106 protein-coding genes, 3 tRNA genes and 1 pseudogene (1 of these 110 running past the window's edge) are annotated in these 91951 nt (G+C 41.2%); 54 read left to right on the top strand and 56 right to left on the bottom strand.

What is annotated here, in order from left to right; genetic code table 11:
* Nucleotides 1-12, bottom strand: partial view of a hypothetical protein gene (locus HM003_05325; GenBank protein ID MBX5328758.1) — the beginning only. 447 nt of this gene lie to the left of the window's left edge; only the first 12 of its 459 coding nucleotides appear in the window; the start codon lies at nt 10-12; its stop codon lies beyond the left edge, outside the window.
* A gap of 185 nt (nt 13-197) precedes the next feature.
* On the opposite strand from HM003_05325, the gene HM003_05330 reads away from it, so the two are divergent.
* The 8 genes from HM003_05330 to HM003_05365 all read left to right on the top strand — a co-directional run bounded on the left by HM003_05330 (nt 198) and on the right by HM003_05365 (nt 8739).
* Nucleotides 198-3035, top strand: a complete 2838-nt coding sequence (locus HM003_05330; protein MBX5328759.1) for a M28 family peptidase — start codon at nt 198-200, stop codon at nt 3033-3035.
* 374 nt (nt 3036-3409) lie between these two features.
* Nucleotides 3410-5131 carry a hypothetical protein gene (locus HM003_05335; protein MBX5328760.1) on the top strand — a complete coding sequence of 574 codons (1722 nt, stop codon included), beginning with the start codon at nt 3410-3412 and terminating at the stop codon, nt 5129-5131.
* A gap of 314 nt (nt 5132-5445) precedes the next feature.
* Nucleotides 5446-5628, top strand: a complete 183-nt coding sequence (locus tag HM003_05340) for a hypothetical protein (protein MBX5328761.1) — start codon at nt 5446-5448, stop codon at nt 5626-5628.
* Nucleotides 5629-5715: 87 nt separating this feature from the next.
* A complete protein-coding gene (locus tag HM003_05345; GenBank protein MBX5328762.1) occupies nt 5716-6009 on the top strand; it encodes a transcriptional regulator in 294 nt (97 codons plus the stop codon).
* A 372-nt stretch (nt 6010-6381) separates the two neighbouring features.
* Nucleotides 6382-6675: a hypothetical protein gene (locus HM003_05350; GenBank protein ID MBX5328763.1), complete on the top strand. Its 294-nt coding sequence runs from the start codon at nt 6382-6384 to the stop codon at nt 6673-6675.
* A gap of 3 nt (nt 6676-6678) precedes the next feature.
* A complete protein-coding gene (locus tag HM003_05355) occupies nt 6679-7455 on the top strand; it encodes an AAA family ATPase (GenBank protein ID MBX5328764.1) in 777 nt (258 codons plus the stop codon).
* A 291-nt stretch (nt 7456-7746) separates the two neighbouring features.
* The gene (locus HM003_05360) at nt 7747-8076 is read left to right on the top strand and encodes a hypothetical protein (protein MBX5328765.1); all 330 of its coding nucleotides are present in this window, start codon (nt 7747-7749) and stop codon (nt 8074-8076) included.
* A gap of 33 nt (nt 8077-8109) precedes the next feature.
* Complete coding sequence (locus HM003_05365; protein ID MBX5328766.1) at nt 8110-8739, top strand: molybdenum cofactor guanylyltransferase; 630 nt, start codon at nt 8110-8112, stop codon at nt 8737-8739.
* Between the two features lie 9 nt (nt 8740-8748).
* Here the strand turns inward: HM003_05365 and HM003_05370 are convergent, their stop codons facing one another.
* The 3 genes from HM003_05370 to HM003_05380 all read right to left on the bottom strand — a co-directional run bounded on the left by HM003_05370 (nt 8749) and on the right by HM003_05380 (nt 11320).
* Complete coding sequence (locus HM003_05370; GenBank protein ID MBX5328767.1) at nt 8749-10044, bottom strand: aspartate aminotransferase family protein; 1296 nt, start codon at nt 10042-10044, stop codon at nt 8749-8751.
* Entirely contained in the window at nt 10037-10753 is a 717-nt protein-coding gene (locus HM003_05375; protein ID MBX5328768.1) for an HAD-IA family hydrolase, read from the bottom strand. Before HM003_05375 ends, HM003_05370 begins: the two co-directional genes overlap by 8 nt.
* Nucleotides 10754-10915: 162 nt before the next feature.
* A complete protein-coding gene (locus HM003_05380) occupies nt 10916-11320 on the bottom strand; it encodes a low molecular weight phosphatase family protein (protein ID MBX5328769.1) in 405 nt (134 codons plus the stop codon).
* A gap of 77 nt (nt 11321-11397) precedes the next feature.
* Between HM003_05380 and HM003_05385 the strand changes: the two genes are divergently transcribed.
* Nucleotides 11398-11661: an Lrp/AsnC ligand binding domain-containing protein gene (locus HM003_05385; protein MBX5328770.1), complete on the top strand. Its 264-nt coding sequence runs from the start codon at nt 11398-11400 to the stop codon at nt 11659-11661.
* A 77-nt stretch (nt 11662-11738) separates the two neighbouring features.
* Here the strand turns inward: HM003_05385 and HM003_05390 are convergent, their stop codons facing one another.
* The gene (locus HM003_05390) at nt 11739-12323 is read right to left on the bottom strand and encodes a hypothetical protein (protein MBX5328771.1); all 585 of its coding nucleotides are present in this window, start codon (nt 12321-12323) and stop codon (nt 11739-11741) included.
* Nucleotides 12324-12336: 13 nt separating this feature from the next.
* Nucleotides 12337-12738, bottom strand: coding sequence for a hypothetical protein (locus HM003_05395; GenBank protein MBX5328772.1), 402 nt, complete (start codon nt 12736-12738; stop codon nt 12337-12339).
* Between the two features lie 93 nt (nt 12739-12831).
* Here HM003_05395 and HM003_05400 point away from each other — a divergent pair, with 93 nt between their 5' ends.
* From HM003_05400 to HM003_05415, 4 genes are all read left to right on the top strand, one after another.
* On the top strand, nt 12832-13902 hold the full coding sequence (locus tag HM003_05400) for a hypothetical protein (protein ID MBX5328773.1): 1071 nt from the start codon (nt 12832-12834) through the stop codon (nt 13900-13902).
* A complete protein-coding gene (locus HM003_05405; GenBank protein ID MBX5328774.1) occupies nt 13899-15359 on the top strand; it encodes an ATP-binding protein in 1461 nt (486 codons plus the stop codon). The genes HM003_05400 and HM003_05405 overlap by 4 nt, the downstream gene beginning before the upstream one ends.
* Nucleotides 15360-15747: 388 nt before the next feature.
* Nucleotides 15748-16233 (top strand): hypothetical protein, encoded by a 486-nt coding sequence (locus HM003_05410; protein ID MBX5328775.1) that lies wholly within the window; start codon nt 15748-15750, stop codon nt 16231-16233.
* Nucleotides 16234-16280: 47 nt separating this feature from the next.
* On the top strand, nt 16281-17336 hold the full coding sequence (locus tag HM003_05415; GenBank protein MBX5328776.1) for a hypothetical protein: 1056 nt from the start codon (nt 16281-16283) through the stop codon (nt 17334-17336).
* A 47-nt stretch (nt 17337-17383) separates the two neighbouring features.
* Here HM003_05415 and HM003_05420 read toward each other — a convergent pair whose 3' ends face one another.
* The 8 genes from HM003_05420 to HM003_05455 form a co-directional block, all read right to left on the bottom strand.
* Complete coding sequence (locus HM003_05420; GenBank protein MBX5328777.1) at nt 17384-17830, bottom strand: NUDIX hydrolase; 447 nt, start codon at nt 17828-17830, stop codon at nt 17384-17386.
* A 35-nt stretch (nt 17831-17865) separates the two neighbouring features.
* Nucleotides 17866-19149, bottom strand: a complete 1284-nt coding sequence (locus HM003_05425; GenBank protein MBX5328778.1) for an ABC transporter permease — start codon at nt 19147-19149, stop codon at nt 17866-17868.
* The gene (locus tag HM003_05430) at nt 19146-19835 is read right to left on the bottom strand and encodes an ABC transporter ATP-binding protein (GenBank protein MBX5328779.1); all 690 of its coding nucleotides are present in this window, start codon (nt 19833-19835) and stop codon (nt 19146-19148) included. The genes HM003_05425 and HM003_05430 overlap by 4 nt, the downstream gene beginning before the upstream one ends.
* A 28-nt stretch (nt 19836-19863) precedes the next feature.
* A complete protein-coding gene (locus tag HM003_05435; protein ID MBX5328780.1) occupies nt 19864-20799 on the bottom strand; it encodes an ABC transporter permease in 936 nt (311 codons plus the stop codon).
* Complete coding sequence (locus tag HM003_05440) at nt 20796-21797, bottom strand: ATP-binding cassette domain-containing protein (GenBank protein MBX5328781.1); 1002 nt, start codon at nt 21795-21797, stop codon at nt 20796-20798. The genes HM003_05435 and HM003_05440 overlap by 4 nt, the downstream gene beginning before the upstream one ends.
* Nucleotides 21790-22344 (bottom strand): PadR family transcriptional regulator, encoded by a 555-nt coding sequence (locus HM003_05445; GenBank protein ID MBX5328782.1) that lies wholly within the window; start codon nt 22342-22344, stop codon nt 21790-21792. Before HM003_05445 ends, HM003_05440 begins: the two co-directional genes overlap by 8 nt.
* Nucleotides 22345-22409: 65 nt before the next feature.
* Complete coding sequence (pyrH, locus tag HM003_05450; GenBank protein MBX5328783.1) at nt 22410-23084, bottom strand: UMP kinase; 675 nt, start codon at nt 23082-23084, stop codon at nt 22410-22412.
* 50 nt (nt 23085-23134) lie between these two features.
* On the bottom strand, nt 23135-23968 hold the full coding sequence (locus HM003_05455; protein MBX5328784.1) for an MBL fold metallo-hydrolase: 834 nt from the start codon (nt 23966-23968) through the stop codon (nt 23135-23137).
* 122 nt (nt 23969-24090) lie between these two features.
* Between HM003_05455 and HM003_05460 the strand changes: the two genes are divergently transcribed.
* From HM003_05460 to HM003_05475, 4 genes are all read left to right on the top strand, one after another.
* Nucleotides 24091-25068: a sodium:calcium antiporter gene (locus HM003_05460; GenBank protein MBX5328785.1), complete on the top strand. Its 978-nt coding sequence runs from the start codon at nt 24091-24093 to the stop codon at nt 25066-25068.
* A 40-nt stretch (nt 25069-25108) separates the two neighbouring features.
* Nucleotides 25109-26269, top strand: coding sequence for a tRNA 4-thiouridine(8) synthase ThiI (gene thiI / locus HM003_05465; GenBank protein ID MBX5328786.1), 1161 nt, complete (start codon nt 25109-25111; stop codon nt 26267-26269).
* Nucleotides 26270-26332: 63 nt separating this feature from the next.
* On the top strand, nt 26333-26545 hold the full coding sequence (locus tag HM003_05470; protein MBX5328787.1) for a hypothetical protein: 213 nt from the start codon (nt 26333-26335) through the stop codon (nt 26543-26545).
* Nucleotides 26546-26607: 62 nt separating this feature from the next.
* Nucleotides 26608-27228: a serine/threonine protein kinase gene (locus tag HM003_05475; GenBank protein MBX5328788.1), complete on the top strand. Its 621-nt coding sequence runs from the start codon at nt 26608-26610 to the stop codon at nt 27226-27228.
* Here the strand turns inward: HM003_05475 and HM003_05480 are convergent.
* Nucleotides 27225-27458, bottom strand: a complete 234-nt coding sequence (locus HM003_05480; GenBank protein ID MBX5328789.1) for a ribonucleoprotein — start codon at nt 27456-27458, stop codon at nt 27225-27227. The genes HM003_05475 and HM003_05480 overlap by 4 nt on opposite strands.
* Nucleotides 27459-27691: 233 nt before the next feature.
* On the opposite strand from HM003_05480, the gene hutH reads away from it, so the two are divergent.
* Nucleotides 27692-29200, top strand: a complete 1509-nt coding sequence (gene hutH, locus HM003_05485; protein ID MBX5328790.1) for a histidine ammonia-lyase — start codon at nt 27692-27694, stop codon at nt 29198-29200.
* 13 nt (nt 29201-29213) lie between these two features.
* On the opposite strand, the gene HM003_05490 is transcribed toward hutH, so the two are convergent.
* A tRNA-Tyr gene (locus HM003_05490) sits at nt 29214-29366 on the bottom strand.
* Nucleotides 29367-29544: 178 nt separating this feature from the next.
* Between HM003_05490 and HM003_05495 the strand changes: the two genes are divergently transcribed.
* The 4 genes from HM003_05495 to HM003_05510 are packed head-to-tail and all read left to right on the top strand — an operon-like array spanning nt 29545 to nt 32930.
* Nucleotides 29545-30060 carry an ABC transporter permease gene (locus HM003_05495; protein MBX5328791.1) on the top strand — a complete coding sequence of 172 codons (516 nt, stop codon included), beginning with the start codon at nt 29545-29547 and terminating at the stop codon, nt 30058-30060.
* Between the two features lie 36 nt (nt 30061-30096).
* Nucleotides 30097-30954, top strand: a complete 858-nt coding sequence (locus HM003_05500; protein MBX5328792.1) for an ABC transporter permease — start codon at nt 30097-30099, stop codon at nt 30952-30954.
* 10 nt (nt 30955-30964) lie between these two features.
* On the top strand, nt 30965-31951 hold the full coding sequence (locus HM003_05505; GenBank protein MBX5328793.1) for an ABC transporter ATP-binding protein: 987 nt from the start codon (nt 30965-30967) through the stop codon (nt 31949-31951).
* 1 nt (nt 31952) lies between these two features.
* Nucleotides 31953-32930, top strand: coding sequence for an ABC transporter ATP-binding protein (locus HM003_05510; GenBank protein ID MBX5328794.1), 978 nt, complete (start codon nt 31953-31955; stop codon nt 32928-32930).
* Nucleotides 32931-33344: 414 nt separating this feature from the next.
* On the opposite strand, the gene HM003_05515 is transcribed toward HM003_05510, so the two are convergent.
* The 3 genes from HM003_05515 to HM003_05525 form a co-directional block, all read right to left on the bottom strand.
* A complete protein-coding gene (locus HM003_05515) occupies nt 33345-34733 on the bottom strand; it encodes a hypothetical protein (protein ID MBX5328795.1) in 1389 nt (462 codons plus the stop codon).
* Between the two features lie 202 nt (nt 34734-34935).
* A tRNA-Lys gene (locus HM003_05520) sits at nt 34936-35042 on the bottom strand.
* Between the two features lie 63 nt (nt 35043-35105).
* A complete protein-coding gene (locus HM003_05525) occupies nt 35106-35477 on the bottom strand; it encodes a PadR family transcriptional regulator (protein ID MBX5328796.1) in 372 nt (123 codons plus the stop codon).
* 158 nt (nt 35478-35635) lie between these two features.
* Here HM003_05525 and HM003_05530 point away from each other — a divergent pair, with 158 nt between their 5' ends.
* The 4 genes from HM003_05530 to HM003_05545 all read left to right on the top strand — a co-directional run bounded on the left by HM003_05530 (nt 35636) and on the right by HM003_05545 (nt 39229).
* Nucleotides 35636-36541 carry an acetamidase/formamidase family protein gene (locus HM003_05530; protein MBX5328797.1) on the top strand — a complete coding sequence of 302 codons (906 nt, stop codon included), beginning with the start codon at nt 35636-35638 and terminating at the stop codon, nt 36539-36541.
* Between the two features lie 171 nt (nt 36542-36712).
* A complete protein-coding gene (locus tag HM003_05535) occupies nt 36713-37312 on the top strand; it encodes a CdvA-like protein (GenBank protein ID MBX5328798.1) in 600 nt (199 codons plus the stop codon).
* A 106-nt stretch (nt 37313-37418) separates the two neighbouring features.
* Nucleotides 37419-38516: an acetoin utilization protein AcuC gene (locus HM003_05540; GenBank protein ID MBX5328799.1), complete on the top strand. Its 1098-nt coding sequence runs from the start codon at nt 37419-37421 to the stop codon at nt 38514-38516.
* A gap of 140 nt (nt 38517-38656) precedes the next feature.
* Complete coding sequence (locus HM003_05545) at nt 38657-39229, top strand: rubrerythrin family protein (protein ID MBX5328800.1); 573 nt, start codon at nt 38657-38659, stop codon at nt 39227-39229.
* 9 nt (nt 39230-39238) lie between these two features.
* On the opposite strand, the gene HM003_05550 is transcribed toward HM003_05545, so the two are convergent.
* From HM003_05550 to HM003_05560, 3 genes are all read right to left on the bottom strand, one after another.
* Nucleotides 39239-39757 carry an Lrp/AsnC family transcriptional regulator gene (locus HM003_05550; protein ID MBX5328801.1) on the bottom strand — a complete coding sequence of 173 codons (519 nt, stop codon included), beginning with the start codon at nt 39755-39757 and terminating at the stop codon, nt 39239-39241.
* Nucleotides 39758-39822: 65 nt separating this feature from the next.
* On the bottom strand, nt 39823-40386 hold the full coding sequence (locus HM003_05555; protein MBX5328802.1) for an NTPase: 564 nt from the start codon (nt 40384-40386) through the stop codon (nt 39823-39825).
* Nucleotides 40387-40392: 6 nt separating this feature from the next.
* Nucleotides 40393-41241, bottom strand: coding sequence for a peptide transporter (locus HM003_05560; GenBank protein MBX5328803.1), 849 nt, complete (start codon nt 41239-41241; stop codon nt 40393-40395).
* Between the two features lie 84 nt (nt 41242-41325).
* Between HM003_05560 and HM003_05565 the strand changes: the two genes are divergently transcribed.
* The 4 genes from HM003_05565 to HM003_05580 all read left to right on the top strand — a co-directional run bounded on the left by HM003_05565 (nt 41326) and on the right by HM003_05580 (nt 45662).
* Nucleotides 41326-42546, top strand: a complete 1221-nt coding sequence (locus tag HM003_05565) for a tRNA (guanine(10)-N(2))-dimethyltransferase (GenBank protein ID MBX5328804.1) — start codon at nt 41326-41328, stop codon at nt 42544-42546.
* Nucleotides 42547-42645: 99 nt separating this feature from the next.
* Nucleotides 42646-43221 carry a hypothetical protein gene (locus HM003_05570; protein MBX5328805.1) on the top strand — a complete coding sequence of 192 codons (576 nt, stop codon included), beginning with the start codon at nt 42646-42648 and terminating at the stop codon, nt 43219-43221.
* A gap of 94 nt (nt 43222-43315) precedes the next feature.
* On the top strand, nt 43316-45013 hold the full coding sequence (locus tag HM003_05575; protein ID MBX5328806.1) for a methionine--tRNA ligase: 1698 nt from the start codon (nt 43316-43318) through the stop codon (nt 45011-45013).
* A 4-nt stretch (nt 45014-45017) separates the two neighbouring features.
* Nucleotides 45018-45662: a CehA/McbA family metallohydrolase gene (locus HM003_05580; protein MBX5328807.1), complete on the top strand. Its 645-nt coding sequence runs from the start codon at nt 45018-45020 to the stop codon at nt 45660-45662.
* A gap of 149 nt (nt 45663-45811) precedes the next feature.
* Here the strand turns inward: HM003_05580 and ftsZ are convergent, their stop codons facing one another.
* Nucleotides 45812-46930, bottom strand: a complete 1119-nt coding sequence (gene ftsZ, locus HM003_05585) for a cell division protein FtsZ (protein MBX5328808.1) — start codon at nt 46928-46930, stop codon at nt 45812-45814.
* Entirely contained in the window at nt 46923-47078 is a 156-nt protein-coding gene (locus tag HM003_05590) for a ribbon-helix-helix protein, CopG family (protein ID MBX5328809.1), read from the bottom strand. Before HM003_05590 ends, ftsZ begins: the two co-directional genes overlap by 8 nt.
* Nucleotides 47079-47285: 207 nt before the next feature.
* Here HM003_05590 and HM003_05595 point away from each other — a divergent pair, with 207 nt between their 5' ends.
* On the top strand, nt 47286-48575 hold the full coding sequence (locus tag HM003_05595) for a tRNA (N(6)-L-threonylcarbamoyladenosine(37)-C(2))-methylthiotransferase (protein ID MBX5328810.1): 1290 nt from the start codon (nt 47286-47288) through the stop codon (nt 48573-48575).
* 49 nt (nt 48576-48624) lie between these two features.
* Nucleotides 48625-48885 (top strand): translation elongation factor-like protein, encoded by a 261-nt coding sequence (locus HM003_05600; GenBank protein ID MBX5328811.1) that lies wholly within the window; start codon nt 48625-48627, stop codon nt 48883-48885.
* 34 nt (nt 48886-48919) lie between these two features.
* On the opposite strand, the gene HM003_05605 is transcribed toward HM003_05600, so the two are convergent.
* Genes HM003_05605 through HM003_05630 form a run of 6 tightly spaced genes read right to left on the bottom strand, consistent with a single transcriptional unit; the run spans nt 48920 to nt 52001 of the window.
* Nucleotides 48920-49273, bottom strand: coding sequence for a hypothetical protein (locus tag HM003_05605; protein ID MBX5328812.1), 354 nt, complete (start codon nt 49271-49273; stop codon nt 48920-48922).
* 44 nt (nt 49274-49317) lie between these two features.
* Nucleotides 49318-50070, bottom strand: coding sequence for an ABC transporter permease (locus HM003_05610; protein MBX5328813.1), 753 nt, complete (start codon nt 50068-50070; stop codon nt 49318-49320).
* The gene (locus HM003_05615) at nt 50067-51005 is read right to left on the bottom strand and encodes an ATP-binding cassette domain-containing protein (GenBank protein ID MBX5328814.1); all 939 of its coding nucleotides are present in this window, start codon (nt 51003-51005) and stop codon (nt 50067-50069) included. The genes HM003_05610 and HM003_05615 overlap by 4 nt, the downstream gene beginning before the upstream one ends.
* A gap of 11 nt (nt 51006-51016) precedes the next feature.
* A complete protein-coding gene (locus HM003_05620; protein ID MBX5328815.1) occupies nt 51017-51373 on the bottom strand; it encodes a cupin domain-containing protein in 357 nt (118 codons plus the stop codon).
* A gap of 55 nt (nt 51374-51428) precedes the next feature.
* Nucleotides 51429-51614 (bottom strand): DUF5320 domain-containing protein, encoded by a 186-nt coding sequence (locus HM003_05625; protein MBX5328816.1) that lies wholly within the window; start codon nt 51612-51614, stop codon nt 51429-51431.
* Nucleotides 51615-52001: a PadR family transcriptional regulator gene (locus HM003_05630; protein MBX5328817.1), complete on the bottom strand. Its 387-nt coding sequence runs from the start codon at nt 51999-52001 to the stop codon at nt 51615-51617.
* 141 nt (nt 52002-52142) lie between these two features.
* Here HM003_05630 and HM003_05635 point away from each other — a divergent pair, with 141 nt between their 5' ends.
* Nucleotides 52143-52469 carry a hypothetical protein gene (locus HM003_05635; protein ID MBX5328818.1) on the top strand — a complete coding sequence of 109 codons (327 nt, stop codon included), beginning with the start codon at nt 52143-52145 and terminating at the stop codon, nt 52467-52469.
* Here HM003_05635 and arsB read toward each other — a convergent pair.
* The 11 genes from arsB to HM003_05690 all read right to left on the bottom strand — a co-directional run bounded on the left by arsB (nt 52454) and on the right by HM003_05690 (nt 58713).
* On the bottom strand, nt 52454-53509 hold the full coding sequence (gene arsB, locus HM003_05640; protein MBX5328819.1) for an ACR3 family arsenite efflux transporter: 1056 nt from the start codon (nt 53507-53509) through the stop codon (nt 52454-52456). The two genes, HM003_05635 and arsB, sit on opposite strands and share 16 nt — an antisense overlap.
* Before the next feature lie 20 nt (nt 53510-53529).
* The gene (locus tag HM003_05645) at nt 53530-53907 is read right to left on the bottom strand and encodes a universal stress protein (protein MBX5328820.1); all 378 of its coding nucleotides are present in this window, start codon (nt 53905-53907) and stop codon (nt 53530-53532) included.
* Between the two features lie 92 nt (nt 53908-53999).
* Nucleotides 54000-54389: a winged helix-turn-helix transcriptional regulator gene (locus HM003_05650; protein MBX5328821.1), complete on the bottom strand. Its 390-nt coding sequence runs from the start codon at nt 54387-54389 to the stop codon at nt 54000-54002.
* A gap of 57 nt (nt 54390-54446) precedes the next feature.
* Complete coding sequence (locus tag HM003_05655; GenBank protein ID MBX5328822.1) at nt 54447-55031, bottom strand: Fe-S protein; 585 nt, start codon at nt 55029-55031, stop codon at nt 54447-54449.
* The gene (locus HM003_05660) at nt 55021-55296 is read right to left on the bottom strand and encodes a hypothetical protein (GenBank protein MBX5328823.1); all 276 of its coding nucleotides are present in this window, start codon (nt 55294-55296) and stop codon (nt 55021-55023) included. The genes HM003_05655 and HM003_05660 overlap by 11 nt, the downstream gene beginning before the upstream one ends.
* The gene (locus tag HM003_05665) at nt 55293-55997 is read right to left on the bottom strand and encodes a hypothetical protein (GenBank protein MBX5328824.1); all 705 of its coding nucleotides are present in this window, start codon (nt 55995-55997) and stop codon (nt 55293-55295) included. The genes HM003_05660 and HM003_05665 overlap by 4 nt, the downstream gene beginning before the upstream one ends.
* Before the next feature lie 6 nt (nt 55998-56003).
* Nucleotides 56004-56711 (bottom strand): hypothetical protein, encoded by a 708-nt coding sequence (locus HM003_05670; GenBank protein MBX5328825.1) that lies wholly within the window; start codon nt 56709-56711, stop codon nt 56004-56006.
* Between the two features lie 23 nt (nt 56712-56734).
* Nucleotides 56735-57466: a DUF169 domain-containing protein gene (locus HM003_05675; GenBank protein ID MBX5328826.1), complete on the bottom strand. Its 732-nt coding sequence runs from the start codon at nt 57464-57466 to the stop codon at nt 56735-56737.
* A 27-nt stretch (nt 57467-57493) separates the two neighbouring features.
* Entirely contained in the window at nt 57494-57898 is a 405-nt protein-coding gene (locus HM003_05680; protein ID MBX5328827.1) for a zinc-binding protein, read from the bottom strand.
* Nucleotides 57899-57932: 34 nt separating this feature from the next.
* Nucleotides 57933-58370 (bottom strand): hypothetical protein, encoded by a 438-nt coding sequence (locus HM003_05685; protein MBX5328828.1) that lies wholly within the window; start codon nt 58368-58370, stop codon nt 57933-57935.
* 19 nt (nt 58371-58389) lie between these two features.
* The gene (locus HM003_05690) at nt 58390-58713 is read right to left on the bottom strand and encodes a winged helix-turn-helix transcriptional regulator (protein ID MBX5328829.1); all 324 of its coding nucleotides are present in this window, start codon (nt 58711-58713) and stop codon (nt 58390-58392) included.
* A 69-nt stretch (nt 58714-58782) separates the two neighbouring features.
* Between HM003_05690 and HM003_05695 the strand changes: the two genes are divergently transcribed.
* The 5 genes and pseudogenes from HM003_05695 (at nt 58783) to HM003_05715 (ending at nt 61123) form a co-directional block, all read left to right on the top strand.
* Nucleotides 58783-59055, top strand: a complete 273-nt coding sequence (locus tag HM003_05695) for a DUF2703 domain-containing protein (GenBank protein MBX5328830.1) — start codon at nt 58783-58785, stop codon at nt 59053-59055.
* 13 nt (nt 59056-59068) lie between these two features.
* Complete coding sequence (locus tag HM003_05700; GenBank protein MBX5328831.1) at nt 59069-60106, top strand: hypothetical protein; 1038 nt, start codon at nt 59069-59071, stop codon at nt 60104-60106.
* A 3-nt stretch (nt 60107-60109) separates the two neighbouring features.
* Complete coding sequence (locus HM003_05705) at nt 60110-60313, top strand: hypothetical protein (GenBank protein MBX5328832.1); 204 nt, start codon at nt 60110-60112, stop codon at nt 60311-60313.
* Nucleotides 60313-60525: pseudogene (locus HM003_05710) on the top strand (hypothetical protein). The gene HM003_05705 and the pseudogene HM003_05710 overlap by 1 nt, the downstream one beginning before the upstream one ends.
* Before the next feature lie 196 nt (nt 60526-60721).
* The gene (locus HM003_05715) at nt 60722-61123 is read left to right on the top strand and encodes an arsenate reductase ArsC (GenBank protein ID MBX5328833.1); all 402 of its coding nucleotides are present in this window, start codon (nt 60722-60724) and stop codon (nt 61121-61123) included.
* 21 nt (nt 61124-61144) lie between these two features.
* On the opposite strand, the gene HM003_05720 is transcribed toward HM003_05715, so the two are convergent.
* Nucleotides 61145-61471, bottom strand: coding sequence for a hypothetical protein (locus HM003_05720; protein MBX5328834.1), 327 nt, complete (start codon nt 61469-61471; stop codon nt 61145-61147).
* Nucleotides 61472-61603: 132 nt separating this feature from the next.
* On the opposite strand from HM003_05720, the gene HM003_05725 reads away from it, so the two are divergent.
* Entirely contained in the window at nt 61604-62842 is a 1239-nt protein-coding gene (locus tag HM003_05725) for a hypothetical protein (GenBank protein MBX5328835.1), read from the top strand.
* 367 nt (nt 62843-63209) lie between these two features.
* On the opposite strand, the gene mgtA is transcribed toward HM003_05725, so the two are convergent.
* The 5 genes from mgtA to HM003_05750 form a co-directional block, all read right to left on the bottom strand.
* A complete protein-coding gene (mgtA, locus tag HM003_05730; GenBank protein MBX5328836.1) occupies nt 63210-66191 on the bottom strand; it encodes a magnesium-translocating P-type ATPase in 2982 nt (993 codons plus the stop codon).
* Between the two features lie 208 nt (nt 66192-66399).
* Nucleotides 66400-67512, bottom strand: coding sequence for a TIGR04084 family radical SAM/SPASM domain-containing protein (locus HM003_05735; protein MBX5328837.1), 1113 nt, complete (start codon nt 67510-67512; stop codon nt 66400-66402).
* A 27-nt stretch (nt 67513-67539) separates the two neighbouring features.
* Nucleotides 67540-68640, bottom strand: a complete 1101-nt coding sequence (locus HM003_05740; GenBank protein MBX5328838.1) for a hypothetical protein — start codon at nt 68638-68640, stop codon at nt 67540-67542.
* Between the two features lie 312 nt (nt 68641-68952).
* Nucleotides 68953-69939, bottom strand: a complete 987-nt coding sequence (locus tag HM003_05745) for a hypothetical protein (protein ID MBX5328839.1) — start codon at nt 69937-69939, stop codon at nt 68953-68955.
* A gap of 74 nt (nt 69940-70013) precedes the next feature.
* On the bottom strand, nt 70014-70328 hold the full coding sequence (locus HM003_05750; GenBank protein MBX5328840.1) for a helix-turn-helix transcriptional regulator: 315 nt from the start codon (nt 70326-70328) through the stop codon (nt 70014-70016).
* A gap of 222 nt (nt 70329-70550) precedes the next feature.
* Between HM003_05750 and HM003_05755 the strand changes: the two genes are divergently transcribed.
* The 8 genes from HM003_05755 to HM003_05790 all read left to right on the top strand — a co-directional run bounded on the left by HM003_05755 (nt 70551) and on the right by HM003_05790 (nt 79824).
* Nucleotides 70551-70967, top strand: a complete 417-nt coding sequence (locus HM003_05755) for a PadR family transcriptional regulator (protein MBX5328841.1) — start codon at nt 70551-70553, stop codon at nt 70965-70967.
* 167 nt (nt 70968-71134) lie between these two features.
* Complete coding sequence (locus HM003_05760; GenBank protein ID MBX5328842.1) at nt 71135-72394, top strand: amidohydrolase; 1260 nt, start codon at nt 71135-71137, stop codon at nt 72392-72394.
* Nucleotides 72395-72450: 56 nt separating this feature from the next.
* Nucleotides 72451-73413 carry an ATP-binding cassette domain-containing protein gene (locus HM003_05765; protein ID MBX5328843.1) on the top strand — a complete coding sequence of 321 codons (963 nt, stop codon included), beginning with the start codon at nt 72451-72453 and terminating at the stop codon, nt 73411-73413.
* Between the two features lie 22 nt (nt 73414-73435).
* Nucleotides 73436-74479 carry an ABC transporter permease gene (locus tag HM003_05770; GenBank protein ID MBX5328844.1) on the top strand — a complete coding sequence of 348 codons (1044 nt, stop codon included), beginning with the start codon at nt 73436-73438 and terminating at the stop codon, nt 74477-74479.
* Nucleotides 74476-75261: an ABC transporter permease gene (locus HM003_05775; protein MBX5328845.1), complete on the top strand. Its 786-nt coding sequence runs from the start codon at nt 74476-74478 to the stop codon at nt 75259-75261. The genes HM003_05770 and HM003_05775 overlap by 4 nt, the downstream gene beginning before the upstream one ends.
* An 82-nt stretch (nt 75262-75343) precedes the next feature.
* On the top strand, nt 75344-76702 hold the full coding sequence (locus HM003_05780) for a hypothetical protein (protein MBX5328846.1): 1359 nt from the start codon (nt 75344-75346) through the stop codon (nt 76700-76702).
* A gap of 66 nt (nt 76703-76768) precedes the next feature.
* Nucleotides 76769-78487, top strand: coding sequence for a hypothetical protein (locus HM003_05785; GenBank protein MBX5328847.1), 1719 nt, complete (start codon nt 76769-76771; stop codon nt 78485-78487).
* Nucleotides 78487-79824: an MBL fold metallo-hydrolase gene (locus tag HM003_05790; GenBank protein ID MBX5328848.1), complete on the top strand. Its 1338-nt coding sequence runs from the start codon at nt 78487-78489 to the stop codon at nt 79822-79824. Before HM003_05785 ends, HM003_05790 begins: the two co-directional genes overlap by 1 nt.
* Here HM003_05790 and HM003_05795 read toward each other — a convergent pair.
* From HM003_05795 to HM003_05820, 6 genes are all read right to left on the bottom strand, one after another.
* On the bottom strand, nt 79821-80705 hold the full coding sequence (locus HM003_05795; GenBank protein ID MBX5328849.1) for a DUF2099 family protein: 885 nt from the start codon (nt 80703-80705) through the stop codon (nt 79821-79823). The two genes, HM003_05790 and HM003_05795, sit on opposite strands and share 4 nt — an antisense overlap.
* A gap of 89 nt (nt 80706-80794) precedes the next feature.
* Complete coding sequence (locus tag HM003_05800; GenBank protein ID MBX5328850.1) at nt 80795-81811, bottom strand: hypothetical protein; 1017 nt, start codon at nt 81809-81811, stop codon at nt 80795-80797.
* 118 nt (nt 81812-81929) lie between these two features.
* A complete protein-coding gene (locus HM003_05805; protein ID MBX5328851.1) occupies nt 81930-82217 on the bottom strand; it encodes an iron-sulfur cluster assembly protein in 288 nt (95 codons plus the stop codon).
* Nucleotides 82218-82286: 69 nt separating this feature from the next.
* Complete coding sequence (gene gcvPB / locus HM003_05810; GenBank protein ID MBX5328852.1) at nt 82287-83816, bottom strand: aminomethyl-transferring glycine dehydrogenase subunit GcvPB; 1530 nt, start codon at nt 83814-83816, stop codon at nt 82287-82289.
* Between the two features lie 12 nt (nt 83817-83828).
* On the bottom strand, nt 83829-85169 hold the full coding sequence (gene gcvPA, locus HM003_05815; protein ID MBX5328853.1) for an aminomethyl-transferring glycine dehydrogenase subunit GcvPA: 1341 nt from the start codon (nt 85167-85169) through the stop codon (nt 83829-83831).
* Between the two features lie 158 nt (nt 85170-85327).
* Nucleotides 85328-85840: a cob(I)yrinic acid a,c-diamide adenosyltransferase gene (locus tag HM003_05820; GenBank protein MBX5328854.1), complete on the bottom strand. Its 513-nt coding sequence runs from the start codon at nt 85838-85840 to the stop codon at nt 85328-85330.
* A 96-nt stretch (nt 85841-85936) separates the two neighbouring features.
* Between HM003_05820 and HM003_05825 the strand changes: the two genes are divergently transcribed.
* From HM003_05825 to HM003_05855, 7 genes are all read left to right on the top strand, one after another.
* On the top strand, nt 85937-86347 hold the full coding sequence (locus HM003_05825; GenBank protein MBX5328855.1) for a translation initiation factor IF-2 subunit beta: 411 nt from the start codon (nt 85937-85939) through the stop codon (nt 86345-86347).
* A 16-nt stretch (nt 86348-86363) separates the two neighbouring features.
* The gene (locus tag HM003_05830; protein MBX5328856.1) at nt 86364-86660 is read left to right on the top strand and encodes a DUF424 family protein; all 297 of its coding nucleotides are present in this window, start codon (nt 86364-86366) and stop codon (nt 86658-86660) included.
* Between the two features lie 153 nt (nt 86661-86813).
* Nucleotides 86814-87857, top strand: coding sequence for a M42 family metallopeptidase (locus HM003_05835; GenBank protein MBX5328857.1), 1044 nt, complete (start codon nt 86814-86816; stop codon nt 87855-87857).
* A gap of 122 nt (nt 87858-87979) precedes the next feature.
* Nucleotides 87980-88243 (top strand): translation initiation factor eIF-1A, encoded by a 264-nt coding sequence (gene eif1A, locus HM003_05840; GenBank protein ID MBX5328858.1) that lies wholly within the window; start codon nt 87980-87982, stop codon nt 88241-88243.
* 96 nt (nt 88244-88339) lie between these two features.
* Complete coding sequence (locus HM003_05845) at nt 88340-89068, top strand: serine protein kinase RIO (protein ID MBX5328859.1); 729 nt, start codon at nt 88340-88342, stop codon at nt 89066-89068.
* Nucleotides 89055-89633 (top strand): RNA-processing protein, encoded by a 579-nt coding sequence (locus tag HM003_05850; protein MBX5328860.1) that lies wholly within the window; start codon nt 89055-89057, stop codon nt 89631-89633. The genes HM003_05845 and HM003_05850 overlap by 14 nt, the downstream gene beginning before the upstream one ends.
* A gap of 200 nt (nt 89634-89833) precedes the next feature.
* Nucleotides 89834-90760: a hypothetical protein gene (locus HM003_05855; GenBank protein ID MBX5328861.1), complete on the top strand. Its 927-nt coding sequence runs from the start codon at nt 89834-89836 to the stop codon at nt 90758-90760.
* Here HM003_05855 and HM003_05860 read toward each other — a convergent pair.
* From HM003_05860 to HM003_05870, 3 genes are all read right to left on the bottom strand, one after another.
* Nucleotides 90757-91254: a DUF523 domain-containing protein gene (locus HM003_05860; GenBank protein ID MBX5328862.1), complete on the bottom strand. Its 498-nt coding sequence runs from the start codon at nt 91252-91254 to the stop codon at nt 90757-90759. The two genes, HM003_05855 and HM003_05860, sit on opposite strands and share 4 nt — an antisense overlap.
* 103 nt (nt 91255-91357) lie before the next feature.
* The gene (locus HM003_05865) at nt 91358-91795 is read right to left on the bottom strand and encodes a GNAT family N-acetyltransferase (GenBank protein ID MBX5328863.1); all 438 of its coding nucleotides are present in this window, start codon (nt 91793-91795) and stop codon (nt 91358-91360) included.
* A 39-nt stretch (nt 91796-91834) separates the two neighbouring features.
* Nucleotides 91835-91910, bottom strand: a tRNA-His gene (locus HM003_05870).
* Nucleotides 91911-91951 lie beyond the last annotated feature (41 nt).

Raw genomic sequence — 91951 nt, forward strand, 5'->3', positions numbered from 1 at the left:
AACATTTGACATGAACGGTTACCAACAATCATTATAAGATGACTGTTTAAAAGCTTAATCAAAGCTTCTTTAGAGCGATTTTCGAATGCTGTACTAAGGATTAGGATAAAATAGAACTAACGCATTTAACGATAAAATTGTTTGAGGAGAAGCATTAATCTAACCGATTTACTCATTAGATAATAGGGGAGAGGAGCATGTTTAACAGGACACCTTCAGTTATTTTGTGCATGTTATTATTAGCCGGCATGTTTGTTATGACAACAAATTTTCATTCAGTGAGGGCATGGACGGGAACTGTTTACATTAAGGCAAACGGCTCCATAGAACCGGCTGATGCACCAATATTACGTGACGGAGATGTCTATATTCTAATTGGCAATATCACTAGCAATGCCGACGGAATTGTTATAGAAAAAGATAATATGAAGTTAGACGGGGCTGGTTACATGGTTCAAGGAAACGGCGACGTCTATAAAGCCGGAGTTCTCCTTGTTGCCAGATACAACGTAACAATCACAAACATGGAGATCACGAAATTCTATTATGGTATCCGCCTTGATACTTGCCAAAACTGCAGCATCATCGGAAACAACCTACATCAAACAATGCTGTATGGCAAAGCTAACCTTGATCTTGTTGATTCATTCTACAATACTATAGTTGGAAATAACTTGACAGACAATTGGATAGGCATCGGACTTTACGCGTCGAACTATAATGTTATTCGCGAAAACAATGTAACAAAACACTCAACAGGCATTTACCTACAATCCTCTTACAACAATTCAATTCACCACAACAACTTTTTATTCAATAATAATCAAGTCAATATTTACAACTCAGCGAATGCCTGGGATGACGGCTATCCATCCGGCGGCAACTTGTGGAGTGATTATTGGGGCGTAGACTTGTACAGTGGTCCTTATCAAAATGAGACTGGAAGCGACGGAATAGGCGACACGCCACGCGTAATCGACGAAAACAACATAGATCGTTATCCTTTTGTTTATCCCAGAGACCCATGCGAACAACAAATAGTTTCCCTTGTTAACGGTACACGCGCTTACAACCACGACTTAGAGCTAGAGAACATAGCACTTGAACATTACGCGTTTCGTTCAGGCGGCTCTGCGGGTGCAAATGAAACTGCATATTGGATTAAAGAACAATTTGAAAATTTTGGATTAGAAACATGGCTTGAACCTTTCGAATTTACAACTTGGGACTTGATCAGTAAGCCTTCTCTTGTAATTGATGATGATGGAAATCCAAATACAACATATGACCAAAACGTGATAAACTCTTTTCAATGCGAGCATTACAGTTGGCCAACTTCTCCAAATGGAGCCTTTGGTGATCTCGTGATTTTACCTCTGCCTAATGCTGAGAGTTACTTTGAGATAGGTATGAATCCAATTAACACAACCGCATGGAATGCCATAAACACTACAGGTAAGATAGTATTGATTGGTAGAGAAGTTCGTTGGAGTTCCAGTTGGCATAGTACATACAGAAATAAGTTGATGGCGCAGCCGCCAGCCGCAATCGTTCACACGTGGTGGTATGATTGGATGTCATTCACACCTCCCATGTACAGTTCTGCTGGTGGACGCCCGATAAGTTCCTTTGGAGACTACTATTGGGATTTGGGCATTCCAGTGGGCTCTGTAAACTATGAAGATGGCTTGTGGATTCGAAATAGAGAAAGTAGCGTGAATGTCTCTGCTAATGTGTCTATCCGTTCAGTTATTGGTACAGGCACTCATTACAATGTTGTTGGAAGAATTAAAGGCTACATAGACCCAGATAAAATGATAATCATTTCCGGTCATTACGACACGGTTATGTGTGCTGGCTTCTGTGACAACGGTGCAGGAACGGCAGGGGTAATAGAGCTTGCAAAAGTTTTTTCTGATGCTGTTGAAAACGGCGTCTATAAACCTGCATATACGCTTCTGTTTGTAGCCTTTGCAAGTGAGGAGCTCTATCTGGTAGGCTCAATAAACTATGTGAAACAGCACAAAAGCGACATGGTAAACGTTAAGGCTGTCATTAGTTTGGATTGCATAGGTAGTGATGAGTTTCGAGTTACTGAAACTGAGCCGGTGAACGGTTTTGATTTAGACCAAGTTGTGTTAGAAGCTGCTTTGGAACTTGGTGTATCTGGCGAGTTGGAATCGCCTGGTGGTTCTGATCAAGAGACATTTAGAAACCCATCATGGGCCAACAGCATTTATTATCAATATTGGGGTCTTTATGCAAATATTTCTGATGCGACGCCGATTCCATCTAGTGCTTTGCTGATTTCATTTCCTCTTCTTTATAATGATGCTTGGTACATGGGCAGTCCAGGCTGGATTCACACAGAATATGACAATTCAACTTCTACGTTAACATTAGACTGGGTTGAAGCGGTGGATCTTGAAAAGCACATTCAAATAGCCGCGCTTACAACAGTGCGTATTTCACCTAATGTTCCTCCGTCACCTCGTAACATTGCCTTAACAAACGTTGTGCCTAGCAAAACTGTTTCAGGGCAATCCTCTTTGATGCAGATTAAAGTAACAATAGAGAATCAAGGAGGGTACATAGAACATGTAAATGTTACAGCGTATGCAAACGCTACAATTATCGCAACAATCGTGAATATTGCTGTCGCTAATGGAACCTCAGTTACGGTTGCTATCCCGTGGAACACTACAGAATTTGAAAAGGGCAATTATACCATACGGGCTTATGCTTGGCCTTTTCCAGACGAAACCTCTGCAACAGACAACAACTGCACATTCAATGGTCTTGTTTTGATAACGCTTCTTGGGGATGTGGATGGCGATTTTAAGGTTAAAATGGATGATATTATGTTTATTGTTGGAGCCTTCGGATCAATACTTAAAGCAGACGGGTGGTACTGGCACACGCCACCCTGCATATTATGTCCTCATAACCCAAACTATGATGTAGACGGAAACGGCAGAGTAGACATGGGCGACATAATCATTGCATGTGACAACTTCGGAAAAACTTACCCGTGATATCTCTCTTATGATTGTAAAATTTAAGTGAGTGCCGTCCGAGTAACTCTGAGATTTCATCCGTGTATTATTGTCAAGCTAATGCCTTCTCATCATCCGGCAACAAAATATTAGGAAAATCGAAAATAAAAATATTCTTCGGTTAAGCTGACAATTGTCAGTTAGGGCGTAGTTTTTAGCGTCTAGAACCAACTAACAAAAATCATAAATATAATTGTTAGGATAATTTTATTCTTGTAAGGAAGAGGGATACTTTCTATTGTTGGCTTGATTGGCTTCTGTGACTAGCCTCTCAGAAGTCGATGAACTGATTTCTTTCAAAGGTTTGCTCCTTCTTCCTTAAGTGAATAAAGGAGGAGAAAGGAGGAAAAAGGATGAAAGACAAAACAATTTCCGGTGTAGCGCTCACACTGTTGCTTATGGGAACATTGGCGACGACATTCAAAGCACACCAGACAACCGGTAAAACTTGGTATGTAGGTCCACCTCCGTCTGACTTTACCAGTATACAAGAGGCTATAAACAACGAATCTGTCTTAGATGGTGATATAATAGAGGTAAAGTGGAAAGACACACCTTATTATGAGAGCATAAGGATCAACAAATCTCTTGTAATTAGACGCTATTCATATGATCCGCCCGGATACTATCCTACTGTCGACGGCGTAAATAAACAAAAACCAGTGTTTAATGTGACCTCTTTAAATGTTGAGATCAACGGTTTTATAATTAGAAATGGTCAATATGGCGTTTATTTACGCTCTGATAATACTAGGATCATAAACAACACCGTCATCTATAACACAAACGGCATTTTTCTCGAACAAACTTTCAACTGTACATTACAGAATAACAAGTTGAATGCTAATGAGAGAAACTTCGGAGTTTCCGGTTATACGCTAGAACATTATATTCATGATATAGATGCTTCAAACGCGATAGAAGGAAAACCCATACGTTACTGGATAAATCATCAATACGGAAAAATTTCAGATGCTGGATATGTAGCAATAATAAATTCCACAAATATAATAGTTGAGGGCGCCTTATTAAGAAACAATATTCAAGGAGTTTTGGTTGTCTGGTCAAAGAATATTACACTACGTAACTTAGAATTAATCAACAATTACTATGGTGTTTTGTTTGAGTCTACTACTGACTCACGGATGGAAAATATCTCAGTCAATGGTGACGAAGGTATTAGTCTTCTATCTTCTAGTAATAACGCAATTACCCAATGTAATATTCTACATGATGGATACTCTGGAATATACTTGTCATCATCTCAAAATAATACGATTAGCGACAATTTAATAAAAAGCATGTATATAAACCATGGTTCCGGCATTATTCTGAGTGAAAGCGATAACAATTTCGTAGTTGGCAACAATATAATAGATAACTGGTATAGTGTATCTCTATGTTGCAACGGAACTCTATTCTATCATAATAATTTCATCAACAACCCAGCAGGAGTTTTGTCTATGCCAACTTCTACGAATCCATGGAACTTGACACGAGAAGGAAATTACTGGGATGATATAACAGGATTTTCTCTGGTTGACAACGATGGAGATGGCATCACTGACCCTCCATGCAAAAAGCAGATTAATCCGTACAATGTCGACTATCACCCTTTAAATGAAACATGGAGCTCCACTAGAGAAATTAACGTCACATTATGGCATATACTAAGCCCACCAGGAGACAAACAATACTTCGTTGTTTTAAATAGCGACCATGTTACTGCATCGAGAAAATTCAAGCCAAATTGGACACAAGCCTATGGCTTAATAACTTTCAACATCACAGCAAGCACAAATGGATCCTGCTCACTTAACATTCCAAGAGCTAGGCTAGATGTTCCAATCGAGTTGAAAATCAACGGCACCTTAATTGACCCCAACAATTATGACTTAATCATAGCAAATGCGACCCATCTGATTCTCCGCTTTAACTATTCAGAAGGAAGGCATATGATTGAAATCAAAGGATACAAACTCGGCTTTGCCATAGGCGACATAAACGGCGACGGAAAGGTTAACATGGACGACATAATGATAGTAATCGATGCTTTCGGAAAAAAATACCCATAAACACCAATACAACTTAGTCTATCCAATTTCTTTCTTTTTCCACTCGATCAAAACTCTCTTGAACATGCTTACTTATCGCCCGAAATATTCTGCAACTCCCTAAAAAGATCCTGGTGCAAGAAAAACACCAAAATTCTCTACAACTCTCTAAATGGTTTCAAACTAAGATTCAACCTATTTATAAGGGGGACTATACTTTTCCAAAAGCACCAAATGAATAGTCAAAAATGTGGATTTTAGATTCATATTTTCTGTTCATAAGACAGTTAAATACCCATAGCCTATTTGTGTGCATAATCGTTGGAGGAAACTCCTTGAAACATGACATAACACCAAAGCAAAGAAAAGAACTGCAAACAAAAATGACCAAGGTTTTCAAAGAAAACATGAAAGGACTCAAGACAGAATTACAAAAAATATTGGTAGATGACATGGTCACAGCCTTCCAAAATAGAATAAACGTGTTAAACAGAGCACAAGCGAAAAGAAGCTACTAATGGGGACTAAAGAGGAAAAAGACGTAGTTTGAAACCATAAAAGCTTTATATAAAAAGGGTGAAAATATCGCCAAGAGGTTTAGGATAATGAGACGATCCAAACTTGAAATGTATATTGACATCCTTAAGGTGCTTGCCCACCGTGGTCCATTAAAGCTAACCCACATCATGTATAAAGCTAATGTTAACTGCAGCGTACTGAAACAATATTTAGACTTTTTAATAAAACAACAACTTGTTGAAGAACGCACAATCGGAAAACGCAGAGTTGTCTACGCCATAACACAAAGAGGCATTACAGTCCTCAAGTACTTCCGCGAACTCAAACAAGTCTTACCAATCGTTGAAGAATTAAGAAACAGAGCACCTGTACCATACTAACCATCTAAATTTTTTAAACGTAGCACTCTTTCACGAAATTATATACTTTTAAAACACAAAAAAATCTGCTTTCTAATCACTTCCAAAAGCGACGAAAAACAAACAACCATCTTACTTCTAAACGCATACAATACAACATCTCAATTCAAAAAGACGCTGAAAAAATCTGGCATTTAACGTAAGTAGTGAACGTTTACTTTAAGAATCATTATGGATGTTTCGCAAGACTTAATAAACGCTTTACGCTCTAAACTATTGTACACATGTAAAACACATAGGGGAATCAGCGTGGCTAAACAGGAATCTCTTGGAAAAAAACCCTTACAAGTGCTAGAGAAAATCAGAGAAAATCTGGAGAGGTTAAACGAGAAAATGGAAGTTATGATTGAGTTGCAAAAGCATGGCAGAAAGGACATTCAACCTCTTCCAGAAACGCCTTTGGATGTCATGACCCTGCTTTCTATGCCAGACCACTTAAGAAAAACAGCAATGACCGTGTGCAGGCTCGGACGCGCTACAGCCGACGAAATAGCCCAACAAACGCACAGGGCTAGAGCTGTGGAAAGCGCATATCTTAATCAGCTTGTTATTATGGGGTATCTGAAAAAAGAAAGGAAAGGACGAAAAGCGTATTTCTACGTAGATAGAGAAAGTCAAGGAGGGTAAACATTGGGAAAAATAATTGCGGTTCATTCTTATAAGGGCGGAACAGGAAAAACTCTTCTTTCAGTTAATTTAGCCGCAACATTCGTTAAGCTTGAAAAGAAAGTTTGCCTACTTGATCTTGACTTCCGAGCCCCAAGCCTTGTCACGCTCTTGAAGATTGAGAAGACTGAACATTGGTTAAATGATTATTTGAATGGAACATGCGAAATCGACAAGGTCTTAGTAGACTTAAGCGACAAAATCCACAATGGCGGAAAGCTTTTTGTGGGATTTGCTAATCCAGCAACAGAAGCAATCAGAGACATGACCGCGAAAGACAGAAAATGGGAAATGCGCGCTCTAGGAAGACTCTTATCTCTCAGAACTTCTCTTTTAAATGACAAAGGCTTTGACTATCTAATTTTTGACACGAGCCCTGGCTTGCAGTACTCTTCTATAAACGCTATTGTAGGCGCTGATATTGTGCTTGTGGCAACAACGTTTGATAGGTCTGATGTTGATGGCACTCGACGTATGTTACGGGAGCTTTACGACTTGTTCGAGAAGAAGACGGAAATTGTGCTGAACAAAGTTTTGCAGGATGTTACTTCAAAGTCTGGAAAAGAAACGATGCAAGCCAAAGTTAAAGATTTGTATATGGTTCCTTTGTTAGGAGTTATTCCTTGTTTCTGTGATATTTTAAGGGGAGAAGGAAACATCATTTTTGCTCAAGAGAAACCGGAGCATCCATTCACTAAAATCTTGGGAGAAATAGCAGGTAAAATAGATAAAATGCCTTAAGCATTATTGTCCTGCTATTTTATTTACTAACTGATAGATTTTGCAGGTTTTGCACTTCTCGTATTCTTTTTCTTTGCATTGCTTGCATATTAGACGGTTTAGCTCTCTGATTTCGGAGTTCATTGTTTCTCCCTTCTCAGTGAATAAATAAGTCCTATTTTTTGGTAATATACTGTATTCCGTTCTCGTAATATTTCATACACTGAACGTATATAACATCATACGCTTAATCAAAATACACGATAATTTTATATCCGCTTTAAATGTAAACATCTGATGTGGTGTTTAGGTTTGAACAAAAGCGTAGCTTTAACAGCGTTGGCATGGGGTTTGTTTTTTGTTCTCATCGGCGTTAGTTGGGCAGTTTATGAATATTATCAAGTCCGTATGACCGAGTATGTTGCTTTGGGAGTGGGGCTTATTTTGATTGGGTTGTGCATTGCAAGGGCTGGGTTAGGTATGGGTTTGAATAAGTTTAGCTTGTTTATTGGAATAATTGCCTTTGCATTTGGCGGAGCAGCATTGATGGGTTATGAACTGCCATTATTACAAACAATTATAGTGTTGATTGGTTTGTTCATAATTGCTGAAGCTGTGAGGTCGCTAACAAAATCTCGGTAAGCATAGCATTCCATTGAAACTGGAGACTCGCCTTTGAATAGGTCAGCAATTATTCTCGCAGGCGGATTTTCAAGCAGACTCGGACAAGATAAGGGATTGCTGCAGTTAGCAAACAAACCTCTTGTAAATCATGTTTTGGATGCTGTTTCTTCCATTGTTGATGAGCAGATAGTTGTTGTTAGTTCTAACTCGCAAGCTGATAACTATAGGAAAATGCTAGATTCGAGTGCGAAGGTTGTCGTTGACGATGGAAAGTTGCGTGGTCCGCTTGTGGGTGCAAAAACAGGTTTTAAAATGGCGTCTGGAGATTTTTCTCTTCTTCTTCCATGTGACGTGCCTTTTCTTTCAAAAGATGTTCTTTCTCTTCTTTTTGAATTATGCATAAATAGAGCGGCTGTGATTCCAAGATGGCCGAATGGTTACATAGAGCCTTTGCATGCGGTTTATCAGACGAGGATGGCTTTGGAAGTTGCTGAAAGTGCGTTGAGAATGGGTGAAGTGAATATGCGGTCTATGGTGGATAAGTTGAAGGGTGTGCGTTTTGTTTCTACGCTTGTATTGCAGCAACTAGACCCAGAACTTAGAACATTCTTTAACGTTAACACTCTGCTTGACCTTAAGAAAGCTGAAAACATTCTTAAAGTGCGAAAGAGCAGAGTTTAATTGACCTTTTTAGGCGGCTTTGTTTTGTTTTGCGTATTTTTCCGTTTCTGCGAAGAGTTTTTCTATGTCAGCTTTTGAGTGTGCCGTGCTAAGGGCTCCTGTGTGCGTTGGTAGGAAGAAAATGCCATTAGCTATCAATTTTAAATCATAATCGATAAGTTTTTTTCTGTCTGCTTTGAAAACTGCGGTGGCGTCTTTGACGGTTTCTCGTGTGAACTGAATGTTAAAGAGTGAGCTTGCGCCGACAACTTGCACGTCAATACCATGCGCTTCAAAGATTTCTCTTAATTGTTCTCGTATTTTGTTTCCCAACTTGTTCAGCTTGTCTATTAATTGGCCATCTTCCAAGATTTTTAATGTGGCTAAACCAGCAGTCATGGTTATCGGATTTGCCGTGAATGTTCCGCCGTGAAATGAGAAATGTGGGCGTTCATAAATGCGCGAATCTATTCTTTCCATGATTTCGCGTGGTCCACAGAAGGCGCCGACTGGAAAACCTCCTCCAAGAATCTTCCCGAAAACTGTCAAGTCTGCTTTTACGCCGTAAAATTGTTGAGCACCACCAGGAGCCAAGCGGAATCCTGTGATTACTTCGTCAAAAATTAACAGTGTACCTTTTTCGTCGCAGAATTCTCTTAATCCTTTCAAAAACTCTTTTTCCGCTGGAATTCCTCCACCTGCGCCTAATATTGGTTCGATGATTATGGCTGCGACTTCTGTGTTTTTCAGTTTTTTCTTTACTCCTTCTAAGTTGTTAAAGGGTAAGCAAATGGTGTCTTCTAATGCGCCTTCTGTTAATCCTGCAGATTCTGGGATGTCAAATGGGTGTTTTACGCCTACGTGAAGTGCGTCGTAGCCTCCGTGCCATCCTCCTTCGAATTTTGCGATTTTCTTTTTGCCCGTGTATGCTCGTGCCAGTCGTGTGGCGTACATGTTTGCTTCTGTTCCGGAGTTTGTGAAGCGGGTCATTTGGGCATTGGGAACCATTTTTGCGATTTGTTCTGCGAGTGCGATTTCTAGTTCGTGGGATGTTCCGTAGTGGGTTCCGTTTTCTAGTTGTTTTTTCACTGCGTTTGTGATTGCGGGTGGGCTGTGTCCAAGTATGAGTGCGGTGTGTCCGAGCCAGAAGTCGATGTATTCGTTTCCGTCTACGTCGTAGAGTTTGCTTCCTTTTGCTTTTGCGGTGTAAAATGGGTATGGTTCGAAGAATCTTATTCCGTATGAAACTCCAGCGGGAAGAACTTTTCTGGCGCGTTCATGTAACTTTTTTGAGGTGGGAGTTTTTGATGTGTAATCTTCAAACATTTTTATGCCCTTCTGGTTTTTTGTTCGTAGTGAATTTTCTTATTATATTTTCTATGGCTTCATTTAAGTTGTTTACAATGGCATCCGCTTGTGGACATTCTGGTTTCTTTTTATCTCTGTCTAAGAGTATGGCGCGAATGCCTAGTCGTTTAGGGAGAAGTATATCTACTTGCACGTCATCGCCTATCATGACGGTTTCTTCGGGTTTTACGTTCAAAATTTCTAGGACTTTTTTGTACATTTTTGGGTTGGTCTTGTCGCATTCGGCTTCGTAGCCAGTCATTATACAGTCAAAATATTCTTTGATTGGCTCTATTGCCTTTTTAAATTGGAAGTAAGCGATTGTTGTGACTATGGCTGTTTTGAACCTTTGCTTCTTCGCTTTTTTCACAGCTTCGGCAGCGTCCCACTGTAATAGGTATGGTCTGTTTTCAAGGCGTTTAACGATGGTCTCTAGTGTTTCATGGTCAACTTTAACTTTCAATCTCCACAGAATCCTTCTGAAATAGGAACGCCAGCTCTTGTAGCCATGTTTCGGGTAGTCTACAAAAGCAACAAACATCCACGCTGCTCTTAGCTGTTGCGGAGAAACTTCGTAGCCTCGACTGAAAAGGTAATCTGAAAGCTCTTCGCTGGTTACTTCATCCTCTTTTCTAACATAAGCCAGCGTCCAATGCAAATCAAATAAAACTGCTTTTATCTTGGTCAATTAGTTCACTGCATCTAGTTAAGGTGTAGTTTTCCTATTAATTTGCTTTGTAAAGTTTCTTAATTCTTTCAGTTTTCTATAAGATGTAGTGCGGTTTTGGAAAAGTATAGCCCCCCCTTATAAATAGGTTGAACTTCTGGTTTCTAGCGTGTGTTTTGAGTTTTATTGTGTTTTGGCTAGTTGTGTTACTTTTTCTTTGATTTGTTCGTAGATTTTCCATGCGTTTTCTTTGTTCATGAAGTATGGGTCTTTGATGTTCCACACTGTTATTTTGTCTTTGCATTCTGGGCATAGGCGCAACACGTAATCTTTATGCCGATTTTCCATTGCCACGATAACGTCATACTCCATTAGCCGTTTATTGCCTACGCTTTCTGGCTTGCTCTTCAAATACTGCTCTGCACCTTCCTTCATTAAATATTCTCTAACCTCTTCTGCAATAGGAATAGCCACATGCACACCAGCAGAATCCACCTTCCAATCAGGCTTAAACTTTCGTAACAAAGCCTCAGCTAAGGGGCTTCTATGCGCGTTACCAGAACACACAAACAACACATGCACGCTCAACCACCCATGCCTTAACTATTCATTGAAGTTTTATAAACACAAACCACAAAATAAAACAATAGAGGAAGAAAAGGAGCATGACAGTAGAAGCCTACATCCTATTCAAAGTCGCCTCAGGCAGAGAAAGAGAAGCCTGCCAACAAATCGCAAAAATAAAAGAAGTCACAACAGCAAGCGTAGTCTACGGCGAATACGACTTAATAGCAAGAGTCACCGTTCCAGAACTCCACGCACTAGAAGACTTCCTAGCCGAAAAAATAAGGAAAGTACCAAGCATCACCCTAACATCCACAATGGTCATAGCCCAAGAATGCAAAGGACAAAAACAAACCAAAAAATAAACAACAAAACGCAATCGCAATCCTTTCAGAATATAAATACCTGCAAATTTTCCTTCCTAGAAAACAGCTTGCCAACCTTAAAAATGCTCGTAGGATACAAATTCATCCAATGCTTTTCTCGAAGGCGCAGGCGGCTCAACAGTAGCATATCCCAACTGAACTATTGCGGCAATTCGGAATTTTTCAGGCACACCTAAAATCGCCTTTACTGCATTCTCTTCTTCCAAATCATAAAAAGTGTAAATGCAACTACTCAAACCCTCAGCGGTAGCAGCCAACAACATGTTTTCAACAGCAAGCCAAGCTGAACCCAAAGCAAGTTCTTCCCTAATCCATCCGGGAATCTCATAACAAACAACAACCAAAACTGGAATCTTCGCCATGCTCGACTTGTCCCAAGACCCGCCACGAGCAGCCAAGTAACGCGCACGCTCTGGAGGAAACTTCGCCCAAGCCTTACGACTAGCTTCCGTACAAACCCTTGCAATCTTCTCCTTAACACCAGTGTCAGTCACAACTACAAAACGCCACGGCTGAGTGTTACCAGCAGAAGGCGCCCAACGTCCAGCATCCAGAATCTTCCTTAACGCTTCCTTGGGCACGGGCGATGCCTTAAACTTTCTAATACTTCTCCTCTTAACCACAACCTCATCAAAGTCCATAGTACATCATCTTTTAAGGCGGAGGTCTCTTCTGAGCATACTGATACCTCCGCGGTTTACCTTCCCTAGTTAGCACGCCGTCCTTAACCAAATCTATAAGCGCATGAGCCACCGCAGTTCGGTCATAATGAAAACCACGCTTTGCCATTTCACTGTGCACTTCACTTAAGCCCTTAGGCGTTGAGAACCACCCTTCCTTCCAGAGTTTCTCAATAACTGTTTTGCAAGTTTCTGCTCTTGGCTGCGCTTGAGCTCTCTCGCTTATCAGCGACGTTTCTTTCAGCTTTTCAGTTACTGTGGAAAGAATTTTGTCCACTGTTGCTTGTAACTGGTCTTCTTGGCATTCTATTTCGAATTCCACGTCGCCTATCTTCATTTTTACGCGTATTGGCGGTTTTTGGCTTGTTTCTGTCAATTTTTCACCTTGTTGCTTATTGTATTGTGCATCTTGTTCATGCACAACACTTAAATATACCTTACGCAAACAATTGCGTATTGGTGAATCAAGGTGATTCAACAACACACTATAACAACAACACAGAAATATAATTTTCCACACCCAACCACCGACACAATGTTACCCCAACGCCTCATTCAACTAAGCCTACACACACTAAAAACCGTCCAAAACAACACTATTCAACTAAACCAACAAACCATTCAACAACCGAACATGGAAACACATACCATACAATTAAGCCCAAAACCCATCACGTTAAAGCCAAACCGTACACCAACAACAATCGCAGCAGTCGACACCTCAAACATAAAAATCGGCGAAACTCCAACAGGCATAATTGCCGCCGTCAGAGGCGCAGCACTCTGGAAACAAAATAAGCACTACCACTACACACGCCTAGGACCATTCATATTCCACATAACAGAAGAAAACAAACGCCAACTCTACCAAACACTCGCAAACGCCTACCTCGACACAAACAACACAATACATGCATACCCACTAAACCTCACACAAATGCCAAACCGCATCGCAAACCTACTCGAAAAATGGCTCCAAACAACACTCACAAAAACCCTAACAAACAGCCTAATCCTCCTCGACGGCTCACTAACTGCAGGAACACCAGACACGCCAACGCCACTAATGAAAGAAACATTAATCAATGCGAGAAAACGAAACAACACAGTCCTAGCCTTCTCAAAAATGACAAACCTAAGAGCAAATGGCTACCTAATAACAGACGCCCTACCACCACACACACCGCCCTACATACTAGAAACTTATGGCTTTAAACCAAAACCGCCAACCGTGCTATTAGGCGAAGTTTACGTGGCAAAACTAACAAACGGAAACTACGCCTTCAGACTCGACATAGACAAAGAAATCCCACATGAACAAAAAATAGAATCCGTCCAAAAACTTCTGGGAAACGACCACCTCCAACAAAGCTACCCAGAAACACTACGCTTAGCCCATATACTCTGCACTTTCACCGCTAACGAAGTTATAGCCATGCAACACTTCACCACACGCCACTACAACCTCAAAATAGTCAACCGCCCAGACATGCACCGCCTACTATTCGGACCATACGGCAAAGGAGACCTAAACGCATGAAACTCTACAAAAAAGAAGGCAACATTCTCCAAATCCTAAGCTTCCCAAACGAAACCGCCGAAAAAGGCGATTACTTGCTTGTCGAAGACGCAGACGCCGGAAAAGCCCTAATTGCGCAAGTAATCGACATGCAATTCGCAAGTATCCCAGGCGTTTTAGAAGAACTATTGCGTAGCCTGCCTGACGGCGGAGAACTCGTCCAAGGCGAAGATTTCGACCCGCTGGAAATCGCGCCACACATCACCTACATTCAAGACGCAAGCTTACTCATCTGCAAAATCCGCGCAACAATAGAAGGCGAAACCCTAACACCAAGTAGCAGCTGGCTTCCGTCACGTTCACAGTCAACAATAAAAAAGCTCCCAATTCCAACACTGCTTAAACTGACGAAAGTTGACGGAAAACTCCCAATAATCATGGGGAGCACAAAAGATGCTTCGCCATTAACAATTGACGCTTCATCACTAGACGGAAGACTAAACATCATAACAGGCAAAAAAGAAACAGGCAAATCACACCTAAGCAAACTTTTAATGCTAAACCTAATTGGCTACGGAGCCACAATTGTCGTTTTCGACCTAAACGGCGAATACCACAGCCTAGGCATGACATCAGACGGAAAAAGAAACACTTACTACGACAAAATTCATGTTTTAACGCCTGCACAAAACTTCAAAGTAGCCCTAAAACAGCTAAACCTTCAAGTCTTACTAGGCATACTCATCCACGCACTTCATCTGCCCGGCACATCAGCTCGCGAGTTCCGACGCATATGGCAATCACTCAAAGAACGCGACATGCTCAATTTGCATGAGCTCGGCGAAGCCATACGCAACTGGCACTGCAACCAACATGTTCGCGATGCTCTTTTCTCACGTTACCACGCGCTGGTTAACTCGGGCTTCTTCACAGACGAAACAGGCGGAACCATGCTACTGGAGGAATGCCTATTCAAAGCCAAAGAACACGGCGGAGCCATCATAATAAATCTTCGCAATACATCAACAATCGACCGCCAAATAGTCGTCGAATACGTCCTAGGAAAACTCGTAGAACTGCTCACAAGTTGGAAACTTAAAGCGGCTTTTCTATTTGCTGAAGAAGCACATCTTTACCTTCGTGAAACCTACTGGGACGACATCGTCACACGCATGCGCCACTTCGGAATATTCACAACCTTCATAACAAACCAGCCGGACACAATCCGCGAAAACATTTACCGCCAAGCAGACAACATATTCCTCTTCAACTTTACAAACGAACACGACTTAGAAGTGGTTTCACGAGCAGCCCGCGTAGACGCAGAAACAGTCAAATCCATCGCCAGAGACTTGCCGCCACACTATTGCCTAACGCTTGGAAAAGTTGTAAAAGATTTCCCAATGGTCGTAAAAGTTAAGACTTTAGACGTGAAAACAATGGGAGAAACACGGCTTTTCTTCAAAAACGCCGACTAAAATGCACATTAAAAACTTAACTTTTCATCTCCCTAAAAAGAGTGAAAGAGGACACAGATGCGCATTTTTGGGTGCGGGTGTCCTCTCCAACTCTTAAGTTCTCTATTGTTTCCAAAATCAAGCTAAACAAAAAAGTGATTATAAAGGATTATGAAGCGACAATTTGAATCAGTAAAATCTGCAATTTCGAATCGAACCTCGAACATTAACCAGAAAATATTTAGTGAATAAAACGCAAAAATCTTGAAAACAGCATATTTAAGCCTTAATATGCACGTTTTTTGCGTGTTCGAACATTTTAAATGACCGTTCGAAAGTATCGTTTTAATAAACCAATAATACTATAGCATTTTGGAGGAGGTATAGTTCAACAAAAAGGTGTACGCTGTTGCCTTCTGATAGCGAAAAGAAGTATGAAGAAATTTCAAAAAGCACACTACTTGTATATTTATATCTTCTCAAGAAAAGACGGAACTGCGGGGTCAGAGAGATACAAAGGGCACTGGGTTTTTCAAGCTCAAGCTCTGCTCATTATCATCTTGAAAAATTGGTGCAAGAAGACATTCTGACCAGAGATTTATATGGAAATTACAAAATCAAGTATGGCGCAAAAGTTGAATTAATCAATCGCTTCTTTGTCATCCATGGTTTCCTGTTACCTAAACCACTTATTTATGCAACTATAACCACCATAATGTGTCTACTCTATATGTCAATCTTCTGGAATCTCCTTACGCCAACTGTTATACTTGCTTTACTTCCAGGAGTCTTGGCTTCAGGAATTTTTTGGTACGACACGGTTAAAACATGGTTAAGTTTGCCGTCATTCAAAAATGACCGTTCGATAACCGCGAAAAATCGTTCGAATATGTAGATTAAAATTTCTGAAAAGAAATTAGAAGAATGAAGAACGTGAGAAAAATGGTAAAGAGGTTAAGGCATGTTAGGGCAAATCTGTTGATGAGAAGATTATTCGCTTTAGTCCTCTGCACTTTTCTAGTAATTTTTTCACATGTGATTACAAGCACAGTCACTGCAGAAGAGGCGCCAACCACAACAATTTTCACTGACCCATTAGTGCTTCAACCAACCGAACTCAATCAGAACTTCAATGTGAACATAAACATATCTAACGTAGTAGACCTTTATGCATGGCAAGCGGGCATCACATTTAATCCGAACATTTTGGAATGCACAGGCTTTTACGAAGGCGCTTTCTTAAAGGATGGAAGCATGGCCTCAACCATTTTTGTGAAACATTACAAGGACATGGACAACACGTTAGGAATAGTGTATTTCCGAGGTTGTTGTCTTCTTGGACCAGTGCAGGGGGTAAATGGAAGCGGGCAGTTAGCGTACGTGACTTTTAAATCAGTTGGGATAGGTGTTTCTGAGCTTCACTTAACTGATATAATATTGTTAAATTCAAAGTTAGAAGATATCGAGTTTGAGGTTGTAGAGAGCTTGAATGTTTTTCTAAGTGGAACATATCACTCGGTGGAGATTGTGAATAATCTAAAAGGGTTACAGAATGCTGAACAACCGCCTGTTTCGGGAGTATTTGACACAAGCTTCAGCATGGACGAAAAAGAAATAAGTTTTGATATTATGAGCGAGAGCGCTTGGTTCTGCCAAGTTAATGTGCCAAAATCGGTCTTAATGTGTAGCATTCCATCGGAGTGGACGATTAAGTTGAATGGAACGCCCATATCTTATACAGTTAGTGAAAACGCTACGCACACTTCGCTATACTTTGAATATGATAAGGGTAATTATAGTATTGAGATTGTCGGAAAAGAAATTCCAAGCGAACCTCCTCCTGCTCCACCCCCTTCTCCTTCAGTCCCACCCTTAATTTTGGCAGCAACTGCACTTCTAGGTTTCTTTGCTTTAACAGTAGCTTTGTTAGATTTTAAGAAAACAAAAAGATTAACATGGTATCAAACAGCGAATCCACCAACAAATTCTTTCATTTAAACTTCCCTTTTTTTAAAGTTTCAAAATAATTAAAACGTTTCCACAGCTCAGATACATGAATTAAGTTTTTCCAGTTTCTGTTTATTTCTTTGGAAAAACGCCCTAAACGTTTTTGTCAAATCATATTCTTCTACCTCATTTAGAGAGACCCATTTTAATTCTCCCGCGTCGCTTCCCACAGTGAGTGTTCCGCCTTTCAATTTCACAAAATAATCAAGTATTATAAAGTGATATTTTATTTCTCCATTTGCATCTTTAGTTATGTTGTCAACTACGTCAATGTGTTCTGGCTTTTCAACATCCAAGCCCGTTTCTTCCTTAACCTCTCTGACAACAGTTGTTTTTACGCTCTCGCCTAGCTCCACCAAACCACCAGGAATGCTCCATTTTCCCTTTCCAGGCTCACCCTTTCTTTTCTCAAGCAGAATTTTGCCGTCACAGATTATGACTGCGCCGACACCGACGATTGGTTGCTTAGGATAAAGCCTCTTCACCAAAGCTGAAGCCTCACATGTTTAGAGAAATTATCTTACTCATACCTTAAAGCTTCTACGGGTTTAAGTTTTGAAGCTCGCCATGCAGGATAAAGCGCAAAGATTACACTAACTCCTACGCCGAAGGCTAACGCAAGCATAGTCACCATTGGAGTTAAAACCGGGTTAATTGCCATTGCGTTAAAATTGCCAGTTTGAGAGACTTGATTTCTCATTCCGAAGCCGCCGCCACTCAAAGCAAATGCAACTATATTCGCCAAACCCCAACCCGATACTACGCCAATCACTGCGCCTAACAAGCCAATTATTATGGATTCGCCCAAGAAAATAAGAAGCACCGTGCGACTTTTCATGCCCAACGCTTTAAGAATGCCTATTTCGCGTGTGCGCTCCATTAACGAAACAATCATAATGTTCATTATGCCTATACCGGCTACTAAAAGCGAGATTGCGGCAATTCCAGCCAAGAAAAGCTCTATGATTGAAAAGACGCTCGAAAGAGTGTTAAGCACCGCCGTGGCGGATGTCACTGAGACTTGGTCGCCAAGAGCAGCCTTTATGGCTTTGGAAACACTTTCAATTGTATCCTTATCATCGTTTGTCAATTTTACAATTATCACATCGCATTCGTCTGTTCCAAAGAAGCTTTGAGCTTGAGAAATTGGAATGTAAACGTTGAAGTCTGACGGCCCGCCTATGCTGAAGCCTCCTATTTCTTGGAGAACAGCTGTGACGTTGCCGGTGTAGTTTTCATATTTTGGTGGGCGTGCGGTTGCGTTGAGCCAGACGATTGTTGCTGTGTCATTTGCGTTGCATAGTATTGTTCCGTTTTTCCATGGGTCGCTTACGCGTTTGCCAACCACTATAGCGTCATTTGCTGGGCTACTTGGCATGTTTCCTCCTTCTTCAGGCACGAAAGTAGTTGTGTAAACACTTGCATATTCAGTGAAGTCAACACCTACTATGGTAACATTTCGAGCCCCAGCGGCAAAATTAATAAGGCCCGCTCTTTGAATTATCGCAATCGACAATTCAACGTTTTCTAATTCATTAATTGTTTGTGTATCGTTAATGAACAATTTAAAGCCAGAATCACCACCGCCGAAGACCCCGCCTCCACCAGCAGAAACAATCAACGTGTCTGTTGCAAATCCCCTCTGAAGCTGCGTAGTAATGGTTTCTTGTAAGCCTTGAGTGATTGAAAGCAAGGCGACTATGGCGGCGATGCCTATTACGACGCCTAGAGTCGTTAAGCCCGCGCGAAGTTTCCTCAATCTTATTGCGCTGAAAGAGTAGGAGAGAATGTCGCTTGCTTTCATTTGTGATTCATCCTTTCATTAACTATTAAACCATCAAACATCTGCAGTGTTCTCTGTGCTTGCGATGCTAAACGCTGATCGTGCGTGACCATTATTATGGTTACACCTTTCTCTTCATTAAGCCTCTTGACTAGTCCCATTATTTCGCTTGCAGCCTTAGAATCGATATTTCCAGTCGGCTCGTCCAACAACAAAAATCGGGGGTTATTCGCTAAGGCGCGTGCAATTGCGACACGCTGCTGTTGGCCACCGCTGAGCTCGGCTGGCTTATGATTCATTCGCTCCTTCAATCCCACAATTTCAAGAAGCTCTTCCGCATGTTTTCTTCTTTCAGCTTTGCCTACATCAACTATAGACATTGATAACTCCACGTTTTCTCTTGCTGTGAATCGAGGAATCAAATTGAAGAACTGGAACACAAAGCCTATGCGGCGTCTAAGGTCTGCCAATTGATTGTCATTAAGCGTTGAGACATCTACCCCTTCAATCAGCAATCGTCCTTCTGTCGGCTTATCTAAAGCGCCTATCAAATTTAGCAGTGTTGATTTGCCGCTTCCAGAGGGCCCGAGGATGGCGACGAAGTCGCCGCTTTCAATCTTTAGATTAACACCGCGGAGAGCTTCGACGGGAACTTTGCCCAGCATGTAAGTTTTTTTAAGGTTAGCCGCTTCAACTATTGTTGTCATATCAAGTCTCCATTTTTGTCTTTAGCTTTTACTTTGTGAGATACTTCCATGAGAGCAGTATGCCAATTATGGAAAACAGGATTGCGAAGATGCCGAGAAAAGCAAAGTCAAACATCAACGATGCCGCGTTTAATTTGTACACTGTCAGTTGCCTAATAGCGTCTGTCAAGTAGCTTATTGGATTCACACGTGCTATTGCCTGTATCCAGTCTGGCATCTGAGATATTGGAAAGAACGTGTTGCTCGCAAACATCAATGGCAAGTTAATAAGGTTCACAATTGCCATCTGCGTTTCCCATTTAGTAGACCGTAAAGCAAGTGCCAGAAATACGGAGGATAACCCTAGACAAAGAAGGAATATTGCAGCGTATAATAAGAGTATGTTTAATGGCGTAAATGTTGAACTGACTTGCAAACCAAAGATTACTGCGAGTACTAGGATTATTGTGGCTTGGAACATAGCTCTTAAAGACGCATTAAGAACCTTTGAAAATATGATTGCTGCTCTTGATACGGGCGTGCTGAGCACTTTGTTCAAGAACCCCAAGCGTCTGTCCCAAACTATGGACATACCGCTGAACATTGTGGTGAACAACACGATGAAAGATATCATGCCCACTGACATGTAGCTAAAGTAATCCGTGACACCAAAGATTTTCTCCATCATGGTCGGACCGAAGCTGGCAAACATCTGTGAAAGTGCCGTGCCAGAGACAGTTACACTTCCTGCTTGAGGAGGAATAAGAGCAAAGCCAGGAATAGCAACATCGGATATGCTTATGTTGCTGCTTGAGAACATGCTGCCTAAGTTCATTGCTTTTCCGAACAAGCCCATCCATATTATCGGTTGAAGTATTGCCATTAGAAGTATTACGGGCTCGTTTAGCCATTTTTTAAGTTCTCGATTAGTCAATGCCCAGAGTCCATGAAGCTTCTTCGGATGATGCTCATTCTGTTTGCTCATGCTCTTGCCCTCCTCATGGTCATTCTATGCGCCCTAAAAGTTTCACGAGACTCCTCAGTATCACGCATCGACCTGCCAGTGTATTCCAAGTAAACCTCGTTCAATGTTGGTTCTGTCATTGAAAGCTTCGTTACCGTGTATCCTTTACTTCGCAAAGCTTCAATTATAAATGGGGCGGTTATTTCGCCATATTCAACCTTAATTCTGTATGAGCCATCTTCATTCTTAACTTCCTTCACATGCTCCACAGAGCGGATAAGTTCGCTTACATCCGTATTCTCCTTAATACTCAAGGTTATGATGTCGCCGCCTAAGCTATGCTTAAGCTCTTCTGGCGTGCCAATCACAACTATTTTTCCATGGTCAATTATTGCAATGCGGTCGCAGAGAGCGTCAGCCTCTTCAAGATAATGGGTAGTCATAAAAAGCGTCATCCCATATTCCTTCTTCAGCTTTCGAATGTAGTCCCAAGTTGCAGCTCTAGTTTGAACATCCAACCCTAATGTAGGCTCATCCAAAAAAAGCACTTTTGGCCTATTGATTAATCCGCATGCAAGCTCGAGCCTGCGACGCATGCCACCAGAATAGGTTTGAACCTTCTTGTCTTTAAACTCGGTTAACTCCACAAGCTTAAGCAGTTCCATAGCTCGTTCTTTCGCGATGTCTCGTGGAATTCCATAAAGGTAAGCGCACAAGAGAATGTTTTCTAAACCAGTCAAGTCTTCGTCAGCAGTGTATTCTTGCGGCACAACGCCAATCACGTTCCTAACCTCATTGTTCTGTTTTACGATATCAAAACTTAGCACTGACGCTTTGCCTTCGGTAGGCTTCAAAATTGTTATCAACATGTTAATCGTCGTTGTTTTTCCAGCACCATTAGGGCCCAAAAAACCGAAAATTTCGCCTTGCTTCACACTGAAGCTTACGTGGTCAACTGCTGTTAAACTCTTATTGAAAACTTTCGTCAAGCCTACAGTCTCGATTACATTTTCACTCATCGGGTTTCCTCTCCAATTTTTTGTTTAACTCTTCAATTTTTTCTGCTGTTTCATCCAAAATTTTCTGAACTTCTTCCAAGGCTTTTTCAGAAAACTTTGTCTCTAAATTGCTTCCAAGCTCGAAGAAGGCGGAAAAAACTCTATGCATAGACTTGCGCAATTGAGTGGTTTTTTCCGGCGGAATGCGGAACCATAAGGCACCTAAGAAAGGCGGCGGCATAAAACGCACTTCTTTTCTGAATTTCATCTTTATCTGTCGCTGTTCTTCGAGGAGTTTTTTGCCTTTATCAGTAAGCGTGTAACGTTTCATGCCATTTTCTTCAACTGACAACTCTTTCACGTAACCGTTATCCTGCAACCATGACAAAAGCGGATAAATCGAACCGGGGCTCGGTCTCCAACGCCCATCCGTCCTCTTTTCAATTTCGTCCATTATTTCTGAACCAGACATGGGTTTTTCGCTTAATAATTCAAGGACTTGATAGCGTATGAAGCCTTTTGGAACAAGTGCTGTGTGTTTCATCCAGTGTCTTCCAAAGGGACGCATGTATTTATCACCATTGATATCGACAGCGATATCAACAGTGATATTTAAACTTGTCGCGAGACATGTTACTCTATTAACGTTCCAATATGCTTACCATTAATTGCAGTCAAAACATTTTCGGGTTTAAAGCCGTTCAAGACAATCATCCTAATTTTCTTGCGCCCTAAAATCTTAATCGCTTCCGGGTCAATGATTTGGTGTATCCCCGCCTTATGCTTATTTTCAGCAAGCACATGTGACAAATCCTTAAACTTTAAATGCTCAAGCTTAACAGCGTCTGCGTATTTCCTCGGGTCTTTATCATACACGCCCTCCTGGTCGGTAGCCTTAACCAACAAACTCGCATTTGCTTTTTCGGCGATTAAAGCTGCAACAGTGTCCGTTGTCATGCCGGGCTTCAAACCGCCCATGACCGCAATTTTCCCTTCGCTCACGCATTCTACAGCATCCTCAACCGTTAAGGGAACATTTTCACAGCCTAACTTTCCAAGCGCCTTAAGGAAAAGTTGCGCGTAAAGCCGTGAAACGGAAATGGCAACCTCGTCCTGCGCCTCTTCTTTCAAGCCCAACTCTTTTGCGGCTTTAATGAATTCTCTGGCTAAGGTGCCGCCGCCAACAACAACTGCCACTTCATGTCCCTTTTTACGCAAGTCTTTCAATAAACCTACGTATTTGCTGATTAGGTCGGAATTCAACGGAGAAGCAACAACTGAACCGCCAATTCTTAACACGACACGCATTGCTTTTACATCCTTCAGCCTATTATACAAGCGGTTCTAGTTAAAATTCTTTAGAAAAACTTGTTTAAGCCCTGCTGCGTTTTTCTGGGCGCTTGAACATTTATTGCTTCACCAAAATCAATCAGCATACCATCTGTAGCGGCAACGGTGGGAACTCCAGTTTTTTCTTTGATTAGCTTCGCTTCATTCGCTGGTCCCTTAAATATCATCTGCATTCCAAGATGCGTCAAAACCGCCTGTTCAGGACGCGTAGCCTCAATTATCTTTACGGCATCGTTCGTTGTCATGTGTCCCTTCCAAGGTTTTCCTGCTGGTCGCATAACACACAATAACAGAAGCCTCACACCCTCGTAGTATTCACTTATCCCCTCAAAATATTCAGTGTCACTTGTATACGCGAAATCGCCGAACTCTTGAGTTTCAAACCTGAAACCCACAGCGTCTGGGTCAGTGTGCCGCGCTTCAGTGACTAAGACATTAACATCTCCAACTTGAAATTTCACGTCGGGCAAAGCCGCAATTTTCTGCCCCGGCATTTGCTGATGATACTTCGATATTGACGGTTCACACACGTCGCTTCCATTCAAAACGCTATTGGCAGCTGCAAGCAAACCTCGCTTTCGAGTCATACCCCTAGTCATAGCCTCAATCAAAACTTCGGCGTCCGTATAATGGTCGGGGTGGCAGTGTGAAACGAAAACGGCGTTAATTTTCTGTGGGTCTAATCCTTCATTAATGGAGTATACGAGAGCCCCAGGTCCAGGGTCCAAATGCAGATTTAAATTGTCACTTATTATGCGTATTCCAGCAGTGCGTCTTTTCTGCGTGATTGTTGCGAATCTTCCGCCTCCAGTTCCAAGAAACACTATTTTGAACGAAGACATGAGTAAATTTATAGCGTTTACGTGATTTTTGCTTTATGCAAGTTTTTGTTAGTGTCTATTAAAAATGTGGGAAATACTTTTAACTAATACTTAGAGGGAATTAGGAAAAGGAGCGGGTTGCTTTGTTTGAGGGGCTGCTGGTTAATGTTATAATTCTCATAGTGTCGTTAGTCACTTTAGACAAAGCCAGCGACTGGACAATCACAAACTCCGCTAGGGTTGCAGAAATAACAGGTATAGGAAAAACAACCGTAGGATTTATACTAGTTGCATTTTCCACGTCTTTACCCGAACTCAGTGTAGCCATTTTTGCTGCAGTATCAGGAGAGAATGTGGGTGTCGCCATAGGAAACGTTTTGGGTTCAAACATCGTAAACATTTGCTTAATACTCGGCATCTGCTTTTTGATTGTGGTTCTTAAATGCCCAGGATACACTTGCATGTATCCCACCATGGCAAAAGAAGAAATAGGAAGCCTATACTTCGGACTTTTTATAGCTTCAGTCATCCCGCTAACTTTGCTTTACATTGGATATGCAAGCCAATACATAGGAATAATTTTACTGACAATTTTTGTTTTCTATCTTTTCCAGCTTTCCAGAGTAAAAAAAGTAAAAGAAGAAAGCTCCCTAGGCTCAGAAAAACAGAAAATAGGCAAATATGCACTTCTGACATTTCTCGGCGCCGCCGGCGTAGTAGCCAGCTCTTACTTCATAGTTGACTCCGCCTCTTACATAGCTCTCAGCGTGGGCGTGCCACGAGTTGTTATCGGCGCTACGGTTGTTGCTTTTGGTACAAGCATACCGGAACTGGCAACCAGCATTGATGCGACAAGAAAAGGACATTTAGACATGGCATTGGGCAACATTGTAGGAAGCTGCTTCATAAACATAACATGCATTCTTGGAGTAACCTTGGCAGCCTCAGCATTAACAGTTAACATGACTGTTTTCTCTAACTTGGTTATGTTCTCGTTAATAACAAACCTTTTCTTATGGTATTTCTTGTCAAGCGAAAAAATAAGCTGGAGAGAGGGCGCAGTTCTACTTTTCATGTACAGCATATTTTTGGCTGTTACAATCGGAGGCTACCGAACCTAAAAATGAAAGTTTTTAAATCAAGCCGAAAAATATCCTATTCGTGTTTAATTGCATTTTAATTCACTACGGAGAACTCGGACTTAAAGGATTGAATAGACCATTCTTTGAGAAAAAGCTAATTGAGAACATAGAAAACGCTTTGAAAAATGTAGAGTATGAAACAATTAGAAAAGTTCAAGGGCGAATAATTCTAGAATTAAACGAAAAATCAAACGTAAAAATAATTGAAGAAACGCTTAAGAAAGTTTTCGGCATAGCATGGTTCGCCCCTTGCAAAACCACAGACGCCTCCAGCATAGACAAAATAAAAGAACTTGTAAGAAACAATTTTTCGATAACTGCAGGCACAAAAACGAGAGTCTCAGCGAACAGAGCAGACAAAACCTTACCCTACACTTCAATGGAAGTTAACCGTGAATTAGGCGCCTATCTCGTGAAACAATTTAAGGCTAAAATCTCCTTGGAAGAACCAGAAACAACCATTTTTGTTGAGATTGTCAGAGGAAAAGCATACATTTTCGACAGGAAAGTTAAGGGACTGTACGGTTTGCCTTCTGGCGTTTCCGGAAAAGTTCTACACTTGTTGTCTGGCGGAATAGACTCGCCAGTAGCAGCATGGCTCCTAATGAAACGTGGATGCACTGTTGACTTTCTACATTTCCACGCTTTTGAACAGTTTGACGAAGCAAAGCTTGCCAAAATTCTGAATTTGGCGAAAGTCTTGACACAGTACAGTTTCAAAACACGCACATTTTTTGTTCCTTTTTATCCCTTCGAAGCCGAAGCCGTAGAGGCACCATCGAGATACAGACTTGTTTTGTTCCGCAGGTTCATGGTTAAAGTTGCAGAAGAAATAGCCAAAAAACACAGCATAAATGCTCTAGGAAGCGGCGAAAACTTGGCACAAGTCTCCTCGCAAACATTAGAAAACATGGCAGTAATCAGCAAAGCAACAAATATACCCATACTTAGACCGCTCTTAACTTACGAGAAAAACGAAATCGTCCAGTTAGCCAAGCAAATTGGTACTTTCGAAATTTCCATCCAGCCCTACAAAGACTGCTGCTCAATTTTCATGGCAAAACACCCCACAACAAAAGCTAACTTAGAAATTGTGGAATCAATCGAAAAAAGACTGAACCTGAAAGACGCTATAGAGGAATGTCTCGAAAAAATCGAAATAATCAACATAGAATACTGACTTCTTTATCAACAATTTTTGCTTTAGCTTTTAATAACAAAACAGACTATTCTATGCACAATTATGTCGTCAGCTGAAACCGCAGTAAAAGTGTTCCGCACTTTAGAAAATGAAGATTTCAGAGTACTGCAAGTCATAGAAGTAGCAATGAGCAAACACGAATTCGTCCCAAAAGAACTAATCGCAAAATTCGCCAAATTCAACCTTGAAGAAACCGACTATCGACTAAAGCGACTCCACAAATTACGTTTAATACGCCAAATGGAGCATACGTAGGCTACACTCTAAATTATGCCGGTTACGACTGCCTAGCAATAAACGCTTTCGTCAAAGCCAACGTGCTTGAAGCCTTCGGAAAACCCTTAGGCGTAGGCAAAGAAGCAGACGTATACGACGCCCTAAACCCAGAAGGAGAAAAAATAGCCGTAAAATTTCACAGACTTGGAAGAATAAGTTTCCGCCAAACAACGCGGAAAAGAACCTACACAACTGAACACGCCAACTGGCTTTTCCAATCAAGACTCGCGGCAGAAAAAGAATTCCAAGCCTTAAAACTCGTTTTTTCTCATAAAGTGGCAGTTCCAGAACCGATAAGTCAAAACCGTCACGCCATAGCCATGGGAATGATTGAAGGAGCAGAACTTGCAGAATGGAAGGAAATTCCAGAACCAGAAAAGATATTGAAACGAATACTGCGTAACATTCGAAAAGCTTACTCGCAAGCCGGCGTAATCCACGCTGACCTAAGCGAATACAACATCATACTGAAGCCGAACATGCAAATACTCATAATTGACTGGCCACAATACGTCACAAGCAAACACCCAAACGCCCAACAACTACTAACCCGAGACGTAACGAACGTTCTGCAGTATTTCAAACGCAAATTCATGTTGAAAATCACGCTTAAAGAAACTCTGGAATACGTGACAGGAAAACGAAAACTAACCGCTTTCTAATGCACATCCAACATTATATAAAGTATGTTGTTCCCACGCAACAAAAGATTTCCATAGTTAGCAATGAGCTGATCATCCTTGCTCTCGGCTGCGCCTTCCAAAAGAATATTCATGTGCCCATCACATTTGATCATTTTTCCCTTGTATTCGCAACCGTTCTTCAGCACAACTGCAATGTAAGCGTTCAGTTGCTTAACCAACACGTTCAGCGGTTTTTTGCTGGGTTCCATGCAAGCACCTTAACAGACTAATTATTTACTCATATCCAAATCCCTCAGATATAAAAGTTTTATGAAAAACCAATTCCAAATTTGAAGGCAATTTAGTCATACGCGAAGATTTTTCAGTTTTTTCAAAAAATAAATCAAGTTTTCATGATTGAATAAGAAAGAAGATTTATACCCTAAAGAATTAAAGTTTAGAAAGTTCCTATTCGTAATCGGAGATAATTATTATGCATAAAGTGCAAGTTGACGGGGAAACATTAACAATTGAGGATATCGTCAAGGTTGCACGAGAAAACGCCAAAGTAGTAATTCTAGAAGAAACGAAAAAGCGAGTAAAGAAAAGCCGCATGGTTCTGGAAAAACTGGTCAAAGAAAAACGCGTCATCTACGGCGTGAACACAGGTTTTGGAGCATTAAGCAACATAACAATTCAACCAGACAACATAAAACAGTTACAAATTAACCTCATCAGAAGCCACGCATCTGGCGTGGGAAAACCTTTAAGCACCGATGTGGTGCGCGCTTTAATGCTCTTACGTGCAAACACCTTAGCTAAGGGGCACTCAGGCGTGCGCCTAGAAACTTTAGAAACGCTTGTTGAAATGCTTAACAAAGGTGTGCATCCTATAGTTCCAGCTAAAGGTTCAGTTGGCGCCAGCGGCGACCTCGCGCCTTTATCCCACATGATTCTTGTGCTCATAGGCGAAGGAAAAGCCGAATACCAGGGCAAAACATTAAGCGGAAAAGAAGCTATGCAAAGGGCTGGAATAAAGCCAGTCCAGCTTGATTTCAAGGAAGGAATAGCGCTTAACAATGGCACACAATTGATGACAGCCATTGCAGCATTAATAGTTCACGATGCTGAAAACTTAATTAAAACAGCGGAAGTTGCAACCGCCTTATCGCTTGAGGCTTTGCTTGGAGTCTCAGACGCTTTTGACGAAAAAATCCATAATGTCAGACTGCACATCGGCCAAATGTTGACGGCAAAAAACATTAGAAAGCTAATTGCTGAAAGTCAGCTTGTCCAAACAGGAAACGAAGCAATGCAAAAGAGGCAGCGTCCCCATGACCCTTACAGTTTAAGGTGTGCACCACAAGTTTTGGGCGCCGCAAGAGACGCAATAGCCTATGCAAAAAAGATTGTGGAAACCGAAATTAACTCTGCAACAGACAACCCTCTAATCTTTCCCAAAGAAAAAGCTTGTCTCTCAGGCGGAAACTTTCATGGACAACCAGTATCCCTTGCAATGGACTTGCTTGGAATAGCATTAGCAATGGTTGGCAATATTTCTGAAAGAAGAATTGCAAGGCTACTTGACGACAAATTGAACAATGGTTTACCGGCTTTCTTAATCGCACCAGAAGCAAAAGCAGGCGTGAATAGCGGTTTTATGACTTTGCAGTACACTGCTGCAGCTTTAGCCTCGGAAAACAAGATTCTAGCGCATCCCGCCTGTGTAGATTCTATTCCAACGTCGGCGAATTATGAAGATTTTGTTAGTATGGGAGTAATAGCAGCAGAAAAAGCCATGCAGATTTTGGAAAACACAGAATACATTATAGCCATAGAACTATTATGCGCGGCTCAAGCAGCAGATTTTCGTGGACCAGAAAAACTCGGAAAAGGAACCAAGAAAGCATACGGTCTCATAAGAGAGAGCGTGCCAATGCTCAAACAAGACAAAGTGTTAAGCGAAGACATAGAAAAAATAAAACAGTTACTCAAAGAAACCAAATTTTAGCGAAAAAGAGACTTGGTCGGGCGGGCGGGATTTGAACCTGCGACACTCCGGTTTCTGTATGCTTGATAGGCTGGATGACACCCACCTTAAGTAGGCATCTACAGCGTCTCCGCCTGCTACACGTGTTAGCAAGCTCGGAAGCTCTACCAAGCTGAGCTACCGCCCGACCGAAATTTTAAGATGCAAATAAAGAGATTTATGCATTTCGTAGTCTGTGTAAAGCTTGCAAACCTTTATTATTGTCATCGTTGACTCTCACAGCAGCATTGTTGGGTTAAAATCTTATATACTCATTAAATTGACCTATATATCTGCGGTGAAATTATGAGAGAAAAAGCCCTGCAATGGATGCTCCTTTTGGATTAAACATAGGCGGTGTTAATCTCTCTACGGGTTTATACACTATTGACAGTCTTTTAGAGGGAAACATTTACAAGTTTGTGGAAAGTCTCCGGTATCTTTTTCTACCTTCATTAACCCTGGGTTTGGTGCTTTCGGGAGTTTTCATTAGGTTAACAAGAAGTAACATGCTAGAAACCTTGCGGCTTGACTTTGTAACAGCTGCAAGAGCAAGAGGGCTAAAAGAAAGGGTCGTAACCTACGGCTATGCTTTAAGAAACGCTTTTCTTCCCGTGCTGACCATGATGGGACTACAATTTGCAACGCTCCTCGGCGGAGCAATATTAACGGAAACCACTTTCTCTTGGCCTGGCCTTGGCAGATACATCGTTGACCGAATAAACTTCCGCGATTACACAGCCATTCAAGGCGCAGTTGTTGTTTTTGGAATTTTCGTCTCCATAGTCAGTTTGGTTGTTGATTTGCTTTATGCTTACCTTGACCCTCGAATACGCCTTTGAGGTGCAGAAATGAAAACGCCTGAAATTAAGAAAAGCATGCTTTCAAGAGTAATTCCAGGCTTAACTTCACTAAGTAAGAGGGGCTTAGCTGGGTGGCTTGTACTTTTTGGTGCAATCATAGTTACATCTATCATTGTGATGACGCTCATTGCCCCTTGGGTAAGACCTCACGATCCTTCTGCTATTGAGGTTGGTCCGCCTTTGTCTCCGCCTAGCTCGCAGTTTCCTTTTGGAACTACTGACATGGGAGGAGACATGCTCAGCAGAGTCATTTCAGGTGGTGGAATAATGCTTCAAGTTGCTGTATTGTCTGTGATTATCTGTTTGGCGGCTGGTGCTCCGCTTGGTCTGTTTTCATCGTACGTTGGAGGTATAACAGACCGTGTCTTCTGCCTTGTAATGGATAGTGTTTATGCGTTTCCAAGCTTGGTTTTGGCTATTGCGATAGCGGCGATGCTGGGAAAGGGTGTTGTTAACATGGCTCTTTCAATAGCCGTGGTTTATGTCCCTTCTTATTTCAGAGTTATTCGAAGTCAGGTGCTCAGTATAAAGGAAATGCCCTATGTAGAAGCAGCAAGGGCGGCTGGAGCTAAAAGTGGCACTGTATTGTTTCGTTACATTCTTCCAAATGTTGTTCCATCCATAGTTGTGATTTTGACAGTAAATTTTGCAGACGCCATTCTAACGGCTGCTGGACTAACCTTCATAGGTTTAGGCGTTCCCGTAGATGTTCCAGACTGGGGATGGGACTTAACAAATGGACGAAGACTTCTGAATAGCGGTGCATGGTGGGTGATAACATTTCCGGGTTTAATGATAATTCTTTTGGCTTTAGGCTTCACGTTCATGGGAGAAGGACTTAGTGAGCTTTTGAATCCGAGACTTGAAGATTAGGGTGAGAACGGTGGCTCAAGAATTGTTGAACGTGGACGCATTAACCGTGGAATACTGGGCTAAGCGGGGAAGAATACGCGCGGTAGAGGATGTTTCTTTTTCGGTAGGAAAAGCGGAAACACTAGGCGTGGTAGGCGAGTCGGGATGTGGAAAATCCACGTTAAGTTTATCTTTGGGCTTGCTGGTTCCCTACCCGGGTAGAATAACAAAAGGGCGAATAATTCTTAAGGACAAGGATATTTTGAAACTTAAAAAGAACGAGTTGCGGAACCTTAGAGGAAAAGAAATCTCCTATGTATTCCAAGACCCCATGACCTCTTTAAATCCAGTCAAAAGAATCGGCGCCCATTTTGTTGAACTTATCCAAACTCATGAGCCAAAAATAAGCAGCAAAGAGGCACTGGAACGAACAAAAAAATTTCTTGCAGATGTTGGGATTCAGCCAGAACGCGTAAACGATTATCCTCATCAGCTCAGTGGAGGAATGAGACAACGAGTAATGATAGCATTAGCAATGGCGCTTAATCCAAGCTTAATAGTCGCTGACGAACCAACAACTGCTCTTGACGTGATAGTCCAAGCCAAAATTCTAGACCTTCTCGATGCTCTAAGAAAAGCTTACGGTTTGACTCTTATCATAATAACGCATGATTTGAGCCTAGTCTTAGAAAGAAGCGACAAAATCCTTGTTATGTACGCTGGACACATGGTTGAGTACGCCCGCAGTGTAGACATCTACTCTAATCCTCAGCATCCCTACACGCAGGGACTCTTGAAGTCAATTCCAAATATTGAGCTCGCCGAACAAAAACTTGAAGCCATAGCAGGTTCCCCACCTGACATGCTTAATCTTCCAAAAGGCTGCCGTTTCTGGCCAAGATGTTATCGCGCAAAAGAAAGATGTCGCACGCAAGAACCTCCGCTAGTGGAGACTAACGCTGAACATTACGTTCGATGTTATGCTTATGAAGGAGTGAAAAAGCGTGAGCCAAAGTGACATTCTAAAAGTTGAACATCTAAAAAAGTATTTTCCAGTTGAGAAAAGCTTTCTTGAAAAACTTTTAGCACGCACAAAAAGTTTTGTTAAAGCAGTTGATGACGTAAGTTTTTCAATTCGTAGAGGAGAAGTTTTTACGCTTGCTGGAGAGAGCGGTTGTGGAAAAACGACAACAGGCAAATTAGTCGTACGGTTAATACCGCCTAGTTCTGGAAAAATTTTCTTCAACAACACAGAAACCACGACGCTTAATCCAGAGAAACTTAGAATACTTAGGAGAAAAATGCAAATCATATTTCAAGACCCCTATGCATCATTTAATCCTCGAATGAAAATTGGAGATGCCGTGGGACATCCACTTGAGATTCATGGATTAGCAAAACATCAAGAGAAAAGAAAAAAAGTCTTGGAAATGCTTGAACGCGTTGACCTTACTCCGCCGGAGCAGTTTGCAGACTTGTACCCGCACCAGTTAAGTGGAGGACAGAGACAACGGGCGGCAATAGCGCGCTCTTTGATTTTAGACCCAGAATTTATAGTTGCAGACGAACCAGTCTCCATGATTGACGTTTCTTTGAGAACAACAATCATCGATTTGATGTTGAAATTAAGAAAGGAATTAAACCTTACTTACCTTTTTATAACTCACGATTTGGCAATCGCTAAATATATTTCAGACAGAATAGCAATAATGTACCTTGGAAAAATTGTGGAAATGGGAGATAAAAAAGAGATTTTCTTCAATCCCTTTCACCCCTACACACAAGCTTTGCTTGCTGCTATACCAGTTCCAAACCCGGAAAGAAAACGAAAACCAATCGCGTTAAAGGGTGAAGTGCCCTCAGCGATAAACATACCTTCTGGATGTCGTTTTCACCCGCGTTGTCCACATGAAGAAAAAAGGTGTAGAGAGAAAGAACCAGAATTGATTGAGGTTTCGCCTGATCACTTTGTTGCTTGTCACTTAGTTGAAAAGTGAAGCCGCTTAAGAATATAGAAGTCAGGCGTAGAAGAATCTTGTTTTATTTTTAGTCATTAACATTTAGTAAGGTAAATGTTTATGCATTGTTTTTTGATGCACGCAACCAGAGAGCGCCTGAGACTATTATAAAGGCTAAGGTAACAAAGAAGAGAAACATCAACATTTTAACCGCATCTGCAGCAATTTCCTCGAACATTTTCTTAAGCCTTCCCACCAATACTTTTCGCTTTACTGCCTAAAAGCAAAGTTTCCAAAGCTGAAATGAGTGTGTAATAGGGTATATTTTGAGAAATGATATATGCTTGTGCATATAGCAAGGGTTTTATAAAAAAGAGCATTTATAAGGTATTCAGCCTAAGCGGGAAAGGAGAAGGCTTCCCTCATCACTTCTTTCTTCTTCTGTTCTAGAAATCAACGGATTCTCTTTCGCAGATCGTAACAGTAATACCAAGCGGTCCAGCCTCTGTAGAACGTGTCTTCTTTCTTCTTTTTTCTTCTGCGGTAAAGCAGAGCGAGAAGGATGATAAGTATTAATGCGAGTGGGAAGAGCAGATACCAGAAGAGTGCCCACCATGGGAAATATGCACCCGCCGCTATAGAATGATAGTAGGCTGTCGCGTTGTGAGGGGCGTTCATGAAAACTGTTATTGTGCGTGTTCCAGCGATTTGAGTGGTTTCGTCAACTTTCCAATAGTCAAAGTCGTATCCTTCAACAACCGGAGCTGTTAAGCTGACATTTTCAAATTGATCATACCAACCTTCCCCAAGAATCATCACAATACCTGAAGGAACCATGTTGACAGTCAAATAATACTGTACAATATAATGTGCTGTAACTGTATGATTTGAATTCATAATCACAGTGATCGAATTTGTTGCGTTAAATATCCCATCGACATCCCAGCATACAAACTTGTAACGCGTATTAGTGGTTATGGAAACATGTTCAGGAGCAACTAAGTTGACGTTAGACCCTTCATTATACCAGCCTTCGCCAGAAATTGTAACTATGTTAGGAGGATTAGTTCTCACAGCTAAATAATACTGCTTTTGTGGAGTGATAGTTAATTTTGTTGATATAGTAGGACAATAGGGAACCCCACCAATATCAAGTGGAGCAGTGAATGCGACTGCATAAATTGTTGCTTCTCCGATCATCGCAGTTAGCGGAACGTGCGAAGTTACATATGTGTAACTTTTTCCATGTTCAAAAACGTCATCGTTTTGAATATGCAATATTGGATAGTTCGCTATGTCTTGCATATCCACAGCAATTGTGGCGATTTTTGGTGTTAGGGCAATATTTTGGATTGTTAGATTGAAAACTATTGTTTCTCCTTGAGAACATGACGTTATGGGTTCCAATCTTGTATTTAAAGTGGATATTTCCGTTATTTCAATTATCCAGCCAACCTTGAAGGTTAAAGTATCTAATACCATGCTTCCTGCTATATCCACAGTAGCTATTACTGACCATACACCAAAAATTATCTCTTCACCATTTTCAGAGGGCCATGGAATTCTAAACAAGAAAGTTGCTATACCGCTCTCATTTGAGGCGCAAGTACCAGTTATCGTTATGTTTTGAAACGCGTTTATTGGATTCCTAACTTGAAAACCAACAAGTTTGTTGGATAATGGATTTTCATTGTAAGTTACTAGAGCGTAAAGAATAAGCAATTCTTGCGGTTGATATGCATCACTTGATTGGTTTAGTCCTCTTCCATCAAATGGCGCCTTGTCTGTAAAGACATCAATTTTTCTTTCGCCGCTTTCTGAAAAAGTAATTTTCGTGTTCATGGGTATTAATCCAAAAAGAAATACTGTAATTGTAAGCACCACAGCTAACTTTCTTATCTTAAAGTCCATCTCCAATCATGCATATAATTAATAGTGAATACTTTAACAAATATTCCGCAATCATGAATATTACTATAAAGGATGCGTTTTCCAAAAGTCACAACCACAAAAATTTAAAAAATAATGTCAACACGCCTTTAGACGGGCCCGCCGGGAACTGTCCCCTGAAAGGCACGAATCTTCCAAGTTTGAACCCGGGACCCCCGGGTTAAAAGCCCGGTGCTCTAATCCTTACTGAGCTACGGGCCCGCCAAGCTTTTAGAAGATGATTGAAGATGTTTTTTAGCATTTCGATTGTTTTGGTGTAAAAAATTAAGCGGTAGATTGAACTTTTAACAAGCCTGTTATGAAGTTTTTGATTTTGTCGTTTGCGTTGAGTACGGTGTCGATTGTTTTTCTGCCTTTGTCTGTGAGTTTGTAAACTCTTTTTCTTTCGTTCCATGTACCTTCGATTAGTCCGTTTCTTTCGAGAGAGTATAAGAGCGAGTAAACGGTGCCTGAGCTTACGAGGAGGTGGAATCTGTTGTGGATGAAGGAAATTACGTCGTAGCCGCTTAAGGGTCCGTTTCTCAGCTCAGCCAAAATGATTATGTCCATGAAGTTTTTGATTATTCTTTCGTGCATTTTTTTCAAAATTTTTCCTTCCAATCTTTCACCGCCAACAATGATTGTCAGGGCAGTCATGTTTATTCACATTTTAACATTTTAGGTTAGATATAAATATTTAAATTTTATTCGAATTCCGAATAAGAAGTTGAAACAGAATAAAACAAATTTAAACAGCAGAGTCCATAAACCTTTTATAAAAACTGCATGTTTACCCTAAATAAAAGGTTAACACCATGAAAAGAATATCAAACCGCAAGGTCATCTACAGCTTCTCACCGAAACACAAACCAGTAGCACACATCGACCTTAAAGAGAAAATTCTTCTCGAAACCCAAGATGCGTTTGGAAACCAAGTAAAAAGCGAAAATGCATCAATAGAAAAGCTTGACTGGACGAAAGTGAACGGTGCAACAGGACCACTCTACATCAACGGTGCAAAACCCGGCGACACGCTAATTGTGAAGATTGAAGAAATAAGGATGCCGGAAAAAGGCGTAATCGCAACGATACCGAAACAAGGAGCATTAAGAAATAAACATATCAAACCAACAATAAAAATCGTCCCAATCCAGAACGGACAAGTACATTTTGAAAACGGAATCAAAGTTAAAGCAGAGCCTATGATAGGCACGATAGGTGTAGCGCCCAAAACCGGCGAAATCCCAACAGGAACCTCGGGCAAACACGGCGGAAACATGGATGTAAAAGAAATAACTGCAGGTGCAAGGCTCTATTTGCCCGTTTTCGTGGAAGGTGCTCTTTTCGCGGCTGGAGACCTTCATGCGGTTCAGGCTGATGGCGAAGTCTGCGTTTCAGCGATTGAGATTTCTGGAGAAGTAATCTTAAGCTTTGACGTTCTAAAGGGAAAATGTCCTTCTTGGCCTGTTCTTGAAACGCGTGATAGTTATGCTTTTCTTGTTTGCGGTGATTCGCTTGATGAGGCTTCAGAGTTGGCTGTTGAAGCGGCTGTGGAAGGGTTAATGCGTGAGTATGGGTGGTCTTTTGAGAATGCCTACATGTTCGCTAGCCTTGTTGTTGATGTGAAGGTTAATCAGGTTGTTGACCCGAAAAAAGGCGTAAGGGCTGCTGTTCCGAAAAAGCTGGTTTCGATTGAGAGTTTATGCCATAAAAAATCGTAAAGAAATGTTTCAATAATCAATTATAAAAGACAGCCAGCAACAATCGATTTTTTTTAACGCAATTTTTCACTTAAAAGAGAAAATCTTCCCTTTTTAACAGTCAGCGATATATCTGCATGTTAACAAACGTTATCTCTTTCTTTCGCGGCTAAAACTGAACGGTGCTAATAATTGATTTCGTGGAAACACTCGTTTAAGCGATTAAGCGAAGAATATGAGATGGCGAAGAAAAAGAAGCAAGCTTTAGACAATTTATTGAACACTGGCAAAATTTCGCCGCCTACACATGAACTTTTCAACAAGGAAATCGACGCGACGGTGGAAGAAATTGAGAAGCAGCAGAGGGCTTTGCTGGAGAAAATGAACACTAAAATGATGGAGCTTGAAGAGCAAATCAAAACGTTGGAGATGTTTCTTGCAAACTTTGAAATTCAGCATGTGACAGGTGAGGTTGACGATGAGACTTATCAGCGTGAAATCAACCTTCTGTCTGTTGGGCTTGATACTGCAAGGAACGAGTTAGGCGCGGTTAAAGAAGCCATAAATCAACTTTCGACAAACACGTTGAACCTAACAGCGGATGTGAGTGTGCAAGAAAAAATTGAGCCACAATCTTCACAAAATATTGATGTACCCCAAGCTGAAATCAAAGTTGCCGAAGAAACTCCGCCAGTTGTGGAAATCAAAGAGATAACAACTTCCGAGCCTGCGCAAGAGCAAGCACAACCTACAGAAACTCAATCACAAACTGAAGAAAAACAAGAAGCGTAATAAACTAATAGATAACTTCGCTCCTTTTTTCTATCTAGTTAGCTTGGAATTTCAGAGTTTTTTATATATTTTAACGTGTGTTTATTTTTCCGAGAGTGCATAATGGTTGATTGACAAAGTGATGATGACTTTTCACGAGAAATTTAGGCAGTATGATTTGGGCGAAGGGCATCCTTTTAGAGGTGACAGATTCGCCAATGCTATGAAGTTTTTTGAGAATCAAGGTTTGTTTAAGCTTTCGGAAATTGTTCTAGTTGAACCTCAACCAGCATCGAGGGAAGAGTTGTTAAGGGTTCATGATAAGGGTTATGTGGATTTGATTTTTCGTTTGGCAACGGAGAACACGCCTTATGATGTTGAGACGCCTGTTTCGCCGGAGATTTTGGAGGCTGCACTGTTAATTGTTGGTGGTGCGATTCGTTGTGGAAGAGCTGTTTTTGATGGTGAAGTGAAACGTGCAATTTCCGTGGGTGGCGGTTATCATCATGCAGGACGCAATTATGGCGGTGGTTTCTGCATATTTAATGACGTGGCTGTTTTGGTTGAGCATTTGAGAGCTAATTATAATGTTAAGCGTTTTTTAATATTGGATTATGATGTGCATTTTGGAAATGGCACAAGCGACATTTACTATCATGACCCAAGCGTGCTGTACATTTCTTTGCACCAAGACCCAAGGACGATTTATCCGGGAACAGGTTTTGTTGAACAGATTGGAGAATATGCTGGGGAGGGTTACAATATTAACGTGCCTTTACCGCCGAGGACAAGTGACAACACATACCTTTATGCGTTGAATGAAGTTTTTGTGCCGTTAGCAGAGGAGTTTGAGCCTGAAATAATAATTGCAAATGGCGGAAACGACCCGCACTTTGCTGATATGCTTGGAGATTTGAATTTGACTGTGAAGGGTTTTTTTAGAATTTCGCAGTTGATTAGGGAAACGGCGGACAAGGTTTGTGGTGGAAAGGTTGTTTTGATTCCTGGAAGTGGTTATAACCCGCAGGTTTTGCCGATGTGTTGGTATGCGCTTGTTGCTGGAGTGGTTGGTTTGAAGGAGATTTGCGTGGAAGATTCTTTTCCGCTACCGAAAGAACCGCCATATTGTATTAGGGTGGTTGAGAGGACAGTTGATGAGTTGAAGAGGTTGTTGCGTAGGTATTGGTCGTGTTTTGGCGGTTTTGGGTTGAATGTTGTTCCTTGAGTTTTTGTTTGTGTGCTCTGCGCAGCTATACCCCCCTTATTTATAGGTTGAATTTTTGGTTGATTTTGGGCGGTTTTGGGGAACTCTTTTATGAGTGTTGCGTGTAAATTATATGAGTCATAATGGAGGTTAGGCATTAGATGGAATTGAAAGGTAGCAGAACGGAGAAGAATTTGTTGGCGGCTTTCGCTGGCGAGTCGCAGGCTAGAATGCGCTACACCTTCTTCGCCAGCGTTGCGAAGAAGGAAGGTTACGAGCAGATTTCGGCGATTTTCACAGAAACCGCGGACAACGAGAAAGAACACGCTGAGCTTTTCTTTAAGTTCTTAAAAGGCGGCTTGGTGGAGATTACTGCAGCCTATCCAGCAGGCGTTATTGCCTCGACAGCGGAAAATTTGCGGGCTGCGGCTGAAGGCGAAAAATACGAGTGGGGCACGCTTTATCCTAATTTTGCAGAGATTGCCGAAGAGGAAGGTTTTCCAGAGGTTGCAAGAACTTTTCGGAATGTTGCGAAGGTTGAAGAGTATCATGAGAGACGATATAGAAAATTGTTGGAAAATGTTGAGCTTGGCAGAGTTTTCAAAAGAGAAAAGCCAGTGATGTGGAAGTGTCGAAACTGTGGATACGTGATGGAAGGCAAAGAAGCGCCAGAAAAATGTCCGGTTTGCGACCACCCGAAAAGCTACTATGAGCTTTGGACAGAAAACTACTAAAAACATTTTTTATTTTTCTTGTTGCTGCATTTCTGCTAAATATTTCAAGTGAAAGGGTTTCACCAGTTCTTTTCCCCGAAGATTCACAAGAACGGATTGAATGTCCTCGGTGAACTCTCCCATTTCAAGCCTATAATCCCGCATGAACTCGTCATATTCTGGGTAACTCTTGTGAAGAGAAATCATGAAGGAATCAACGCCCATGCCTCTGCAAGCGCCAGCCATGATAATGTTGTTTTGATTCTTAAGCCAATCCAAAGCTCTTTTTCGAGTGGCTTCATAGTGTTCTTTTGATGCGATAGCAGACTTAATCTTGACTAGGGTAATCGCGAAAATTTCAAAGCCAAGCTTATTCCATTTCGGAATCGCAGTGTAACCATCAATAAACTCTTTTTCTAGAATGGCTCTTTTCCGCGTGACGGTCGGCTGAGATATTCCCAAAACTTTAGCTAACTGTCGGTCACTGCGTTTAGAATCTCTCATTAACTCTAACAGAAGCCTATAATCTGACGGCTTAAGGTTCGCCATAATATCGCACCTCATTGTTAATGCATTGTCTCAATTTTTATGTCTTGCTAATCGGAAACTTGATTTTAGGTATTTTCTAGAAATTTGACTGCTTTTTCAAGTATTACCTCGTGTAGGTTTCCTCTGTTCTCAAAAGTGACCACATGCACTTCTGCGTCTTCTCTGCTTCTAATCTCATTTATCAGTTTGTCCCGTGCCTTCCAATGAATTATGCCAACCACAAGCTTTTTACTTTCAGTAGCCCGCTTAACCGCTTCCCTAAACCGTTCAGAAAACAACTCCATCGGTCCAACCTCATCAACAGCAACCACATCCAAACCCTCAACAGCCCTCAAAATCGCAGCAACGCCCACACCGTCAAGGTCTTCCAAGTTCACGCGGTACTTGCCAACCCTTGGACCACTAGGCTGATTAACATGCGCAAGCCACCCACGCTCGCCACTGCTCAAATCCAAAATTTCAAAACCAACCCGTGTACCGCAAGAGCGAACTTCACGACTTAACATTCCACCGACACGGTAGCCTCTAGCTTTCAACGCCTCAACAATCTTCAAAAGAACACTTGACTTACCAACACCCGGACTGCCAGTTAAAAGCAAAACTCGTTTCTGCAACTTAACCAGCTTCAAAACACCTTAAGAAAGATTCGTAAGCAAAGATGACATGCCCGCAGCAGCAAGCACCAACAACTCAAACGTCTTATACGCGTCAACCATACTCTTCGCCGTGTATTCCACACTCAACCCGTCAACCCGCTTAACTGAAGGCAACAACCCTGCTACATCCGCAAAGTGACTCGCCAAAAAAGTAACACGCGACTTCACAGGCTTACCAGCAACCAACAACTTAACCTTCTTACGCTTAAAGTTAGCTACAGCCTTATCAACAGCCTTTCTCAATTCACTCTCAATTTTCGCCATTCCTGGACTTTTAGCGGAAACTCTACTCAGAGAACGCTTCAAAGCCACAGTTTCAACCCAAGGCGCATACTTCTTAACATCATCCTCTAACAGTTGAGCGTCACCTGCAACCAGTATTACTGGAACCTTAAAGTCACCCGCAGCGTAAGCATTAAAGAGAAACTCACTAACCTCAACACCATTAATCTCTAACTTGTTAATACTTCCGCCACTGTAAGTATGGTCAAACGAAGACTTCGCCGTTCCAAACTTAGAATGATAACCAAGAAAAACAGCAACATCACACCCTTCAACACCCGCAACCATACTCAACGGACGCGGAAAACCCCGGATAATCTCCACATACTCCGGCAAATCCTCAACATGAACATTAACCATCGGACCATGACTGTCAGCAACAACAACCTCGTCAAAACCCTCCTTATGCAACTCATCAACAACCACAAGCGTAACTTTAGTAGCAATCTTCCTAGCCTCCCCATACAAACTACCCTTCAAATTCAAATGCCCCGGAACAACAACATACGGCATGCCTTCCATATCAACCGAAACAAACGCTTTCATACACTCACTCTCACGCGCTACACATCTACACAAAACGCATTAAAATATTTCGATCCCCAAATACTCTCGGAGAAAAACAAGAACATGAAAAAAACAAACGCCACCATAGACTTTCCAACAGAAACAATCCAAGAAGGCAAAACCAAAATCACCGTTCCAAAACTCAAAGCCTTCATAAAACAACCCTCAGACTACGCACCCTCAAAAGCTCCAGTCTTCTACAACCCAATCATGGAACTCAACCGCGACATAGCAGTCCTAGCCTTACAAGCCTACCAGAAAATAGCAAACCGAGAAATCTCCGTTTGCGAACCTTTAACCGGCTGCGGCATAAGAGGAATACGCTTCGCAAAAGAAGTCAAAGGCGTAAAAAAAGTTCTGATAAACGACATCAACGACAAAGCCGCCCAACTCGCCAAAATCAACGTGCAAAAAAACAAACTAGACAAACGCATCACAGTCAAAAACGAAGATGCAAACTTTCTCCTCGCACATTACTCCGAACCACACAAAAGATTCGACGCCATAGACATAGACCCGTTTGGCTCGCCAGTGCCCTACCTAGACCCTGCAATCCGCGCCTTACGCAACAACGGACTCTTAGCCTTAACAGCAACAGACATGGCGCCACTCTGCGGAGTCCACCCAAAAGCCTGCATACGCAAATACGGCGGAAAACCACTACGCACAGAATACTGCCACGAACTAGCCGTTAGACTGTTAGCTGGATGCTTAGCCACGATAGCCGCAAAACACGACATAGGCATGCAAGTAATTTTCAGCCACAGCGCAAACCACTACGTACGCGTATACGCAACAATAAACTACAGCGCAAAAAAAGCTGACGAAAGCATAGAAAAAATGGGCTACATACTCCACTGCTCCAAATGCTTCCACAGAGAAACCACAAAAGGACTATTCAAAACAGACCAGCTTAAATGCAGTGAATGCGGCTCAAAAATGAACTTCGCGGGACCATTATGGCTAGGAAAACTAGCAGACCAGCAATTCTGCGAAACAATGAAAAACGAAGCCAGACGCAAAGTTTTGAAAACAGGAGGAAAAATAGCAAAAATTCTAAATCTAATAAGCAAAGAAGCAGACGCACCACCGACATACTATGTTCTTGACAAAATATGCGACAAAACGGCGCTTCCAGTCCCATCAACAGAAAAAATAATCGAAACCCTAAAAGAAAAAGGATTCAAAGCGTTGGCAACCCATTTTAACACAAAAGGAATCCGAACCAACGCCAACGCTTCAATTTTGACGAAAATTGTTGAAGAATTTTTTAGAAAAATTTAGTCAGCCCATAACAATGACTCTCGTCAAGTCGGACACCGATTCCAACGTGACAAATTTTAAATATCAACAATATTATCAAGTTTGAAAGGGTGTTCATAATTGAAAGAAAAACTTTTGTTATCAGCCTTAATGGCAACACTGATAGCATTATCTTTTGCGTCTTCCGTTAAAGCTGCCGCCAGCATAGAAATTTACGGCTACGTGGACAAACCCCAATACAAACCAGGCGAACAAGGAAACTTGCGCATCTGGATATACAACGACGGAACAGAAGACATCACCATAAAAAGCATCACTGTGGAATATCCATGGCACGACGCTTACGTATGGGAAGGAAACGAAACAATCAAAGATATACAATACCCAACCATCGACGCAGGCGAAAACCGAAGCTTTACACTAACATTCACTGTGCCCACAGACGGCAGAGCAATCGCTTCCGGCATCTCAAACATAAAAGTGCGAACAGTGACCGATAAGATAACCGAAACAAAGAACATTCCAATCAGCATAGCAAGCACGCCAGCTCCGATGAGCATTCAAGACATGGATAAACTGATAACATTGTTCACAATACTAACCGTGTTAATAATCGTCTGCACAATAATAATAGCCTCCACCATATTTCTATCAACACGCAAACCACAAGTGACATGGAAAACAACAGAAGAATAACAACAGCAAACTTCCCCCAACATTTTTCTCCATTTATCTTTAAGTAATAGAATTAACAAGAGGATAACAGCTTAAATGAAAATTTGGAGGTGCCGTGAAACTCGGAAAAGTCGTAGTCACATGCGCTTGGCCCTACGTGAACTATCTCCCACACTTGGGCACGCTAGTGCAAGTCTTATCAGCAGACGTTGCCGCTCGATACTATCGCTTGAAAGGCGAAGAAGTAGTGATGGTAAGCGGTTCAGACGAGCATGGAACTCCAATAGAAGTGGAAGCGATAAGACAGGGAATTTCGCCGAAACAATTAACAGATAAAATGCACGCGAAAGTTGTTGAACTATTCAAGAAATGGGGCTTCTCATTCGACAATTACACCCGAACAGAAAATCCCGTTCACATAAAATTCGTGCAAGACCACCAAAGAAAAGTCTACAACAACGGTTACATCTTCACACAAGAAACAGAAATGCTCTACTGCACAAAATGCAGTCGCTTCTTACCAGACAGATTCGTCGAAGGAAAATGCCCATACTGCGGATACGAACCAGCCCGCGGAGACCAATGCGATTCCTGCGGAAGACTACTAGAACCCCTACTGCTAATCGAACCCTACTGCGTAATATGCAAAAGCAAACCAGTCATAAAAAAGACAAAACAATGGTATTTTGACCTGCCAAAATTCTCAGAAAAACTTGCCAACTACATCAGCAAAAACAAACAATTACCACTCAACGCTAGAAACTTCAGCCTAAACCTCATAAAAGAAGGATTAAAACCAAGAGCCATGACAAGAGACGTTGAATGGGGAATCCCAGCGCCGTTTCCAGGAGCAGAAGGCAAAACCTTCTACGTCTGGTTTGAGAATGTTTTGGGCTACATTTCAGCAACGATAGAATACTTCAAAAAGCGTGGAGAACCAGAAAAATGGAAGGAATACTGGTTCAAAAAGGACACGCGCACCTTGTATTTCATTGGAAAAGACAACATTCCCTTCCATGTGATAATCTTTCCAGCATTGCTATTGGCTTCTGGAGAGGACTATGTCTTGCCATGGAATGTGCCTGCAACCGAATTCCTCCAGTTCAAAGGCGAGAAAGCCTCAAAAAGCCAGAGAATCGGCATATGGATAGACGAAGCCCTAGAGCTTTTCCCAGCAGACTACTGGCGTTACTTTCTAATGGCAACAAGACCAGAAACCAAAGATTCAAACTTCTCATGGGAAATATTCATTGAAAAAGTAAATGCTGACCTAAACGACACATTCGGCAACTTCATCCACAGAACCCTAACTTTCATACGCACCCAATTCGACGGAAAAATTCCACAACCAATAACCTTAAGCCAAGATGACCAACAAATTCTGAAAACTCTCAGAGAAAAAGTCAAAACACTCGCAGAGGAAATCGAAGACTGTAAACTGCAGTCTGCCACTAACACGCTAATAAGCATCAGCCGCATAGGAAACCAGTATCTTAACGAGAAAGAACCATGGAACCTCATCAAGAAAAACAAAGAAGAGGCTGCAAACATCCTTTACGTTGCAGCGCAAATTGTCAAAGCCTTATCCATAGCCTCAGCGCCTTTCATGCCATTCACCGCACAAGAAATCTGGAAAACCCTTAACCTACCAGGAAACGTGTATGAACAAAACTGGGATGAAACCCTAAAACCCTTACCAACAAACCATGAAATAGCCAAACCCAAACCATTATTCAGAAAGATAGAGGCTGACGAAAAAGAACTGGATGAGATGTTAGAGAAAGCCAGAGAACGCCTAGGAAAGACTGCGTGAAACTTTGCAGTTAAAAATCGACCTTCACGTTCACACACACTATTCCTACGACTCCTCAATCACGCCAGAACAGCTCGTTTTCTACGCTAAAAAACGCGGATTAAACGGCATAGCAATAACAGACCACGACAGAATCAACGGCGCCCTAAAAATAGCCAAAGAAACCGACTTTTTAATTATTCCTGGAATTGAAATTTCAAGTTTGAACGGACACGTCCTAGGGCTTAATGTTCAAGAATTCATTCCATCAAAACTCAGCGTAGATGAAACTGTGGATAAGATACATGAGACTGGCGGCATTGCAGTGGCATGTCACCCAGCAACTTTCTTTAAAGGAAGCTTGGGGAAACACACGAATTCAAAGTTTGACGCAGTGGAAGTGATTAACGCTTCTGCCTTCCCATTCAAATATTCCGTTAAACATAGTAAAGAAATTGCTTTGCGCCTAGGAATTAGCCAAGTTGCTGGCAGCGACGCCCACTATGCTCCAGAAATCGGCTGCGCATACACGATTATTAACGCTGAATTACAGATTGATAAGATAATGAGAGCAATAAAAAAGGGGTTATGTGAACCCTTGGGCAGTGCAATACCGTTAACAATGAGATTGAAAAGAGAGATTCTGTCCTTGAAAAGAAAATTACGTTAATAATTCACTGCTCTTTAATAAGTGAGAATATTCTATTCTCTACTCATATATTTTGTAACAAGCTTTAGAATTGTAGATTTCTTGTCTCCGTGGAAAAATGGGATTTACCGAATACCTTTTGGGCGCGTATTCATAAAAAGAGAGAAAAGTCAGAGGAAGTTTTCCATTTGATAGAGATTCAAATTCAAGCCAAGTTTCTTTTCTGGCTCCGCGTAGGGTTCAAGATTGAAAAGTTGAGGCGCGATTGTTCCGAATCCGCTTAGAATATGCGGCGAGTTCACGCCAGTCATCACAAGCGTGACTTTCAGTTTGCCGTCTTGCTCTGGGTTGACTCTTGCTCCCCATATTACCAAAGCATTAGTGTCCATCATTTCAGTAACGATTTCGCCTACACGGTTTGCCTCTTCAATTGTCATATGCGCGTCGCCAGTCACGTGAATTAAGGCTCCGGTTGCGCCGGCATAATCCACATCAAGCAGTGGACTTCTTAGAGCGTTTCGCACGGCTTCTTCTGCCCTGTTGGGCGCGTCAGATTCGCCTACTCCTACAACGGCTACTCCGCCTCGTTTAACAATGGTTTTGAAGTCTGCGAAGTCAAGGTTTATGAGGCTTGGGGCTGAGATTGTTTCGACGATGCCTTTAATCATGTTTGCTAAAACTTGGTCTGCGATTCTGAAGGCTTCGTTTATGGGTAACTGTGGCACGAGTTGCATTAGCTTGTTGTTATCTATTACGACCACGGTGTCGCAGTTTCTGCGCATTTCAGTTAACGCCGCGGCGGCATATTCGATTCGACCCTTCTCGATTCTGAAGGGCGTAGTTACAACGCCCACAGTTATTGCACCTTTTCGCCTTGCAATTTCCGCGATAACTGGCGCGGCGCCAGTTCCAGTTCCGCCTCCCAAACCAGCAGTTATGAAAACTATGCCTGCGCCAGAAAGCAAATCTTCAATGCGTTTCTTAGATTCTTCGATTGCTGCTCTTCCAAGCGTTGGGTCGCCACCAACACCGAGTCCCTTAGTGAGTTTTTCACCTATCAGGATTTTTTGATGTCCTCTTGACGCAGTGAGGTGAAGCGCATCTGTATTTATCGCTATGCATTCAGCGCCTGTTATTCCCATCTCCATCAGTCGCGAAACAGTGTTATTTCCAGCTCCGCCAACTCCGACTACTACAATGCGGCAGTTGCTAGACTGCAGAACCTCCTCAGCTGTCATGCCTTGCCACGCGTACTTAAGCGCATGTTCTGCGGGTTGCATTTTAGCCAACCTTTTTCCACCGCATAACTTCATCGTTAATTAAGTCACGGATAGCTACGCGAATTGCTTCTGCACGGTTTGGGTAAAACTTTTCATTCACGAGGTGGTCTAAAGCTTTAATATAGGGTTCGGGTAAATACAGTGTGATTAACTTCAATTCATTTCTCCCTCCGGGTAAGCAACAGAATTAGGGTTACAAGTTATACTTCTTCATAATATGATATAAATATGCCTTAAATATGTTCGTTCTTTTATATTTAAGCATTCTTTATGACCTGTTTCAGATTTCTGTAAATTCCAGCAGTTGGCAACCTCTATGTTTTTATTTCTTGTTAAAGCATTTAATGTATCGCGATGAAGTGGCATGCGCGTTTTCGTTAAGAGTTTCGGGTGCTCAACAAATTTAGCGGACGGTGAGGTTTTGGCGGGTTGTTTAGCGGAAGCTGGTTATGCGTTGGTGAGCGATTTCTCAGAGGCAGATATCATTGTCTATAACACTTGCGCTGTTAAAGGACCCACGGAAAGCCGCATGATTGAAATGCTAAGAAGAGTCCCGAAAAGCAAGAAGCTGATTGTTGCTGGATGCTTGCCATTAATTAATTTTGAACGGTTATGCAGAGAAGTACCTTTTGACGGGGTCGTCGGACCAGCAGCAGGCAACGCAATCGTTAAGGTTGTTAAGCAAGTTTCAAATGGTAAAAGAACCGTTTTCTTGGAAGATGCGTTGAAGGCTAAACCAAGCTTGAATCTTCCATGTGTACGAATTAATCCGGTCATAGGCATCATCCCAGTAAACTATGGCTGTTTAGGTTCATGCGCTTATTGTTGTGTGGTTTTTGCAAGAGGACGCTTAAGGAGTTATAGTGTTCAAGAGGTTGTTGAAAGAGTGAAAAGAGACCTCGCCAGTGGAGTTAGAGAGTTTTGGCTTACTTCGCAGGATACGGCTTGTTATGGAAGAGACATTGGCACGAATCTTGCAGAACTTCTTGAAGCCTTATGCACTGTTGAGGGAGACTTTAAAATTCGCGTGGGCATGATGACCCCCAACCTGGCAATGGACATGCTAGAAGATTTAATTCGCGCTTTCAAAAACGAGAAAGTCTACAAGTTTGCTCATATACCAGTACAAAGCGGCGACGACCAAATCCTTAAGCGCATGCGAAGATTCTATTCAATCGAAGAGTTCAAGAAAATTGTAAACGCTTTCCGTGCAAGTTTTCCACAGATGACTGTAGCTACTGATGTGATTTGTGGTTTTCCAGGCGAAAGCGGAGAAGCTTTTGAGAAGACCTTGCAGTTAATTGAAGAGGTTAAGCCTGACATCGTGAATGTTTCAAAGTTTTTTGTAAGACCCAGAACGGTGGCGGCTGAAATGCAAGCGGATTTTGTGTCTTTGGGGGAGATTAAACGCAGAAGTAGCGAAGCAGCTAAGGTAGCGAGAAAAGTTGCTTTTGAGAAAAATCAGCGCTGGGTTGGCTGGGAGGGCGAAATTCTGGTTAATGAGATGGGTAAGGTTGCTGGTTCTTGGGTGGGACGTAATTTTGCATACAAACCCGTTGCCGTAAAAGGCAATGGCAATCTGCTCGGAAAGAACTTGCGCGTTAAAGTTGTGAGAGCTTTTTCAACGCACTTGGAAGGCGAAATTTTTGAATAAATTATTTATGTAAATACTACTCTTATTGTGTTTTTAGGAGATGCGATGCTTGAGTGAAGAAGAGGTTGTTGAGGTTGGGCGTGTAACTCATTTCTTCCCAAAAATCAGCGTGGCGGTTATTGAGCTTACTAAACCCTTGTCTGTTGGCGATACCATACTCATTAAGGGACCTACAACAGATTTCGAGCAAGTTGTGGAGTCCATGCAGATTGAACATAAAAACGTTCAGCAAGCCAAAGCAGGACAGAGTATAGGCTTGAAGGTTGCAGAGCGAGTCAGAGAAAAAGACATGGTATACAAGAAACTTTAGCATTTCTCCTCTTATTTTTCCATTCATTAATCTCTCATTCAACAGGTTCTTCCCAATCTGTTTGGCAGCCATTCTCAGGAATTAAGACGATTGTTGTTTCGTTTGGCAATGGCATTAAAGGATTTTCTCTTACGTTTAAAAATGTGGATTTAGCATAGGCGTGAATTGCCACTTGATTATAGAATCTGTTCCTGTGAGGGTTATAGACCATGTGGAGTAAACTTTTGTACTTTTCGATTGGAAACTTGCTTGCTTTCTCTTTTATTTCTAAATCAACAGCCTTAATGACATCGATTATGGAAGCATTATCACCCAAAATAAGCCGAAGACCATCGGGGAAGACTTTGCTGATTTCTCGTTGACGAATGAATATTACAATTGTTTTCATCTGCGCATTATTCTAAGTCGAAAGGCATATTTTTGTATATCGTATTAACTTAATCTCTTGGTTAAAGTTCTTTCATGTAATTTTATTGCAGCAAACATGAATATGGACGCAAAAATCAAAATCATTATGTAATCCAGCATTATTGGATAGTATCCCTTATCCATGATAAATTGTCGGGCTAAGTCTGTGAAATACGTCAAAGGAGAAAAGGAAGCTATAATTCTTCCCCACTCTGGTAGTTGCTCGATTGGTATGAAGACACCACTTATGAATACTAAGGGAAATTTAACTAGAGATGACAACATCATGGATGTAGCTGGAATATCTGTTGGTGGATAAGCTGAGAGAAGAACACTTAAAGCTGAGAAACACAAGTTTGCAGTAACTAATCCTAAAAGCAAAGCTACAAAGTTCAATAGTCCCACGTTGAAAGTCAAGAGGAGAATAAGCGGAAATATAGATATGACGAGCCCAAAAATGAATGACGCTAGCATATCTCCAACTATTATCGTCCAAAAGGCAACAGGACAGCATAAGAGCCTCTCGAGGGTTTTTGACCGGGTTTCCCAAGGCACAATAGAAGGCCCAACAGAAGTTGCTGTAAAAAACGTGGTCATACCGATTATTCCAGGCAAAACTTCTCTTAAAGGTATGTTTCGCCCGATAACGTAAGCCAAAGCCAAAAACAGTGGGAATACAAGCCCGAAAATAATGACTGGCCCTTTTGAATAGTAAATTTTGATGTTCTTTTTCGCTATGACGAAAGAACGCTTAAATTGTTCTGTGAATTGACTTATTTTAAAGCAACCTCCTTTTCTTTAATGAGTTTTATGAAAACGTCCTCCAGCGAGGGCATCATAGTATTTAAGCTCAAAATTCGTATACCTTTTTGTTTGGCGAAATCCGCCAAAAATTCAATCACAGCGGATGGGTTGGCAGTAGAGATTCGTAATTTGTTTCCTGCAAAAAAAGCTTTTTTTACGTTTGGATTTTCTGAAAATATTTGGAGGTCTACTGGTTTATCTAAAATGACCTCAATGTATTGGAGTTCCATACTTTGAATTCTTAAGTTCTCAGGCGTGTCTATAGCCGCTATTCTTCCATGGTTGATTATCGCTATTCTATGGCAAAGCTGGTTTGCTTCTTCCATGTTGTGAGTTGAAAGGAAAACAGTCTTCCCTTCCTTGTTAAACTGTGTAATTTTCTCTCTCAAAACTCTTGCACTTTCAACATCAAGCCCAGAAGTAGGCTCGTCTAGAAAAAGCACCTCTGGGTCGTTTACTAAAGCCATACATAACAAAAGCCTTTGCTTCATTCCTTTCGAGAAGCCTTTAACAAGCTTGTTCTTAACTTCATATAATCCGAATTCTTTCAAAAGTTGAATGGTGTTCTCTTGAATTTTTGATTTTGGAACGCCATAAAGCTTTCCTATTAATGTCAAGTTTTCCCACGCTGAGAGATCTATGTAGGCGTTTGAGACTTCTGGGACGATTCCAATACGTTGTTTGGCTTCGATTGGGTTTTTCAAAATGTCATGATTGGCTACAGATGCTTTTCCCGTATCAGGTTTTATTAGTCCTGTCAAAATTCGGATAGTTGTGGTTTTGCCCGCTCCATTGGGTCCAAGAAATCCGAAAATTTCGCCCTTTTTAACTTCAAAATTTATATGGTCAATTGCGGTTACATCCTCGTAGTGTTTTGTTAGATTCTTAACTTCTATTGCAAAATTCATTGTTTCAACTTCTAATGGGGGTCTTGGATGCCTAACAAAACTAGTCGTTCCTTGCTTTTTATTCCTCGTGGCATATTTGCTGGAACGAAAAGCATCTCACCCGAAGACAAATCAGCTTCTTCATTGCCTACGGTGAACGTTCCGCTGCATTCGAGGATTTGGAAGCAAACAGCGTAAGGTTCAGGGCGTGATGGGATTTCTTGTCCAACATTAAGGCAAATTAACACGAGATTATAATTTTCTGTTTTCATCAAGTCTTTCTTTACACTTTTGCGCTTTTCCATAGTATTTAGTACGCCTTTTTCTGGCGAAAATTCCACAAATTTTTTCAAGTTTATTATTTTCATTTCTTTTTCATTTTCTTTCATAAATATCCACCATTAAAATTAAAGGTAAAAGTGGAAAAGCGGATTTTCAAACAAACTAACGTTTTAGAGCCTCAAGTCGTTTGTTAACTTTTTCCAATCGTTTGGTTAATGCTTCTTTGTATTCTTCAAGCATCTTGACTTCTTCGTTAACATCCATTAGTGGCATGTGATAGCCCATACAGATTCCATGTCCGTGATGTTCATGATGATGCCCTGGTCTACAACAACTTTCTCCACACATTCACTTTTCACCTCCCTTTTCCTTCGCAAAATGTTCTTTATAAAAACGTGCTAGGTCGTCGAAAAGCAGTTTTCTCTGCACAATTGATTTAAGTCCCATTCTAAGAGCTTCCACGCCGTTTTTGGTTACTTTGTAAACGCGTTTGTCTGGACCGCCTTCGGTTTTCTCCCATTTGGATTCAAGCAAGCCTCTCTCTTCCATTCTTCTCAGAAGCGTATAGATAGAGCCCGGTTCGAGTTTGTGACATCCGCAGCTTCTTTCTTCGATTTCTTCTAGGAGCTGGTAGCCGTGCATTGGTTTTTCATAGAGTATTCTTAGCATTAGGAATTGTATCCAGCCTCGCTCTGGATAGTCATGTCGACAATGGCATCGGTTGGAACCACACATTGTTTTTGCCTCTTTTTCGTTCGGATAATGTATGTAACAGTGTTACATATATAAGTGTTACTCTCAACAACACGTGTGGTCAAGGTAAATCATCCAAAAGATTCTTTAATAATCGGCACTTGTAGAATAAGTAGACTCATTATGAGCGGTGAAGTTGTCAAAGTCAAAAGTTGGGAAGAATTCAAACGTTTAGTTATGGAAAAAAAGCCTAACTCCATTGTTTACAATATAGAACAGAACGGTTTGTCTCCGGCAAGAGAGCTTACAAACTTGAGACTAATAATACCATGCAAAGAATCGTATTACGTTTTCATTGATTTTTGCAAAGGAGACAGACTGAAAGAAACGGGCATATCTTTGCGCCGAGATAAGACGGGAAACCGCTACATTGACGAAAAAGACGTGATGCAATTCTTGAAAAATCAGTTTGGAGAAAAATTGGCAATTTGTTCTTACTGGACCATCTGACGTTTCTTTCGTGGAAAATATTTTCGGGTTCGCAAGCCAAGCTTGACAAGCGAAAGCATCAAGGGCACTTCCATTAACGGTCCTATAACTGTAGCCAATGCCGCTCCGGAACCAATACCATAAAGAGTAGTAGCAACGGCAATCGCCACTTCGAAGTGACTGCTTGAACCTATAAGAGTAGTGTCGATGGCGGTTTCGTAAGCCCAACCAGCAAAATAGCCTAGAAGATATGTCCACGTAATCATCGTAGCATAATGCAATAGGTTTGGAGCTGCAAGATAAGCAACCAAGAGAGGATTATTCAGAATTGTTTGCCCTTCAAAGGAGAATAAAACTATTAAAGTTGTTAATAGAGCAACAATGGAGATTTTTCCGATTATTGGCGTGTAAACGTTGGTGAACCACTCTTCACCTTTTTTATCTAATATCAGCTTTCGGGAAATTGCTCCTGAGACTATTGGTAAAGCTATAAAAAACAGCACACTCATAGCAATCAGATCCCACGGCACGGGAATGCTGCTTACACCTAAATACAGAGCCGCCAATGGAGCGTAAAGAAAGAGCATTAACAATGCATTGATTGCGGTATTTATCAATCCTTGTGCTAAATCACCTTTCGCGAGAAACATCCACCACATTACCATAGCAGTGCAAGGAGACAACCCTAAGAGGATGACTCCTGCAATGTATTGAGAATTTCCAGCCAAAATTGTGTTCGCGTAAAGTGTCATTAATGGTGGAGCTATGATCCAGTTAGCAATTATTGTAACGAGTAATGGTTTCGGTTTTTTGGCAGCCTTTTTGATATCGCTGAATCGTATTCCCACAACGGTTGGATACATCATGAAGAACAAGAGAATGCCTATCGGAATTGACAACTGCCCGAACTTAAGAGACTCCATAAATTCTCCGAATTGTGGCAGAAATCTTCCAACAAGCAGTCCAGCCACTATGCATATGGCTATCCAAAGCGTTAGGTATTTCTCGAAAATGCCAAGTTCGACTTTTCTGGTTGACGTGGGCTCTTCAGCAGAACTCAATTTTTCTCACTTCGACAAAATTACTTTACAACGAGTACACTAACAGGTGAGTCATAGCATATTTTGTTGCACACGCTTCCTATCAAATAGGCATGTATTGCGCCTATTCCTCTGCTTCCAACAACGATTAAGTCAAACTTTTCGTCTTCAGCCATGTCCGTGATGACTTTAGGAGTGTTAGGGTTCAAAACGGAGACAAGATTAAACTTAACATCATTGTTTTCTAGAATGGCTTTAGCCTTATCTAAGATTTTTTGGCTTACTTCCTGACCAGTAGGAGCGTGATAAACATTCACTACAGTTACCTGCGCAGAAAACTTCTGTGCAATTTGAATTGCTTGTTTCAGAGCTTTTTCCGCATACTCTGAACCGTCAACACCGACCAATATCTTTTTCAAGTGATGTTTCACCGTGAGCTATAAAAGGAACATATTAAAGTATTTAAATCTATTGTTACAATTCTCCAAGAGATAAATAACCAAGCATGTGCTTATCGCATGATGTGGAATCTGCGCAAGTTTTGAATTAATTTCGGGTCAGCTATCATGTAGTAAACCCATTTCCCTTCCTTTCTACTCCTTACTAATCCCACATTTTCTAATATTCCCAGGTGATGAGAAGTTGTGGGTTGTGTCAAGCCAAGCGCAATCATAATTTCGCAGACACACATTTCCCTAACTTCCAAAAGCTTCAAAATTCTTATTCTAGTCGCGTCACTTAATGCCTTGAAAAATTTACTTTGTTTTCCAGCTTCTTCTGCATTTGCAACTTCATCCGCAAGCTCTTTAAGCTCATCAGCGTATTTCAGTGGGTCATCATGGGGACATATTCCAGTGTTTACAAGCCGCTTAAGTCTTTTATCAATTTTTATCTTAGACATTTTGACCGTGATAATTTAACAAAACAAAATATTTAAATATGTTTTAAATTCGCGTTTTTACTTCAATTTAATAGGGCTCATCATCTTTTCAATTTGAATTCTAATCGCAACATTTTCTTCCAAGCTCAAGGGGGAGCAGTCATGTAACGATTTCTCGCCATTCAAGAGTTTTGCCGCAAAAGCGAAGCATCCTTGCTCTCCGCATTCTTTGCAGTTGGTCTTCGGCAGTTTTTCGTAAATCTTTGTTGGATCAAGTTCCTTCTTTGCCTTTATCAACTTGGGTTCAGGTTTTCCATGAATTTTGAGGTAGACGAAAGCATGGTTTATGAGGTTTTTTGCTTCTTCTATCAGTTGTTCCGCTTCGCTTCTATCTTTGACGTAGGTCATTCCGATTCTTCCAGTCGAAAACATTGTTATCAAATGCTGCTTGTATCTATAGCTCAAAGCGCCTAGTTTCTCAGAATATTTCGCGTTTGGAATCGCAAGATAAAGAATAGGAAGCACATCCTCAAGAGGCTTATCAGCGTGAGCCAAAAACTTAATCTTTTCAGGGTCTGCAGTGCAAGGCGTTATCTCCTTTATCTCAATCTTTTTAACTAAAACCTCAGGAAACAAAAGTTCCATGAAATCATCAATCTTCATTTCTGTTCCTCTCAAGAATAATTTCTTCAAGTTCTTTCTCGTCAAAATCCACGGGAAGCTTAACTGCACCATCAACTACTACGCATAAGCCTTGCACTCCGTACTTAGAAGCCTCAGGTGACTTAAGCGACTTCATTTGAACTTCAACGAAATCTTTGAATCTTGAGGTTACATTACCGATTTTATCCATAAAAGGGGCAAAATCACAAGCACAAGAGCCGAAGGGCACAAAGACCTCAATCTTCACCTTACTTTTTTTAGTCATATCAAACCTCTCAGTGTGAATCCAACCATTACGATGCCAATTATGAGAAAAACAATTCCAAAGCCTTTTGTTAACAAATCACCTTTTTCAGATATTCTTTGGCTTATAGCCTTCCTAGCTGTTGCGAGCAAAGTACTCAGCAAGATTACTGGTAACGCATGACCTAACCCAAACATAAAGAGTAGAAAACCGCCATGAAAAGGAGTAGGCGCTGTTAGTATGGTCAGCAGGATGGCGGGTAATACTATGGACAGTGAGCATGGCCCTAATGCTATAGAGATGACTAGTCCGAAAAGAAAGGAGCTAATTATATAATTATACTTTGAAAAGCCTGTTAACGCATTCAGTTTGAGGGCGTTTATCCGCTCGTTTAAAGAATTGCTAATATTGATTGCAATGTTAGTTTTTTTGAGATACCCTAAATTGTTAATTCCGAAAATTATGAGAATAGCACCAGCAATTCCAAGGAACATTGGATAATTTACCATACTTAACGGAATAAGAGAGGTTATAGCATAGCCAAGGAAAAAGAAGACAAGACACATGGCCAGAGTAAAACTCACTCCAATGACTACCCCTTTCAAAATATTTTTACCGACGCCTACCGCAAAAGTAAGATAAACTGAGATAAGAGCAATGGAACAAGGTGAAAGGAAAGTTGCGAGTCCAAGAAGGAACAAGCCAAAAGCTTCTTCAAACATGTTCTATCAAACCTCTAGAAGTTGATTTATTTTAGATGCCACAATATCTGGCGCTATCTGCTCTGTGTATACTTGAGCTACATGGAATGATTTGTCCACTAAAATAACACTTCCATCACGAATCGAGTAAGCAGTATAAGTGTTCACTATGTCCAATATCTGATCGTCATAATCATTACCCAAAATCCATGTAACGCCATAACTACTGCGGATACTCGCAAGCTGACTATTTGGGCATGTTGCAACGGCAACAGTCACTATAACGAACGGGTGACCTACGCAATAAGTGTTACAGAGACTCTTTAGCTGCCTGAGTTGATGTTTATTTATATCATAAATTTGTCCACTGCAACCCACCGCCATAAAATGAACGATGATGACTTTTTCGCTGTCTTGATTTAAAGTAAATTGTGTCCCATTTATGTCCCTTATAGAGAATGCTGATGCTAAACCCGTTGATGCCGAAGTGCTTGCAGCGCCACCTATTGACGGAGGAAGTTGACTAATATAATATTGCCAATAACCATATACTCCAAATATCATAATAGCCAGACAAAATGCTCCAAGAATCTTCCATTTTAACCACTTTCGTGGTTTTTTAACAGTTTCTCTTTCTTTCCTTATCTGATATGCTTCTTGCGACCTTTGCTGTTTTACTTGCCTTTTTCGCTGCTTTTCCTTCCAGCTTTCCCTTTTCTTTCGTTTTGTCGGCATACTTCCCATCCTTAATTTTAAAGCTAATTTGGATTATGACTTGTGTAGAGTTTGTATACTCTTTTCTCTTTCACAGTTTTCATTGCTTTTTTCGACAAGAATTCCAAAGACTGAACAATTTCTTCAAGAAGCTTAAGTGGAACTCCTATAAACATGTGCTCGGCCGGTGTATCTGTAGCTTCTCGACAACCATAACAGCCAGGGCTTATGTTAATTTCATCAGTTAAATATGGCACAACAGTCACATCAACACAACAGCATTGGAAAATAGAAGAGCTAAAGTTGAGGCGTCCCCCTTCTTTGAAGTTTCGGGCGAGGCAAAGCCACATAATTTGTTCAGGAAGCCCCTCAACCACGATGACGTCAGGAGTTAAGGGAAAATTTTCCAAAGGTCCAGCAACCACCGCCTTCGTTGCTCCAAGCTTTATTTTTGGTGTCATACTCATTGTTTTTGCTGCTGCTTGTTTACCTTGGAAAAGTCCTAGAGTGCAAAGCATTTCACCGCTAGAAATTTTTTCCGGCAATGGTGCAAATCCTAACGCTGCTTTTGCAGCTGGACAAGCTAAATCTTCAGAAGTCAACATTAGAGTTTGCCCTTTTCTTGCAAGCATGAGAAGCTGACAATATCTAGATTTCTGCTGTGGAGATTGTATGTTAGGATGCGGCTCTTCTGTTTTAACTATTTTAACAGCTATCACCGGTGAATCTAAACCCAAAATCTGTCCAATTTTTCTGCTGAGAATCTTGTTTTCCACAGCTCTAATTCCCCAATCTCATTACTGTTACAGTCTTGCCTCGTTTATGACTATTTTAGCTATTTTCTTGACATCTGCTTGATATATGTCAAGTATAGGCACCTTTTGCAGATACTTTGATATGTCTATCTCATAGTCTATTCTTTTTCCAGCTTTCTCCATAACTTTTGAAGCACACTTGTTGCCACATCCGTTTATGACGATGTTCTTTTTCGCTTTCTCCGCAATTTCCAAGTGTGGTTTTGAATTTGCAGCAACCGCCGTTGTGCAACACATTCGAGCTTTGTCCAAGTTAGTGAGCAAAACTCCAACTGCATGCCCTATTTGTCCCACGTTTGCCGCTCCATCACAAACCCAAACTACATTTTCATGTTCTGCAACCTTATAACAAAGCGGAAGAATTTTTGGCTGAATAATTGTTTCTTCAGACATATCGATTATTTCACCTCTTTTTTAAGTTAACAAATCATTTTTCTAGGATTGATTTTATGATTAGTTCCTTAGCCTTGCGTATGTCTTCTTGAGACACGTATTTTTCAACACCTAAGCCCTTGCCAATGTCAGTATGCAGAGCCACTTTTTTCATACCGATATCTCTGACAAGCACTATGCTCTTGTCAATTTTGAAACCAGCAGCCTCTATCGTCTTTCGTGCACATTCAAAAGGACAACCATCCACCGTTATGATTTTCTTTGCAGCTTTAGCCTTTCCAATAACTGGTTTCACACCCAACGGCACAGAAGGCAAACAACCAATAGCCACCTTTGCCAAGCCAAGCTCCTTAACAGCTTCCAAGCACGCCAAAGCGCTGGTTATTCCAGTGTTTGATAAACCGCCAAAACAAGAGAACAGTATAGCCTCATGCGTTGGCATTCCTTCTTGCCATTCTCCCTCTTTGGACATCTCCCATTTTCGCCTCCTACTAAACAATTTGTTCAATAACACGTTTCGAAATCGCATCCACCAAATCAACATCAACGGCGTCAATTATTCGAAAGACCTCAGGGTCAGTAACTGAATAAAACCTTCTGTTCCCATCTTTTCTATGCTTTACAAGTCCGCAATTTTTCAGAATGGCCAAATGCCTAGAAACAAGAGGCTGCGCGATTTTCACGTGTGGAATAATCTCGCATACGCATTTCTCGCCGCTACGCAAGCACTCCAGAATCTCAATCCTGATTGGGTCAGCGAGTGCATTGAAGATTTTAGCCTTGAACTTGTTTGTGTTTTTTATTTTTGGATGCATGTTCAAAGCAAAGTTAATAGCAATATTTAAATATTGTTATATTTCTCAATAATCAAGCAAGGTGAGAACATGAAGGAAGTAAAAGTAGAAGTCATTGGGCCTGAACCGCCGTGCATGCGGTGTCAAGCGGCAAAGAAGGCTGTGGAGAAAGCTGCTGAGAGACTGAAGCAGTCGGAGATTAGGGTGGAGATTCAAAAAGCTAACGTGATGTCAAAAGAAATAGTGGGCAAATATGGCGTTCTGGTTTCTCCTGCCATAGCCATAAACAACATTGTCAAAATTATGGGAAGGGTTCCGAAAGAAGACGAAATTGAAAGGTTGATAAGAGAAGCTGCAAAGTAGAGCCTGAAAGATTATGGATGAGAAAACAGTCAGAAGTATTCGAACAGCAATACTTTTGCTTTTTGTATTCACAGTAATCGGCTTACTAATTTACAGTCGCGTAATGGCTTATTCGCTTGCGCCAACAATGAAGCCAGCTGATTTTCATGGACTCGCCGTATGGGAAATCCCAATAGCCTATCTCATAGACTACTTTAGCCACGGATGGATATGCTTACTTTTTGCGTTTGTTGCTGCAGGGTTGGTTTACGAGTTTGTGCCGAAAGAGGCGATTACAAAGTATATGGGCAGCGGAAAGGTTGCTGGATATGGACTTGCTCTTGGAATGGCGCCTTTCTTGACTGTTTGTTCATGCACAATGGTTCCGCTGTTTGCGGGCGTGCTCTATGCTGGAGCAGGAATCGGTCCAGCCATAACTTTTCTTTTGATGGCACCCGCAGCCAACATACTAAGCATTCTATTAACTGGAGAGCTAATATCTTGGGAACTTGCTGGAGTGCGCATAATAGTTTCAGTTGTTGTTGCTTTATCTGCTGGCATAATAATTTCTAAGACTCCGTGGGGAAAGGCAATAGAGAAGGAGCATCAACTAAACGTTCCCGCTGGTCAGGCATCGGTTGAGGTGGTTAAGCCGCCTTTGGACGAGAGACTTTGGGCATCATTAAAATTCGCAGCATATCTAGCAAAGCAAATTTTACCCTTCTTTCTCGCGGGCTTAATTGTGGTTGGCTACGTGGAAGCCTACTTGCCCGAAGACATAGTTGGCACTTATCTGACGGGCGTAACAGGTGTGTTACTTGCGTCAGTTATCGGTGGACCATTGTACACGCCAACATTAGTCGAAATTGTTCTCGGAAGAGGAATGTACGCTTTGGGTATGTCAAAAGGTGCATTGCTCAGCTGGCTTATGGGACAGCCGTATGATGTTGCAAATGCTTTGGCTGTTTCGCGAATAGCTAAGTGGAAAGTTGTTTTAACATACATGTTAATTGCTTGGGCGGGCAGCGTAATATTCGGTTTATTATATGGCTTTTTAAGTGGGTCGCTGTAGCCTATGAAGGACGAAAAGACAGAAAAGAAAGCCTCATGCGCGTGCACACAAGCGGCAACAGACGTTCTGAAGTCAGTTTCGCCGATAAAAGAAGGAATGCTTAAAGAAGTAAAATGTAAAGAATGTGGAAAAACTTTTTTGGCAAATTTTGAAACTGAATACTGCTTTGACTGCCGAAGAAAATCAGGTAAGGAGGGAAAATCTTAATGGCAAACTCTTGTGCACCATGGTATCCAACAGTTTTTCCGGAAAAATGCGATGGTTGCGCCAGCTTTGGTAAGCCTAAATGTGTAGAATTCTGTCCAAATGGCGTTTTCATTCTTGAAGGCGGAAAAGCTGTTGTTGCATATCCATTTAAATGTGTAAACGGTTGCACAGCGTGTGAGCCGTTATGTCATAAAAAAGCGATAACTTTTCCAAAAAGAGAGTTTGCCTTTGCCGCGGTTAAGTCTGGAGATAAGGGGCTACTGCGCAAAACTACTTGCGTCAAGTGTGGCAAAACTTTCTGGACTAACAGAGACGCGGACACTTGCATGGACTGCGAAAGCAAAAGATAGGAACGATAATAAATTATTCAATCAATGATTATTGTAAAAGCAAAGTAGGATGACGTTAATGAGGAAGGTTCTTTTTGTTTGTGTTGAGAATGCTGGCAGAAGTCAAATGGCTGAAGCTTTTGCGCACTATTACGGTAAAGGCAAGATTGAAGCCATGAGCGCTGGCACAATGCCTTCTAAAGATGTTAACCCAGTTGTTGTGCAAGCCATGCGTGAAAAAGGAATTGACATATCACGAAACAAGCCGAAACTGCTTAGCACAAAAATGGTTCAAGAGGCAGACATGGTAATTGTTATGGGATGTGGTGCAGAAGGCATATGTCCAGCGCCATTGCTCAACAAAGTGGTTGATTGGGAGCTTGAGGACCCGAAAGGGAAGCCTATAGAGAAGGTTCGCGAAATTAGAGACGAGATTGAAAGAAGAGTCAAAAAACTCGTCGCGGAGTTTTCTGGGGCTTAAACCTTTATAGAGCGCTTTTCACTATTTGATGAAGCGCAGCATGTAATCGTTCACTGTTTGCAGAAAAGCTTCTTCCAGTTCTATGCCGTAGTGCTCAGCTAAGACAAAGATAATGTATAGTAAATCTGAAAGTTCCGTGGCAAGCATTTCTTTAGTCTTCGGCTTTTCTGGCGGCTTATAACCTTCTAAACCTTTAACTACAGCAGCCACTTCGCCTGCTTCTTCCAGTAAGTCGGTGACCATTACAAAGGGTGTCCAGTTTTTGCCTCGTTCTGGGTCGAGTTTATCGTTAATTTTGCGGAAGTTTTTCCAGCAGAGATGTTGAGCGTCACGTAGGGTTACAGACAAGCCGTTCACCGATTCACAATTTGGGAATGGGCAAATTAAGATTTTGGCTGGTCGCCGGGTTTCTGTGAGTGAAGGTGGCTTACATACAAAACCTTACCATGTTAGCAGGCGAATTGCGTTTTGGAATGACTGATGCAGTCTAAGGTAGGCTATCGTCTCACAGTATTCGCAGTGGTTTCGATGCTTTTTCTGTTGCTTATCAGCTATGCTGCGCCCACAGCAAACTACAACTCAAACGGCGACGACCGCAAATCAGTATTTACGTTCTTTGAAGATTATGAAGGTTGGATGCTTGAAGGTTATGAGCGATATGGTGAATTTTCGGTAAACGCTTCGTTGACTGCTGGGGTTGTTGTGGGAGTTGGAGAAGAATATGAAAGTATCCAAGATGCTTTGGATGTTGGTTTTTCGTGTCTTTATCTCAAAAAGCAAAGGTTCCACATTACAGAGCCTATAACGCCGCCTAAAGAAGATTTTCACATAATAAGCGACGGGGCTGAAATAGTCGCTGTTAAGCCGATGTCTACGGTTTTTGACATTCGCAATATACGATATGCGCATTTAGACGGTTTGTTCATTAATGGTAATGGTTTAGCTGAAAAATGCATAGATGCCATACGCATGTCAAGCCAAGTGCCTGTTCATCAAATTAGGAATTGCAAGATTTGGGGCGCCAAATTCGCGAATGTAGATTTGACGGGTTGTGAAGACACTTTGCTTTTTAACTGTTGGATTGATGGAAGAATAACTAATGATGTTTCAGATGCGATTACGGAGTACGGCGTCAAAATTGGCGAAGCACGCGATGGTTACAGAACTGGTGGTCAAGTAAACCTAATACATTGTTTGTTTGGTTTTCATAGAAAAGCAGACGTATATTCAAGGAATGTGGCGGAGTTGAAATTGGCGAATTGTCTTTTGGCAAGCAAAACAGTGTGGAGTGATGAGTTGGAAGCGCATATTATTGTTGAAGGTGGAACTGGAGAGAATGCGCTTTTGCCAGTTTTGGAGTTGACGAATTGTTGGGTGGAGAATGGTTTGGGCGGTGATGTTCCCAACATACTCGTAAGGAATCGGATGATTTCAAAGCTTACTGTGGTAGGTGGCATGTTTTACACGGACAACAGTCCAAACATTTACAGTCAGTTGAGCCCATGTGCTGAAACTATAACGTTAATCGGAGCATTATTCGAAAACAACTTTAACTATGATGGCTTTAATGTTGTGGCACCTACACAAAAGTTGGTTTCAATAGGAAACACGTACAACTGGCACGGAATAGATAAAACAAACGTCGCAACATACCTAATTTTCGATAAAGACGACACGCAAGTAGAAACAAACATTAAAATCAAAACGAATAATCGGTAAGATTCAGAGGACTATTTCATATCTATCCGAAATCATACCTTGAGTTTTGCTTGTTTTTTAAGCTCTCTGCGGAAGAGATACCCCCCTTATAAATACGTTGAAACCGTGGTAGACCTTGCACTAAAATCCGATTCTATTTGCTTTATGAGAACTAATCAAATTCGCCATAAATAGAGACATCTCCCACACACTCTTTTTTAAAAGAAAGTTGCCAAAACACGTTTTTCAAAGTCTATAGAAAATGCAAATGCTCCTCTTAAAAAGTGCTTGTTAGGTTTAAATCCTCAGGATTTATCCATGCAAAATTTGCATAAAAGGTACTTCGATAATTTTTTTCTTGAAACTGTGTTAGAAACTTCCATGACTTCTATGATAGTAAAAGGTTCTGATATTCTGTATTCACTTTCTTGTATTTCTCTTGAATAATGTCACTGATTTTCCGCCAATCTTCAGCTATTTGCGGCCAAAACTGGCTAGTCATCACTTGCTTCGTTACATATTCTTTCATAGACTTTTCTCGTTTTATTGTCCTCTGACGCCAATTAATGCTGACAAGTCCTGCACGTCTTAAATGTTGAATGTTATGGCCTACTTGGTCTTGGTCAAGAGGATAGCTCACGCTTCTTGTTAAATCGGCTAACAAGGAATCGATTGAGATTTCGTCTTCAGGACGCAGACAGATTATGGCCACCATATCTTGGACAAGTCTCGCAGTCTTGCTGAAGTAAAGTCCCCTGCGTCTTGTCGGAATCAGAACTTGCTCCAAGCGGTAGGCGTATTTTTTATAGAACCACTTTTTGACAGCTTCAGTTAGCACTAAGTAAGCGCCAATCAACGCCGCTAAGACCAAGAAAAACGTGAACGGTGGCTGCACAAAATGGAATAATTCGCCTAAGGGCGTGAATGGCAGTATTAATGCAAAGCCAACGATACTTAGGCTGCTTAAAAGTAAAAGTCTGCTTGGTTTGCTCTTGTAGAAAGGCGTCCTTCTCGTTCTTATAACAAATATAATAAAGGTTTGTGTACATAGGGACTCGAGAAACCATGCTGTTTGAAACAGCGGCTCGGTTGCGTTGAAAACAAGTAGCATTATAAAGAATGTTAGGAAGTCAAAGATAGAGCTTATTGGTCCTAAGAGTATCATGAATTTCCTTATGAAGGAGATATCCCATCGTTTGGGTTTTTCAACATACTCTGAATCTACATTGTCGGTTGTTATTGTGGATTGGGAGAAATCGTAAAGTAGATTGTTTAAAAGTATTTGTATTGGAAGCATGGGCAAGAATGGCAGAAACAAGGATGCTCCAGCGACACTGAACATGTTGCCGAAGTTCGAGCTGACACCCATCATGACGTATTTCATAGTGTTGCCGAAAGTTTTTCGTCCTTCTAAAACGCCTTCTTCCAGCACTCGCAAGCTCTTTTGCAACAATATGATGTCAGCGGATTCCTTGGCTACATCTACAGCATTGTCTACAGATATGCCAATGTCTGCTGTCTTCATGGAAGGTGCATCGTTGATTCCGTCTCCTAAGAAGCCAACCACATGTCCATTGTTTTTCAGCGCGGTGATTATTCTGTCCTTTTGGGCTGGCGTCACTCTTGCAAAAACGTTTGCTTCTTCAACCACTCTCTGGAGGGCTTCATCATGCATCTGAGCAATCTCGTTTCCGAGAACAACGCCTTTGATTTCAAAACCTAAGTGTTCACATGTCTTCCTCGTGACTAATTCATTGTCACCAGTGAGAATTTTTAGTTCCACTCCAGCCTTGCTTAATAGTTGCAGAGATTCCCGCGCTGTTTCTTTAGGCGGGTCAAGAAACGCCACAAAACCCAAAAACACCATATCGCTCTCATCATTCACAGAGTATACGGGCTTCTCTTCCCTAAGTTTCTTGTAGGAAACTGCTAAGACTCTGAACCCTTCAGCACTCAAATCATAGTATTTCTGCTCAATTTTTCTGCGAAAATCATCTGTTAAATCGAAAATCATGTCTTTATGTTCACAGTATGAACATACTTTGACTATCTCCTCTGGGGCTCCTTTAGCAATAAAATATCGCTGTTTTTCATGCTCAACAACGACGGAAACTCGCCTTCTTATGAAATCGAATGGAACTTCATCGATTTTCTGGTAATCTTTCACGTCGATGTCTTTATATCCAAGTATAGCCTCATCAAGTGGACTTATCAACCCTGTTTGGTGATAACTATTCAGAAATGAATACAACAGTACTTTTTCATCATCATTTCCTTCAATATCCACGTGCAGTACAAGCTTTATTTTGTTCTCCGTAAGCGTACCCGTCTTATCGGTACATAAAACATCCATACTTCCAAAATTCTCGATAGACGCGAGACGCTTTACGATAACGCCCTTCTTAGACATTGCAAGGGCTCCTTTGGAAAGGTTTACAGTAATAATCATCGGCAGAAGCTCAGGTGTCAAACCAACAGCCAGAGCTACAGCAAAAAGAAGGGACTCCAAAACGTCACGCTTGTAAAGGGCGTTTATGAAGAAAACAAACATCACCAGAAGAAAGGTGACTTGTATTACCAGAAAACCAAATCCCTTGATTCCCCTTTCAAATTCTGTTTCAGGCTCTTTTTCTACAAGTCTCTTGGCGATTTTCCCATATTCCGTGAACCCCCCAGTTTTCAGCACTACAGCTGTGGCTGTTCCACTCACAACCGAAGTCCCCATAAAAAGACAGTTATTCCATTCAGTAGGTACTGTTCCCTTTGCCTTTGCGGGCATAGATGTTTTTTCTACCGGAAATGACTCTCCCGTTAACGCTGATTGATTCAGGAATAAGTCTTTTGCAGTGATGACTCGTGCATCTGCAGGTACAATGTCTCCAGCTGCAAGATATACGATGTCGCCTGGAACAATTTCTGAAAGTTTCACTTCTTGTTTAGCGCCGTCTCTGAGAACTGTCGCGGTTGTGGTTACTTTTTCTTTAAGCATTTCTGCAGCTTTTTCTGCTTTGGATTCTTGATAAAAGTCAAGTATCACACTGACGAAAACAATAGAAAATATAATTGCAACGTTTATAATCTCTCCAAGAAAACCCGCAATTACCCCTGCAATCAATAGTATAATTATCAAGGGGCTCCGGAAGTGAGAAAGAAAATTGACAATAGTTGTTCTCTTCTTTTTCATTGCAAATTCGTTGTAACCATATGTTCTTAGGCGTTCTTCCACTTCTTCGGAAGAGAGCCCAGACAAGGAAGTGTTTAAACGGGCAAGAAGCTCGTCAATCGGTAGACTTAGAAGTTCTTCGGTGCTTAGCAGAGCCCAGCTCGAAACCTTGCTTGCACTCAACCTCTCTATGTGTTTACTCTTCATCATCTCCATCGTCCATTCCTCTTAAATCACTCTCGAGCTGAGCTGCAATACCGTTACAAACCCACACATTCTTAAAATTGTTTCCACAGTTTTTCATGCGACAAATTCGGCACAATCAACTTCTGATTAAAACGCAACGGAGAAAAAAGAATTTAAACATGCTTCAGAAAGTGGAAATGACCAAAAAGCTAACGGATTATGTAGAAAATTAGGGTATTATTTCGCATCCGTTGTATTTCATGAATTCGAAGTCTTTTAGGCTTACTCTTCCACTTTCAATAAGACCTTTAATTCTTGGCAATTCATCAGTTATCGCGTCCACCAAATTCTTCACAGTACCACACACTAAACGATAAGCTTCACCATTCCACCTTTTCGTAACATTCGCATACAAACAACGACCACCACAGACCCCGTAAATCTCACACTTTGTGCATGGTTCACCAACAAAAACCCGCGGCAACTTCAACGGTTCCGCACTGCTAATATGCCCTAAATAATAGTCTTTCATTCCCCACATCGTCGGACAAGGAACAATAAACCCATCAGTTTGAACAGCATAGTTAATCCATCCTCCACCACAACGCAGCAAACTCTCCTTCTCATCGAACAAAAACGAATTTGCCACGCCCAAAAAAGGATAAAGCCGCAAAACACACCCAGTCTTCTCTATGTAATCAACCCAAAACTTAACAAGCCTGCGAATCCCAGGATTATAGCTTTCCTCGCTCCATTTCTGGAAGCTTCTCCGTGCAAAATCGCTGCTCCAAAAACCCGCGTTCAATTGCCAATGCACAGAAGAAAACGAAAACTCCGCATTATCCACAAGCCACGTGACTTGCTTATAAATGTCCGTCTGCTCCATAACAGTCATACGCGCAATCAACTCGCCAGCAAAACCATTCTGCCTAATCAACCGTAAATTTTCAACAACCTTCCTAAAAACGCCCTTTCCCCTGTAAAAATCCGTTAAAGCCTCATCACCATCTACCGAAACAAGAATAGTGTGAAAACGATTAAAATAAGAAGACTCTAACTTATCTAAAAGCAAACCGTTCGTCTGAACCATAAAATGCTTAGCCTTCACACAGTCCATTATTTGTTTAATCCCATCAACACAAAGCAACGGTTCCCCACCATAAAAAGTCAAAACGCAATCTGGGTCTTTCTCGCAAAAACTCTTCAAAACATCCACGCTATAACTCATCTTTTTAGGCAAGCAATAGTCAACCTCAAACCCAGAAAAATCATCAGCAACATCCTCAACCGCCTCGCCAAAACAGTACCTACACTCAAGATTACACTCATTCGTCAATATCACATGAAAGAACGTAGGCTTTCCTCCAACCTAACCATACTTTTCCTTAATCTTCTTTGCCTTCTCAACGTACTCCTTAAGCTCTCTCTCTTTAATCTTCTTTTCAGGCAAAGTCTCAGGAGCATACATCAAGGGAATAACTGCCAAAAAAAGAAAGAAACTTGCAAAAGAAAAAGCTACGGTCTGAGGAATATCATTAGCATAAGGACCAATTAATATAGAAACGAAATTCGCAAGAAGAAAAGGAAGCCCACCCAATGCATAAAACTTCTCCTTCTCATAACCTTCACCAAGGTCTCCCCAAATAGCCATAAAGAACACGGAAAAAAATAGCCCCCACGTTATGCCATCAAGAGCCATAAACAAATACAGAGTAGCTGGCGAAGAAGAAAAAACACTCAATGTTGCATATTCAATACCAAGCATAACAAAACCTGTAATAACTACACGCTTTCTTCCCGCAACATCCGCAACAATTCCGCCTATAATCGCAAAAATACCTGCAAAAGCATACTCCGCAAATCCCGCAAATGTAAAAGATTCCGTACCAAACATCCTCTCCAAAATCGGCACCTCTGCAAAATTTATGAGAGAAAACATGACCCATGGAAATAAATACAATAGTACATCTCTTTTGCGAACAAGTTCTAGATAGTTTGGAGATTTTTGCACACTAAACTTTTCATGATGTCTAGTTAGAAACATAAAAGTAAAACCTCCAAAAACTCGCCACATTGTTAGCGCGATGATTGCTTCCCATCTTCCAAGCGCATTAACTAAAAAGAGTAAAAATAAAACAATAAATCCGACACCGCACCATATAATTCCTCCTACGAAACCACGATTTTCAATACATGTCGAATCAGCAAAAAAGCTTAAACAAGAAGGCAAGCCTATTCCAATTGAGATACCCAAAAAAAGAGCAAATAAAACATTGACCAACATACCATTACTAGAAACTGTAATCAAAAGTGATGTTGTAACTGCCCCCATAAACAACCACAAATATAGAAATTTGACACGAGCTCGTGGAAAAAATTTCGAACCCAATATTGCTGATGCTGCAACGCCTAAAAAGTACATGGCGAACAAGCTCAATTTTTCTGTTTCAATCAGCTCCAGTCCATTCAAAATTGTGCTGAAAACCACATAGGTTATTAGATACCAAACAAAAGTATTGAGCACCAAATGGATCGATGGCGCAGCCTCTCTCCACGCAGTTTTCTCTCTAATAGTGCTTATTGAAACCATGGCACAACTCACTTTAAAATGTGGTTTTTGAAGATAAAACTCTTCTTAATCACCATTCTGTATTCTTGTTCAACAACAACCCTTAATAAGTAGATGTGTTCTACAATAATACTTGAGGGGAATAAGATGAAGAAGGCAACAGTTAAAAGAGCAAAAAAGAGAGATGTCCCTGTTCGAATACTTGGATGAAGATCACAAATCTTCAAGCATAAAAGATAAAAAAGTCTGAAGCTGACTTCTTAGTTTTGGATTAGGTAAACAATTAGCAAATTTTGACCCTTCTTCGATTAAAGCCTGCATTTTCTCTTTAAGCTTCATAACAGGCAAAGCGTCAAGCGCACAATCAACTAGTTCATCAACATCATCTTGAGTTATCTTGGATTTTGAAATAATCGCACTAACCTTTCCCTTTGCCTCTAGATCTCGCATCGCAAATAAGAGCGGCAAAGGCAAGTCCTGAACAAGAACTCGTTGGCGAAGCTCATCGAGTTCAAAAACATCTATAAACTCTTCCCGAAGCAAAACTAATATTCCGACAATTCTTCCCAACTTTGCTAATAACTCAACTTCCGCATCCTTTCCACCGCCAAACAAAGCCCCAAAATGCATGTCCAACTCAATTCCCGCAGCCTTCATTCGGATAACCTTCACGTAATCATCTGGAGCAACCTTTTTCCTTTCTTTTAAACCAACTTCAATAGCATGCCCGTTGCCAACTTCAAACATTAATCTCTTGAGAGTTTCAAGCGCTTCTTTTCCGTTCTCTTTTGGCAATACCATCGCTGAATCGACAAAAAGTTTGAAACCCTCTATCAAGAACGCGTTGCCAAGAAGAAGAGCAATTTCAGCGCCAAACTTTCCATAAACAGTTGGTATCTTATGCTTAGTTTTTGATTTGTCTATTATGTCGTCGTGTATGTCAAACGCTGCAGCCATCATAGCTATTGCCGCTTGCGCCGACACAGCATCATCAACGTTGCCGCCCACTGCTTCACATGCCATCGAGAACAAGCCTGGATGCGTAAAATCGTTCCAGTGTGTAATGTAATGTTCAAGTGCTTTGCGTAGTATTGGATGGTTCATTCTCTCTGCTTGCATTTTCTGTTTTGCAAATTCAAGTCCTTTCTTACTTCGTTCCTTTAAATCGGCAACTATAATTTTGCCTAATTTCTTTACCATGCTCTATTCTTATCTGCCTAGTTGTTTAAAAGATTTGATTAGGATTAGAATGCGGTAATTCGTCGCTTCATGTTTTATCCGGATATTTGCTCTTTCAATACGTCATTATACGCTTCTACGTATCTTCTTCCGTTTTTAGCTATTGCGTAGACTTTTCTTGTTCTTCCTCCCTGTTGCTGTTTTTGGCTTGTTAGGAAACCTTTTTGTTCTAAAGTGTTAAGGAGGGGGTATAATGCGCCGTGTCTGAGTTTTATGCCGAATTCAGCTTCCATTTGCTTTTTTATTCTGTAACCCCACATTGGTTCTCTATCTATTAGTTTGAGTATTTGGATGTCGAGCAGGTTTTTGGTTATGCGTTGAACAATTTCTTTTCTGAAGTCTTCGGTCAATTTTTCACTCTCTGAGAGTGTCCTATTTAGGACTTGTTCATGTTTTGGCTTATTTAGGTTATGTAAGAAACGGAATAGTTCAATATGCCATTGTTATGCTTTGATATGCTTGCTATAAGCATGAACCTTTATATTTTCGTTTAGGCACTATAAAGACTTGAGATATGTCCTAAAAGAGACATATTGTATCCGCGTCGAACACAAATACAAGAGGAAGGAAAAATGGTAAACAACTCACGAGAAGTCCAAACCAAATTAATGAAAGGACTCCTAGACCTAATAGTACTACAATTCCTAAGCTCACAACCCATGCACGGCTACCAAATAATCACAAAAATCCGCAGAACCTTCGGCGTATACTTCGGACCAAGCACAATTTACCCCCTACTAGGAACATTAGAAAAGAAAGGATACGTAAAAAGCGAATGGAACATGGACAACGAAAGACCAAGAAAAGTGTATAAGCTAACCACAGAAGGACAAAACCTACTGAACTTCACAGAAGACTCACTTAACTTCATATGCAGAAAAATCGGAACACCAGGACTGCCAAAAGGCGACCTCAGCGAAGAGAACATCATCCAACCAGCACTGCGCCCATTCCTAAAGAAAATCGAACACTCAAAATCACTAATTTAACAATCACCACCGCCAACACTCTTAATTTTCACAACAAGAAAAACAAATAGCATACGCCTTCTTCGGTCAAGTTTTCGTAGCCTTTTTATCGTTTCCTTCCCTATCTCAATTAAGGATGCAATTTGGAAAAAGCAGACATTCTAATCCGCGATTGCACCATTCTTCCAATGAACAAGAAAGAAATAATAGAAAACGGTACCCTAGCCATAAAAAATGGAAAAATAACTTTTGTAGGCAAATCTGCAGCAGCAACCAGCATAAAAGCGGAAAAAGAAATAGACGCGAAAGAAAAAGTTGCCATACCTGGACTAATTAACTGCCACACACACTTGCCGATGACACTTTTTCGCGGAATAGCTGAAGACCAACCACTCGACGTTTGGCTGAAAGAAACCATTTGGCCTTTAGAAGCTAAACTCAAACCAAACGATGTCTACGCTGGAGCTCTTCTCGGCTGCTTAGAAATGATTAAGAATGGAACGACATGTTTCGCAGACATGTACTTTTACGAGGACATGGTTGCAAAAGCTGTGGAAAAAAGTGGGCTGAGAGGCGTTTTAGCGCAAGGCATAATTGAATCTGGACATAAGCTTCTGGGCGCAATAACGCTTAGAAAAAGCATAAGTTTCGCTAAGAAATTTCATGGATACGCCAATGGCCGCGTTAGAACAATGTTAGGTCCCCACGCAGCTTACAGTTGCAGCTTAAATTTGTTAAAAAAGATTAAGAAAAAATCTGCAGAATTGAACATAGGCGTGCAAATACACCTAGCTGAGTCGAAGGCAATGTTTAAGGAGTTTGAGAAGAAGCACGGACTCAGCGAAGTTGAGTTTCTAGACAAAATTGGCTTTTTGAATGAGAAAGTTTTGGCTGCGCATTGCATAGATTTGTCAGAAAAAGACATGCATATTCTTTCTGAGCGTGGTGTCAATGTGGTTCATGCTCCTGTAGCTAACATGAAACTTGGAGAAGGCGCGGCAAAGGTGAAGGACTTAATGGATTTAGGCGTGAACGTGTGCTTAGGAACTGACGGACCAGCAAGCAATAACACTCTTGACATGTTCGAAAGCATGAAAACTGCGGCCTTGCTTCAGAAGCACACTTACAGAGACCCTGCAGTGTTGCCAGCCTACGAAGTTTTGAAAATGGCAACAATAAATGGCACCAAAGCCTTAGGACTTACGAAAGAAGTAGGCTCTATCGAAGTTGACAAGAAGGCAGATTTGATTCTGGTCGACCTTTCAAAACCTCACCTTAAACCCTTACATAACATTCACGCAAGTCTCGTTTACGCTGCACATGGAAGCGACGCAGACACGGTTATTGTTGACGGAAAAATTTTGATGGAAAATCGACAAGTAAAAACTCTCGACGAACATGCCGTGATAGAAAATGCTCAAAAGATAGCTTTGGATTTAGTTTCATGATAACTCTTATCTAAAAGTATCGTTTATTGTATCTGCTTCGGAGCATGACGTGAAGAGTGCCCTCAATAATCAAGATAGACAATCTTACCAAGAAATTCGGAAACATCACAGCAGTAGACCACTTAAACCTAGAAATTGAAGAAGGAGAAATCCTTGGACTTTTGGGACCAAACGGAGCAGGCAAAACCACAACCATTCTCATGCTTGCAACCGTTATACGCCCAACAGAAGGCACAGCAACAGTAGGCGCGTATGACATAAGAAAAAACCCAGACAAAGTTCGCGGATTACTAGGCATAGTGTTTCAAGAGCCAAAAATGCTCTGGGTTAGCACACCATGGGACATAGTAAACTGGCACGCAAAAGTCTGCGGATTATCCACAGAAGAACGCAAACGCAGAGTCAAAGAAGTCCTAGAAGCCTTAGACATGTGGGACCACCGCCACAAAAACGTTCACGCACTTTCCGGCGGAATGCGCAAAAGAGTCGAATTAGCGAAAGTTCTCATTCAACGTCCCAAAATCGCGATTGTTGACGAGCCAACAGCCCAAATTGACGTGGTGGGCAAACATCGTATATGGAACATGCTTCGTCAACTGCGTGAAGAAGGAACAACTATAATCCTCGCCACAAACGAACTCTACGAAGCAGACGTGCTATCAGACCGCGTAGCAATAATGCACAAAGGCAAACTGCTTGTGCTTGACACGCCTAAAAAACTAAAAGACAACATTCCAGGCGGCGACGTTGTAGACATACAACTAGAAAAGGAAACTTCGCCGAAAATTGTTGAACAGCTCAAGAAGTTTAAGGAAGTCGTAAATGTCTTACAAGTTAAGCCTTCCAACCTACGCGTTTATCTGAACCAAGTTGAGGAAGTCGTCCCAAAGATAATGAATCTTTTCATGAAAGAAAACGTGTCAATAACATCCATCCGCATGAGCGAACCAAGCCTTGATGATGTATTTGCACACTATACGGGCTTGACAATAGAAGAAGCCCAAAAAGGCGGAGAGTGAAAACACGAATAAAGTCCTCTTGGTGATAGAGAGAGACATCCGCATATTCTTCCAATACAAATTTTTAATTATAATGCGTCTAATATGGTTCGCGTCGCAAATCGCACTCTTCGGGCTAATCGCCTCACGCATGATAAATGTTCCAGGGTCTCTTTTAACCACGAACACTGCAAACCTTGCTCCTTACCAAGAGCACGTATTTTATGTAAATGTTACAGATAGTTTAAATGGCATTTCGCTTAACTTATCATCTTCGCAAAAAGTTGGAGAAATCTACATATATTTCCCTAATGGAACCTTGGCTAACCATGAGTTTTTTAATGTTTCAGATGGTTCATTTCACTTTGTCTTTGACAACCCCGTTTCTGGTTTGTGGCAAGTAAGATTTGTGGGTGGAACTCAGACCAGCAGCTTCACACTTTATGCATACCAGCTCATGAACTACTTCCGCTATTACGTAGCTGGACTCTCCGTAATGACTCTCTATTCTGCAGCCATTTTTATCGGATTTGACATCTACGAAGAAGCAGAACACGGCGTCTTCGAATACCTTCTAAGCCTTCCAGTCTCAAGAGGACAGCTTGTTCTCGGAAGATCGATTGGCGGAGGACTCAGATCATTCATTTACGTTGGACCAATGATAGCGATCTCATTATACGTCATAGGCGCCATCAACCCACTTAATTTCCTCGTAGCTTTGTTTGCACTTTTCCTGTTCTCTTTCGGAGTTTCTGGAATGAGCATTACAATCGCTGTGATAATAAAATCCAGTGACCGCTTCGACATTTTAATGGGCGTTTTGGACGCTTTGATTGTCCGCTTAAGCACTGCCATGTATCCCTTAGCAGTTGTGCAAGCAGCTAATCCTCTTTACGGAAGCGTTACAAGCTTTAACCCGGTTACTTTCGCTGCAGACTTATTCCGTTGGGGCACAGGCATCGAGTCGATAATAACCATCGATAATCCTTTGTTGCCACTTCTAGGCATAATCATCTTCTTTGCAGTTTTCACTTTCGTAGGCGTAATAATCTACGACAAGCGTATTGAAGGAGGCGGTTGGCAATGATGAAGGCAATTCTATATTTGCTGGAACATGATTTCAGAAACTTTTTCCGCTACAAATGGTGGCTTGTAGGCTTAATCAGCATGAACTTAGCCGACCTATTCATAATGGCAATCGTTTACAACTACATGATAAGCGGTGCAGTGGCGAGCGAGATCAAAAGCTACTTCAACTTTTTCGCGCCAGGACTCGCTGTGACGGGTTTGTTTGCTTCCGCTTTTATGATTGGACGCGAGATAAACATGGAACGCCGAAGAGAAGTGCACCATTACATGTTGAGTTTGCCAATGACCAGGCTAGAACTGGCAATAGGACGCGTCCTTTCAGGCGGTTTGCGTGGGATGCTGTACATGTCTCCGCTTCTACTCACATGCTTCATATTTCTTGGTTTTCCGAACGTGTGGCAGTTCTTCCTAATCTTAGCGGTTCTGTTCTTGTTAGCCGTAGGAATTTCAGGGTTAAGCATTGCAATTGCAGTTTCCACGTCGAGTCTTGAAAAATTCATAACCGCGAGAGGTCTGGTTTACTACACTCTCTTCTTCTGCAGTAGCGTTTTCTATCCTCTTTCGCTTATCCAACAGCTTGGACAAGACGGCAAATTTCCAATGGTATTGGTAACACTTGCAGAAATTAACCCTCTCAGCAATGCCTCAGACATGATTCGCAATTTCCTTCTCGGCTATCCACCCTTCGCTTTTACTTCAATAATAAACGTTTTAGCTTTTTCAGCAATTTTCACGTTAGGAGCAGCATTTGCATACATGAAAATAATAGAACGCACTTAACTTGTAAAAGTTAAATTTATGAATGGGAACAACGTATCTTCTTTCCTTCCCTCTTAAAAGCTAAGGTTTGAAGGTTAACTCTATGGATGAAGTGGCGGCTATCTTTGAACCGCAAAAAGTCGGCCTAATAGGCTCAAGCGTAATCCAAGAAAAAGTGGGCATGACTTCTCCGCAACTTTTCAAAAGTGTAACTTACAACATGAAGAAATTTTTCAGAGGAAAAACCTACACTTTAGATATAGATGGGAAAACTGGCTATAACGAAATAGAAAAACTGCCCGAAGTTCCTGAGCTTGCAGTTGTGATGCTTCCGCCGAAACAGTCAATCATCCAAGTGGAAGAATGCGCCAAAAAAGGTGCCAAAGCGTTTGTTTTGATTACTGGAGGATACAAGGATGAACAACGCTTGCAGTTATTCAAGCTCAAACAGAAGTACAAAATCAGAATTTTGGGACCGAACACTATTATGGGCGTAATAAACACAGCCAATGGTTTAAACACCACATTCGAAAGAGATACCATGCCCAAAAGGGGAAAAATTGCAGTAGTTTCACAAAGCGGTGGAGTAGGCGCTTGCATGCTTGATTGGGCATGTTTCTACGATGTTGGCATAAGCAAATTTGCTTTCATGGGAGACAAAATAGATGTGGATGACGTTGACCTGCTACGCTATTTAGGCAAAGACGCGAATACGAAAGTAATATGCTTGTACATGGAAGGAATAAAGGATGGAAGAAAATTCATAGAAGAAGCAAGAAAAATCGTCAATAAAAAACCAATACTAGCCTTGAAAGGCGGAATCACACAAGAATCAGCACACAGAGCCAAATCACACACGGCTTCAATTGCTGGGAAAGACGAAATTTTTGACGCTGCCCTAAAAAAAGCGGGAATAATAAGAGTGGACGACGTTGAGGAGTTAATGAACGCCGCCATAGCACTTTCAAAACAGCTACCAATGCACGGAGACAACGTAGCAATCGTAAGCAACGTTGGTGGACCAGCGATTTTGGCAGCAGACGCCGTTGCGAAAAACAATCTTAAACTTGCAACATTATCAGAGAAAGTTAAAAGGAAAATTGAGACTCTATACCCGGGTGTAGATGCCTCTAACCCAATTGACATGATAGCAGACGCAAGAGCGGAAAGATACGCGAAAGTACTTGAGCTAGTCCTTGCAGACAAAAATGTGGATGGCGTCCTAATAATAAACATGCTCAAATCCTGCTTCTTTGAACCAGAAGACGCCAAGGTAATACCGAGAATAGCCGCAAAATATCCAGGCAAGCCTGTTGTGGATGTGCCTGCAGGCGGAGAGGATTTTGCACTTGTATACAAAGTTTTAGGCAATACTAGCATACCATTGTATAACTTGCCGGAAAAAGCTGCAAAAGCTCTAAAAGTTTTGAGAACCTACTGCAAGATTCTCGAGAAGCATTAAATATATCTCTCTAAGCCGAATAGATTCTATTTTGTAGCGATTGCGTGCCGTGCATTAGGTGAAAAGTTGGCTCAACGTTCAAAAAACCCAAGCGAGCAACTATCAAGAGAAATTCTGAATTTTTGTAGACATGTCGCTGGTTCATGCGAGATAACGGCAGCGTGCACATGCGGAGATTACATGTTCAGATTGACTAGCGCAAGGAAACAAGTTAAAGTGCTGCTTGTAATTCGCGATTTTCAGCCGAGACTAATGAATTATGTGAACATTTTTGATGATAAGAACATCGTGGTTTCCGCAACGGACATGTGGGTTTTTGAAAGAGATGTCGACCGAGGATTTTTAGGTGAAGCCTTAGCAAGCATGTTAACTTTTCCATACACGCCTTTACTAAACAAGAATTATTTACACGAACAAGAAATCAAATTGAAAAAACGCCTAATCACTGAACTTCTGGAAAGCCTCGTCTTAAATTTTCCTGAACTTTCCTACGAAATTCACATAAAACCTGAATATTTCATGTATGAAACTTTGTTAAGCCGAGCGCGACTTTTCCCTCCAATGATTCAAGACGTGTTAGGGTTTATGCAGAGAAGTGCCAAGAAAAAGAATTTAGAAAGTGTTCTGAAAGGATATTTGGAAGCGTTAGAAGAATTAGAAAAAGAAAATGCAATCAACTTTTCGGAAGGTTACGTTAAAATTTCAAGAAAATTCGCTGACTCGGTTAGAAACAAAAAAGTTCGCTTTGTAAGTCTTCTCAAAACCGCCCAGAAAGCACAGAGGACGCTGTTTACGTCTCTGCTCAACATTTTTCCAAACATCATGAGTTTCATTTCACAGAATAAGGAAACACTTTTCAAACTTCCAAAAATCGCAGAAGTAAATTCAAAAACTGCCCATCAAATTGAAGACCCACAAAGATATCTATATGTTCCTACAGCCAGCGGACTTGTACCATTAGCCAACAGAATCGACATCGAAGCATTCGCAAGAAGAATGCTCTCAGCCAAAAAAGATACAACAGTCAAAATCGAAGAAATCGGCGGCGTTCTAAATGATGTCTATTTAATCAGAGCCATAACAGACCGTCAAGAAAGAAAAATTGTTGTTAAAAGCTACAAGGATTTATCTAATTTTAAGTGGTTTCCACTCACGCTATGGACTGTTGGAACCCGAACTTTCACTGTTTCCGGTCTTTCAAGACTTGAAAGAGAATGTGCCATAAACCAGTTTCTACATTCTAACGGATTTGCCGTTCCAAAAATACTGCATGTAAGTCCTGGTGAACGATTAATTTTCATGGAGTATGTTGAAGGAGAAAGTCTTGAGAAGACAATAAGAAACATCGTGAATTCAAAAACCAGAAGTGGAACGGAAAAAGAATTAAGCATTATAAGTAGAGTCGCCGAAAAATTCGCTAAGGCACACGCTCTTAACGTTTCTTTAGGTGATACAAAACCAGAAAATATCATGATAGGAAAAGATGGCGAAATCTACCTTTTAGATTTTGAACAAGCTTCCAGAAATGGCGACAAAACATGGGACATCGCAGAATTTCTGTATTATGCTGGACACTACATCCCGCCATGGATTGGCACACACCCAGCAGAAATTCTCACAAAAACTTTCATTGAAAGTTACTTGAAGGCTGGAGGAGACGCAAAAGTTGTTAAGAAAGCTGGAAATCCAAAATACACGAAAGTTTTTAGCATCTTCACATTTCCACACATAATACTAGCTATCTCCAACATTTGCAAAAACGTAGACAAAAAGAAGGAAGGATAATGGCTAAACACAAGACTTCTTTAACATTTTATGGCGGAGTAAACGAAATAGGCGGAAACAAAATTCTACTTCAAGACGGTGACGTGAAAGTTTTCTTCGATTTCGGCATGTCCTTCAAAATGAAAAGAAGATATTATTCACCCCCATTTCTTTCCCCTCGAACTGAAAAAAGTTTGCAAGAATTGGATATCTTGCCAAAAATAGAAGGTATCTACAAGTTTGATGAGAAAGCTCCAGAAGTTAAAGCAGTTTTTCTCTCTCATGGACACATGGACCACTCAGCCTATTTGTCCTTCATAAAACGCGAAATTCCAGTTTACTGCGGAGAAACCACAAAAATCATTTTGCAAGCATCAAGTGAAATGCGAAGGACAGAATTGGAATTTAACGTAGAAGGCATAGAATTTAAAACGTTCAGAACAGGCAAAAAAGTAGTTATAGACGACGTGGAAATAGAGCCAATTCATGTTGACCACTCCGTGCCAGGCGCTTATGGATTCATAATTCACACTTCAAACGGAGCTATTGTTTATACTGGCGATTTTAGAATTCACGGAGCAAAGCCTCAAATGACGCAAGAATTTGTCAACAAAGCAAAAGCTGCCAAACCAGCCGCTGTTATCACCGAAGCTACGAACATGACCGGTGCATCTGTTTCTTCAGAAGCTGAAGTCGAGAACAAATTGAACAGTATTGTTGAACAAGCTAATGGAATAGTGCTTGCCAATTTTGCCTCCACAGACGTGGATAGGCTAAATTCGTTTTACCGAATTGCCAAGAAGAACAAGCGCTGCCTAGCTGTTTCACTGAAGCAAGCCTACCTGCTTGAAGCACTTCGCAAGGATAAAGGATTAAAGATTCCAAGCTTAAGTGAGGATAACATTTTAATTTTTCGAAAATCGAAGAAAACAAAAGACAAGTGGGAAAGCAAAATAATGGAACAATATCAAGACAAGATTAAAAACGCCTCCGACGTTTCGAAGCAGCAATGCGAACTAATTTTAGCCCTATCCTTCTACGATTTGGAAGAACTTGTAGAAATCAATCCAACTGCAGGAAGTTGCTATGTTTTGTCGGCTTCTGAACCGTTCAATGAAGAAATGGAACTGGACTATGAAAAACTTGTTAACTGGCTTGGACATTACGGTTTGCCGCAGTATCATGTTCACGTGTCTGGACACATAATGCCACTACAACTAAAAGCTATACTAAAAGAAATAAACGCCACCAAAATTTTTCCAGTTCATACAGAAAACGCGGAACTCCTTGCCAGATTCACAAGCGACCTAAAAAGCAAAACGATGCTAGTTGAAAAAGAAAAGAAATACGAAATTTAGCCCTTAAGCTTTGGACCCTTGCCTTCGGCATGATAAGGCAATTTGCTCGTTCGGAAAACAACAAGCTTATCTTTAAACTCTGCAAGATAAACTAAAACAAGTTTCTTACCTTTTTCAGTTAAGGCATAAACTGGAATGGTAACACCTAACTGCAGAAGCGCATTTCTGCCGATTTCCTTGCGCATAAGCGTTGAAGCACTTGCGCAAGCAACATCAGCCTTAGCAACATGTTTAATGCCATTTTTGCCTATGCAAGTATTACACACAGAAAACACCAGAACATCCAAACCAGCAGCCCTCTCGAACTTCCTAATCCCACTAATTGCTTCGGCTTGAAAACCAGCAATACTCACGGCAACACGTTTAAAGCCCAAGTCAAATGCTCGTTTAACACCTTCCACTTGGTTAATTCTCGCACTAGCCTTATCTAAAACAATTCCATCACTCGCCTCAATGTGCTTGATGATTTCATTAATTGGCGAAGTCTTAATTATACCAGTTAACCGCGCACCTATGGCTTGAACGAGGCTACCATTTGCCGTTATAACTGTGCCAGCGCCTTCACAAACAACAACCGCGCAGTCAATAAGCCTTTTCTCCAGCCAAACCTTCATCATCTCTGACGCGCCGTAAGCCACTACTGATTCAGAGTCAAAAACTCTTCGTGCACAACAAAAACCATAATCTGCAATTTTCTTTTCCACACTTTTCTGCACACTTTTCAAATCAATTGTTCTAGAGCCATACAAAGCTTCATGCAAGGGGCAATATTCAACGGTAGGCTCAGTTAAAACTTCGACGCCTTCTTCTGAAATCCGCACTCGAGCACCACAACAGTAGATTTCATGCTCGCCCCATACACAAGAAAATCGCTTTTTCATTTATGCGCACGCATCACAGAGTCTAACGAGTTAACAAATTTCAATGTTATTATTAAATAACATCTTTCAATAAAAGAGAGAAAAGAAGGTTAAAGCTCTTCATGATAGTGTTCGAGTATAATCATTGCATCAGCTTTGTCAACGTTGCCGTCATAATTGAGGTCTGCCTGCTCATTCCAGTTCGGATCGTTAGGCTGACTTCCATAAGCAGCGTCCCATGCTATTAAATCATTTATGTCCACTTTTCCGTCGCCATTTACATCGCCTACAATTTTGAGCTTTACTGTTCCATCTTCCAACGTGTTATCAGCTATGTTTAATTCATTTGGTAGTATACTTGCTTCGGCTCTGATGACATACAAATCAAGACTTGGTGGTACCGCGGCAGTGTCCCAATTGAATGTTAAGGTAGTGTTTTCTTTAGGCAGAAGGTCAACTACGTTCTGCGTAGCTATGAGTGTCGAGTTGTAGAATAGGCTGACAGAGAAGCTTTCAGGTATATCTCCATCATTGAGAACGGTGACGTTTATTGGGATTACACGTCCCACGTAAGTTTCGTGGTAAAGAACTGTAATGTCTTGAACAGCAATATTTCTCACAAATATCCTTACGAAACCATCTTGTGTATCATGAGGGATAGGTGTTCCAGTGTTATCCTTAAGCGTTGACGATTCAAAGTGTAATGGAGATGTTCCGTAGCCTTTCACGAAGAATTTGATTTCCACAAGTGCAGTATCAGTAGTTACTGTCACGGCAGTTGTATATGCTAAGTTAACCCAAATATATCCTGCAACATCATCTACATCTACATTCGTGTTAGGATATTGCCCTTGAACCAATTGTTTAGTCACTTGCTTAACCGAAAGTACATTCGGATTGAAAGTTAAATTAAACTCACAATTTTTCATGTTTGCAACAGCATCGATCATTATTTTTATGACAATAATGTCACCTGGCAGAATTGTAGGATCTTCAATGCTTGGCGGGTCTACGTAAAGAGTTGTATCCGACAGGCTTGTTTGAGCGAACAATGTTGTGAGAGTAAATGACAATGTTGCAAAGAGCAGTACAGCCATTATTATTGTTGTTTTAATTTTTTCTCCCAAATTTCCACCTAATAATATTTTACTTTCAACTTCTTAATTAAATTTCCATTATCGTATCTATTAATAATCAAAAAATTCAGATAGCGACAAAAGAAGAAAAGAACCGAGATTATTTCTGCTATCCTTTATTCGTCATCTCATTAATCTGTTGCTCCATCATATGCCCGCGACAGTAGATTAAGGCTTTTTTGACACCGGCAACCGTTAAAGCCGCGTTTTTAATGTCCATAGCTAGTTTAAATGCGATTGGACAGAAGGGACTCGAAGGAACAAATTCCACCTTGACAACGCCTGAATTTTCTTCCTTAACATTTGTTATCATCTGCATCTCAGCAAAAGTTAACCCAGTCTCAGGGTCAACAACTTTGCCAACGGCTTCACGTACTTTGTCTTCTAATTCCGTCAAATTTCACACACTCATTATTTTTTATGCATAGAAAGACGAATGAATAATATATAAACCGTTGCATGAACTTTACAAATCTTTTCCTTTTCTTTTCTTGTGCATACGCCAACTTAAAGTCATAGTTCTGGGATGCGAAGCTTTCACCTCATCCAATCGAGAAACAGCAGTATTATGTGGCGCTTTCAAAACTACGTCGGGGTTTGCATAAGCTTCTTCACAGATTTTCCGCATAACCTCAGCAAAATGGTCAAGCATTTCCTTCTCGACGGTTTCTGTAGGTTCAATCATCAAGGCTTCATCTACAATCATGGGAAAATAGATTGTTGGAGCATGTATTCCATAGTCAAGCAAACGTTTAGCTACATTTAACGCGGAAACACCAGTCTCGTTTTTCAGAGTTTTAGCGCTGAAGACACACTCATGCTTTCTTGGTTTCTCACTGTTATATGGAAGCGTTAACCCTTTGATTTCTTTAAGTTTCTTAGCAAGGTAATTGGCGTTTAAAACAGAAATTTCAGCAACTTCCTTTAACCCCTCAAAGCCTAAACTCAAAATATAAGCATAAGCTCTCAACAAAACTGCGACATTTCCATAGAAACTCCGAATTTTTCCAATGCTATCTGGTCTGTCATAATCAAGACGATAATGTTTACCATCAAAAACTATTCTAGGAACAGGCAAAAACCTAGCCAATTCTTTAGAAACGCCAACTGGTCCCGCTCCTGGACCACCTCCACCATGAGGAGTGCTAAATGTTTTGTGAATGTTTATGTGGACGATGTCAAAACCCATGTCGCCTGGTCTAATTTTGCATAAGATTGGGTTTAGGTTTGCTCCGTCATAGTATAAGAGCCCCCCAGCTTCATGAACAATTCTGGCTATTTCGTCGATGTTCTTTTCGAAAATGCCAAGCGTGTTTGGATTAGTAAGCATAAGCCCTGCCGTTCGTTCTGAGACAGCCGCTTTCAATGCGCCGAGGCTAACGCATCCATCATCATCTGACGGAACAACTACCACATTGAACCCAGCCATTGCTGCGCTTGCAGGATTAGTGCCATGCGCCGAGTCAGGAACGATTACTTCGGTTCGCTTTTCACTTTCGCCCTTAAACTTGTGATATGCCCGCATAAGTAGGGTTCCCAAAAACTCTCCATGCGCACCCGCTGCGGGTTGTAAACAAACCTCGTAGGTGCCAGTTATCTCTGCAAGCCACCGTTCAAGCCTATAAAGGATTTCAAGAATGCCTTGCACGGTGCTTTCGTCTTGATATGGATGAATCATATTTATGGCTGGCGAGCTTGTCAGATTTTCGTTTATTTTTGGGTTGTATTTCATTGTGCAGCTTCCGAGCGGATAGAAACCAGAATCCACGCCATAATTCATTTCAGACAAACGTATGAAATGGCGAGCAACTTCAACTTCTGAAAGTTCTGGAAGATTTGGCTTTGTGGTTCGTTGGATGTTCTCGGGTATGGCTGCCTTCAAATCTCCAACTGTTGCCTTGATTTCTTCTTCTACTTCTGGTAGAATATGTCCTACGCGTCCACTTTTTCCTAGAGTGAAAATCACTGGTTCATTCCAACTTGCTTGCTTATACATATAAATCATCACCTATCCTGCCAAAATCTTCTCTAAAGCTTCTGCCAAACGCTCAATTTCCTCTTTTGAATGAATTTCCGTCACACAGTAAAGGGCAGTTTCACCAAGTTCAGGAAATTCCTTAGAAAGGTTTTTGCCACCGTGGATTTGGTGTTTAAGAAGAAGTTTTCTATTAACTTCTTCTACGCGAGATTTGGCGCCGTCAAAATTGACTGTGAACTCTTTGAAATAGGCAGATTTGAAGACTGGTGCCTTTACACCGTCTATTTTTGAGAGTAAATGTATGGTATAATTAGCTTTGTACATTATTGTTTCGCCAAGTTTACGAAAGCCTTGAGGCCCAAGTAGAGCCATGTAAACAGCTGACGCCACGGCGCATAATGCTTCATTAGAGCAGATGTTGGATGTTGCTTTTTCGCGTCTTATGTGTTGTTCACGCGTTTGCAAGGTCATACAAAAGCCTTGTTTGCTATTGTCGGTAGTCGTTGTTAACCCAATTATGCGACCGGGCATCTGCCTAATCAAGTTCATGTCGTCACGGCAAGCGAAAATTCCCAAAAGTGGACCCCCAAAATTCATAGGATTGCCTAAAGGTTGAGCCTCCCCAATGACAATGTCTGCGCCATATTCGCCGGGAGGTTTCAAAATGCCAAGTGATGTTGGGTCAACGCCAACTATTAAAAGTGCGCCGTGTGCATGTGTTTGCTTGCTGATTTCATCCACTTGTGTCTCTATGAATCCTAAATAAGATGGATTTTCAATGTAAACAGCGGCTGTCTTGTCGCATATTTTATTATTTAAATCTTCGAGGTCGACTTGTCCAGTTTCTCTGTTGTAAGCTATTTGCTGAATTTTTAATCCTGCAGGCTCAGCATAAGCTTGCAAAGTTGCGGCTCTTTCAGAATGAATAATTCTTGGAATTAAGACTTCGTTTCTTCCTGTTACGCGAACTGCCATACGAGCAGCCTCGCCTAAAGCTGAAGCCCAATCATACATCGAGCAATTAGCGACATCCATACTAGTTAATTCACAAATCATGCTCTGATATTCGAAAAGTGCTTGAAGCATACCTTGCGAAATTTCAGGTTGATAGGGCGTATAAGCGGTTAGAAATTCGCTACGTTGAACAATTTCCTTCACAACGGCTGGCACGTAATGTGGCCAACATCCAGCGCCCAAAAAAATGGGCATATTATCGCATGTCTTGTTTTTTGAAAGTAAAGCTTCAACATGCTTTTTGATTTCAAATTCGGATAAAGCCTTGAGAAAATTTAATGACTTTCTTAAACGATACTTTTCAGAAATATCCGCATAAAGCTCATCAATACTGTCTATGCCGATTTCTCGCATCATTTCCTGTTTGATTTCTGGCTGAGAGTTAGGTATGTACGGGTGATTATGCTTATCCAATGTTTTCACCGTTGCGAATTAAACACTAAATCGCGGTGTATTCTTTAAGTTTTCTAAGTTCTCTAAAAGAAACGCTACGTTTCTGACTATACAGATGCGGTTTAATATTGTATTCCTTTCGTTGCAACAAGCTCTTTCAAATGTTTAACATCAACTATTTCGTTTACAAAATCTGCGCGGTCTATCAGTTCTTTCGGAGCAAACCTTCCAGTCAATACAACATCAGTTTTTTTCGGAACCTTGTCCAGTAACTTCAGAACATCATTTACATCCAATAGCTTGCAATACAAAGCCAGGTTAATTTCGTCTAAAACCAGCAGATGCGGCTTCTTTTTCTTAAGAATTTTCTCAGTAAATCTTAACGCTTTATATGCCAGTTTCTTGTCTCGTTCATTTAGATTGTCTAGTCCATGCCACCCTTTTCTGCCAAACTGATAAATCTCATAATAAGGCGCAAGCATTTTTTGAATCTTATATTCGCCAGTGTTTTTCCACCACTTCAAAAACTGAATTATAACAACTTTGTGTTTGTGTCCAATGGAACGAAGCGCCAAACCCAAAGCGTTTGTAGTTTTACCAGCGCCAGTTCCAGTATAGAGGTAGATATAACCCATTAGGTTTCCCCTTTTTCACAATCCCTTTTATGTTTGAGCGTCATTATAAGTTTTAAATAGGATTATGAGTCCATGTTTGCAACGGAGAACAAATAAATGAAATATGACTATGATGCGCTACTGAAAAAGGCGCGTTCCCAAATTCCTGAAGTCGCCTCAAAACGCGAACGGTTAGAACTGCCCAGATTAAACCATTCAGTAATCGGCATGCGCACAATAATCTACAACTTCAAAGAAATTGCAGACGCACTAAACCGTGACCCGCAACACTTGTTGAAATTTTTGACGCGTGAAACCGCCACCGCAGCAACACTGCAAGAATCACGAGCCATTTTTAAAGGAAAATTCTCACACGAAACTATAGAAAGACTCCTGCAGAGATACGTGGAAACCTTCGTAATATGCCCTGTCTGCAAGCGCCCAGACACAAAGATTGTAAAGGAGAAACGCCTCTCATTTTTAGTGTGCGAAGCATGCGGAGCAAGGTCAGCAGTGCAACAACTCTAACATGAGCGGCTAAAAATTGGATGTCTACATTAAACTCCGAAAGATCGGCAACAACGTATTATTAGCCATGTGTGACGCTGAGGTTCTCGGAAAAACCCTTTGCGAGGGCAAAATAGTTTTTCAGGTCAAAGAAGAATTTTACAAAGGAAAAAAAGTAAGCATTGAAGAAGCTATGGCTATGATAGAAAATTCAACAATAGTAAACATGGTAGGTACGCATGTTGTTAAAAAAGCCGTGGAAAAGGGATATGTGCATCCAGAAGCGATTCTTAATATAGAGGGGATACCCCACGCGCAAATCGTAAAAATGTAGGGTACAATGTGCTCATTAATTTATGTTAGAGAGAACATAGAGCCCCCTAAACTCACAACATGATAATGCTATTTTTTACACATAACTAAAGCATATTTTCAAGGACAAGATTTAACTGCTAAAAAGGATAGGAAAAGACTGCTGGTGACCACTTTGCCAGAGGAAATTGAACTTCTCAAAAAACTATCAAACGCTTTTGGACCCTCAGGAAATGAAGGAGAAGTAGCGGAGATTCTTAAAGCTGAACTTGAGGAATATGCTGATGAAACACGTGTTGATAAGCTTGGCAGCATATTCTTTCATCATTATGGAAAGGAAGGATACCCCAGAATTATGCTTTCAGCTCACATGGACGAAGTAGGTTTCATAATCACTTACATAGAAGAAAATGGCTTTCTACGGTTTGAAACACTCGGAGGCATAACAAACAACATCCTACTCGGACAGCGAATACTACTTAAAGGAGAAAAAGGCTACCTAAAAGGAATCATCGGAACCAAACCACCTCACATAATGACACCCGAAGAACAGAACAAGATAATACCCAAAGAAGACCTGTTCATTGACATAGGCGCCGACAACTTCAATCAAGCACAAGAAAAAGGTGCAGAAGTGGGCATGTCAGGTGTTTTTGATGTTGAATTTACGGACATAGGTGACGGTTATTTTAGGGGTAAGGCATTTGATGACAGAGCTGGATGCACAGTCCTTGCCGAAGTATTCAAGTCCATGAAAGACTCGCCATACAACATCGTCGCTGTCGGCTCCGTACAAGAAGAACTCGGATTGAGAGGAGCAAGAACTGCCGCTTGGCAAGTAGACCCAGATTATGGATTAGCCTTGGAAGGAACATTCGTTGCTGACGTCCCGAATACTAGACCAGATAGAGTCTCATCAAAAATCAAAGGGGGCCCAGTCATAACGATACTAGACAAAACCATTTTCACTCATCCAACTATTCTTAAAACGCTGATTAAGGTGGGAAAAGAAAAGTCAATTCCTTTTCAGTTCAAGAAAGTGCCGATGGGCGGAACAGACGCGGGAGCAATACACCTAACAAAGGCAGGCGTGCCAAGTGGAGTCGTAGCAGTGCCATGCAGATATATTCATGGACCCGCCTCAATCGTACACATCGAAGATTTAAAGAATACTATAGAACTTGTAACTGAATTTGTGAAAACCATCTCAACAAAGTAAGGAAAAACGTTTAATTGAATGAGCATAACTTTTAAGGAAGTTATATACTTCTTGTTAGAAGAGTACATTGAGGTGCTTCAGTGGGTAAGAAGAAGGTCCTAACAGAAGAAGAATTAAGCGAAATGATATATCCATCACCAAACGATGTTTTAGGAATAGCCGTTAAACTGCTTGGCTTCGACCGTGTTCTAGTCAAATGCCAAGACGGACACGAACGCTTATGCCGCATACGCGGAAAAATGAAAAGACGAGTTTGGATAAGAGAAGGAGATGTCGTGTTAGTTTCCCCATGGGATTTCCAATCAGACAAGCGAGGCGACCTAATTTGGCGCTACACAAAAGCTCAAGCGGACATGCTTCGCAAAAAGGGCTATTTAACTATCTAAGTTTTGTATATACATGGGGAAGTAAGTGTGCCTTTTGAAACACGTATTGAAAAAAGACTTCGAAGAAAAGAAAAACGTTATGAAACCGAACAATTAATGAAGGAAAAACGAAGCGAAGAATATGAAGTTTTAGAAGAAGTTTTTGACCGCTCAACATTGATGGTAATCTACGACTTCATGAATAAAGGAACAATAAATGAAATCTACGGAGTTGTTAGAGCTGGAAAAGAATCACGCGTTTACTGGGGAAAAGACAAACAAGGAAACGAATTGGCAATAAAAATCTACTTGACTGTTTCAGCAGAATTCCGAAAAGGCATTCTCAAATACATAGAAGGCGACCCAAGATTCACAGGCTTAAGACATGATACGCGCTCGCTGATTTTCGCTTGGGCTCAAAAGGAATTTAAAAATTTAGAGTTGGCAACTAAGGCGAAGGTGAAAGTGCCAAAGCCGATTGCCGTGAAAAACAATGTGTTAATTATGGAGTTTATAGGTGAAGAAGGCGTTACTGCTCCGTCGATGAAGGAGTTTCCGCCAAAGAAACCCGAAAAAATCTATCAAACCTTACTAGGTTATTTGAAAAAATTGTACACTAAAGCCGAGCTTGTTCATGGAGATTTAAGTGAATATAACATTATGATTTGGAGAGGTCGCCCGGTGTTGTTTGATATGTCTCAAGCGGTTCTTACTTCGCATCCTATGGCGGAATTTCTCTTGCGTAGAGACTTAACTAATTTAAACAGGTTTTTCAGCAAGTTAGGCGTGGATGTGCCCTCAGTAGAAGAATGTTACAGGAAGGTTACGGGTCTTGGCGAAACCTAGCGCGTTCGTTAGAATACCGAAAGAAAGAGTAGGCGTTTTAATAGGACCGGAAGGAAAAACCAAAAAGAGCATTGAAGAGAAACTTATGGTTCAGTTACAAATAGACAGTGAAACGGGCGGCGTAACGCTTACGCTGAGCGAAAAGGCTGAAGATCCAAGCTTGCTTTTCAGAGCGAAAGATGTTGTGACCGCCATTGGAAGAGGCTTTTCTTCTGAACATGCTTTTCGCTTAATCCGTGATGAAGATGCCATTTTGGACGTTATAGATTTGCGAACTGTTTTTGGAAAGTCTGAATCTGATATCCGCCGCATTAAGGGACGAATAATAGGGATGAATGGCAAAACCCGTAGAACTATAGAGGAATTGACAGACGCTAACATTTCTGTTTATGGGCACACGGTCTGCATAATTGGAAACATGGAACAGGCACAAGCCGCAAGAGAAGCCATCCAAATGTTGATAGAAGGAAGCCTACATAGCACAGTCTACCGCTATCTACACAGAAAACGCAGAGAACTCAAAAAGAAAATGCTCGAGCTCTGGGAAAAACCACCAGAAAAATGATAAGCTGGCGAGCTCGCGCACTCAAGATCCCAATCATTTTTGGAATCAGCGGGGCCAGAGTCGTCATCGCCCACCATGCAAAAATAAACTGTGGACTTAAATAAAAAGATATAGGAATTGATAGTTGAGCGTGTCTAAAGACAGTGTTAAAACATATAGATGTTGTTCCTTTGGCTGCGGAAAGCTTAGGCGTAAGATCTATGTGCACTTACGTTGAAACTTCAGATGTTAAAGTTCTTCTTGACGCGGGAGTTTCGCTTTGTCCACATCGTTTTGGTTTGCCTCCCCATCCACTGGAATTCAAAACCATAGAAGAATGCCGCAAAAGAATTGCTGACGCCGCAGAGAAAGCCGATATTGTCACATTAAGCCACTATCATTTCGACCACCACACGCCTTCCTATGAAGATTGGCTTTGCAACTGGACTGAAGAAACCGAAACTGCGAGGCAAATTTATGAAAGAAAAACCGTTTTGATAAAAAACCCAAAAGAAAAAATCAACTACAGCCAGAGACGCAGAGGATGGCTCTTTCGAAAAACAAGCGGAAAACACGCAAAAAAACTTGAAATTGCCGATGGAAAAACCTTCACTTTCAATCGTACAAATGTTAGATTTTCTGAGCCAGTCCCACATGGACTAGAAAACTCAGAGTTAGGATGGGTTCTAATGACAACAATTAAATGCGACAAGGAGAAATTCATGTTTGCGCCAGACGTTCAAGGTCCAATATCAAACCAGACACTCTCTATAATTCTTAAAGAAAAACCGCAATTGCTGATGATTGGTGGACCGCCATTGTATCTGACTGGTTTTAAAGTTGAAGAAAGCCAAATTGAAACTGGATTGAAGAATCTTAAAAGTATACTCAAAACCGTTCCATGTGTCATACTGGAACATCATATTCTTAGAGATGAAAATTGGCGTGAAAAGACAGGAAATGTTTTTGAAGAAGCGAAGAAAACGGGATGTAAGGTTATGACGGCGGCTGAATTTTTGGGCGAAGAGAACGCCTTCTTAGAAGCCTTCAGAAGGAAGCTTTTCGTTGATAATCCTCCTTCAAAAAAATTTGAAAAATGGATGCGCATAAACGATAAGGAGAAGAAACGCTTCAAGCCTCCAATTTAGTCTTTAACAATTTTTTCCAATTCAGTTAAGTCCTCAAGTAATCGGTTATAGCGAATTCCGTAGAAGGGCGCTGAAATTCCTCTTTTACTTAGCGCATGGTGGAGTTCTTCCATGAGAATCCCAAAATCTTCTACTTTTAAGTCACCTGCCACATTGCAACTTGGACTCCCAGCAACACCCAGCACAAGCTTCAACTTTATCCTGCACTTTTCATATTCTTGAATCTGCTCTGCGATGTCTTCTGCGATTTTCTTGCAATGTTCTCGGAAAGTTGTTGTGAGGTATTGCTCTTTGGTTTTTGGCGGTCTAGACATTCCTGCATAAGTTAGTTCTGGACACGGCAACTGAATAACGCCCAAGTCTTTGCGTATTAAAAAATCTACAATTTCTGTTATTGCGCTTGATCTTTCAGCTAATCCGAAAACTCGTGAGTTTTGATTGAGGATGCAGTGGGCAACCAAAACGATTTTTCCACTTCTATTATCCTTAAACATTTGAAACACTCTCTCTATAATTTATTTCAGAAACACGCTTAATAGTGCTATATCTTCGCGTTTTCCGCGTTTCTTAACCAATTTTTTACGTACACTCTCAACTTTAAACCCCAACTTTCTCTGCAACCTTTATCATGGCTTTATTTGAGAAAAGAGTTTCTGCCTCAAGTTTCATAAGTCCTTCTTCTTGAGCTTTTGCTACCCCAGCTTTCAGCAGTTGCGTTCCTAAACCCATATTCCAATAGTTCGGATGAATTGTTACGCCAACATTTCCAACGCGCATTGAGCATTTAGTATCACAACGTATTCCAAGAAAACCCACAACTTTTCCATCTAATTTCCCAACAAGAAAAATCTGGTTCTTTTCGGTAGGAAGCTTATTGAGAGTCTCCTTAAACAGATTATACATTTTATTCTTGTCATTTATGCTAGCGTCAACATTCCATTTCACTACATCTGGATGCGTCTCTATTTCCGCAAGCGCCCATAAATCTGCGTCGTTAAATGCATAACTTTTTCCATCGATTATCTGAAAGAACATTTTCACGTCTCACCAAACACGGGGTTGAAACCTTGTGGATGGGGCCGGGGCCGGGATTTGAACCCGGGCGCTAGGCTCCACAGGCCCATAGGCTACCAGGCTACCTCACCCCGGCCACTATTTCGAAAGCCTCAACTACTTTTTGATGTCAATTTT

It is taken from the genome of Candidatus Bathyarchaeota archaeon A05DMB-5, assembly GCA_019685655.1.
Lineage (GTDB): Archaea > Thermoproteota > Bathyarchaeia > Bathyarchaeales > Bathycorpusculaceae > DSLH01.

What these genes read in the sequence shown, in the direction of transcription:
- HM003_05330 (MBX5328759.1), top strand. Translation starts at nt 198, where the DNA reads ATGTTTAACAGGACACCTTCAGTTATTTTGTGCATGTTATTATTAGCC.
- HM003_05335 (MBX5328760.1), top strand. Translation starts at nt 3,410, where the DNA reads ATGAAAGACAAAACAATTTCCGGTGTAGCGCTCACACTGTTGCTTATG.
- HM003_05345 (MBX5328762.1), top strand. Translation starts at nt 5,716, where the DNA reads ATGAGACGATCCAAACTTGAAATGTATATTGACATCCTTAAGGTGCTT.
- HM003_05350 (MBX5328763.1), top strand. Translation starts at nt 6,382, where the DNA reads ATGGAAGTTATGATTGAGTTGCAAAAGCATGGCAGAAAGGACATTCAA.
- HM003_05370 (MBX5328767.1), bottom strand. Translation starts at nt 10,044, where the DNA reads ATGTTTGAAGATTACACATCAAAAACTCCCACCTCAAAAAAGTTACAT.
- HM003_05385 (MBX5328770.1), top strand. Translation starts at nt 11,398, where the DNA reads ATGACAGTAGAAGCCTACATCCTATTCAAAGTCGCCTCAGGCAGAGAA.
- HM003_05390 (MBX5328771.1), bottom strand. Translation starts at nt 12,323, where the DNA reads ATGGACTTTGATGAGGTTGTGGTTAAGAGGAGAAGTATTAGAAAGTTT.
- HM003_05405 (MBX5328774.1), top strand. Translation starts at nt 13,899, where the DNA reads ATGAAACTCTACAAAAAAGAAGGCAACATTCTCCAAATCCTAAGCTTC.
- HM003_05415 (MBX5328776.1), top strand. Translation starts at nt 16,281, where the DNA reads ATGGTAAAGAGGTTAAGGCATGTTAGGGCAAATCTGTTGATGAGAAGA.
- HM003_05425 (MBX5328778.1), bottom strand. Translation starts at nt 19,149, where the DNA reads ATGAAAGCAAGCGACATTCTCTCCTACTCTTTCAGCGCAATAAGATTG.
- HM003_05430 (MBX5328779.1), bottom strand. Translation starts at nt 19,835, where the DNA reads ATGACAACAATAGTTGAAGCGGCTAACCTTAAAAAAACTTACATGCTG.
- HM003_05435 (MBX5328780.1), bottom strand. Translation starts at nt 20,799, where the DNA reads ATGAGCAAACAGAATGAGCATCATCCGAAGAAGCTTCATGGACTCTGG.
- HM003_05440 (MBX5328781.1), bottom strand. Translation starts at nt 21,797, where the DNA reads ATGAGTGAAAATGTAATCGAGACTGTAGGCTTGACGAAAGTTTTCAAT.
- HM003_05445 (MBX5328782.1), bottom strand. Translation starts at nt 22,344, where the DNA reads ATGCGTCCCTTTGGAAGACACTGGATGAAACACACAGCACTTGTTCCA.
- pyrH (MBX5328783.1), bottom strand. Translation starts at nt 23,084, where the DNA reads ATGCGTGTCGTGTTAAGAATTGGCGGTTCAGTTGTTGCTTCTCCGTTG.
- HM003_05455 (MBX5328784.1), bottom strand. Translation starts at nt 23,968, where the DNA reads ATGTCTTCGTTCAAAATAGTGTTTCTTGGAACTGGAGGCGGAAGATTC.
- HM003_05470 (MBX5328787.1), top strand. Translation starts at nt 26,333, where the DNA reads ATGTCGTCAGCTGAAACCGCAGTAAAAGTGTTCCGCACTTTAGAAAAT.
- HM003_05480 (MBX5328789.1), bottom strand. Translation starts at nt 27,458, where the DNA reads ATGGAACCCAGCAAAAAACCGCTGAACGTGTTGGTTAAGCAACTGAAC.
- HM003_05495 (MBX5328791.1), top strand. Translation starts at nt 29,545, where the DNA reads ATGGATGCTCCTTTTGGATTAAACATAGGCGGTGTTAATCTCTCTACG.
- HM003_05500 (MBX5328792.1), top strand. Translation starts at nt 30,097, where the DNA reads ATGCTTTCAAGAGTAATTCCAGGCTTAACTTCACTAAGTAAGAGGGGC.
- HM003_05515 (MBX5328795.1), bottom strand. Translation starts at nt 34,733, where the DNA reads ATGAACACGAAAATTACTTTTTCAGAAAGCGGCGAAAGAAAAATTGAT.
- HM003_05525 (MBX5328796.1), bottom strand. Translation starts at nt 35,477, where the DNA reads ATGACTGCCCTGACAATCATTGTTGGCGGTGAAAGATTGGAAGGAAAA.
- HM003_05530 (MBX5328797.1), top strand. Translation starts at nt 35,636, where the DNA reads ATGAAAAGAATATCAAACCGCAAGGTCATCTACAGCTTCTCACCGAAA.
- HM003_05545 (MBX5328800.1), top strand. Translation starts at nt 38,657, where the DNA reads ATGGAATTGAAAGGTAGCAGAACGGAGAAGAATTTGTTGGCGGCTTTC.
- HM003_05550 (MBX5328801.1), bottom strand. Translation starts at nt 39,757, where the DNA reads ATGGCGAACCTTAAGCCGTCAGATTATAGGCTTCTGTTAGAGTTAATG.
- HM003_05560 (MBX5328803.1), bottom strand. Translation starts at nt 41,241, where the DNA reads ATGAAAGCGTTTGTTTCGGTTGATATGGAAGGCATGCCGTATGTTGTT.
- HM003_05565 (MBX5328804.1), top strand. Translation starts at nt 41,326, where the DNA reads ATGAAAAAAACAAACGCCACCATAGACTTTCCAACAGAAACAATCCAA.
- HM003_05595 (MBX5328810.1), top strand. Translation starts at nt 47,286, where the DNA reads ATGCGCGTTTTCGTTAAGAGTTTCGGGTGCTCAACAAATTTAGCGGAC.
- HM003_05605 (MBX5328812.1), bottom strand. Translation starts at nt 49,273, where the DNA reads ATGAAAACAATTGTAATATTCATTCGTCAACGAGAAATCAGCAAAGTC.
- HM003_05615 (MBX5328814.1), bottom strand. Translation starts at nt 51,005, where the DNA reads ATGAATTTTGCAATAGAAGTTAAGAATCTAACAAAACACTACGAGGAT.
- HM003_05620 (MBX5328815.1), bottom strand. Translation starts at nt 51,373, where the DNA reads ATGAAAGAAAATGAAAAAGAAATGAAAATAATAAACTTGAAAAAATTT.
- HM003_05625 (MBX5328816.1), bottom strand. Translation starts at nt 51,614, where the DNA reads ATGTGTGGAGAAAGTTGTTGTAGACCAGGGCATCATCATGAACATCAC.
- HM003_05630 (MBX5328817.1), bottom strand. Translation starts at nt 52,001, where the DNA reads ATGTGTGGTTCCAACCGATGCCATTGTCGACATGACTATCCAGAGCGA.
- HM003_05635 (MBX5328818.1), top strand. Translation starts at nt 52,143, where the DNA reads ATGAGCGGTGAAGTTGTCAAAGTCAAAAGTTGGGAAGAATTCAAACGT.
- HM003_05650 (MBX5328821.1), bottom strand. Translation starts at nt 54,389, where the DNA reads ATGTCTAAGATAAAAATTGATAAAAGACTTAAGCGGCTTGTAAACACT.
- HM003_05655 (MBX5328822.1), bottom strand. Translation starts at nt 55,031, where the DNA reads ATGAAGATTGATGATTTCATGGAACTTTTGTTTCCTGAGGTTTTAGTT.
- HM003_05660 (MBX5328823.1), bottom strand. Translation starts at nt 55,296, where the DNA reads ATGACTAAAAAAAGTAAGGTGAAGATTGAGGTCTTTGTGCCCTTCGGC.
- HM003_05665 (MBX5328824.1), bottom strand. Translation starts at nt 55,997, where the DNA reads ATGTTTGAAGAAGCTTTTGGCTTGTTCCTTCTTGGACTCGCAACTTTC.
- HM003_05670 (MBX5328825.1), bottom strand. Translation starts at nt 56,711, where the DNA reads ATGCCGACAAAACGAAAGAAAAGGGAAAGCTGGAAGGAAAAGCAGCGA.
- HM003_05680 (MBX5328827.1), bottom strand. Translation starts at nt 57,898, where the DNA reads ATGTCTGAAGAAACAATTATTCAGCCAAAAATTCTTCCGCTTTGTTAT.
- HM003_05685 (MBX5328828.1), bottom strand. Translation starts at nt 58,370, where the DNA reads ATGTCCAAAGAGGGAGAATGGCAAGAAGGAATGCCAACGCATGAGGCT.
- HM003_05690 (MBX5328829.1), bottom strand. Translation starts at nt 58,713, where the DNA reads ATGCATCCAAAAATAAAAAACACAAACAAGTTCAAGGCTAAAATCTTC.
- HM003_05695 (MBX5328830.1), top strand. Translation starts at nt 58,783, where the DNA reads ATGAAGGAAGTAAAAGTAGAAGTCATTGGGCCTGAACCGCCGTGCATG.
- HM003_05700 (MBX5328831.1), top strand. Translation starts at nt 59,069, where the DNA reads ATGGATGAGAAAACAGTCAGAAGTATTCGAACAGCAATACTTTTGCTT.
- HM003_05705 (MBX5328832.1), top strand. Translation starts at nt 60,110, where the DNA reads ATGAAGGACGAAAAGACAGAAAAGAAAGCCTCATGCGCGTGCACACAA.
- HM003_05715 (MBX5328833.1), top strand. Translation starts at nt 60,722, where the DNA reads ATGAGGAAGGTTCTTTTTGTTTGTGTTGAGAATGCTGGCAGAAGTCAA.
- HM003_05725 (MBX5328835.1), top strand. Translation starts at nt 61,604, where the DNA reads ATGCAGTCTAAGGTAGGCTATCGTCTCACAGTATTCGCAGTGGTTTCG.
- mgtA (MBX5328836.1), bottom strand. Translation starts at nt 66,191, where the DNA reads ATGAAGAGTAAACACATAGAGAGGTTGAGTGCAAGCAAGGTTTCGAGC.
- HM003_05745 (MBX5328839.1), bottom strand. Translation starts at nt 69,939, where the DNA reads ATGGTAAAGAAATTAGGCAAAATTATAGTTGCCGATTTAAAGGAACGA.
- HM003_05755 (MBX5328841.1), top strand. Translation starts at nt 70,551, where the DNA reads ATGGTAAACAACTCACGAGAAGTCCAAACCAAATTAATGAAAGGACTC.
- HM003_05760 (MBX5328842.1), top strand. Translation starts at nt 71,135, where the DNA reads ATGAACAAGAAAGAAATAATAGAAAACGGTACCCTAGCCATAAAAAAT.
- HM003_05775 (MBX5328845.1), top strand. Translation starts at nt 74,476, where the DNA reads ATGATGAAGGCAATTCTATATTTGCTGGAACATGATTTCAGAAACTTT.
- HM003_05780 (MBX5328846.1), top strand. Translation starts at nt 75,344, where the DNA reads ATGGATGAAGTGGCGGCTATCTTTGAACCGCAAAAAGTCGGCCTAATA.
- HM003_05790 (MBX5328848.1), top strand. Translation starts at nt 78,487, where the DNA reads ATGGCTAAACACAAGACTTCTTTAACATTTTATGGCGGAGTAAACGAA.
- HM003_05795 (MBX5328849.1), bottom strand. Translation starts at nt 80,705, where the DNA reads ATGAAAAAGCGATTTTCTTGTGTATGGGGCGAGCATGAAATCTACTGT.
- gcvPB (MBX5328852.1), bottom strand. Translation starts at nt 83,816, where the DNA reads ATGTATAAGCAAGCAAGTTGGAATGAACCAGTGATTTTCACTCTAGGA.
- gcvPA (MBX5328853.1), bottom strand. Translation starts at nt 85,169, where the DNA reads ATGATGCGAGAAATCGGCATAGACAGTATTGATGAGCTTTATGCGGAT.
- HM003_05820 (MBX5328854.1), bottom strand. Translation starts at nt 85,840, where the DNA reads ATGGGTTATATCTACCTCTATACTGGAACTGGCGCTGGTAAAACTACA.
- HM003_05825 (MBX5328855.1), top strand. Translation starts at nt 85,937, where the DNA reads ATGAAATATGACTATGATGCGCTACTGAAAAAGGCGCGTTCCCAAATT.
- eif1A (MBX5328858.1), top strand. Translation starts at nt 87,980, where the DNA reads ATGATATATCCATCACCAAACGATGTTTTAGGAATAGCCGTTAAACTG.
- HM003_05845 (MBX5328859.1), top strand. Translation starts at nt 88,340, where the DNA reads ATGAAGGAAAAACGAAGCGAAGAATATGAAGTTTTAGAAGAAGTTTTT.
- HM003_05855 (MBX5328861.1), top strand. Translation starts at nt 89,834, where the DNA reads ATGTGCACTTACGTTGAAACTTCAGATGTTAAAGTTCTTCTTGACGCG.
- HM003_05860 (MBX5328862.1), bottom strand. Translation starts at nt 91,254, where the DNA reads ATGTTTAAGGATAATAGAAGTGGAAAAATCGTTTTGGTTGCCCACTGC.
- HM003_05865 (MBX5328863.1), bottom strand. Translation starts at nt 91,795, where the DNA reads ATGTTCTTTCAGATAATCGATGGAAAAAGTTATGCATTTAACGACGCA.